The organism is Candidatus Dormiibacter sp. (genome assembly GCF_050999135.1).
In the GTDB taxonomy this organism is placed as follows: domain Bacteria; phylum Chloroflexota; class Dormibacteria; order Dormibacterales; family Dormibacteraceae; genus Dormiibacter; species Dormiibacter spiritus.
Window position 1 is genome coordinate 1 of sequence record NZ_JBPCPN010000002.1, and the last position, 115,343, is coordinate 115,343.

Consider the following 115,343-nt stretch of genomic DNA (forward strand, 5'->3'; position numbering starts at 1 on the left):
GGAGGACACCTACAACCGGGTCCGCCCTCACCAGGCTCTCGGCTACCTGACCCCCGAGCAGTTCCTCCAAGACTGGCTCGCCCGCAACTCAACGGAGACGGTGTAACGGAGGTGACGGACGAGTACATCCGATTGACTTGTTCAGCATGATGGGCTACACTGCGGCTTGGGGCACAACATCTCGTACCAGACGTCGCCGATATGTGCCCCCGGCACCTCGGGTCAGCAGGCGGTTCTTCCCCAGACTCACCGGTCGTCCCACCACCGTCCCTCCATCGCCTGCCGACCTCACCTCCAAGTCGGCTTGGGGGCAGGAGGCCCGGTAAACTCCCCGGCCGTGGCTCCTCGCAAGACCCGCCGCAAGCAGCAGGGTCGCCGCCCAGCAGGGACAGCGCCTGCCGCTCCCCCTGCCCCGGGCGTCGCCCCTCGCGCCGCGCCGGGCGTCGCCGCTCCAGCCGCCGCGGGTCAGGCTCGCCCTGTCCAGCTGAATCTCAGCGCCCAGCGCAATCCTCGCCGCCGGCCCGGGATGGTGGTCATCGAGGATGCCGATCCCGGCATCCCGCTCAGTCGGGTGCCCTACTTCCTGTCCGACCTCCGCAAGCTCGGCCTGGCGGTCGCCCTGATGCTGCTACTGCTGGTGGCCGGCTCGCGCCTCATCCCCCTGGTCATTAGGTAAGGCAGGGACCCAACACTAGACTGGGGCCGCGTGCGGGTTCTCCTTTTCACAGGCAAGGGCGGCGTTGGCAAGACCTCGGTAGCAGCGGCCACGGCTGTGAGAGCTGCCGAGCTTGGCCACCGGACAATGATCATCAGCACCGACCCCGCCCATTCACTCGGAGACTCCCTCGACCTTGAGTTGGGCCAGAGTGCGACACAGGTGCGACAGAACCTCTGGGCGCACGAGGTGTCAGCTCTCCACGAGACGGAGCGGCACTGGCAGAAGCTCCACGATTACGCGACGAAGGTCTTTGCCACCCAGGGTCTCGATGACGTCGTGGCGGAGGAGGTGGCCAACCCGCCAGGCATGGACGAGGTCGCGTCACTGATGTGGATCAAGCACTACGCGGAACGGGACGAGCACGACCTGCTGGTGGTGGACTGTGCGCCCACCGGCGAGACCCTGCAGCTGCTCATGTTCCCCGACGCCGCCCGCTGGTGGCTGGAGAAGATATTTCCCTGGCAGCGGCGGGCGATGAAGGTGGCGCGGCCCATGCTCCGGCGGATGGTCGATGTGCCGCTGCCGAGCGACGAGGTGATGGCCTCCCTGCAGGACCTCGTGCTTGATATCGAGGGCATGAAGAAGGTGCTGATCGACACCTCTGTCACCTCGGTCCGACTGGTTCTGAATCTCGAGAAGATGGTCATCAAGGAGGCCAAGCGAGCTTTCACCTACCTGAGCCTGTTCGGGTATGTGACCGACGCCGTCATCGTTAACCGCCGGCTTCCGGCCAAGATCTCCGACCCCCTTCTGCGCAGCTGGAGCGACATCCAGAAGCGCTACCAGCAGGAGGTGGAGCAGTCCTTCCAGCCGCTCCCCATCTTCCAGGTGCCTCTGTTCGACGAGGAAGTGGTGGGCGAGCGCATGCTGAGGAAGATGGGCCAGACGATCTACGGCAGCGCCGACCCCAGCCAGAGGTTCTATGAAGGCAGCTCGCAGCGGATGGAGAAGGTGGGCTCGGAGTACATCCTGGCGTTGAAGGTCCCCTTTGCCGACAAGGAGGCCATCGAGCTCTCCCGCCAGGACGGCGAGCTGTTCGTCACCCTTGGCAACTACCGGCGTGACATCAGCCTGCCGCGGGTGCTGGCCAGCCGCCAGACGCTGGGCGCCAAGATCGAAGATGGCGAGCTGAAGATAAGGTTCGGCAAGTGACCTCACGGGACAGAGACCAGCTGCTGAAGCTCGCACTCGATTTGGGCGGAAGGGTCCAGCACGCGCTCGGCGACGTGGTGCCACCCGAGGCCCAGGCCCACCTCGTCGCCGCCCAGCGGGAACTGCTCCTGGCGCTCTTCCTCGTCTATGAGCACCAGGTGGGGGGCCGGCGCACGGCGGTCCGCGGTCAGACCACGCGCCGCGTGAGCCGGCCGGCTCGGGGCAGTGCCAGCGGGGCTGGAGAGCCCAGCCCCCGCAGCCGGCGCATTCCTGTCGATTGAGCTGCCCCAGGCTCCCCTGAAGAGCTGATGTTCGGGGATCCCGTCGTGTTCCTGATCGGAACGATCTTTCTCATTCCGGCGATCTTTGTGGCCATCCCAGCGCACGAGCTGGGTCACGGCATTGCTGCCCAGCTCTGCGGGGATCCTTCTCCCCGCAACCGCGGCTTTTTGCGGCCCCGGCCGATGCTCTTCGTCAACGTCTATGGCGTCCTGGCGGCCATCCTGATCAACGTGGGCTTTGGCAGCCCCATCCCTGTCAACGAGTATCGGCTGCAGGGGGTCGCTCGCAAAGTGGCCTACGCGCTGGGCGGCCCGCTGGCAAACCTGCTGCTGGCCGTCGTCTTCGGCGTCCTGCTCAGAGCGCTGGTCCAGAACGGCGCCCTCGTGCCTGCCTTCACGACTCGAATCGCGGCGCCCCTCGATTACGTGGGCACACTCGTCTACGCCCTCTATTTCCTCAACCTGTCCACCTTTGCCTTCCAGCTGCTGCCGATTCCGGGCCTTGACGGCTGGCGCGTGCTGGAAGGGATCTTCCGCGGCAGCAACCCACGCTTCTTCTTCAATGCCGCGGCGCATCAGCAGACCATCTGGGTCGCCTGCTTCGCCCTGGTTTTCTTCGGGCCCCTGCTGCTGGGCTTCAGTGTGCTGGGCGCAGCGGTGGGGCTGTTCTTCCAGCCCTCCTCCGATCTGATCGTCGGCCAGTGCTCCGGGTACACCTCGCTATTTCCCTGCCTGCCGTCGGGACGCTAGTCAACCAGGCCGGCTACCGCCGGCTGCTGGAGCGCTACCCGAGAGCGCTGGTCGCCCAAGCCATCCGCGAGCAGATCGCCGCCGAGCGAGCCACAGAACCGGCTCCTGACGAGCAGCGACTGCTGGCGGTCGGCGACCGCCTAGAGGACTGGCTCCGACCCCGGCTGCGGCGGGTGATCAACGCCAGCGGCGTCATGCTCCACACCAATTTGGGTCGAGCTCCCATCTCGCCGGCAGCGGCCGCTGCGGCCGCCGACATCGCAACCGGCTACTCCAACCTGGAGCTCGACCTTGCCACCGGCCGTCGTGGCCGGCGGGCTCAAGTGGTCGAGGGGCTGCTGCAGCGGCTGACCGGGGCGGAGGCTGCGCTGGTGGTCAACAACAACGCGGCAGCCATCCTGCTGGCTCTGGCTGCACTCTGCCGCGGCCGCGAGGTGATAGTCTCCCGCGGCCAGCAGGTGGAGATCGGCGGCGGCTTCCGGATGCCTGAGGTGATGCGGCTCAGCGGCTGCCGGATGGTCGAGGTGGGGACCACCAACCGCACGCGCAGTGCCGATTACGAGGCGGCCGTCGGCGATCGCACAGCCGCGCTCCTGGTGGTGCATCCTTCCAACTTCAGACAGACAGGCTTCACCGAGTCCGCGCCACTGACCGAGCTGCGCGCCCTGGCGAACAGCAGAGGACTGCTGCTGCTCAACGACCTTGGCAGCGGAGCGCTGACGCCCATCTTTGACGAGCCGACGGTCGCCGAGGCGACCCGGCACAGTGACGTGCTGACCTTCTCCGCCGACAAGCTGCTGGGTGGGCCCCAGGCCGGCATCGCGGTGGGCCGGAGCGAGCCCATCAGCGTTCTCAGCCGGCACGCGCTGGCCCGAGCTGTGCGGGTTGACAAGATGACGCTGGCTGCGTTGGAGGTCACTCTTCAAGAGCGGCTGCTGGGCAAGCCCTCACCGCTGCAGCTCATGCTGGCCCAGCCGCCGGCGGAGGTGAGGCGACGCGCCGGCAGGTTTCAGGCGCAGCTTGCGAAACATGGGCTAAAGACCGAACTGCGGGAAGCTGAGACCTTCATCGGCGGCGGATCGACGCCCGGCAGGGGTTTGCCGACCTGGCTGGTGGTGCTGCCGGGGCCGGCCGCCCGCCTGCAGCGGGCGCTCCGCACAGCCGACGCACCGGTCATCGCGCGGATCGAGATGGACAGGTGCTGCCTGGATCTCCGCACCGTCCTGCCGGGCGAGGAGCCTGCGCTGCTGGACTCCTCCCTGGCGGCGCTGGGAAAGGCCGGTCGGCCGGCGTGAGCCACATCGTCGGCACCGCCGGCCACATCGACCACGGCAAGTCGACGCTGGTCAAAGCCCTGACGGGCATCGACCCCGACCGCCTGGCGGAGGAGAAGCGGCGGGGGCTGACCATAGATCTGGGCTTTGCTCATCTGCCGCTGCCGAGCGGCCGCCTGGCGGCCATCATCGACGTGCCCGGCCACGCCCGCCTGGTCCCCAACATGCTGGCCGGAGCGCATGGAGTGGACGCCGCGCTGCTCGTCGTCGCCGCCGACGAAGGCGTTATGCCACAGACCCGCGAGCACCTGGAGATCCTGGATCTGCTGCAGGTCGGCCGCGGGGTGGTGGCGCTGACCAAGCTGGACCTGGTGCAGGAGGACTGGCGAGAGATGGCCGAGGCCCAAGTCGCCGAGGCTTTGCTGGCAACCTCACTCGCCGGAGCCCCCATCGTGCCGGTGGCAGCCCGGTTGGGGATCGGTCTGGCCGAGCTCACCCGGCAGCTGGACCGGGTGCTCTCAGAAACGCCTGCCAAAGCTGATCAGGGCCGGCCCCGCCTGCCCATCGACCGCGCGTTCACTATCGGCGGCTTCGGCTCGGTGGTGACAGGAACGCTCAGCGGCGGCCTGCTCCACGTGGGGCAGGAGGTGGAGCTGCAGCCGACCCAGCTGAGGGGCCGGATTCGGGGGCTCCAGCAGCACAACGCAGCGGTGGACGTCGCCCAGCCGGGCAGCCGTGTGGCTGTCAACGTGGGAGGGCTGCCGCGTGAGGCGCTGGGCCGAGGTCAGGTGCTGGCCAGCCCTGGCATCCTGCGACCTGCGCGCCGGCTGGATGCGTCAGTGCGCGTGCTGAAGGGGGCGCCGCGACCGCTCCGCCACGGCGATCGCTTGCAGCTCTATCTGGGCACGGCTGAGGTCAGTGCGCGCGCGATAGTCCTCGGGCAGGACCAGGTGTTGCCCGGTGGGGAGGGCTGGCTGCAGCTCTACCTTGACCGGCCGGTGGCGGCTCTGGCGGGCGACCGCTATGTGCTGCGCATCCCCAGCCCGGCTCGGACTCTGGCGGGCGGCGAGGTGCTCGACGTCACGCCCCGCCGTCATGCTCGCCTGGCGCCCGAGGTGAGTGCGTCGCTGGAGCGACGAGCCGGCGGCCAGGCCCTGGCTGAGGAGCTGGCGAAGTACCCGCGCGGCATTCGGATCCACGATCTCGTCGCCAGTGGTTTGGGCGGTGCCGCCGAGGTCGCGGCTCTCCCCGCGAGGCGCGCCGGCGACTGGCTCTTCAGCGCAGGCGCTTGGGCGGCGCTGGCGGAGCGCGCCGACGAGGCGCTCGCGAGCTACCACCGAGAGCACCCGCTGCGCGCCGGGATGCCGAGGGAGGAATTCAGAAGCCGGCTGGCCCTGCCGCCGGCTGCCCTGGGCCCAGTGCTGAGCGAACTCGCGCGGCTGAACCTGCTGCTGGAATCGAATGGCGAGGTGGCCGCGCCGGGCCACTCGCCTCAGGCGGCAGCCGAGACGGAGAGCGCCGCCACGCGGCTGCTGGAGCTGCTGAACCGGCGGCCCTTCACGCCTCCCAGCCTGCCGGAAGCACTGCAGCAGTCAGGCGCTTCGGCTGAGGTGGCGCGAGCGCTGATCGCGCGGGGTGAGGTCGTGCGTCTCTCAACCGATGTGGTGTTCAGCCGCCAGGCGGTCGAGGCCGCAACCACGCTGGTGAGGGAGATGCTGCGAGAGCAGGACCAGGTCAGCGTGGCAGCCGTGCGAGACCGGCTGGGGGCCAGCCGCAGACCAGTGCTGGCCCTGCTGGAACACCTGGACAGCCGCCGAATCACCCGGAGAGTCGGCGACGCGCGGGTCCTGCGCTGAGCCTCCACTGCGGCCGAGCGGAAGGCGGCCGCCGGTAGGCTTGGCTCGATGAGAATTGGAGTTCTGACAGGTGGCGGCGACGCGCCCGGGCTCAACGCCGCAATCCGCGGGGTCGCCCGTCGCGCCTTTCAGCTTGGCCATCAGGTGAGCGGCATCAAGAACGGCTGGGCAGGCGCGCTGCGGGGCGACATGGCTGACCTGACGCCCACCGACGTGCGTGGCATTCTGCCGCTCGGCGGCACGATCCTGGGCAGCTCCCGGACAAATCCTCTGAAGGAACCCGAGGGCATCGAGCGGGTGACCGCCTCGCTGCAGCGCTTCGGCATCGACGGCCTGGTCGCCATCGGTGGTGACGACACGCTCTCCGTCGCGCGCGGTCTTTTTGACGCCGGCTGCAAGGTGGTGGGAGTGCCGAAGACGATCGACAACGATCTCTCAGGCACCGAGTTCTGCATAGGCTTTGACACGGCTGTGGGCATCGTCACCGAAGCTCTCGATCGCCTGCACACGACCGCCTCCTCGCACCATCGCGTGATGGTGGTGGAGGTGATGGGCCGCGACACCGGCTGGGTGGGTGTCACCGGCGGTATCGCCGGGGGCGCTGACCTGGTGGTCATCCCCGAGTTTCCGGTCGGCCTGGACGAGATCGTCGCTCACCTGCGCCAGAGGCGGGGCGAGGGCAAGGACTTCAGCATCATCGTGGTCTGCGAGGCTGTCGACATCCCCGGTCTGGAGGTGGCTCAAGACGGGCGAGCCGACGCTTTCGGCCACGTTCAGCTGGCCAAGCGCGGCATCGGCGATTCGCTCTCGCAGGGCATTGAGGCCGCAACCGGGTTCGAGACGCGAGTAACTGTCCTGGGCCACCTGCAGCGGGGTGGCACTCCCTCGGCCCTGGACAGGCTCTGGGCCACTCGGCTGGGAGTGGCGGCTGTCGATCTCCTCAACGAAGGGCAGAGCGGGGTGGCACCTGTTCGCCGGGACGGCGAGGTGGCAGTGAGCCCCTTGAGCGATCTGGTCAAGGAACAGCGACGAGTAACGCGCGAGCTCTACGAGCTGAGCCGCGTCTTCGGTTAGGGCAGCTCCAATGGCCCTGGGCGACTTCCCGCGTTATCCGCTGCTGTTCGGTCCGAGCCCGATCCATCCGTTGGAGCGGCTTTCCGCGCACCTGGCAGGCCCCCAAATCTGGGCCAAACGAGAAGACTGCAACTCCGGCCTGGCCTACGGTGGCAATAAGACTCGCAAGCTCGAATACTTGGTGCCCGAAGCGCTCGGCCAAGGCGCTGACACGCTCGTCTCGATCGGCGGAGTGCAGTCGAATCACACCCGGCAGGTAGCCGCTGTCGCGGCCAAGCTGGGCCTCAGGGCCCTGCTCGTGCAGGAGAGCTGGGTCAACTGGCCAGACCCGGTCAATGAACGAGTCGGAAACATCCTTCTCTCCCGAATCATGGGTGCTGAGGTTCGCCTCGTCGATGAGGGCTTTGGAATCGGCTTCAAGACCAGCTGGGAGCAGGCGTTGGAGGACGTTCGGACCGCGGGCGGCACTCCCTACGCGATCCCTGCGGGAGCGTCCGACCACCGGCTTGGAGGTCTGGGCTTCGCGAATTGGGCCTACGAAGTGCAAGAGCAGGAGCAAGCGTTGGGGGTCTTCTTCGACACGGTCATCGTCTGCAGCGTCACCGGCTCCACCCAGGCCGGCATGATCGCGGGCTTTGCCGGCCAGGACCGGCCGCGGCGGGTGATCGGAATCGACGCTTCCGCCAAGATCGAAGAGACCCGGGCCCAGGTCACAAAGATCGCCAGGAGCACTACTGACCTCATCGGCTTGGGGCGAGAGCTGCGCGACGATGAGGTAATGGTTCTGGAAGGCTGGGCCGGAGACTACTACGGCATTCCCGTTCAGTCGACGCTCGACGCCATCCGGCTCACCGGAACGCTCGAGGGCATGATCATCGACCCTGTCTACGAAGGCAAGTCGATGGCAGGCCTGGTCGAGCTCGTCTCTTCCGGTCGGATCGACAAGCAATCCACCGTGCTCTATGCCCATTTGGGCGGCCAGCCGGCGCTCAACGCCTACAGCGGCCTGTTCAGGTAACGACACCCCGCCGCCACCGCTCAGACAGCGGCAGTGGCGGCGGAGCGAACGCTGGTCTTAGGCCAGCGCCACCTTGGGCGCCTCTGAGGCCGGCTCCAGCGCCCAGTCGAGGACTTCCCGCACGTCGCTGGCGAGGTGGATCGCTATCTCCTCCCTCAGCTCGGCAGGCAGGTCGTCCAGGTCAGGCTCGTTCCGCTTGGGCAGGATCACCTCTTTCAGTCCCGCCCGCTTGGCGGCGAGAACCTTCTGCTTGACACCGCCGATCGGCAGCACGCGGCCCTGCAGCGTGACCTCCCCGGTCATGCCCACTGTGGACCTGACAGGGCGATCGCTGAGCAACGAGACCAGCGCAGTGGTCATGGTGACGCCGGCCGAAGGGCCGTCCTTCGGCACCGCGCCGGCCGGCACGTGGATGTGCACCTGGCGGTCGCTGAAGCGCTCCGGTAGGCCCAGCTCGCGGCTGTGTGACCGGACATAGGAGAGCGCGATCTGGGCCGACTCCTTCATCACGTCACCCAGCTGACCCGTCAGCGTGAGGCCCGGCTTGGATTCGCCGGTCATCGAAGTCGCTTCGATGAAGAGCACGTCGCCACCGGCGCCGGTGACTGCGAGGCCCGTCGCCACTCCAGGCACGGCAGTTCGCTCCAGGATCTCCTCGAACTGGAAGTGCGGCTTGCCCAGAGCTTCGCGGACTACCGCCTCGTCGACGGTTGCAGGCGGGGTCAGGGAGCCCGCGTCGAGCTTGGTGGCGACTTTCCGGAAGAGCTTGCCAAGCTCCCGCTCCAGGCTCCGCACGCCTGCCTCTCGGGTGTAGTCGGAGATGATCCGCTGCAGCGCCTTGTCGGTGACGCTGACCTCGCTGGCGTCCAGACCGTTGCGCTCGATCTGCCGGGGGAGAAGGTGCTGACGCGCGATGTCGAGCTTCTCCTCCTCGGTGTAGCCGTCCAGCCGGATCAGCTCCATGCGGTCGAGCAGGGGGCTGGGGATGGTGTCGGCGACGTTGGCGGTGGGGATGAACAGCACGTCCGAGAGGTCCAGGTCGACCTCCAGGTAGTGGTCGCGGAACGTGTGGTTCTGGGCCGGGTCGAGCACCTCGAGCAGCGCTGAGGAGGGATCGCCGCGCCAGTCGGCGCCGACCTTGTCGATCTCGTCCAGCATGATGACGGGGTTCTTGGTCCCCGCCTCCTTCAGGGCGCGGACGATCCTGCCGGGCAGGGCGCCGACGTAGGTGCGCCGGTGACCGCGGATCTCCGCCTCGTCGTGGATGCCGCCGAGCGAGATGCGGGTGAACTTGCGGCCCAGCGCATGCGCGACCGATTCGCCCAGCGACGTCTTGCCCACGCCCGGAGGGCCGACCAGCGTGATGATGGCGCCGGAGCCCCGGCCCCCCTCGGGGGCCAGACCCTTCTCCTGGCGCCGCTTGCGGACGGCGAGGAACTCGATGATCCGGTCCTTCACGTCGTCCAGCCCAGAGTGCTCCTTGTCGAGAATCTCTCGCGCCTTCTTCAGGTCGAAGTTGTCCTCGGTCCGCGTGCTCCAGGGGATGTCCAGCATCCAGTCCAGGAAGTTGCGGATCCAGCCATACTCGGGGCTCTGCTCGCTCATCCGCTCGAGGCGGTCCAGCTCGCGGTCGAACTCCTTGCGGGCCGCCTCCGGCATGTGCTTTTCCTCGGCCCGCGTGCGGTAGTCGCCAACAACGTCCGTGGCGCCTTCGCCGAGCTGCTTCTTGATCGCCTCGAGCTGGGCCCTCAAGATGTACTCGCGCTGGCCCTTCTCCATACGCTCGGAGACGTCGTCGCGGAGCTGCTGCTTCAGAGTCAGCTCGCCCAGGATCTCCTTGTTCCAGCCGATCAGCTTCGCCAGGCGCTCCTCGACGTCGAGCGTTTCCAGAACCTCGACCTTCCGCTCCAGTGAGTGGTCGGGCGAGTAGCCCGACATGTCGGCCAGATGCCCGGGGTTCTCAATGCCGCGCAGCACCTGAGCGATCTGCGATGCGCCGCGCAGCTCGAGGATGTTCTCCACTATCGCGCGGTACTCGTGGGCCAGATCGCGGGCGCGGTCCGACCAGGTGACCGGGTCCGGACTCGGGGAGACGTCGGCGACCAGCGTGCCGCCGATCTCGTGGCTCACATTGCCGAGGACTGCCCGGTGGCGGCCCTGCACAGCCACCACCTCGGTGCCGTCAGGCAGGTTGCCTTTCTCCTCCACTTTGGCGATGAGCCCGACCGTGGCATAGCGGCCGTCGATCTTGGGCAGGAGCAGGATCAGGCCCTGGTCGGCCAGTGCCGCGCGCACGGCCGCCTGGGCGTCCTCTGACTCCAGGGGGATGGTGGCGCTCATGCGGGGCAGGACCACAGCCTGCGTCAGCGGCATGACGGGAAGTCGGTTGTCTTGAGCCATGTCTATCAGGTATCTCCTTTGCTGGGCGCTCCATTCCGAGCGCACTGTTTGTTTACCCGGCGGGGGTGACCCGGAAACGATGGCCCCGCGGCGCCAGCCGCTAAGTTGGTCGAAAGGTGGTTGCCGGAATCGATCTGGGCGGATGCGCCAATCTCCTGGGAGCTGTGGAATGGGCTCGCCCGCAGAGCTAGCGCTTCGCCATCCTGCCTTCGCGCCGCTGCGCCAGGCGGCGGGCGAATTAGGTGTGCGCGCTTGGGCGGTCGGGGGCTACGTGCGGGACCTGCTGCTGGGGCGCCCGCAGCCCGACCTGGACGTGGTCGTGGAGGACGGGCGGGCGATGGATCTCGCCGTCCGCTTTGCCCAGCTCACCGGCGCCCGGCCGCCAGTTCTTTTTCCCCGCTTCGGGACTGCGCAGGTCACCTGGCACGACCGGCTGATCGAATTCGCCTCGGCCCGGGCCGAGAGCTACGCCGCTGACTCGCGCAAGCCGGAGGTGAGGCCGGTCAGCATCGAGCAGGACCTGCGGCGGCGCGACTTCACTGTGAACGCCATGCTGCTCGACTTCGAGGGGCGCCTCCTGGATCCGCTGGGCGGCCGGGTGGACCTGGAACGCCGGCTGCTGCGAACGCCGGCCGAGCCCGAGCGGGCTTTCAGTGACGATCCTCTCCGCATGCTGCGGGCGGCCCGCCTTGCTGCCCAACTCGGCTTCGACCTCGACCCCGCTCTGCTGCCGGCGATGCGCCGGCTGCGCGAAAGAGCCCGGCCGCCGGTGCTCTCGGTGGAGCGAATTCACGAGGAGCTGGTCAAGCTGCTGCTTTCGGAGCGACCGAGACGAGGGCTGGAGATACTTGACGAGGGCGGCCTGCTGGAGCTGCTGCTGCCCGAGCTCAGCGCCTGCCACGGTGTCGAGCAGGGTAACTGGCACACTCATGACGTATTCGGCCACACCCTGCTGGCAGTAGACAAGGCGCCGCCGGATCTCACCGTCCGTCTGGCGGCTCTGCTCCACGACATTGGCAAGCCACCCACCGCCACGCCCGACGGCGCTTTCCACGGCCACGATGTGGTTGGAGCCGCGATGGCCGAGGAGGTGATGGCGCGGCTCAGGTTCTCTCGCTCCGAAACCGACAGCGTGAGCCGGCTGGTCAGGCTGCACCTGCGGCCGGTCTTCTACGAGCCCGAAAACTGGGGCGCCGCCGCGGTCCGACGCTTGGCGCGCGACGCCGGCGAACTGCTCGAGCCGCTGCTGCAGCTGGCCCGCGCGGACATCGCGGCCTCCGCCTATCCCGACGCTTGGAAGCTGGACGACCTCGAGAGACGTCTGCAGGCGGTGCTGCAGAACGAGGCGAAGGTGCTGCGGCCGCCGGTCGAGGGCGGCGACATCATGCGCATTCGAGGCATAGGGCCCGGGCCGGAGGTGGGCCGGCTCAAAGCTGCCCTGACCGAGCTCGTGCTGGACGGAGCCTTGCCACCTGAGCGGGAGGCGATCAGCGCCTACCTGGCGGCGCATCCAGAACTCTGAGCCCCAACTGGCAGCGGCGGCCGAAAGGCTGGAGGTCTCCTCACGCGCAGGCGCCCGCGGGCGCAGATCGGCTCGTATGCTCCGCCTTGAGGAGCCTAGGCCTCAATGCTCATCCCGCTCAGCGCTCTCGACCTCGCCGAGAACGAAATCGTCTTGGAGGGCTTCCAGGCCATCTTCGAGGAGGCGCCGGTCACTGTTACAGCTGTGCTCGAGCGAACCTGCGTCTGCCTGACCGCGGATGGCGAGCGCCGCCTCATCAACAAGCGGCGCCTCCTCGTCGAGCCGGGCGAGCTGCCGATCCGCCGCCGCCGCTTCGGTCCGCCCGCCTCCAACTCGGAGCCGGGCTAGGCCACCAGGCGCTGCGCGGGCAGCCGCCTGTTAGTCTGTGCCGCAGATGGGCGCTTAGCAGATGGGAACGCAGCAGATGGACCGCAACCTGGCCTTGGAGCTGCTTCGGGTGACCGAGAACGCCGCCCTGGCGGCCGCACCCCTGCAGGGCAGGGGCCTCAAGGAGGAGGCCGACCAGCGGGCGGTCGACGCCATGCGCTCGGCGCTGGCCTCGGTCGACATGCGAGGCACAGTGGTCATCGGCGAGGGCGAGAAGGACGAGGCGCCCATGCTCTACTTCGGCGAAGAGGTGGGCAACGGGCTGGAGCCCGAGGTGGATGTGGCAGTGGACCCCATCGACGGCACCCGCCTGGCGGCTAACGGCCAGCCGGGCGCGATGGCGGTGGTTGCTCTTGCGGAGCGCGACAGCATGTTCACCACTCACGTCCACTACATGGAGAAGCTGATAGTGGGCCGGCGGGCGCGCGGCGTGATCGACATCGAGATGCCTGTCGAGTGGAACATGCGCCGGATCGCCAAGGCCGAGGGTCTCCATCCCCGCGACCTGGTGGTTGTCATCTTGGACAGGGAGCGGAATGAGCCAATCATCCGGCAGGTGCGGGAGGTGGGCGCACGGATCAGGCTCATCTCAGACGGCGACGTGGCGGGCGCCATCATGGCAGCTCTCGAGACGAAGACGGGAATGCACGCTCTCATGGGCTCGGGCGGGGCAACCGAAGGTGTGATCGCCGCCTGCGCGGTCAAAGCACTGGGCGGTGACATGCAGGGAAAGCTGCTCCTGCGCGACGACGACGAGCGCCGGACCGCTGAAGGGGAGGGCCACGCGCCCGGTCGCATCCTTGGCATCGACGATCTCTGCAGCGGTCACAACATATTCTTCGCCGCCACTGGGATCACCACTGGTGAGCTCTTGCGCGGCGTGACCTATGAGGAGTACTACGCGTACTCGCACTCGATGGTGATCCGCTCCGCCTCCGGCACCCTACGCCACGTCGAGGCGTTTCACGACATGGGCAAGCTGCGCGAGAAAGGGCTCCTGCCCGAACAGATGGTGGTCGCCTCTCCCGCCCTCGTTCGCTAAACCGCTTCTGGGGAATCAAGCCTCCAGTTCAGCAACCGCAGAGAAGCGCTGACGGCGGGGTGATGCCGCCCACCTGCCTACATTCGCAATCCGCGCTTGGCGGCCGGATTGCAAGCCGTCAGGCCTTGGCTCGCATCCGGTTGTTCCGTGGGTTGTGTTCGACCTCGGCCAGCCCCAGGGCTTCAAGGAGCGGCGGCATGTACATCCCGAAGCGGCCGCGCAGGCCCTTCTTGAGGCCGTACCAGCCGCCCACCGGGTTGTCGGCTGATCGCGCCCAGGCCTCGACAGTGCCCTCCTTGGCAGGCTTCTGCTCATCGGCGCTGCCCAGCTCGACCCAGTCGCCGCGCGCCTTCAGCATCGTATGGAGGTCTTGGATCGCCCGCAGCTGGTAGCGGAGCTCGGTCTTGCCCACCTGGCAGACGATGGTCGGGGGGTCGGACGCTTCGTCCTTGTACATCACGTAATCGCCGCTCAGGGGCGGCGTCTTCAGCTGCCAGGGATCGGCCTGGGTGCCCGAACCTTGAGTCGACATGCTTTCCTTCTCCTTTGGCGGGGGCCGCAGGGCGGCCGCCGGCTGCTCGAATCGCGGCCTTCTTCGTCAGGCAGTGGTGGCGGCGGCTGCTTCGGCCAGCCCCAGCTCGTCAATCGCCGTCTCGCGCATTTTGAACTTCTGGATCTTGCCAGTCACTGTCATGGGGAAGCCCTCCACCAACTTCCAGTAGCGCGGGATCTTGAAAGTGGCTATCTTGCCCCGGCAGTAGTCAGTCAGCCCCTCCTCACTCAACTGGACGCCCTCTCGCGGCTTGATCCAGGCCATCACCTCCTCGCCGTAGCGCTCGGACGGCACGCCGATCACCTGCACATCGCTGATGTCGGGATGGGCGTAGAGGAACTCCTCCACCTCGCGCGGATAGATGTTCTCGCCCCCGCGGATGATCACATCCTTGATCCTGCCCACTATGTTGACGTAGCCATCTTGGTCCATGGTGGCGAGGTCGCCAGTGTGCATCCAGCGCGCGGCGTCGATGGCCTCGCGCGTGGCGACTTCGTTGTTCCAGTAGCCGAGCATGACCGAGTAGCCGCGGGTGCAGAGCTCGCCGGGAGCCCCGCGGGGAACTATCCGGCCGTCGGCGGCGTCGATGATCTTCACCTCCACGTGCGGATGCACCCGACCCACCGTGGAGACGCGCTTGTCCAGCGGGTCGTCGGTCAGGCTCTGGGTGGAGACCGGCGAGGTTTCAGTCATCCCATAGCAGATCGTCACCTCGGGCATGTTCAGCCGGGAGGTCACCTTCTTCATCACTTCCACCGGGCAGGGTGAGCCCGCCATGATGCCGGTCCGCAGGCTCGAGAAGTCGTAGCTCCCGAAGTCCGGATGCTCCAGCTCGGCGATGAACATGGTGGGCACGCCGTAGAGCGCTGTGCAGCGTTCCGCCTGCACCGCCGCCATGGCCGCCACCGGCTCGAACGTCTCGCTGGGAATGATCATGGCGGCACCATGTGTGGTGCAGGCCAGGTTGCCCAACACCATGCCGAAGCAGTGATAGAAGGGAACCGGGATGCAGACGCGGTCCTGCTCTGAGTAGCGGCAGGCTTCGCCGATGAAGAAGCCGTTGTTAAGGATGTTGTGGTGGGAGAGAGTAGCGCCCTTGGGGAAGCCGGTGGTGCCTGACGTGTACTGGATGTTGATCGGATCGTCGAACTGCAGCTGCCCTTCCCGCTCGGCCAGCTCGGCTTCAGGCACCGCGTCACCATCACTCAGCAGGCGGTCCCAACCGTCCTCCAGGATGAGCGCCTCCTTCAGCTCGGGGCAGCGGCCGCGCACCTGGGCCAGCATCCCTGCATAGTCGGAGGCCCGGAAGGCGCGGGCGAGGATGAGCAGCCGTACTGCCGACTGATTCAGCACGTACTCCAGCTCGGACGTCTTGTAGGCGGGGTTGATGTTGACCAGCACGGCGCCGATTCGAGCTGTGGCGTACTGGATCACCGTCCACTCATAGCGGTTGGGCGACCAGATTCCCACCCGATCCCCCTTCGCGATGCCGCCGGCCAGCAGGCCCCGCGCCGCCCGACTGGTCTCCGCCCAGATCTGCGAGTAGGTGAGGCGCACTCCCTGATGCCGCGAGATGAGGGCGTCCCGCTCACCGCAGCGCTCCGAGGTGCGGCGGAGGTTCTCACCGATCGTCTCGCCGAGCAGCGGCAGCGAGCTCGTGCCATGAACGTAGGAGGGCAGGCTGGTCATCTAGTCCACCTGCATTCTCCCACCTGCGCAGCCGCCTGTCATTGCTTGCGTGAAGCCCCTGCTAAGTTCGACTCTCATGCCGGAGGGAGTGTGGCGTCCGAATCGCGCTGAGCTGGCGGCAGCGCGCGGCAGGCACCTAGCGGATGTCCTGGCCCCGGGCCTGCGGGTGGTTTTCTGCGGCATCAACCCGGGCCTCTACTCCGGCGCGGTTGGTCACCACTTCGCGCGCCCTGGCAACCGCTTCTGGCCGACGCTGCACCTGTCGGGCTTCACCGACCGGCAGCTCTCTCCCTTCGAGGACGGGGAGCTGCTCGCGTTCGGCCTTGGCTGCACCAACCTGGTGGCTCGAACCACCGCGCGGGCAGATGAGCTCGCGCCACAGGAGTTCACCGCGGGCGCCGAGCGGCTGCGGGAAAAGCTCGAGCGCGTCCGGCCGGTCTGGCTGGCGCTGCTGGGCATCGGCGCCTACCGGCTGGGCTTCGGGCGGCCGCGGGCGGCAATCGGTGAGCAGCCGGATCGGATCGGGCCCGCGCGGGTCTGGCTCCTGCCGAACCCGAGCGGTCTCAACGCCCATTACCAGCGGGAGGCGCTGGTGGGCGCCTTCCGAGAACTGCGGGCCAGCTGCTGAGCGCCTGGGCGCCAGGCGATCGGCGCTGGTGCGGCTGCCGCCACCCTAACGCGGTCCCAGCTTCGCGTCACGCCGGCGCGAGCCGGGCATGTCATGGCGCTCCTGCGCTCTTCCGTGCCGCTTCGAACGGTAGCCGGTCGAAGATGATCCGCATGTGCGTGATCTTGCCTTCCACTACGGTGACGCACTCGGCGCCCGGGGCATCGCTCACCGGGACGGTGTCCGCGTCGTACATCACCACCGCCGTGTCGTCGTCCCCAAACGCCGCGATCAGCTTGGCCGCGGTCAGGATCTGCGTGAATGGACCCATGAACTGGCGGAAGGCCTCCATGCCCCTCAGAGTTCCGGCAGGGGCCTGGCAGACGATGTCGTCCGCGATGTAGGTCATTGCGCGCTCGAAGTCCTGGCCGGTCCAGGCCCGGTGGTAGGCGAGGGCGATCTCGAGCGCCCTTCCGTTGGTCGTCGTCATCGGTCGATCCTCCTCAGAGCTTGCTGATTGAATACTCTCGGTTCCTCCGCTGTTCTCGGTCGTCATACCGCCGCTGCCTCCAACTGCGTCGCCGTCGCCGCTGCGGTGCTCTTGCCGATTCCGAGCGCGGTGAAGACGCCGAGCAGTGAGAATCCGGCAATCACAGCCAGGGCGGGCCGGAAGCCGATTGCGTAACTGGCCGCACTGCCCAAATGGCCGTTGGCCCTGAACACGGCCGCAGCCACGGCGATCGCAAAACTGCTGCCCAGGCGTTGGACGGTGCTGTTCACACCCGATGCCTTGCCCATGTCCGACGGAGCGGCGGCTCCCATCACCGCGGCCGCGACCACCGGCAGCGCCATCGAGATGCCCACACCGGCCACGATCAGAGGAAGCACGAGCTCGGAATACCCGACTGTGGCCGTCGCCAGAATGGCGATCCAACCCAGACCAACGCCCTGCAACAGCATGCCGGTGGCCAGGACCGGGCGCGCGCCGACCCGGTCAGCAAGGATCCCGGCGAGCGGCGCCACCAGCAGGGGAGTGGCAGTCCAGGGAAGGAGACGGATGCCGGTGTCCAGCGGGGAGTACCCCAACGAGAGTTGAAAGTATTGCGCCATCAGGAAGGCGGCCGAGAAGATCGCGCCCGACATCAGGAAACCGGTGCAGTTGGCGACAGTGAATGAGCGGCTCCGGAAGAGGCGCAACGGGAGCATGGGATCCGCGGCCCGACGCTCCCAGAGGACGAAGGCCGCCCCCAGCGCGGCGCCCACGCCGAGGGCGAGGATCACCTCGCCGGTTGCCGAGCCGACCTCGCCGGCCCTGGTGAGGCCCCAGACGAGGGCAGCGGCGCCGCCTCCAGCGAGGCCTACGGCGGGGAGGTCGAATCGCGTCCTGGGGCCGCGGCTCTCGGTCAGGCGAAGCCGCGAGAGGACGATCGCAGCCACCCCGATGGGCACATTGACCCAGAAGATCCAGTGCCAGTCGAGGCCCTGGGTGATCGCCCCACCCACCAACGGTCCGCTGGCCACCGCGAGTCCACCGAGCCCGCCCCAGATCCCGATCGCCGCGCCTCGACGCTCTGGTGCGAAGGCGGCGGTGAGGATGGTGAGACTGACCGGCATCACCAGGGCGGCTCCCAAGCCCTGCAGCATTCGAGCCGCGATCAGGATCCCTGCATTCGGCGCGAGGGCACATGCAGCCGAGGCCGCCGTGAACACAGCCAGGCCAATCGAAAAGACGCGCACCCGTCCATACCGATCGCCCAGTGCGGCGGCTGTGATGATGCCGGCGGCGAAGACCAGCGTGAAGGCATTGACCGTCCATTCGAGGACGGACATGCTGCCGCCAAGATCTCGGTGGATGGCCGGTAGGGCGGTCACCACCACCAGGGAGTCGAGGGCGACCATGAAGAACGCGAGCGAGGTCAGCGCCATCGTCCATGCTGGTCGGGCCTGTGGTGCTCGATGATCAGCAGCCATGTCTCCAAACTCCTCTTGAGCTCGGTCTAGCGGCAACTATGTGATTCTATAGTACCTACTCACTAAAATCAAGCGTGAGCTACAATATGGGGGTGTCAGAATTCACAGCCTCGAAGCCTCGCCGGAGTTACGGCCAGTACTGCGCCCTCGCCTATGGGATGGACGTGATCGGGGAGCGGTGGACCATGCTCCTGGTTCGGGAATTGCTGCTCGGGCCCAAGCGATACAAGGATCTCCTCGCATCACTGCATGGGATCGGGACGAACCTCCTCGCCGCAAGACTGCGCGAGCTCGAGGCGCTGGGGGTTGTCGAGCGAGGAATCCTGCCGCCGCCCGCAGGCTCGCCCGTGTACCAGCTGACCGAGGCAGGTCAGGGCCTCGAACCCGTCTGCATGGCGATTGGGCGCTGGGGAGCGCGCTTTCTCGGCTCGCCGCGGTTGGCAGACGAGCTCGTGCCTAGCGCGTACTTTGTCGCGATGCGGGCCTCCTTCCGAGCGGAGGTGGCCGGCGAGCTCTCCGAGACCTACGAGTTCCGGATTGGGAATCGGGTCTTCGAGGTCCGCGTCCAGGATGGCCGGTGTTTCACCAGCGAGGGCCGTGCGACTCGGCCCGACGTCGTCATGACGATGGACGCAGAGACACTCACCGCGGTCCTCTTCCAGGTGCTGTCGCCGGATGAGGCTCGCGCGAGCGGCCGCGTCTCCCTCCAGGGTGACCCTGCGGCTCTGGCCAGGTTTGCCAGCATCTTCGCCTTGCGTGGCCATCCATTCGTCGAGTTCGAGGAGGGCAAAAGCGGCCTGCTCCAGAACTGAACAGTCATTCAGGGGATGGGGCGGCTGCTTGCGTTGTGGCCCTGGTCGAGCCCCTCGAGCTACCGCCGCTCCTGCAGCTGCTCCCGAAATCCTCACCGTGGGGCAAGAGTTGGCAGGACGTCGCGCAGCCCAACTTGGACTGTAAACAGGCTTTCCGGCCGGGCCAGAACAAGGTACCTTTGGAAGCCATGCGCCTCCCTCTCGCCCGCGTCCGCACGTTCCTCCTCGAGGTGCCCAGGCAGGGCAAGCTGGCATACTGCCTGCTGCGCGATCCCCGGATTCCGCCGGCCCCCAAGCTGGCGCTGGGCGCTGCCCTGGCAGTCGTCGCCAGTCCGGTCAAGCTCCCGGGTTGGATCCCGGTGGCGGGCGAGCTGGATTCGCTGGCGCTGGGCATCCTGGCTGTCAAGGTCTTCGTTGATGCCTGCCCGGATCACCTGGTCCAGGAGCACCAGGCGGCGCTGAAACGAGGCGAAAGCCTCTTCGATCAAGATCTGAGCGGCGTCACGGAGCAGGTCCAGAGGACAGCCTCCGACGTATACGGAAGGTGGAGTGAGCGGGCGGCCGAGTTGCCAAACCGTCTCTTGGAGGACAGATCGGCGTGAAAGTGATGTTGACGAAGGACGTGCCCAGCGTCGGCGTTGCCGGCGACTTGAAGAACGTCGCCGACGGCTACGGCAGAAACTATCTCATTCCCCAGAAGCTGGCCGTGCTGGCAGGTAAGGGCGTCGAGGTGGAGGCGAAACGGCTGCGCGAGGCGGCTGCCAAGCGGGAGGCGAAGGCGCGCCAGGCAGCGCAGGAGCTGGCCGAGCAGATCGGCGATCGGACTGTCGTAGTCCGGCTGCGAGTGGGCGAGGGAGACAAGGTCTTCGGAGCCATCACCAGCGAGGACATCGCCAAGGCGCTGAACCAGCAGCACCAGGTGGACCTCGATCGCCGCCGCATCGAGCTCAGGGAGCCGCTGAAGCAGCTGGGCGAGCACCGCGTGCCGCTGCGGCTGTACCGGGATGTCGAAGCCCACATCAACCTGATCATCACTCAGGACCGCTAGTGCGGCGCACCAGGTTGAGTGCGGGGTCGACCGGCCGGGAGCGATGCCAGCAGGGCGCCACCGCCTGATCGCTGCTTAGGCCAGGAAAGGCGATGGCAGTCGTCCGCCCCGGCTGGACCGAAGGGCGAGTTCCGCCCCAGGACCTGGAGGCCGAGAGCTCGGTACTGGGGGCGGTTTTGCTCGACCCCGCTGCGATCACGCGGATCCTGGACTTCCTCCAAGCCGAGGACTTCTACCGCGAGAACCACGGCCAGATCTACCGGGCCGCGCTGACACTCTTTCGCGAGGGGGAGCCGATCGACAACATCACGGTCGCCGCCGAGCTGGACAAGATGGGAGTGCTGGAGCGCGTCGGCGGCCGGGCCCAGCTGGCTCTGCTGCAGGAGTCGGTGCCCACCGCCGGGAACGCCGAGTACTACGCCCGCATAGTCAAGGACAAGGCCTACAAGCGGCGTCTCATAGCCGTCGGCGGCCAGGTGACCCAGCTCGGCTACGAGGACGGGCTGGACGCCGAGGAGGCTGTCAACACAGCCCAATCGCATGTCTATGCGATCTCCGACGACAGAGTGGGCGGCGGCCTGGAGCACATCTACACCTTGCTCAAGCCGGCCATGGATCGGATCGACGCCCAGATGGCGTCAGGCGGTGGCGTGATAGGCGTGCCCAGCGGCTTTCACGATCTGGACCGGCTGACCAATGGGTTCAAGGAGTCGGACCTGATAGTGATCGCCGGTCGCCCGGCGATGGGCAAGACGTCTTTCGTTCTCAATGTCGCTCTGCATGCCGCGGTTCAGCAAAAGCAGCCGATAGCCATATTCAGCCTAGAGATGTCCAAGGAGCAGCTGGTCGAGCGGATGCTCTCGGAGCAGGCGCAGATCGACGCCCAGCGCATGCACCGCGGGCTGCTGAGTGACAACGAGTACGAGCGGCTGGCCGGGGCGATGGGCCCGCTGGGCGACGCGCCCATCTTCATCGATGACGTGCCCAGCCTTGACGACCTGACCCTGCGTCTCAAGTCGCGGCAGGCGAAGAGCCGCGAGGGGGTGCAGATGATCATCGTCGACTACCTGCAGCTGATGACGGGGCGCACGCGGGGCGACGACTCCAACCGCGTGCAGGAGGTCTCCGCCATCTCCCGCTCGCTCAAGTCGATCGCGCGCGAGCTGAAGGTTCCTGTGCTGGCCATCTCCCAGCTCTCCCGCGCCCCCGAGGCGCGCCCCGACAAGCGACCGATCCTGAGCGATCTTCGCGAATCGGGTTCGATCGAACAGGACAGTGACATAGTGATGTTCCTCTATCGGGACGAGTACTACAACCGCGAGAAGTCGGAGAAGCCCGGCATCGCCGAGGTGATAGTCGCCAAGCATCGCAACGGCCCGACCGGCATGGTGGAGCTCTTCTTCCGGCGGGAGCTGACGCGGTTCGAGAACATCAGCCATCGCCAGCTGGATCCCGCCTCCGGCCGGCCCTGAGCACCCTGCCCTGCGGCCCGGCTTTAATTGGCCACCGTGAGAGCTGAAATCGACCAGGTGCGCCCCGAAGCGGCCCGCTGATGGTCATCATCATCGCCGGCGCCCAGTGGGGCGACGAGGGCAAGGGGAAGGTGATCGATCTTTTGGCCGAGAGGGCGGACATGATAGTCCGACCACAGGGTGGCGCCAACGCCGGCCACACGGTGGTCACGGAGGACGGCGAGTTCAAGTTCCAGCTGCTGCCAAGCGGGATCCTCTATCCGCACGTGACCTGCGTCATCGGCCACGGCGTGGTGGCCGATCCCCGGGTGCTGATCCGCGAGATCGATCAGCTCCGTGAGCGCGGGATCGAACCCGACAATCTGGTGATCAGCGAGCGGGCCCATATGGTGATGGGCTACCACCCGGTCTTCGACCAGCTGGAGGAGGGAGTGCGCGGTGACGATCGCCTGGGCACGACCCGGCGGGGGATCGGTCCCGCCTACTCGGACAAGATCCGGCGGATCGGCTTTCGGATCGGCGACCTGCAGAAGGAAGCTTTCATGCGCAAGAAGCTGGACTTCGTGGTGGGTCAGGTCAAGAACCCCATCCTGACCGACCTCTACCGCGACAGGACCTTCGACTGGGAGGAGATGCTGGCCGAGTACAAGCACTACGCCGAGCGTCTCAATCCCTACATCAGAGACGTCTATCCGCTGGTTCAGGACGCCCTCGAGCGCAAGGCCAACATCCTGCTCGAAGGCGCCCAGGCCACCATGCTGGATCTGGATCTCGGCACCTATCCCTACGTCACCTCCTCCAACACCACCGCTGGCGGGGCGCTGACCGGTTCCGGTATCCCGCCGACCAGAGTCGACCTGAGCCTGGTCGTCTGCAAGGCCTACACCACGCGCGTCGGCTACGGGCCCTTGCCCACCGAGCTGACCGACAGCACAGGGGATCAGATCCGGGAGAAGGGCGCCGAGTTTGGCACTGTCACCGGCCGGGCCCGGCGGGTCGGCTGGTTCGATGGGCCGGTGGCGCGCTACGCCGTCAGGGTGAACGGCGCCGAGTCCATGGCGCTGACCAAGCTGGACGTGCTCGACGAGCTGCCGGAGGTTGGCGTCTGCACCAACTACGAGTTCCGGGGCAAGGTGCACGATCACCCCATGGCCAACATCTCGCATCTGAAGCACTGTGAACCACGCTACGTCAGCATGCCTGGCTGGCAGGCTCCCATCGGCCAGTGCAGGACCTGGGACGACCTGCCCGCGAACTGCCGCGTCTACGTTGAGCGGCTCGAGGAGGTGGCCGGCGCGTCGATCGATCTGATCGGCGTCGGACCGCGGCGCGACCAGTTCATCATGAGGAAGCGCAGCTTCTTCGGATAGCGGGCGGTTCGTCGCCCGCTGGGCGGCCGCGCGGGATAATTCAGCTGACCTTGAAACGCCGCGCACTGCAGGGATAAGGAGAAGCGATGGAAGGCGCCCGGACGGTCCGCTCCCCGCGCGGCACAGCACTGACAGCTCGCTCCTGGCAGACGGAGGCGCCGCTGCGCATGCTCATGAACAACCTGGACCCCGACGTGGCCGAGCGGCCGGAGGACCTGGTTGTCTACGGCGGCACCGGCCGGGCAGCGCGGAGCTGGGCGGCCTATGACGCCATTGTCCGCACGCTGACCACCCTCCAGGAAGACGAGACGCTGCTGGTCCAGTCGGGCAAACCGATCGGCGTGATGCGGACGCACGAGTGGGCGCCTCGCGTGCTGATCGCCAACTCCAACCTGGTCGGCGACTGGGCGAACTGGCCTGAGTTTCGCCGCCTGGAGCAGCTCGGTCTGACCATGTACGGCCAGATGACAGCCGGCTCCTGGATCTACATCGGCACCCAGGGCATCCTGCAGGGCACCTACGAGACCTTCGCCGCGGTGGCCGCCAAGCGCTTTGGCGGCTCGCTGGCCGGCACGCTGACTGTGACCGGCGGCTGCGGCGGCATGGGGGGCGCCCAGCCGCTGGCCGTGACCCTGAACGGTGGCGTCTGCCTGGTGGTGGATGTCGACGCCAGCCGGCTGCAGCGGCGGGTGAAGCACTGGTACCTGGATGAGCTGACCCACGACCTGGACGACGCGATCTCGCGCTGCCTGGCCGCCAAGCGGGAGCGGTCAGCCCGTTCCATCGGCCTGGTCGGCAACTGCGCCACCGTCCTCCCGGAGCTGTTGCGGCGGGGCATCGCTGTGGACATCGTGACCGACCAGACCTCTGCCCACGATCCACTCGCCTATCTCCCCGAAGGGGTGGCGTTCGAGGAGTGGGAAGAATACCGCAAGCGCGATCCGCAGGCCTTCACCACCCGAGCCCGCGAGTCGATGGCGAAGCACGTGGAGGCGATGGTCGGCTTCCTCGCGTCCGGAGCTGAGGTCTTCGACTACGGCAACTCGATCCGAGCCGAGGCACGCGAGGCCGGCTACGAGCGGGCGTTCGACTTCCCCGGCTTCGTGCCCGCCTACATCCGGCCCCTCTTCTGCGAGGGCAAGGGGCCGTTCCGCTGGGCAGCGCTCTCCGGCGATCCTGACGACATCTTCGCAACCGATGAGGCGGTGCTGAAGCTCTTCCCCGAGAACGACCACCTGCAGCGCTGGCTGCGGGCGGCGCAGGACCGCGTCAGCTTCCAGGGACTGCCGGCGCGGATCTGCTGGCTGGGCTACGGCGAGCGGCATCTGGCCGGCCTGCGCTTCAACGAGATGGTCGCTTCAGGTGAGCTGGTGGCGCCGATAGTGATCGGCCGCGACCATCTCGACTGCGGCTCTGTGGCTTCTCCCTACCGGGAAACCGAGGCCATGGCCGACGGCTCCGACGCCATAGCTGACTGGCCGCTGCTCAACGCCCTGGTCAACACCGCCAGCGGCGCCAGCTGGGTTTCCATCCACCACGGCGGCGGTGTGGGCATCGGCAGGTCGATTCACGCAGGTCAGGTGACAGTGGCCGACGGCACCGAGCTGGCTCGCCAGAAGATCGAGCGGGTGCTGACCAACGACCCGGGCATGGGCGTGATCAGGCATGTCGACGCCGGCTATGAGCTGGCCGACCAGGTGGCGGTTGAGCGGGGCGTGCGGGTGCCCATGCGTGAGGGTTAGGCGGGCGACCGCTGGACCCAGCTCGAGTGGCTGAAGCGGATCGCGCCACGGCGCAGAGCTGGTTCGCCGAGCACGCCCTGCTGCCCCAGGGGCACGCCCGCGACGTGTTGTTCGATGTTGCCGGCGGCCGCTTCACAGCTGTCACTCCCAACGCCTCGCAGGCCGGCGCCGAGCGGCTGCCCGGGATCGCCCTGCCTGGGTTCGCCAACGTCCACAGCCACGCCTTCCAGCGCGCGCTGCGCGGCCGCACTCACGATTCCGGCGGCACCTTCTGGAGCTGGCGGGAGCGGATGTACGCGGTAGCCGAGCGCCTTACGCCCGACAGCTATCTGGAGCTGGCGCGAGCGACGTATGCGGAGATGGCTCTGACCGGCGTCACTGCGGTGGGCGAGTTCCACTACCTGCACCACGCCCCGGGCGGCGTGCCGTACGCCGATCCCAACGCCATGGGCGAGGCGCTGCTGCAGGCGGCGCGCGAGGCCGGCATCCGGATTGCCCTGCTGGACGCGTGCTATCTCGCTGGCGGTCTGACCGGTTCGGGCCACACGCCGCTCGAAGGCGTCCAGCTGCGCTTCGGCGACGGTGACGTTGAGGGCTGGGCCGGCCGTTTCGCGCGCCTTGCCGGCTCCGACACGGCGGTCATCGGAGCGGCCCTGCACTCGGTGCGGGCGGTGCCTGCTGCCTCGATCCGCGCCGCCACTGCAGCCGCGGCCGGCGTGCCGCTGCACGTCCACCTTTCGGAGCAGCCGGCGGAGAACGACGTCTGCCGCGCCTTCTACGGCTGCAGCCCGGCCGCTCTCCTGCAGAACGAAGGAGCTCTGAGCCCGCTAACCACCGCAGTGCACGCGACGCACGTCAGCCAGGATGATGTGGCGCTGCTCGGTGACACCTCAGCGCAGGCTTGCCTTTGCCCCACCACTGAGCGAGACCTGGCCGACGGCATCGGACCCGCGCTGCAGCTTCATGAGGCGGGCGTCAGGCTCTCGCTGGGCAGTGACCAGCACGCGATCATCGACCTGCTGGAGGAGGCGCGGTCGCTGGAGATGGACGAGCGGCTGGGCAGCGGCCGGCGGGGCCGGTTCGCTCCCCGGGAGCTGCTGGCGGCGCTGACGCGGCATGAAGCGCTCGGCTTTCCAGAGGCCGGCCGCCTGGCGGTGGGGGAGCGAGCTGACCTGGTAGCTGTGCGGCTGGACAGTGCGCGCACTGCCGGCAGCGATCCGGCTCAGGTGCTGTTCAGCGCCACCGCGGCGGACGTCGACACTGTGCTGGTCGACGGCCGGCTGATAGTCAAAGAGGGCCGCCACCGGCTGGGCGACATCGGCCGTGCGCTGCAGGCTGCCGTCGAACCGCTCTGGCGGTGAGGCCAAAAACGCACCGTCAAGACGCTTCAGTCAGGACTGTTGAGGTGCTGGGCGAGAAAGGCGGCGCATTCCGCCAGCGCCGACTCGCTCCTGTCCAAGATCGCATGCATGCGGAGGAAGCCGTGGATCATGCCCCGCTGATCGCTGACCTGGATCGGCACGCCCGCCTCCCGCAGCCGCCTCGCGTAAGCGAGCCCCTCGTCGTACAGCACGTCGTACTCGCAGGCCATCACCAGCGCGGGCGCGACGCCGGTCAGTGAGCCCGCTCGGAGCGGGGAAGCGTCGGGCTGGGTGCCCTCAGCACCGTTCAGGTAGTGATCCCAGTACCAGCGCATCGAGTCCCGCGTCAGGCCATAGCCCTCCGCGTTCCTTTCGTACGAGGCCGTCGCGAGGTCCTGGTCCATCACCGGGTAGATGAGCAGCTGCGCCGCGAGAGGCGTGCCGGCGTCTCGGGCCTTCAACGCCAGGACGGCTGCCAGGTTGCCGCCTGCGCTGTCGCCGGCGACTGCCACTTCCGGCGCCTCCTGGGCAGCCCAGCGCAACACTGCCCAACAGTCCTCGACGGCGGCAGGAAAGGGATGCTCCGGCGCCAGCCGGTAGCCGATCGAGACGACGCGCAGGCCGGTCCGGTTGGCGAGGTTGCGGCAGACCCCCTCATGGGTTTGGAGCGAACCGCACACCCAGCCGCCGCCGTGCATCCAGAGCAGGATGGGCGCAGCTCTGTCCGGCTCGGCCTCGTAGATCCGGATCGGGACGCCGCTGACCACTTCATCCCGCACCCGTGCGATCGGCTCCAACTCGCCCCAGTTGACGGCAGTCCCGTCCTCCATCAGCCGCCGCGCCTCGGCCGGCGGGAGCTTGGAGGTGGCCGGGATCCCCAGCTCCGCCTGGCGGCGAAGATACGTGGCGGCCTGGGGATCGAGCGGCATTGCGGCCTCAGTATGAGGGCGGAGAAGGCTGGCTATTCGCTTCCACAATCACACGGCGCCAGCCTGCTTTCTTGGTCCGCCTGTGCGTTGGGTGGACTACTTGTAATCGTGTGAGTGGGAGGTTTCCTTGCTGGCGCCGGGCAGGGCGGCGATCTTGGTCACCAGGAGTGACCAGACGCCGTCCTGAGTCTGAACCTTGCCATCCACCACCAGCACCGGGGCCGACGCTTCCCGGCGGTATTGCTGGTACACCTCAGGCTTGATCGTCAGGTTTACGTGGCCCCGCTCGTCCTCCAGGGTGAAGAAGCGGATCTGATTGGCAGTCGACGGCGCCTGGCGGGTGATTACCAGCCCGCCCACCCTGATCAGGCGTCCCGCCGGCTGCCTCAGCGCTTCGCTTGAGATCAGGACGCCCAGCGCCTGCAGCTGTTCGCGGTGGAACTCGATGAGATGGCGGCCGGTGGAGACATTGGCGATGCGGTACTCCAGTCGAGTGGCCTCCTCTTCGCTCAGGCTGGGCAGTGGGGGAGCGGCGGCGGGCAGGCGCAGCTCGGGCTGCTGTTCGAGCTTGCGGCGCAGGCCCCGGCCGTCCCAGCGCTCCTGCCAGCCCCAGAGCAGAGCGCGGCGGGGAGAGGCTTCGGGCCGCATCACGCCGTGCAGCGCGTCGAAGGCGCCGATCATGACCAGATTGACCACAGCCTTCGGATTGAGAGGAGCGCCGCGCAGCCGCTCCAGGAAGTCGTCGAGGGAGCGGTAGGCGCCGCCGCGCTCCCGCTCCTGGACGATCGCCAGCCGGCCCGGCTCGCCCAGATCCCGCAGGTAGTTGAAGCCGATCCGCAAGCTCGGCGCCTCGCCCGGCTGGACCGGCACCGGCAGGCAGCGCTCGACCGACCGGTTGACGTCCACCGGCAGCACTTTCACGCCATGCCGCTTGGCATCCTCCACCAGCACGCTCGGGTGGTAGAAGCCCATCGGCTGGTTGTTCAGGAGGCCGCAGCAGAACTCGGCCGGGTGGTGCAGCTTGAGCCAGGCCGTCTCATAGGTGGTGCGGGCAAAGGCTGCCGCGTGGGAGCGGCAGAAGCCGTAGACGGCAAAGCCCTGGACGGCGCTGAAGAGCTCATCGGCCACCTCTTTAGGCACGCCGTTGCTAAGGCAGCCGTTGACGAAGTCGCCCTCCAGAGACGACATCTCGACCCGGTTCAAGTGCCGCGTCATGGCGCGGCGGAAGCGGTCGGCGCCGGCCGGTGACATGCCTGCCACCTGCATTGCGATCTCCAGGATCTGCTCCTGGTAGAGGATGACGCCCAGCGTGTCGCGCAGGACCGGCTCCAGCAGCGGGTGCGCGTAGGTGACAGCTTCCCGGCCCTGCTTGCGCCGGATGTAGGGGTGGACGGCGTTGCCCTGGATCGGTCCCGGCCGGATGATCGCCACCTCGACCACCAGATCGTTGAACGCGTTCGGCTTGATGCGGGGCAGCGTCATCATCTGCGCCCGTGACTCGATCTGGAAGACGCCGATGGTGTCGGCCTGGCTGCACATCTCATAGACCTCGGCATCGTTGAGTGGCAGCTCGTCCAGATCCGGCCGGCGCCCAGTCGAACGCTCGATCAGCTGCAGTGTCTCGGCGACCACCGAGAGCGTGCGCAGGCCCAGCATGTCGATCTTGATCAGACCCAGATCCTCGATGTCGTTCTTGTCGAACTGGACCACCACCCGGCCCGGCATGGTGGCCGGCTCGACCGGCACGATGTCCACCAGCGGCTCGCCGGTGACCAGCATGCCGCCCACATGGATGGAGAGGTGGCGGGGGAAGCCCTGTACCTCCTGGACCAGGCGCCGGAAGTGCTGCCAGAGAGAAGAATCGAACCGCTCGGGCGGGGCGCCGGCCGTCTCGATCACGGTGTCCACGTTCTCCTCGAACCAGCGGTCGACGCCCTTGGCCAGGCGGTCGATGAGGTCGATCGGAAACCCGAGCGCCTTGCCCACCTGGCGGATCGCCATGCGAGGCCGGAAGGTGACTACGTTGCAGACCATCCCGGTCCGATCCCAGCCGTACTTGTCGTAGACGTATTGGATCACCTGCTCGCGGTGCTCGGTGGAAAAGTCGATGTCGATGTCGGGGGCGCTTGTCATCTCCTCGTGCAGGAAGCGCTCGAAGAGCAGGTTGTGCTCGATCGGATCGACCCGGGTGATGCCGAGCACGTAGGCGATGATCGAGTCAGCGGCCGAGCCTCGGCCCTGGCCGGGCACGCCGTGCTCTTTGCCAAACCGCATCAGGTCCCAGTTGATGAGGAAGAACTCGGCCAGACCCGTCTTCTCGATGACCTCCAGCTCGCGCTGCAGCCGGCGCGCCACGGCCGGCGTGATGGGGTGATAGCGCCGGCGGGCGCCCTGTTGGGCGAGTTGGTAGAGGTAACTGAAGGGCGTCTCTCCGGGTGGCACGGGATAGCCGGGGAAGCGAACCCGGCGGAAGTCCAGGTCGACCCTGCACTCCTGGGCCACGTCCCAGGTCGCGGCCAGCGCTTCCTCCTGGCCCTTGAATAGCTGCCTCAGATCGGCACCGCTTTTCAGGACTCGCTCTGAGTTGGGCGGCAGGAGGTGGCGGGCGGTCTCCAGCGTGGCGCGATGGCGAATGGCGGTGAGCACGTCGTGGAGTGGCCGGCGGGAGCGATCGTGGTAGCGGACGTCGTTGGTGGCGAGGACCGGCGCCCGGCAGCGGCGGGCAAGCTCCGCCCGGCCGGCCAGGAGCCAGTCGTCCTCCGGGCGCAGGTGATGCTGCAGCTCGACGAAGACCTGGTCTCTACCCAGCGCCTCCTGGAGCTCTCGGAGCCGCGCCTCCTCGTCGGTGGCGGTGAGGATGAAGAGGTCTCGGCAAAGCCCGCTCAGGGCGGCCAGTGTGGTGCGGGCCTCACCCTTGGGCTGATCTTTGTGGGCCAGGCTCAGAAGGCGGCAGAGGTTGGAGTAGCCGGCGAAAGTGCGCGCCAGCAGGGTGAGGTCCTGGCCGTCCACTTCCAGGCAGGCGCCGATGATCGGCCGCACGCCGACCTGCCGGCAGGCGTTGAGGAAGCGGACGGCGCCGTAGACGCCGCCGGTGTCGGTCAGCGCCAGGGCCGGCATCTCCAGCTCGGCGGCGCACCGGGCCAGCTCAGGGGGGTGGGAGCCGCCGTCCAGGAAGGAGAAGTTGGAGTGGCAGTGCAGCTCGACGTAGGGGTTCATGGGGGCGGTCGGTGGCTTCGGCGAAGCTTAAGTTGCTGGCGTACGGCAGAATCTTCACAACCACTGTTGCCAACGTCTACGTCGCCTGAATATGATCGTTGAACCCCCCGGGTGGGGGGTTGGGGCGGTGGGTAGCTAACCGGTGATTTGGAGTGGGATTGGTGCAAGCTGAGGGTCAGCCGCTTCCAGCGCTCAGTCATAGACACGTTCCACGAACCAGCGGCCGGCTTCCAGGTCGCGGTAGATCTCACAGAGCAGCTGGCCGCCCAGGAGCACTTTCCAGTACTCCCGGGAGACGGGGCGGCTCCACCAGTCCAGCTCCGCCAGCCAGCGCTGGACCGGCTCCACCTCGCCGATCAGCGGTTCGGCCTGCAGCCAGCGTGGGCAGCCGGCGGCGTCGGTGCGCACCTCCAGCTCACGCGGGGGATCGACCAGGAACGTCACCTGGGCACCAGGGAGAAGCGCTGGGCGACCAGCGGCGAGGCGAGAAGCGCCGGCTGCACCCTGAGCGTCATCTCGTCGCCGTAGCGCTCCTGCAGGCGCTCCAGTGCCGCCTCCACCTCCTCCGCCGAGCGATCTCCGCCCAACCAGAGATGCAGCTGGCGGCGGCCGGCGCCCTCCAGCTCCGGCACCTCCAGCGCCAGCTCGACAGCGCCCTGCGGCCCCGTCAGCTGCAGCTCTCTGATCCAGGCCCCGGCCAACCCGAACAGCTCCGCCGCGCTGGACAGCGGATGTCTCACCAAAGACTCCCGGAGGAGCGGCTCGGCGATCCCCTCCAGATTCACCCGCAGGCGCAGCCGCTTGGCCCCTGCTCCCCGCCAGCCCAGCTCCTGGGCGAGATCTGCGGCCAGCGTCCGAGCGATGAAGAGCAGCGCCTCGCGATCCTCGACAGGCGGCTCCAGCTGGCGGTGCGCGCTCATGACGCCGGCCGGCCGCCAGGGCTTGAGCGGCAGCGGCTCCTCGCCTCGGGCCAGCAGCACAGCCGTCCGTCCGGCCTTGCCCAGCTGGCTCTCCAGCCGGCGCGGGCCGATCGCCGCCAGTTGGCCCAAAGTGCGCAGCCCCAGCAGCTCCAGGCGTTCAAACTGCTCAGGCTCCAGATCCAGCTCTCGGCTGGGGAGCGGAGCCAGGAAGGCGGCAGCGTTCTCAACCCTCAGCACCCGTCCGGGCGCCGCCCGAGCTGCAGCCAGGGCAGCGCTGAAGGGACCGGGCGCCAGCCCCAGCCGCGGATTCCAGCCGGTGACCGCCTCCAGCCGCCGGCGCGCCTCGGCGATGGCCTGACCGAGCTTGGGCACGCCGTCCAGATCCAACCAGACCCGGCCGTCACGGCGCACCTGGACCACGGGAGCCAGGTCGTAGAGGGCGCTGGCCAGCCGGTTGGCCAGCCTCGCGGTCGCCTCAGGTTGCGGCTTGACGAAGGTGGCGGCGGGACAGAGCGCCTCGGCCTGAGCCGGCGTCAGGCCGGGCTGCACACCAGCGCTCCGCGCCTCCGGCGAACAGGCTTGAACCGGCTCCCCGGCCTGGCTGACGATCACCGGCCGGCCGCGCAGAGCAGGATGCAGCGCCAGCTCTAGATCAGGGACTAGACAGCAGCAAACCGCCATGCCGGCAGCTCCCTCACGTTCGTCTCCTCAGCCTGAGTCTCCCGTACTGCGTGGGCCTGGAAGAGCCGCGCCCCCAGTGCGTAACGCAGTTCCAGCTCAGCCTCTCCGCCCGGCGCTGCCAGCTTGTTCTTCCGGCAGCCGAGCAGGGTGCGCAGGCCCACCGGCAGGCCCCGCTCCCAGATCCAGTCAGTCCGCTGCAAGCTCAGGCTCAAGCTGGAGGCGAAGGCCAGCCCCTGCGGCGCGGGCTCTCCAGTCACCGCCAACACTGCAGAGCCGGAGCGAGCGGCGGCGGATTCGAGCGGTGCCAGGGCCGGCTCAGGCAGGGAATCGAGCACCAACAGGCAGCCGGCCCCGGCCCGGGCCAGGGAGACCGCCGCCTCGCCGGCGGCTGTTGCGTTCGGTGGCCTGACCAAGGTCAGGTTGCGCAGGTCCGCGCCGAGCGAAGCAAAAGTCCAGGGATCGAAGCTCCGCTGGGGGTCCAGCACCACCACCTGGGCGAACTCCCGCGTGGCTCGGGCCAGCAGGGCCAGTCCCAAGGTCAGCTTGCCGGAGCCCGACCGGCCGGAGAGGAGCCCGATCCGGCCTCGTGGCCAGCCTCCGATGCCGCTCAGCCGGTCGACCGCCGGAATGCCTGTCGGCCAGGGCTCGGCCGCCGGCAGCCGCGTGGCCCTGACCAGGGACTGGTCGCCGAAGCGGACATGGATCGCATCGATGGCTCGCTGGAGTTCGCTCTGCATCTTCTTTTGGGAGGAGATGCCCCCGGCGAGGACGTGGGAAGAAGAGGAGGCCAGCCCAGCTTAGCGAACAAACGTTCGAGGGTCAAGCCGGAGGTTTGAGGCAGCCGCCTGGTTAGGCTGAGCGCAGCTGTGAAGGACAGGCACACCTTGAGCGGTGACTGAATGGCGGCAGCCGCGCCGACCATCCTGGCCACGTCCGGTGGCTTCAATCCCGGCCGCCGGCGCCCGATCGAGCCTGGGCCGCTGATCGACTTCGCCTTCGAGCTGGCCGGCCGACCCCAGCGGCCGCGCTTCTGCTATCTCGGCACCGCCTCGGGCGACAACCCGGTCCAGCAGGCCTGGGTGTACGGGGCCTTCGTGGGATCGGAGGTGCAGGTCTCGCACCTGGCGCTGTTCACCATGCCGAACGTGGTCGACATCCGCGCTCACCTGCTCGCCCAGGACGTCATCTGGGTAGGCGGCGGCAGCGTGGCAGGACTGCTGGCCATGTGGCGGCTGCACGGCCTGGAGCCGATCTTGCGGGAATGCTGGGAGGCGGGCGTGGTGCTGGGCGGGGTCTCGGCCGGCTCCATCTGCTGGCACGTGGGCGGCACCACCGACTCCTTCGAACCGGACCTGCGCCCGATCGACAACGGGCTGGCCTTCCTGCCCTTCGCCAATGGCGTGCACCACGACGCCGAGCCGCAGCGTCGGCCTCTCTTCCAGCGGCTCATCGCCGAAGGTGTTCTTCCCGATGGCTACGCGACCGATGACGGCGCCGGGCTGCACTACCGGGCCCAGGAGCTGGTCGAAGCGGTCAGCGACCGCTACGGGGCCTTCGCCTACAGCGTCGAACGCACTGGCACCACCGGCGCAGAAGAGCGCCGGCTAAAGACCCGGGTCCTGGCCGACTGAGGATTGGCGACTGCCCCGAATCCGGTGACCGCGGATCTATGCTGTCTACGAGTACTCCTCGCTGACCGTCCTCGATCATCGTTCGGCCGATGACATCCTCGGCTATGACGAGCATGGCTTGCCGGCATGAGCGCTGTGGTGGTGGACGCCTCAGCCCTGGTCGCCATACTCCGCCGGGAGTCCAACTACCTTTGGCTCTTGGACCAGCTCAAGCGAGCGTCTCCTCGTTTGATGGCGGCTCCGAACGCTCTCGAGCTGGGCATCGTGCTGGAAGCCCGTTCCGGTCCGCCGGGGACGGGGATCTCGCAGCGCGCGTTGCGTGACGCGCAGATCCAGGTTGAGCCGTTCGATGCAGATCTGGCTGAGCGAGCGCTGATCGCCTGGCGACGCTTCGGCAAGGGACGCCATCCCGCTGCCCTGACCTTTGGCGACTGCTGTACCTATGCGCTGGCGGAGCTGACAGGCCATCCGATCCTGCACCTGGGTGATGATTTCACGCGCACCGACCTGCAAACGCTGCAACCGCCACCCCCTTAGCCGGCCGGCGGAGCGGGCCCGGCTTTACGATTGCTGAGCAGATGATCAGGGTGGAGGCCTCGCCGACGGCTGCGGGCTGGGACTGCGCGGTCGCGATCTCGGAGGGCGAGAACGTGAGCCGCCACAACGTTCGGGTGAGCAAGGAGGACCTCCAGCGCTGGGGCCGGCCGGGCGACGCTCCCGAGCACCTGGTCAGGCAGGCTTTCGACTTCCTGCTGAAGCACGAGCGCGCGGATCAAATCAAGCTCAGCTTCGAACTGGCTGAGATCAATCAGTACTTTCCCGAGTTCGAGCGGGAGTTCGCCAACCGGTGAAGTGCCCTGTGCAGTGCTTCGAATGCGGCACCTTCAGCATGGAGCTGGACCTGAGCCAGGATCACCAGCACATCGCCTGCGAGCGCTGCGAGCGGATCTGGTGCGCCATCTGCCTGGGCCGCGTCGAGTTCACAGTTTCGAAGGAGTGGCTGAAGCAGCAGCGAGTGGCGCATCTCAACTGACGTGCAAGGGGAGGCAGGCCTCCTTTGACGCCGCCGCTGGTCTTCTGGTGACTTCGCTCGGGGCGCGACCGGCCATCCCTACCATGGGCAGGATGACTGCCTCTGGCCTGAGAGAGCTTCCCATGGTGCCGGCAGCGGGTCATCGCACTTTCCGGACCATGTGTCCCATGAACTGCCATCCCACGTACTGCGGGATGGTGGTGGAGATCGAGAACGACAGAGTCCTCTCGATCAAGGGTGACCTGGAGAACCCTGACAGCCGCGGCTTCCTCTGCCTGCGCGGGCGGGCGGCGGTCGAGATCGTCGACAACCCAAAGCGGCTACTCAGGCCGCTCATGCGCGACCGCCGCGAGCCGGGTGCCTGGTACGAAGCCAGCTGGGAGGCAGCGCTCGATCGGATAGCTGACGGCGTGCGCCAGGCGACCCCCGCCAAGACCTCAGTCTGGTCGGGCCACGGCGTCTACGCCAACGGGTATGGCGGTCCCCTCTGCACGCGCTTCGCCCACATGCTGGGCGCGCAGGCCTGGGTTCCCGCCATCGTCTGCTGGGGGCTGGGCGGCTTCGGCTTCTCGCTGACAGGGGTGACCGAGGTCAACTCCATGGAGGACCTGGCCCGCAACTCCGACCTCGTCCTGCTCTGGGGCGCCAACTTCGCCAGTCAGGCAAACACTGCGCCGCGCGTGCTGGCCGCTCGAAAGCGTGGCGCCACAGTGATCGCCATCGACGTTCGGCGAACAGATACCTTCAAGCACGCTGATCACGGCTTCGTCCTGAGACCCGGCTCCGATGCGGCCCTGGCGCTGGCCCTGATGCAGGTGATCATCGGCGAGGGCCGGCACGACGCTGCTTTTGTGGCTGAGCACACAGTCGGGTTCGAGGAGCTGGCGGCTCACGTGCGCCAGTACACGCCCGAATGGGCGGCGGCGGAGACCGGGCTGGCGGCGACTGACATAGTCGAGCTGGCGCGTCTCTATGCGGCGAGCAAGCGCTCGGTCATAGTGGCCGGCGGCAGCTCCATGCACAAGAGCGGCAACAGCTGGCACGCGGCCCGCGCCATCGCCTGCCTGCCGGCGCTGACCGGCAGCCTCGGCCGGCCAGGCGCCGGGATGGGACCAAGACACTCCGCCCTCTCCCACGGCATGGGACGGAGCTCGATCGTGCCGCCGGATCGCAAGTCGCCCGAGGACTCGATGGTCAGCGAGATGAGCACCATCCTGGAGCAGCTGGAGGCGGCCCGGATCGAGGCGCTGCTGATGTTCGGCTCGAACCTGGCCAGCGACTTCACCGACGGCAACCGGATAGCGGCCTCGCTACGGCGGATGCCGCTGGTCGTCGGCTTCGACCTCTTCCTCAACGACACCCTCCGCGAGTTCGCCGATGTGGTGCTGCCGGGCACCTCCTGGCTGGAGGACACCGGCTTCAAGCTCACCAACACCCATGGCTACCTCATGGACCAGGGCCTGAACCGGCGGGGTGAAGCGCGTCCGCTCAGTTGGGTGCTGAGCGCACTGGCCGGCCGCTTGGGAATGGAGGGCTTCTTTCCCTGGCGATCGCCAGCCGAGCTGGTCGACGCCTTGTTCGACCACGACGCCACCCGGCACGCCAAGGTCGACGAGCTGCGCACGGCTGAGCCCCACATCGAGCTGGCGGTCGGGCACGTCGGCCATGCTGACCTCCGCTTCCCAACGCCGAGCGGGAAGGTGGAGTTCGTCACCGGCCGGGCCGAGGAGCTGGGCGTGCCGCGGGTGCCGGTGTACGAGCCGGCGCCCGAGAACCATCTTCGAGCTCCCCAGGCCAGCCGCTATCCGCTCGTCTTGACGCACGGCCGGACCTTCACACACTTTCATGGCTTCTACGACCACGGCCGAGCGCTGCCCTCGTTGGCGCAAGCGGATCCCTGCCCCCGGCTCTGGCTCAACCCGGCAGATGCCGAGCAGCGCAGCGTGGCTGACGGCGGGCCCATCCGCCTCTACAACGATCGGGGCGAGATGAAGGCCTGGGCGGAGGTCACCGATCGGGTGCCGCCCGGGGTGACCTGGATCCACGACGGTTGGGCGGAGCTAAACCGCCTGACCAGCGGCGCCCGCCTGGTCAGTGATGAGGCGGCGCGCGCCTTTCCCGCCGGCGCCGCATCCTACGAAGCACGGATCCAGGTGGAAGCGCGCTAGAGCAGGCTCAACCCGCGCTCAGCGCGGATCGGCGACGGACAGCCCCAAGGCGGCGGCCGCGCTGCGCATCCTCTCGTCGTAGGTGACGATTACGCCGAGATCGCCTCCGAGAGAGATTGCAGCAGCCAGGTGAATCGCATCCAGGGAACGTAGGCCCGGGGCTGCCAGGGCGCCGGCTTCGCGAAACAGGGCTCGGCTGATTTCCAGCACGGGCAGCGCCAGCAAACGCCGCTCGACATGGGCCCTGCGCACAGGCCCGTGGCGTTGAGCAGCCAGCAGAGCCTCAGTCCAGATGAGCGCGGCCGACACGAGCTGCGGCCATCCGCTCAGATAGTTTTCCAATGCAACCGTTTCTGGTTCGGGCCAGCACAGCTTGAGAAACGCTGACGTGTCGAGGTAGGCGTACTTATCGCTCGTCGGCACGCAGCTGGGCCAAGGTTACTGAGCCCAGCTGTTCGCCGGGCTGCAAAGGCGGCGGCGGACCCAGGTTGAGCAGATCCTCGGCACCCTCCGGCACCAGCAGCCGGCCTTCGGCGACCAATTGCTGACTCCGTGATGGCCAAGCCTTGACGATTCTGGCGATCGGTCGACCGTGGTCGGTGACTTCAACAGTCTCGCCGCGCTGCACTTGGCGCAGGGTCTGGCTCAAACCGTTCTTGAGGTCACGGATACCGATGCGAAGCATGGCTACATGGTAGCCACATCCTCGGGGATTCCGCCGTCCGGCCGCTCACCTGATGCCGCGCTCGGCATACGGCTCGCGATGCAGGATCCGTGCGTACCCGAGCCGCTCCAGGTCGATCGTCCGGTACGACCCGTGGAGGATGAGCTCCGCCAGCGCGCGGCCCACCCCCGGCGCGTGCATCAGGCCGTGACCCGAGAAGCCGCACGCCAGGTAGTAGTTGTCGAGTCGGCCCGGCCGATTGCCGATGACGGCGTTGCCGTCGAGGCGGTTCTGGTCGTACAGTCCGCTGCTGGTGGCGTGGAGCCGCAGCCGGTCGAGGCCTGGGCAGCGGTGCACAAGCGCCGGCCACACCGCCCGCTCGAAGTAGCCAGGGTCGGCTGCGGTGTCGAACCCGCCTGGCGCGTCAAAGTCGACCAGGCTGACCGACAGCCCCGACCCCTCGGGGTGGATCGCCAACCCACGCCCATCCTTCACGAACGGCAGCGCCGCGAATCCTGGCAGTACGTCGGGCGGAAGGTCGACTGTGTGCTCAAGCCGGAGCATCGGCTCGACCGGCACCGGCATGCCGGCGGCGGCAGCCAGCGCCGGAGCCCAGCAACCGGCCGCGTTGACCACGGCGTCCGCCCGCAAACTGTGCCCGGAGGCCAGGTCGACCCCCCGGACCGCATTCGCCGCCACCTCGACTCCGACTGCCCGCTCCTCGAGGAAACGCGAGCCCAGGTGTCGCGCCTTGGCCCGCAGGCCCTGGAGGAATGCGTGCGGATCCAGCCACCCGTCATCCGGTGAGAGCACGCCGCCGCCCAGGTCGGCGGAATCGATCGCCCGGTACCGTTCCTCGAGCGCCGGTGGGTCCAGCCACTCCGCGAGAACCCCGTGTTGCCGCTGCACGAGGAGGTTGGCCGCGAGGGTCTCGGCGTGGTCGGGCGTGGCGATGAAGAGGTAGCCGCGGCGCTGCCAGTGAAGGTCAGGCGGCGGCTGCCCATCGATCGCTGCCATCTCGGGCCAGGCCTGGATCACCTCCAGCGTGTACTGCGACAGGGCGATGTTCTCCGGCCGGGAGAAGAGCTGGCGCACACCGCCCGAGGCCCGCGCGGTAGCGGCCTCGGCGTACGTCGGATCGGGTTCCAGCACGACCACCTCGAGGGCCGAATCCGCCAGCTTCAGGTGAAGCGCCGTAGCACAGCCGACGATGCCGCCGCCGATGATCACGACATCGCTCATCTGCCCGCTTCCGCTCCCCGGCAAGTGTGGGCGAGGTGATCGCGCCTGGCCGCGGAAGCGCGGTCGTGATCAGGGGCCTCGATCCGCTCCCGGATCACTTGATAGTCATAGGCGGACGTATCTCGGGGCTCCTTGAGCGCTGCAGTCACAATTCCGGTGCCGCAGTCCAGCCGAATCACTCAACGGAGCCGGCCCAGCGCCTCGTCCACTCCGATCTCGCCCCGGGCCAGCCGCTCCAGCAGGTCCAAGCCCGGCGCGGGCTGCGGAGGCCCGGCCAAGCCCAACCGCTGGAGCAGGCCGTCGAAGCGAGCCCGGGCCGTGGGATAGCTGACGCCCAGGTGGCGCTCCAGATCCTTCATGTTTCCGCGGGAAGCGAGGAAGACTCTGAGCACTTCGCGATCTTCCGTACCGAGCGAGCAGAACTCGCAGGCGGCGAAGTCACCGGAGATCTCGGTCTCGCACGTCGGACAGCTGAGCCGCGTCAAAGCCAGGCGCTCAGCGCAGACGGGACAATCCCGCGGCGCTGAGCGCGGCGGCTGGCGCTGGTTCTTCACGAACCTGCGCTGATCTTCACATTGCCCATAGTGGCTTCGACGTCGAGGGTCGCCGCGCCGGCGCCTATCTTCCAGCCCTCGGCCGCCGAGTAGGTGCCGCCTTCGACCTGCAGGCGGGCCAGGTTGCTCTTGCCGGCGATGCGAACGCTGGATTCTGGTTCGAGGTGCATCCGCACGCTGCCCGCCTCACAGCGGATCTTCGAGCGGCCGGAAGTGAGCCGGCCGGAGAGACTCAACGAGCCCGCCTGCACGTCGACCTCCAGAGGTCCACGAAAGCCGCTGATCCGGGCAGCCCCGGCCTGGACCGTGGCCTTGATCGGGCCCTCCATGCCTGACACCTTCACGGTTCCGGCCTGCGCCTCCAATTCCAAGGCCAGCTGCGGGTTGACCCGGACCTCGAGAGCGCGAGCCTCAGGCCGACCGATCCGCACCTGCTTACGTCCAGCCCAGATGAAGGCAAACTCGCCCGACTCGTCGTCGCCCTCGATGACGAGGGTGCCGTGGTCGCGGCTGAAGGAGTGAGGGCCTGTCGCCAGCACCTCTCTAACCGCGGGATCACCAACCACCTTGATCGAACCCAGGGCGCGAGAGATGCGCACCCGCTGAATTGGTTCGCCCGGAGGTGGTGCGGTCGCCAGCCCGATGCTGCTGGCCGGTTCCTCGGACAGCAACCCAGCCGCCTCATCGGGGCTCAGCTCGCCGCTGGCAACGCGTTCAAGGATGGACCGCTTGTCATCATTCATATCGATAAGTGTAAAAGCCGATTGCCAAATTGGCAAGTCCGAATAACAATGTGAGAGAACCCTGACAATGGCGGGGTGTTCCGAGTCGGACTCATCGCTGACAGCCACTGCCCTGAATACCTGGCGGCCCTGCCCCTGCCCGCGCTCCAGCGAAGGCTGCAGGGCGTGGAGCTCCTTCTCCACTGTGGGGACGTGGCCGGCCCGGGCGGGGACGCAACCCTGGCGACGCTGGCCCGGATCGCGCCGGTGCTGGCTGTTCGAGGCGACCATGACGCCGCCCTGCCAGAACTGCCGCTACGCCGGGTGATCGAGGTGGCTGGTTGGCGGATCGGAATGCTGCACGGTAACCGCAGCCGTCTGCTGGAGGAGCCCCTCACCTTTCTCATGACTGTTGGACTGGGCGTGGTCGGACCGCCACGCTGGGGGCTCGCGGACTGGCTGCGCGGGCAGCTGCCGGATGTTGACGTGATTGTCTACGGCCACACACATCAGGCCCGCGTCGAGGAGTGGGGTGGCGCGCTGCTCGTGAATCCGGGCGCTCTCTACCAGGTCACGCCCCGCGAGGCGCGCCGCCGCCTCGGGCGCCGACCCGACTGGTTCGAGTGGTCCTGGCTGCAGGTCATGCGACACCGCCGCGACCAAGCGGTGCCCACCGTGGCCATCCTCGAGTTGGGCCAAAACCTCCGGGTGAGCGTCCTGCCCCTCGTGTAGCCGTCGCCCGCGCGGGGAAAAACTGTACACAGCAATGACCAACGTGAAGGACTACTACGAGATCCTGGGCGTCTCCCGCCAGGCCAGCGAGAAGGAGATCAAGTCGGCCTTCCGCAAGCTGGCCCGCAAGTACCACCCGGACGTGAACAAGGGCGATGCCGCCGCCGAGCGCAGCTTCAAGGAGGTGAGCGAAGCCCAGGACGTGCTCTCCGATCCCGAGAAGCGGAAGCTCTACGACCGCTACGGGGCTGACTGGCAGGCAGCCCGGGCGGCGGGGGCGAACGGGTCTGAACCTGCTTACAGCGCCTCGGCAGGTCCCCGGACGGCCTATCAGGAGATCGACCCTGAGGAGTTCGAGCGAATCTTCGGTGCGGGCACCGCCGGCCGCGGTGGTGCTGCGGGCTTCGGAGACATCTTTGGCAACCTCTTCCGCGGCGGAGCCAGAGGGCGTCCCCAGGCCGGAGAGAGCGTCGAGCTGGACGCCGAGGGCGAGCTGGAGGTCAGCCTTCGCGAGGTGGCTGCCGGGACCAGCCGCCAGGTGGAGCTGCCTGGAGGGCGCCGCGTCGAGCTGAAGATCCCGGCCGGAGTCGAGGACGGCACAGTGCTGCGGGCGCCCGGTCTACGCGCGCGGGTCAAGGTCATGCCGGACCCGAAGTTCAGCCGCTCCGGCAAGGATGTCAGCGTTGAGGTCGAGGTGCCACTGCGGACGGCACTGCTCGGCGGCGAGGTCATTGTGCCGACGCTGAAGGGAAGGGTGGGTCTCAAGGTGCCTGCCGAGACGCAGAACAGCAAGCGGCTGCGGATTCGTGGTCAGGGGTTGCCCGACGCCCGCGGTGGCCAGCCGGGAGACCTCTATGCCACGGTCTCCGTCCGCCTCCCGCTGCCGCTGGACGAGAGAACTAAAGCCTGGGCGACTGAGCTGCCGGGCTGAGCCTCAGGACACCAACCGGCGGTCCAGCGGCTTGTCCGGTTGACTGCTGACGGCAACATGTCTGCCGGTTCGCTGCCAGCCCACAAGGGGGGAGCCGGCCGGCTCGGGATCACCGGACCTTTGGCACTTACCTGGAGGGCTTTGGCGGGGGAGGCCTGCCTCCCCTGCGGTTAAGCTGCACAGGCTTGGAAAACCGCCGTCTGCTCCTCCCGCTGGTCTCCGTGTCCGGCATGTCGTCCCTGGCCATCGAGTTCGGTGCCTCGCGCCTGCTGGCTCCCTACTTCGGGACGAGCCTCTACGTCTGGGGGGTGCTGATCGGTCTGGTGCTCGTCTATCTCAGCGCTGGTTATGTGCTGGGCGGCCGGCTGGCCGACCGCTGGCCCCGCCACGACCTGCTCTTCCAGATCACCGCCTGGGCTGGGCTCTGGATAGGCCTCATCCCGCTCCTCGCCTACCCCATCCTGCTCGAGTCCCAGCAGGGCTTTGCCCAGCTCTCGGCAGGCCTGGTGCTCGGCACGCTCCTGGCGGTGGTCCTGCTCTTCGCGGTGCCGGTGATCCTGCTCGGCTGCGTCTCTCCCTTCGCCATCCGGCTCCTGCTGCGCGACGTAGCCACCGGCGGCAACACCGCCGGCGCCGTCTATGCGCTCAGCACGGGGGGGAGCATCCTGGGCACCTTCCTACCGGTGTTCTGGCTCATCCCCACCTACGGCACCCGGCCCACTCTCATCATCTTCAGCGTCGCCCTGCTCGCCCTCTCAGTCCTCGGTCTCTGGCCGGTGCCCCGGCGGCGGCTCTACGCCGTGATGCTGCTCATCGTGATCGCGGGGGGAGTCCTCCTGCCCCGCGGCATCAAGCCGCCGGAGTACGGGCGTCTCCTCTACGAGACAGACTCCGCCTACAACTACATCCAGGTGGTGCAGGACGGACCCAAGACCGAGCTGATCCTGAACGAGGGCCTGGCGGTGCACTCCATCTACAACCCGCAGTCGCTCACCACCGGCGGTCCCTGGGACTACTTCCTGCTCGGGTCCTACTTTCGCCCAGCGCAGACGAAGGAGCCCAGGCCGAAGCGGATAGCCCTTCTCGGCCTCGCCGGCGGCACAGCGGCCCGCCAGTACGACGCCGCCTTCGGCCCCTCCCTCCAGATGACGGGCGTGGAGATCGACCCGGCCATCTTGCAGGTTGCCCGCAAATACTTCGACCTGCACGAGCCGAATCTGGATGTGCAGGTTCAGGATGCGCGCTACTGGCTGGCGACGCAGCCGCCCGAATCGAAGTTCGACATCATAGTCATGGATGCTTACCGTCAGCCGTACATCCCCTTCCACCTGACGACCAAGGAGTTCTTCAGCCTGGCGAGGCAGCATCTGGCGCCGGGTGGCGTCGCCATAGTGAACGCCGGCCGCACGCAGTCGGACTACGGCCTGGTGGACGCCCTCGCCAGCACCATGGCAGCGGTCTACCCGAGCACCTATCTGGTCGACGTGCCGGCCTTCACCAACACCATCATCTACGGCTCCACCGACAGCATCAGCGAGGCTGACGTGCGCCACAACCTCCAGCTGGCTCAGGAACCGCTGGTGCAGGAGGTGGCAGCCAGTGCCCTCAAGGAAGGGAATCTGCGAGCCTCGCCCTACCACGGCCAGGTCTTCACCGACGACCTGGCTCCGGTCGAGCGGCTGATCGACCAGATCATCCTCGGCTACGCCAGCGGCAAGAGGTGAGGCTCCGCTCCTCGCTGCTGCTGCTGGGTCTCTTCTTGCTGGTCGCCTGCACCGGCGGCGGTACCTCCTCGCAGCCCAGCGGCAGCCCCCACGCCAGCCCCAGCCCCACTCAGACGTCAGCACCCACTGTCCGGCCGAGCGCAACGCCCTCGCCGGCGCTCAAGGACCCGGGCCCGCTGAACCTGCGCTGGGAGCAGGTGGCGGGCGGCCTGGTGGCGCCCTGGGAGTTGGTCTTCTTGCCCGATGGACGGGCGCTCATAAGTGATCGGCCGGGCCGCATCCGGCTGCTGGACAGCTCGGGTCTGAAGAGCGACCCGCTGCTCAGCTTGAGGGTTTCAGCGGTGGGCGAGAGCGGTCTGCTCGGGATGGCCCTGCATCCGCACTATCCGAGCTCGCCCTACCTCTACGTTTACTACACGTACCGGAGCGATCAGGGTCCTACCAACAAGGTGGTTCGCTTCACCGTGCAGGACTCCGGCGGCGGGGGCCTGACGCTGAGCGGAGAACAGGTCATCCTGGATGGGATCGCCGGCGACGGCGGCTGCTGCCACTTCGGCGGCCGGGTCAAGTTCGGTCCGGACGGGTACCTCTACGTGACGACTGGTGAGGCCTACCACCCGCAGCGTTCACCGGACCTGAAGTCGCTGAACGGCAAGATCCTGCGCATCACAGACGCAGGCCAATCGCCGGCCGATAACCCCATCCCTGGCAGCCCCGTCTACGCCTCCGGTTTCCGCAATCCCCAGGGCCTCGCCTGGGATTCCGGGCAGCGTCTCTACGTCTCCGACAACGGCCCCACTGGCGAGTTCGGCTTCTGCTGCCACGATGAGGTGAACCTCATCCAGCCCGGCGGCTACTACGGTTGGCCTGCCTACGCCGGCAACACCAGCACCGGCCAGGCCGGCGGCAGCAACCCCATTCCGCCGATTTTGGAGAGCGGCCCCGATGTGGCCTGGGCGCCCTCAGGCGCCACCTTCTACACGCCCAGCGCCGATGAGCGACCCACCCTGCTCGTCGCCACGCTCAAGGGCACCGCGCTGCGCCGTGTCTTCCTGGATCCGGCTCAGCCTGACAAAGTGCTCAAGACCGAAACGCTGCTGAGCGACCACGGCCGTCTCAGGGACGCCGTCGCCAATCCCGCCGACCACTGCCTCTATGTTTTGACCAGCAACCGGGACAACCGCGGCAGCCCCCAAGCCGGTGACGACCAGGTGCTGAAGGGCTGCCCCGTCTGACCTGTCTAACCCAGTGTGCGCTCGGCCGGGAGGCAGAGCAGGCGAACCTGCCCGCGCGCCACCAGGCGGCCTTCCTCATCCTTGAGCTCGACAGCCCAGACCTGGGTGGTGCGACCGCGGGTGACCGGGATCGCACGCGCGCTGAGAGTGCCCTCTGAGACGGCTCGGATGAAGCTCGTGTGATTATCCAACCCCACCACCCGCTGGCCCCGGGGGTGAGCGACGGCCGCCGCGCCGACCGAGGCCAACGTCTCCACCACGCCACAGTGCACGCCGCCATGGACGATGCCGTAGCCCTGATGGTGCTTGGCGCTCAGATCCAGCCGGGCAGTGACCTCGTCCGGGCCCGCTGACAGGATCTGAAGGCCCATCTCACTAACCCAACCGCTCGCTTCGATGTGGGCGCGTAGTTCAGGGTCGAGCATCGCTGCAACATAGAGGAAGGCCGGGTCTCTTATGAGACCCGGCCTTCTCAACTAGCACACGCTCGCGGAGCTTCCCACCTCCGACTCTGGGAGCCGGGGAAGGATTTCGGCAGCGTCTAGAGGTTCCCCTCCGACACTCCCAGCGGGCAAACGAGGCGGTTGGCTCCACGACTAGGTTGATCCAACTTTTGCCTCACCTCCTTGGCCTTGCGGCGGTGAATTACGAGCCGCTCTACTCGGCGAGCGCCCCGCGAGGTAAGTATAAACTCCAAGCTCGATGCCGCCCCCGCGCCAGTCTGCCCCGCGGGCGGTTCGAGCCGGCTCTTCGGTCCTGCCGGAGGCCGCTCACGCAAGCCGAACAGAACCACTGCCCGACCGGCGACAACCCGGCCAACCTGGGCCGGCCAAGAGGACAGCAGCCTCTGCCGGCAGCCTCCGGAAGCGCTTGGTGGCCAAGTCCGACGGCCGCTATCTCATCCTCTACGAGCGGACTTGAGCGAGCTTCGCTGGCATCCGCTCCAGGGCGAGTGGGTGACCGGAGCGCCTTGGCGGCAGGACCGCACCTATCACCCGCCCGCGGAGTTCTGCCCGCTCTGCCCGACGCGCCCGGGCGGCCTGGAAACGGAGGTTCCCTTTCCCGATTACCACATAGCCGTCTTCGAAAATCGCTTCCCCTCCTACACCCGGCAGGAAGGGCGCTGCGAGGTGGTTTGCTACACGGCCGAACACGAATCGTCGCTCGGCCGGCAGCCGGTCGAGCACATTCGGGACCTGATCGAGGTCTGGGCCGACCGCACGTTGGAGCTGGCTCGATTGCCCAACGTCCGCTACGTCTACGTCTTTGAGAACCGCGGGGAGGAGATCGGCGTCACTCTGCCTCATCCCCATGGCCAGATCTACGCCTATCCCTTCCTGCCGCCGATCCTGGCCAGGGAGTGCACCGCCTTCGCCGAGCATCACCGCCGCACACGCCACTGCCTCTACTGCGATCTGCTGGCCCAGGAGGGTGACGAGCGGTTGGTCGCGCGTCAGAACGCCTGGCGAGCCTTTGTGCCGGCTTTCAACCGCTGGCCCTATGAGGTGCATATCGCGCCTCATGACCACCTGGCGTCACTGAGCGATCTCGATTTGAGACAGCAAACCGATCTGGGCCGGGTGCTGAAGGAGGTGGTGCAGCGCTACGACCGTCTCTTCCACAAGCCAATGCCCTACGTCATGGCTGTGCACCAGCGGCCCCCCGGGCGCGGCAACCGGCACTTCCACCTGCATTTCGAGTTCTACCCGGCCCTCCGCTCGGCGGACAAGCTCAAGTACTCGGCCGGTTCTGAGCTGGGCGCGGGCGCCTGGATCCTGGACCAGCGGGCCGAGGACTCGGCGGCGGAGCTGCGCAGTGCCTGACGGCCAGTGGGTCGGACGTGCGCCGGGTCGGGTGAACCTGATCGGCGAGCACGTCGACTACCTGGGGGGAACGGTGCTGCCCTGCGCTATCGATCGCTTCCTTACAGTCCGCGGCCGGCCTGCTGAGCGCTGGACTGTCAGGAGCCAGGTGCAGGGCGCCCTGCCCTACGCCGAAGCGCTGGGCGAGGAGCTGGGCTGTCCGCCCCAGCAGCTGGAGGTGGAGTCGACCGTGCCGCCGCAGGCGGGGGTCAGCTCGTCGGCGGCGCTGCTTGTCGCCATCACCGCAGGGCTCCGGCCTGAGTGGTCGGGCGAAAAGGCGGCGGTAACCTGCCAGCGCGCGGAGCAGAGGGCGACCGGCGTCCAGGTGGGCGTCATGGACCAGTTCGCCAGCGCGCTCGGCCGACAGCGGCATGCGCTGCTGCTCGACTGCGCCACCCTCGACTACTGTCTGGTGCCGTTTCCGGAAGAGCTGCTGATCGCAGTCCTCGGCTCGGGCGTAGAGAGAGCGCTGGCCGACACCCCCTACAACCTCCGCCGCCAGGAGGCCGAGTCGGGCCATCTCAAGCGCCTCCGCCACGTGGAGTCCGAGCTCAGCCGGGTAGCCCAGTTCGCCTCAGCGCTGCGGGCCGGCGACCTCCGGCAGCTGGGCTCGCTTCTGAAAGCTTCCCACAGGAGTTTGCGGGACGATTTCGAGTGCTCGACGCCCCAAGTCGACGCCATAGTGGAGCGCGCCTGGAGCGCGCCCGGCTGCTTGGGCGCCCGCATCATGGGCGGCGGCTTCGGCGGCAGCATCGTCGCGCTCCTGGCGAGGGCGAGTGAGGCGGCCTTCAGCCAGGCGCTGGTAGGGGTTCCCCTGCTGCTCTGCGAGACTGCCGACGGCGCCTACGCCGGCCGCGCAGGGCGCCCGTGAACGACTGCCTTCTGCTGCCGCTGCGGCAAACCTCGGCCGGCGCCCGGGCGGTGGTGGGCTGGGAGGCGTGCTGGCTGCCGCTGGGCGAGGGCGAGGCTGAAGGTCTGGCCGGGGGCGGCGGCCTCGGCTGGAAGCCCGTGGCAGTGCCCGAGCAGCAGGCGGCGACCAGCGGCCGTTCGGCGATCTGGTATCGCACCCGCTTTCCCCGCCCCGACCACAACGGACGCGTGGTGCTGCGGCTGGGCGGAGCCTTTCTCGCCACCCATGTTTGGCTGAACGGTCGCCTGCTCGGCTCTCACTACGGTTACTTCGCAGCTTTCGGCTTCGACATCACCTCCCATCTGCGCCCCGACAACCTCTTGGTCATCTGCTGCGAATCGCCCATCGAGACGGATCTCACGCGCAAGCGCCACGTCATGGGCATCTTCAACGACGGCGACAGCCGGCCCTATCCCGACAGCGCCTGGTTCAGCCTGCCTGAGCCGTATCGCTGGGAGGTGCCAGTCGGCCTCTGGCGCCCGGTCGAGCTTGAGTACGTCGGTCCGATCATGATCGACTGGCTGCATCTGCGGCCCCGGCTCGTCGCCGGCGACAGCGGCCGGCTGGAGGTGGAAGTCCGCCTGCGCAACCTGGATGGGCGCCAGATGGACGGGGAGCTGCTCTTGGAACTGGTTCGACCGGAGGGCCCGCCTCTGCGCCTGCGCCGGCAGGTGCGCCTGGCGGGTGGCGCCGAGATCACAACCAGCCTCGGGCTGAACGTCGCCGGCGCCCACCGCTGGTCGCCCTGGCGTTTTGGCGAGCCCAGCCTCTACCAGGCGCAGGTCAGCGTCACCGTGCAGGGCCGCCCGTCGGCAGAAGTGCGCGAGACCTTCGGCTTCCGCGACATCCGCGTCCACGCCGCCCAGGACGGCTGGGATGTCCGCATCAACGGCCAGCCGGCTTTCATTCGCGGCGCCAACTACACGCCCAGTCTGCGGCTGGATCAGCTGGACGCTGATCTATTTCGGGCCGATCTGGAGCTGGCGAGGGAGGCGAACCTGGATGCGCTGCGGGTGCACGCGCACGTCTTGCCAGACGAGTTCTACCGGCTGGCGGACGAGGCGGGCATCCTGGTGATCGCTGACTTTCCACTCACGCTCGCCTACGCCTACCATGCCACGGCTGAGGAGGCTCGCTTCTTCGAGACAGTGGTTCGCGACCAGGTCCCGGAGATGGTGCGGCAGCTTCGCAACCGATGTTCGATCTTCTTTTGGGTGGCTCATGACGATCCGCCCTGGATACCGGCCAGCGCTTCGCTGGCCGATGTGCATGCGGTTCGCCAGAACTACACGATCGACCAGGAGATCAAGGCAAGCATCGACCAGCTGGACCCCGAGCGGACTGCTTTGGCGGCGTCCGGAGAATTGGATCAGCACAGTTGGTTGGGGTGGAAGGAGGGCTCTTGGTCGGGGTTCGGAGACGCCTTGCCGGCCTTTCTCACTGAGTTCGGTGCGCAGGCCGCCCCGACTCTGGATTCCCCCGTCTGGCGCCAGCTCAGCACACGCTGGCCGTTGCGCGGGGACGATCCCCAGTGGCTCTATGCCGGCTTCCACCTGCCGTGTTGGGCCGAGCGGGGAGCGGGGCTGCCGACCGACTTCCCCGACCTGGCGAACTTTGTGGCGGCCGGCCAGGAGTACCAGGCGGGGCTGCTCGCATACGCCATCGACCAAGCCCGCAAGCGGAAGTTCGAGCCCTGCTGGGCTGCTTTCCCCTACCAGCTGTGTGACTCTTTCCCAGGTATAGGCTTCGGCCTTGTGGACGCGGCCCGTGTGCCCAAGGCAGCCCTGGCGGCGGTGCGGGAGGCGTTTGCCCCAGTCCGGGTCATCATCGATCCAGTCGGTTTCACGCCGCTGCAGCCGTGGGGCTTCGGCTACCGATCGGAGAGGCCGGTAGGCCTTCGCCTGATCATCGTGAACGACGACCCGAGCCTCCGAGGGAGTGCTGAACTGCGCTGGTTCGTGGTCCGCGAGCACAGCTTGGAGACCCGGGGCAATTCCTGGTTCCGGGATGCCGTACGGCGTAAATCCTTCTCCGGCTCGGTCAGCGTCGGGTTGCCCAGCGCCGTCGAGCCAGCGCTGCAGGCTACCAACCTCACTCTGCCGCTCGCTGCGGGAAACTATCGCCTGGAAACCGACCTGCGGCCGGCAGGCCGAGCGCCTGTGAGATCCTCGCTGGCAGTCCAGGTTCGGGCGGAGCTGCCGGAGCCACGCCGGCGCCCGCAGCTGCCCAGCTATCTACTTGAGCGCATAGTCGTGCACGACAGCCTTCGACCTGACCTGGAGGGGGTTCGGTTCACACTGCGGAACCTGACTCGACCTGCAGTTCTGGCTGGGTTGGACGATCTCCGCCTTGATGGTCGGCCGCTGGTTGAGCCCAGGCTGTCGCTCGAGACCGACTCCGGCCGTGTGCCCCTGCCGCGGACCCTCGACCTGCCCTTCGGACGCGATCTGACAGTGCTGGTCGAGCTCGACTTTCCCCTCGAACCCGGCGATCATGACCTGGAGTTGGACCTGAACCTGCCGGGCGTGGCCAGCGGCCGAGCGCGAGTGAGCGGGCGCATCAGGCCCGACGAGGCACTCAGCAGAGGATGGAAGTGAGCAAGACTCTGCTGGTGCTCATCGGCCTGGTGCTGCTGGCCCTGCTGTTTGCGGTTCTGGCCGTGGTTGACTACGTGCGCTCGCGCCATGCCGGCCGCCGACGTGCGCCAGCAGCCCGGTCGGCTCGTCCGCCCGGCCGGCCGGAGCCTCCAGGCCCTCCCTCCGGCGGCTGAAGGAGGCGGGGACGCCAGACTGGTTTCCCGCTGCCGCTAGAAAGGCGGAGTGGCGATCGCATCTGCGAGCCACTCGAGCCTCCCTGCCGGCGGCGCAGCGCTCAGCCGCGGCTCTGGCGGCAGCTGTACGGCTCGTTGCCCTGCCAGGCTTGACCGAGTTCAAGGTTGCAGCCCTCTACCTCCCGCTGGCTGGGGAACTGGACACCCTGCCTCTGGCTGAGCGGCTCGAGCTCAAGGGCGTCAGGATCGTGCTGCCCCGGGTGAGAGGAGCGACCCTTGACTTCGCGCCGGGGCCGCCGGCCGGTGCTCTTCGCAGTGGCTTCCGGGGCTCGCTGGAGCCATCGGCCGCAGCTGTGGCGCTGGAGTCCATCGACCTGGTAGTCGTGCCGGGCGTCGGCTTCGATCTGGCAGGCAATCGTCTGGGCCAGGGTGGCGGTCACTACGACCGCGCTCTGGCGGAGTTGACAAGAGCAGTCCGCGTTGGCTATGGCTTTGATTGCCAGGTGGTGGAGTGGCTACCCAGTGATGGCTGGGACCAGGGTTTGGACGCCGTCGTGACCGAGGCGCGAAGCCTGCGCTTTCCACATAGAAAGCGAGGTTCCTAACCAGGGATGCCCAAGTCCGTTCGGGACTTCAGTCCTATTGACCGGTGGAGAGGCGTCATGTAGAAACCGAGGAGCATGGGGGAAGAAGCCATTGGGGCCGACGCGCTGCGGACCGAACGGCTCGCGCCGGGATGATCCTGGCTCTGGGCTTGAGCGGCGCTTTTCTGCTGCTCGGGCCGGCAGTCGGCGTGTGGGCAGCAGGCCCCGCCGCAGCCCCTCTGCAGCCTGTATCTGCTACCGATCTCGCCCAGGAGATCAGCATCACCGACCTCGGCGCCGGCCCGCAGACAGTTCACGGGCAAGCGGGCTCTATAAACATCGCCTTTCCCGCGCCGGCGGCGCCCCTGGCGAGCTCCGGCAGCTTCGTTCGCGTCTTCTTCGGGCACAGCGCCACCATCCCGCCCGGCTCCCGAATCGAGGTCGCTGTCAACGGTCGGCCGCTCAGCGACTCAGCGCTCAGCACCGGGACCGCCGGCGGCGCTGTATTCGAATCCAGAGTGCCGCAGGAGATCCTGAGCCGCGATGGCCCCAACCTCCTGCAGGCTCATTTCTTGCTTCCAAACGGCGGCCAGGCAGCAAAGGGGCTTTTTGGGCGGCTGGACGGCCAGACCCTGATTCACTATGCGCTGCAGCGGCCGGCCGGAGCTGACTCGTTGGCCTTGAACGATTTTCCTTACTCGCTCATCGAGCCAGCCTCGGCGACATCCAGTCCACCCCTGGCGCTGGTCCTGCCAGACAAACCCCAGGCTGCGGAGCTAGGAGACGCCCTCCGGCTGACGGCGGCCGTTGGTAAATCGGCCCGATCGAGGCGGGTTCAACCCAAGGTGATCACCACCGGGCAGGCCGACTGGCCGAGTGGCGTGGTGGGCCCGGCAGTGGTCGTCGGCCGGGCCGAGCGATCGCCCCTGATCAGCCGCCTGCTGCAGGCGGCAGGGTTCTCGAAGACCGACCGCGGCTGGCGGTCGCCGGGTGGTCAAGTCGCCGGGACCGACGATGGCCTGCTGGCAAGCCTCATCTCACCCTTTGACGGCCGGACCCCTCTGGTCATAGTCGCCGGCGGTAGCGAGGCCGCCCTGGGCCGGGCGACAGACGCGCTGGTCGGTGCAAATTCCACTGCGCTCGCGACCAGCACGGCCGTGCTGACCGGAACTGCTCCCACGGCAGCGCCAGGACCCGCCAAGCGCCTGCTCAGCCTGGCCGGACTGCTGCCCCCTGACACCTTCGTGGAAGGCGCTGGCGAGCACAGGGTGGTCTTCGGCGTGCCGGTGCCGGCGATTGACAATGGCCAGGCCGGGTCGGTGCGACTCAGCACGGCCGGTCCGGCGGCTTACGTCTCCGGGCCGGCCACGCTGACACTGGATGTGAACGATCACCCGCTCACGGCACCACAGGTGGCGCTGACCTCGCGGCCAGAACAGGTGGTGCTGCCCCTGGACGGCGACCTCCTGAGACCGGGTATCGACGGCTTCGAGGTCACCATCCATCTGAGCGGCGGCCGGACTCAGCTGTTCATCCCCGGCTCGGCGATCGCCCTGCCTCCCGCGCCCAATGGCGCGTTCGGGCTGGAGGCGCTTCCGTACCCGTTCTTCGATCCGACCTCGAGAGGATCTCTCTCGGTGATTCTTGCCAACGGGCAATCGGCCACCCTGAATACGGCTGCCACCGCCCTGGCGGCGCTCGGGTCGCGCTCGCTTGAGGCCCCGCCCCGCGTCCGGGTTCGGCCGCTGGCGCCGAACCGCGGGTTTTTCGCGGACAGCCCTTCAGTGCTGGTGATCGGCACGCCTTCAGGCGCTGGTCAGACCGCCGGCGGCCCTACCCTCTCGCTTCACCTCGGCCTGAAGGGCCGCGCGGATCTGGCCCCTGTCGAGTCGCGCGGCACCACTGGCGGCGGTAGCGCACCCGTCGGCTGGCTGGACGAGGTGACCCAGCCGGATTCCGGACTCCAGGCGGCGCTCTGGGTGGGGGGCACCGACACCGCGGCGGCGCAAGCCGCGGCCGCCGCGCTCTATGAGAACGGCCTCAGTCACCGGGTGGAGTTGGTTGCGGCGGATCGAAGCGTCCGAGCTCCGATCGGCGCCGCTCAAGAGCCGGTGGTCAGCACGCCCCTGGAGCTCCGGATCGCCGAGCTGTTGCCTGTGGTGGCTCTGGCTGCCCTTCTCTTCTTCCTGGGGCTGGAGATGACGCGCCTGCGGCGGAGCTTTCGATGAGCTTGCGATGGCTCGATCTGCGAGCGGCGTTGCTGGCGCTGGTGGCCTGGGCGCTGCTCGCGGTGGCCGCAACGTGGGCCGTCAGCACTGCCCTGGCGACTCTGTTCTTCGTGCCGGCCCTCGCGCTGGTGGTCGTCGCTACCTTCAGGACTATCCGACTCGGGGCTGTGGTCGCTCTCCTCTGTGCAGCCGGCTTCGGGTTTTCTCAGCTGGTGACCTCCGCCCAGCCTGCCGGCCCCGAATTCGGGGTGCCGCAGGCGGAAACAAACTTGCCTCGGCTGCTCCAGCTGACCAGCCCGGGCGGCGAGGCGGCGGCGATCCTAGGCGCCGCGCTGCTGCTGGCGACTGTCGCTCTGGGCAACTTGGTGGCCGGCCGCCTGCGCGACGCGAGAGGGCAGCAGGTGGAAGCCGCGGAGCGACTGGACCTGGAGCAGGCGGTGCCCGCGATGCTGATTCGCATCTCGCCTGAGAAAAGCCTGGCCTCGTCCCCCGCAGGGGCAGCCGTGATCGCACGGCTGGCCGACATCGTCAGTGAGGGGTTAACCTCCTTCAACACAGTTGTGGTCCGCCGAGGCCAAGACGTGCTCGTGCTGCTGAACGACGCCGACCCGACAGCCGCTGAGAAGGCAGTCGAAGCCAGCGCCGTCCGCGCGAAACGGGTGCTGAAACGCCGTTTTCGCACAGCTGTCACGCTGCTCCCCGGCCGGCCTGAAGACATCGAAGCCAAGCCGGCGGCTGCCGGCTCCCGCCCCCAGGCCAACGGGGTGTCCGGCCGCCGCCCGGCGGCCGACCTGGCGGCAAGGAACCAGTAATCGGAACCAGGAGACGATACATGAGGTCGATCACTACAACAGGTGCCTTTGCCTTCACGCTGGCCGCAGCTTTCCTGGCCGCCGCCGGCACTGTCGCCCAGGCCGCCGACCAGGCCAACGTCCGCATGGTCTATGTCTCACCTGATGGACCGAATGTGGACCTCTACTGGGACTCATCGCAGGCGCTCACCAACGTCACCTACAAGACTGTGTCGACGTACATGACTGTCCCGCCCGGCGCCCACGATTTCCGCGTCAATCAGGCTGGTTCGAGCTCCGCCGTCGTGGCGGAGGTGCAGAGCTCCCTGGCCGCGGGCTCGTTCAGCACCATAGTGGTGGGCGGTAAGTCGGGACAGCTGCGAGCCGCTGTGTTCAATGACGCGATCTCGACACCTGGCCAGGGTCAAGCCTCGGCGCGCTTCATTCACACGGCTCCAGAGGTCCCGGGAGTGGACGTGGCAGTCAAGGGTGGGCCTGTGCTCTTCACCAACATCTCCTTCCTGCAGGCGTCCAGCTATGGCTCGCTGGCGGCCGGTTCATACGATCTTGAGCTGAGGTCGACAGGCACCGACCAGGTGCTCTTCACGGCCACGGGTGTCGTCGCGTCGCGGGGAACCATCCACTCGCTGGCGGCCATCGGCGGCGTCGGCCGTCCGATCGAGCTGCTGCAGATTGCAGACGCCACGTCCAGCTCTTCCAGCCCGTCCGGAGGCGCCGACACAGGGGGAGGCGGCATGGCCATTCGCCAACCGGCCGCCCTGACCTTGGTGGCGCTCAGCCTCCTGCTCACCTGCCTGTTAGGCGCGGCAGCCGTTCGGCGGCAGAGACGCCTGCTCTGAAGGACCGGCCGGGCAAGGTAGTGCTGGCGGTCGCGGCTGCGGCCCTGGTCGCGTACGCCTGCTTTCCTGGAGGCCGGGCAGTGCTCCGTACCCACGGAGCAGGAGCGGCACCGGCTCCGGGTTCCGCCCGGCTGCCGGCTCTGGCTGCAGCCCCGGGGGGCATGCAGCTGGCAACGCCGACAGTGCGGGCTCCGCTCGAAGGCGGCGGCGCCGTGCCTGCGCAGGACTCGCCCGAGCGGCCTGTCGCCGCGCAGCCTCTGCGGATCGAGATCGCCAGCATCGGCGTCTCCTCCAGCCTCGGCCGGGTTGGGCTAGAGCCCGACGGCACCATTCAGGTGCCGAGCGACTACGGCCAGGCTGCGTGGTATGCGGGGGGCCCGGCCCCAGGCGAGCAAGGTCCGGCGGTGATCCTGGGTCACCTCGACTCCTTCACCGGACCGGGCGTGTTCTGGAACCTGGCCAAGCTTCACCCTGGCGATCCGATGACAGTTGTGCGCCAGGACGGCGTGGCAGTTGGCTTCCACGTGTCAAGAGTGGAGAGCTTCCCGAGGGACCGTTTTCCGGTCAGCGATGTGTACGGGGCGCTCCCTGGTCCCGAGCTGCGCCTGATTACCTGTGGCGGCACCTGGGACTGGGGGGCGAGGCGCTACGGCTCCAACTTGGTTGTCTTCGCCGCTGCCGACGCGCGGCCGACCCCCGCGGAGATCCCAGCGGCGAGACGAATGGGGAGCCACGGCGCGGCTGCAGATTGATTTAAGAAGTAGGGCGTGCTAGGCCACGCTGACCGAGGTGCCGAGGATCAGTTGTGTGGGCGCAGCTTTTGTGCCGCCGAACCAGTCCAGCCCCCTCAAGCGGACCCAAGCTGCGAGACCACCCAAAGGCGGAGGCGGCGCTGCCGCGAATCCCAGCCGGCCCGAGCCCAGCGCGCTGAGGCGCGCTGGCTCACCTACCCCACGCTGACTGTGTCAATGACAACCTGAGAGATGGCCCCGCCGTTGTGGGCAGTCACTGCCATGCCCGCCAACGATGGAGCAGTCATACCGAGAGCCACGGTTGAGCCCGGGATCGCAGTCCAGGTGACCCCATCAGCCGAGGTGTAAGCGGTGAAGCTGCCGGCCGCGACTGTCACCCGTACATAGGCGGGCGGGGCTCCGGCCACCGGGCCGGCCGCCGCCGAGGCTCCGCCCTGAGTGGCGCGGTATTGCACTACTACGCCGTGACCCGGCGTTACGAAGACCGCGTAGTAAGGCGAGGCGGGGTCGGTGCTCTGCCGGATCATCAAGCCGCCCTTGGCCCAGGGATCGCTGTTGCCCTGCGACACCACGCGGCCGCTGACGCTCCCATCTCCCGGCAGCTGCTGCCAGACGTAGTGGAATTGGTCAGCGTTGCCCCAGATGTCGCTGCCACCTCCGTCGACGGTCCAGGCGCCGTTGTTCAGCGCTTGATCACCCGGCAGCCCAGGGTTTCCGATGTCGGCGCAGTTCCAGTTCGCCGGGCAGAAGACTGGAGGGGGTGGGGCGGTCGCAGTGATGGCGACGCTGTCCATGGTCACTGTGCTGAGAGCAAGACCGTTGTGCGAGGTCACGGCCATGCCGCCGTAGACCGGGCCGCTGATTCCCGCCAGGACTATGCAGGATCCCCGTATGTAACTCCAGGTGGCCCCGTCAGCTGAGGAATAGGCGCAGAGGACAGAGCCTGAGCGAGCGACACGAAGATAGGCGGGGACAGTTGCCGGAAAGCCCGTAAGTTCGGCGGCTGCCGCCCCCTGGCTCAGCCTGTACTGGATCTGGATACCGTTGCTTGGCGTGACGAGCGCGAAATAGTAGGCTGCGGCAGGATCAGCGCTCTGTCTGAGCATTACGCCGGCCTTTGCCCACGGATCGGAGTTGGTCTGGGCGGTGATGTGCGCGCTCACCGTGCCGTCGCCCGGCACCGTCTGCCAGACGAAGTGGAACTGGTCTGAAGTCTGGAAGATGTCCGAACCACCTCCCTGGATCTGCCAGGTTCCGTTGTTGAGCGTCTGGCCCCCGGCCGGTGATGGTTGTCCGATGTCCTGACAGCTCCAGACGGCGAAACAGCTCCACGCCGGCGGAGGAGCGGTCAGGCTGAGGACTACGTGGTCGAAAGTGACCGAACTGACGTTCGCGGTGTTGTGCGACGTGGCCGCCATGCCGGCCAAAGCCGGTCCACCGAAGAGCGCCACGCTGGATCCTGCAACAGGGGTCCAAGTGGCTCCGTCCGGCGAGGTGTAGGCCGAGAAGATGTTTCCGGACCTGGCCACTTCAAGGTAGGCCGGAACCGCACCGGGCATCATGTTAGCCTGGACTGCGTTGCTGCCCTGGGTCGTGCGGTACTGGATCACTATGCCGTTTCCTGGCGTGGCCAGCGCAGCAAAGAAAGGGGCTCCGGGATCGGCGGACTGGCGCAGCATGACACCCGCCTTGGCGGAGGGATCAGTGTTCGTCTGCGTTGCCACCCGAGCGCTGAAACTGCCGTCACCCGCCAGCGTCTGCCAGACGTAGTGGAAGGAGTCGTAAGGTCCCCAGATGTCAGTGCCGCCCGCCCCAACCGTCCAGACGCCGTTGCTGAAGAACTGCTCGCCGGCAGGGGTCGGATAGCCGATGTCTGCGCACGACCATCCGGCGAGACAGGCGGTCGGCGGCGGCGGGGCGTTGGGGGTCACGCGGACTTGGGTGAAGGTTGCGGTGCCCAGCTTGCCCCCGTTCTGCGAGGTGACCGCGAGCCCGGCCAAGCCGGCTCCGCCATACACGGTCCGTGCGCTGTCCAGCAGGTAGGTCCAGTTCACTCCGTCAGCGGAAGTGAAGGTGCTGAACACATTGCCTGATCGCTGAACCTGGAAGTAGGCTGGGACCGTGCCCGGCACGGTGGCCGCCGGCGGCAGGATCCGCAGGCCCTGCGTTGCGCGATACAGGACTTGAATGCCGGCGCCGGGAGTCACGAACACCCCATAGAAGGGCGAGCCCGGATCGGTGCTCTGGCGCAGCATGATGCCTGCCTTGGCCCCCGGGCTGGTATTGGTCTGGGTAGCGACACGGGCCGTCACAGTAGTGTCACCCGCCACCGGCTGCCAGACGTAATGGAACTGGTCGGAGTAGTAGGAGATGTCGTTGCCGGCGCCCTTCACTGTCCAGACGCCCCCGGCCAGGGTTTGATCCCCGACGAGGCGTGGATTGCCTACATCTCGGCAGCTCCAGCCGGCAGGGCAGGCGCTCGCCGGCGGTGGCGCGACCGGCGCCGCGCCCGGAGTACCGACTGCCACACCCGTGAAGCGGACCGCTCCTGAGGTGCCGTTGACAGCTGAGGTGGCGGCGAGCCCCACCAGGGCCGCGGCCGGCAGGACCACTGTCGCGTCAGTGCCAGGGATCAGTGTGTAGTTGATGCCATCCGCTGCGGTCGCCGCCTGGAAGTGGTCCCCACGTCGCTGCACCTCCAGGTAAACGGGCAGGCCCTTAGCCGGGCTCTGGACAGTGGTAGTGACGCCGCCGAACTGGGTGCGGTATTGGACAGTAACACCGGTTCCTGGAGTCCTGAACACGGCGTAGTAGGGGGAGCCAGCGTCGTTACTCTGGCGAATCATCAATCCCGCCTGGGCTGTCGGGTTGGTCGCCTGCTGAGCCGTCAGCCGGGCGGTTATCTGGGCATCTCCGACAACTGCCCGGTTCATCATGCGGAACTGGTCGGCAGTGCCCCGCACGCCAGCACCGCCCGCCTGGATGGCCCAGTTGCCTCCTTGGACGGCCTCTGAGCCCGCCGGCAGCGGCGCCCCGATGTCCTGGCAGGTCCATCCCGGCGAGCAGTTGGGATCGGGGGGCGGGGGATTCACCGCAGTCAGGCCGAAGGCATATTCGTTGCCGTCGGTTGAGCCTAGGAAGATCCTGCCGGTGGACACGCTGGGCGAACCGTAGATAACCGCGCCCGTCGTGTAGCTGTAGAGCCGGGTGCCCGAGGCCGCGTCCAGCACCTCGAGGGTGGCGCCGGCGCCCGCGATCACCATTCCGTTCGCGTAAGCAAGCGCAGGGACTACCGGCGCAGCCGTGGGGTGCTCCCAGACGAATCGACCAGTCGCCGGGTCGAGTGCGCGCACGAACCCGGGTGTACCCACTCCGTTGATGGTGGTGTTGCCACCGGCGAAATAGAGCAGCCCGTTACCGAACGCTCCAGAGGAGACACTCGCATCGCCACATGGAGAGCAGGTGCCACCCTTGGCGATCTGTTGCTGCCACACCGGTCCAGCCGAAATGTTGTTGCGGTTGAAGCCATAGGCCCAGCCCCCCTTGTTGATCCCCGCAACCAGCGGGTGGCCGGCAGCGTCCGCGAACAGGATCGGGCTGGTGCCCCAGTCCGAGTCCACCCCGGTCTGCGCCGGTGGGACCGTCCAGTAACCCTTGACGGCGAGGCTCGTCGCGTCCAGGGAAACCATTGCCTGCGCCAGCGGTTCGTTGAAACCGCTGGTGGTACCTGTGGTGACGAAGATGGTGTTGGTCGCAGGATCGACTACTGGTGTGGTCCAGATGCCGCCGCCGGTCTGACCAGGGGGCGCGGCGTTGAAGGTGTTGACCACTTGGTGAGTGGTGAGGTTGACTTGCAGCAGCTGGCCCTGTACGAGCGGGCAATCGCCCAGGCTGGAGATGCCTACATACGCGTAGCCGTTGTACAGCAATGGGCTCGCCCAGTTGTAGTGGCCCCCCGCCGCACTGTTGTCGCCGGTGGGCACTGTCCACAGCACCGCGCCGGTATTCGCGTCCAGGGCGTACCAGTTGGAGTCCCCGCCACCGAGATAAACGACGCCGTTCAGAACCGTCGGTGCGGATGAGACGCCCGCCGTCCTGGGGAAGCAGCCGGCCCCACCAGTGGTCGTGCCCAGAAAGGCCTTCCACTTGATGGCGCCGGTGGCCGCGTCAACCGCGTACTCGAACCCATCCCAGGAACCGACATAGGCCGTGCCGGCCACGATGGTGGCCGAGGCGGCGATCGGGCCGCCGGTCTTCAGCGCCCACGACCTGCCGAGCTGGGCAACGTTGCCGGGACCGAGGGTCGTCTCGGCGCTTGCTCCCGTGCGCTGGGGGTCGTGCAGGTAGGTGGGCCAGTCGTCGACTTGGCCGGGGGCCGCCGCCGCAGGCGCGGGTTTGGTGGGCTGCGCCGGCCGAGTGGGTTGCGTCGGTTTAGGGCTTTGGATCGGCTGCGACGCGGGGGGCGTCGGCGCGGCCTGGGGGCTGGGCGACGCTTGTGGTCTCGGCGAAGCAGATGGGGTTGCCGACGCCTGAGGACCTGCACTGGGCGCCGGAGTAGGCGAAGTGGCTGGCGACCCCTGGGCGCTGACTGAACCCGCGGTTAACAGAAGGAGCACAAGCGCCGACAGCACAGCGGAGGGCAGCGTCAAGGTTCGTCGATGAGTCGGTGTCATGGCTGCGCCTCCGGGTCCAGGTGGTAGAGCCGCCAGGTGCTGAAGCCGCCGAGATCCGGGTATTCGCGTACCAGATGCGCGTTGGCCATGCCACCGGCGTAGAGGGTCGGATATTGGCGGTTGACAGCGTCGAGCCGGCCCAGGTCGGTCGGACTGGGCACCAACACGTACTGGATTCCAGACGCTGCGGGATCAGAGAGCACGGCTTTGAAGTCACGATCAGACGTGATCACGAACTGCTTTGGGTTGCTCGAGTTGATCGGGATCGGAAAGCCGAGGAAGTCGTCCAGCAGCACGGAGCCCGGCCGCAGGCCTTTGGCGTCAAGGTCGGCCGCGATCTTTCGCTCGGTTACGTAACGCTGCACTGCTTGCCTTTCGGCAGCGCCCTGGGGCGCATAGATGGCGCGTATCTGCGGGGCGTCAAAATAGTTGAGGCGCGAGCTGGTGATCCCGGAGATCGACACAGGCAGAGCCACAGCGATCGCGAGCACCGCTGCCAACGGGGCGAGCTGACCCGCCCGCCGGCGCCCACCCCGCACACTCGCCCGCAGGAGTGCGAGCGAGGGGAGCTCGGCGGCTCGTGCAAGCATGGCTCTGGCTGCGCCATTGACCGGGCGATGCAGGATCCGTGCGCCGGCGCGCACCCGGCCCGGCCAGGGCAGCCGAGGGCCGGTCCAGCCATCAACCGGCCGACCGGTGACGCGAGCTGGCGCGAGCAGCGTGCCCGTCGTCAGCACCGCCAGCGGCACCGTCACAATCATGTAGCGCAGCTCGTGATCGATGGTGCTCGCGGCGTTGGACAGGAACATGAAGCCGAGCACGGGGCCCAGGATGAGGAGCACTGCAGCGATGTCGGGCGTCAGGCCCTTCCGCCACGCCCGCAGCGCCGCGCCCGCGATCAGGATCGCGATGAACGGCTCGAGCACAAAGATCTGGTTCATCGCGTAGGCGGCCCAGCCTCCAGGCACGTTTGGGGCGGCGGTCTTGGCCGCCAGCTGGGAACTGGTTCCGTATGCGGAAGAGAACTGCTCCAGGGCGTTACCAGTGATCACCCAGCTGACCACCAGCCAGACCAGGAACGCAGCGACCACAGGCGCACCAACCACGGCGGCGGTGCTGAGCGCCTTGTCCAGCCGCTCACGGGTGGTGCCGGGGGCGGTCCTGTAGGCCGCTCCTGCGACCACTGCGACAGCGGCCGCGCCGGCCAGCAGACCCTCGTATCGGGTCAGGTAGGCCGCGGCCAGCGCCAGCCCTGCGCTCATCCCCCAATGCAGCTCCCCGCTTCGCAAAAAGCCAGCTATCCGCCTCGTACCCATGAGCAGAAACAGAAGGAACATCGCCTCGCTCATCCCGTTGGCGGCATAGACGAGGACCAAGGGGTGGATGGCGAAAGCGATTGCAATGGCACTCCGCCTCAACCGGTCCAGCCCCATGTCGGCCAGAAACAGCGCCATCTCCCGAACGGCTCCGGCCATGCAGATGGCCGAAACCAGGCTGCCGGCGAAGTTGTAGGTGGTCATCGCGGGCCAGATCCACTTGAATGGCACTAGGGGCAGAAGCGCCAGCACCGGCAGCGGGCTCCAGACGAAGCCAATCGCTGCCAGATGCGGGTCGTGGCCGAAGAGCATCCGCTGGGCGCTGGCAATGCGCGAGTAGGCGTCGTTGGCCAGCAGATGCTGATTCAGAGCTAGATACGCAGCCGCGGCCAGGTATCCGGCAAAGGCCACCGCGAACACGAGGTCGGCTTCCCCGAACCGCCCACTGGCGCGCCCAGACGCCAGTTTTCGCTGAACACTTGGTGCCGACTTGAGTGGCATTGCTACAGCTTGTCCGCCGCGCCTTGACCGCTGCCTCGCGCGCAGCTCAGCCATATTGGAGCTCCGGCTTGCGCAGCCGATCGAGCCCGTGCACAGTCTTTTCCCAATGCGACGGTTTCACGACGAGCTGGGCTATCGCTCGGATCGCTCCGATCGACATCATCAGCCAGTAGATGGGCGAGAGCAGTACCACCCACAGAAGATCAGGCCTACCGGCGATCCAGATGCCCACCACAGTCCTGTAAAACGCCAGGAAGTTGCCGGCTACCAGGCAGGCCAACGCCGGATAGTAGAGCCACGCTGGGAAGAGGGTTTGCACGAACTCCGGCTTGCCGAGGAACCAGAGCGCTGTCAGCAGCCAGAAGACTGGGTTCAGGGCCGCTAGCAGGGGCGTCGTTCCGACAGTAACGTTGAAGCTCAGGAAGGCCCGGGGACCCAGCTCTCGCCAGAGCCGGACGGGCTGGCGCATGTGGACCAACCAGGTCTGCAGGTAGCCCTTGTACCAGCGCGACCTCTGCTTGATCCAGTTGATGAAGTCGCTGTTGGCCTCCTCGGAAGTGACTGAGTCAAGCACTTCCGTCTTGTGGCCCAGGCGGTACAGGCGCACTCCCAGGTCGGCGTCCTCGGTCACGTTGTGGGGATCCCAGGCCCCGACCGCCTCGAGTGCGGTTCGCCTGATGTGCATCGAGGTGCCGCCCAGCGGGACCGGACCACCCATAGCAGCCAAGGCTGGCAGCATGGCGTCGAACCAGGTGAGGTACTCGGCCGCGAACAGACGGGTCAGGAGGTTGTCGCCGGTGTTGTGGTAGTGGAGCCTGGCTTGGAGACAACTCACCTGCGAGCCGAGTCGGCGAAAGGCGACAGCCGCGCGGCGTAACTGAAGAGGCTCAGGCCGATCCTCGGCGTCGTAGATGGTGACCAGCTTGCCCTTCGTGAGCTGGAGGCCGTAATTGCAGGCTTTGGGCTTCGTTCGCGGCCCACCACTGGGGATCTCAACTATCTCAAGGTTCGAGCCGTGCGGCGTCGCCCGAGCGGCGGCGATTGTCTCGTGATCGTCAGCTTCCAGCAGGAGCCGCAGCTCGAGGCGATCCGCCGGGTACTCCAGGGCCTCCAGGGCGTGGATGGTCTCGCCGATCACGTTCGCCTCCCGGTACGCGGCGACCATCACCGTGTACGTTGGCAGTCTCCTGTCAGGTACGGCGCGTGCTTCCTCGTCTGTGACAGTGACGAGTGCCGGCCGGCTGACCATTCTTCGAAACCAAACGATGCCGTAGATGAAGACGAGCACGTACATAGCGGTGCCCAAGGCGTTGAGCCCCACCACTACAGCCGTCGGAAACCCGGCCAATCCCAGGATGAGCGCGACAGTGGCGCCGACGAGCAGCACACGCTGATCGCTGGTCAGCGTCCGTCTCGCGGACATCTCAGGAAGGGCCCGACTGAGTCCGTTCACACTTGTGTCGAGCCGGGCGGCCTGGGTGCGGAGTTCAGCCGGACGCCGGCTGCGCTTCCCGCTCACGCCAAGGCTTTGATGCGGCGCTCTGACTCTCCGCGGCGCGATCGGCCTGGCGGACTGCGCTGCTTGCTGGCCCGGGCGGTCGATCAAGTGAAGCGAGAGCGGCTTGACGCGGCGCTGGGCTTGACTCACCGTGAGCTCCCCAGACTCGCCTGCGCCACCTGCGTGGCGAACTCGGCAAGGGCATCACCCGCCTGGCTGTTCGCGTCGCTCGCGGCTGCTGTCCTGGCGCCGCCAAAGAGCTGCAGGGCGGTGAACCGCAGCGGCTGGAGCCGAGCAGTTGAGGGCGGCGCCAGCCGCCATTCCGCGTCAGTTCTGTTTCTTACGTTGAGGACCACCCGCTGATAGGCCAGGCCGGCAGCAGTTCGCACAGGCCACTCCCAATCAACTCCAGCCCAGGTCGCGCCCGTGGATTGCTGTTGATACACAACGGATTTGGCGACCACGCCGCCGCCCAAGTCGATCACATGCGCCGTCTTCAGTCGGTAGCTGTGCAGGCGGTAGCTGTCTTCCAGGCTGTACTTGGCGAGCGCGCTGCCATCTGCAGTGGTGAATAAATCGAGTGTGACTGGACCATAGAGGCCCAGCCCCGATGGGGCTGAATTTTGGGAGGGTTGGGAGGAGTATCGGTAGCGGTCCCAGGTTCCGCCCGTACCGAGATAAACAGGTGCCCAGGCATAGGAGTCGGTCTTCCTGATGCTCCAACCGGGGAGCGGATTACTCGGGACCACGGCGCTCTGCAGGACGGGCGTCCCAAGCGGGCTGGCGACGAGCTGAAATTGGCGCTGCGCGTCATTCGCCAAGGTGGCGACAGTGGCTGCGAGGCTCAAGATCGCCAGTCCCGTCCCCGCTCGCTGCACAGCCAAGCGGCGTGGCCGGACGACCCCGAGCAATCCCGCGGCCCAGCCGCTCAGGCGCTCCCGGAGGTCTGGAGTGATGGCGCCCAACCCCAAGTCCAATGGCCTCACTGCCATCTGCCGCGTCCCTAGCCCGAAGACCACGAAGGCAACAGCAGGTGTGAGCATGAGAGCAGCCAGGCCGGTGGGAAACCCCACTATGTAAGCTGGCGGCAGCGTGGCGGAAGCGAAACTCAGCGACTTGTTGATCGGGTTACTCACGAAGGCGCCAACGCCGGTCAAGGCCAGGACATGTTGGGCGGGCCAGATCACTCCGAGCAATGCGATGGGGAGGCGGAGCCGCCAGAGGGCGCGCGTTCCGAATGTGAGAGCGATGGCCGCCGCGACGAAGATGGGCAATGAAACCAGATCGAGTCGCCAGAGCCAGAAGTAGGCGGAGAGCCGAATCGGCAAGATTGTCATGATGGCCAGAGCGGCGACGAGAAGGGGAAGGCCGACTATCCAGTCGAGATACCTGTCGTGAATATCTGGACCGGATTCCGCAGCGACCGCCCTCTGCAAACCGAGCAATAGGGCCATTGCTGGTAGTAGCGCCAAGTACGCGGACGACGTGGCCAGGGTCAGGAGCGTGTAGTGATAGGCGATCGCGCAGATGCCTACCAGCCCGATGACGCGCAGCACAGGTGAGCAGGTGCCAAGGTTGAACGCCGGCCGCGCGGCGCCGAGTGATGCTCGCAAAGTGACGCTCAAAGCGGACGCTTATCCAGTGCCAGACACTGACGCGCGGATAAGATCCCGGCTCGAAATCTCGGCTGCGGAGATGGTCATCAACCCGCAGCGCGGCGTGGTGGCCGCGCGCGGGCAGCGACCATTGAATGTCGGCTGAATGTCGGCGTCCGAGGCTTTACCGTGGCGTCAGCGCGCACGCGAACGCCGCCTGATTGGAGCATCGATGTCAGTATGGAATCTCGGGCACCAATAGCCAATGGGACATCCGCACCACCTGTGCTTAGGCCTTGTCCCGACAGCGCGCTACGACTTGTCTAGGTCAGTGGAGAAATGTCTCGCCCAGAGTGCAAGGAGTCCCATTGCACTGATCCTCCGGGCCAGCGATATTGGCGGAGCAGAGGGTGCGGGATCAGCTGGGAGGGCCTGATCTAGCTCACCTGGCAGGTGATTCGGGCATCGGGAGGTGGTCAGGCGGCAGTGAGCCAGGAGCAATGAGTAAGAAGAGACGGGGGCTGAGACCAACCGATGCCAGGCGGAGGTCCGCCCCGGGGGCTCCCACAGCCGCACGCTTGACAGCCGGCCGTCTCCTGGCCCCGAGCTGGGCTCGGGACCTGGCCAGTGGCCGACCGGCCAAGACAGCCGTGGTCGACGTCGTCATCCCCGTCTTCAACGAGGAACGCGCGCTTTCGTCCAGCGTGCACCGGCTTTGGGCATATCTCGAGGCCCAGCTCCCCGTCGCCTGGCGGATCGTCATCGCTGACAATGCGAGCACCGACCAGACCTGGCTGGCCGCCCAGCACTTGACGGATACCCTCCCGCACGTGGAGGCTATTCATCTCGACCGCAAGGGTCGGGGTCTGGCACTGAAGACCGCCTGGCTGAACAGCGATGCCGACGTTCTCAGCTACATGGACGTGGACCTGTCCACTAATTTGGAAAGCTTCCTGCCTCTTCTCGCCCCCTTGTTGACGGGGCACAGCGACGTGGCCATCGGGACGAGGCTCGCCCCGCGCGCCCGGGTGACGCGCCAGCTAAAACGAGAGGTGCTCTCCCGCGGCTACAACGGGCTGATTCGAACCGGCTTCGGGGCCGGTTTCAGCGATGCGCAATGCGGCTTCAAGGCGATCCGGGCGTCGGCCGCTCGCAAGCTCCTGCCGTTGGTCGAAGATTGCTCCTGGTTCTTTGACACCGAGCTCCTGCTCCTGGCTGAGAGGAACGGTATGCGAATCTTCGAGGTGCCTGTCGATTGGGTGGAGGATCTCGACTCGCGAGTTGTCATCCGTCGCACCGTGGCAGAGGACCTGCTGGGGTTGTGGCGTATGCGGCGGGCGTTCTGGCGGGGGGACGGTGTCACGCGAGACGGCGTCGGTGACTTGCTGGCATCCGGCTTGACCTAAGTCAATCCGCCTGGGCTGAGCGGCGGTTGAAGCCCGGGTATGGGTCTCAATCTGGCGGTTGAGACCACTCCAGGCGGTTATCGCCGCCCGGCTGAGCAGCGCCCGGGACTCCTGCCCAGACCGATCCGGGACGGCGGCTTGACCCGGTGGCGTGTCGCCCATTCTTTCCCGGCCAACGCCAGCCTATGCTCTGCCCCCGTGAGAAGTCGCGCGCTCCATCGTCACTGCCAGAGTCGGCCCCGCATCGCTCTCCGCGGTCCGCGCCGGCGCCTGCCTGGCTGCTCTTTGGGTCGTGCCCTGCACAGCGCTGGGTCACTGGTCAGTGGGAGCGGGTTAGACAGTTGAGCGGCGTTCGCTGGTCTGAGTTGCGGGCGCCCAGGGCGCATCGCACCTCGCACGAACTGCCCTGGACGGCCACCCTGAACACCGCTGGCGAGCGGGTCGGATTCGAGTCGGAGCTGCCCTGGGCATGTCGGCTGTTGGAGGAGATGGCCGGATCCGATCTCATTCGAGGGCCTGGTCACGAGCCGACCGTCCGAGTCAGGATTGAGCGCAGTCACCGGCCCTTCGAGGTCGATGGCCGGGAGCCACTGACCCGAGGCGCGTGGCTGCGCGACGGCCAGGTGATCATGGAGGACGTTTGCAGCTCGGGCTTCGACCTGCGGGTTACGACCGGGTCGGCCGCGCCGATCTTCGACTTCCGCTGGCGACCGCGGCCGCAAGTCCGGCTCGCCACCAATTTGCTGCGGGTGCGCGCCAAATTGCTCACCCGCGCCGTGCTGGGCCAATACCCGGCTCTCTGGTCCGCCGGCGCGCGCGGCCGGGTCCCGCTCCACGCGCCCGCCTGCACCGTGGGTGCTCGAGTGGCGCTGGTTGCTGGGCCCGCCGGTGTCGGCAAGTCGACACTCCTCCTCCGCGAGATAGCAGCCGGCGGCGCGGCCACCTCCGATAACATCGGCGTCGGCGACGGCAGCTCGGTCTGGGGCCTTGTGGAGCCGCTGCGCGTCGAGGTTCGAGGCCGGCGCACCACCAGTGGGCGCGGCGAGGTCGACTTCGGCGGCCGCGTGCCCGTTCTCGAGCCGGACATGCTAGTTGTGCTGCGTCGCAGCTTGGCTGAGTCCGCGTCGGTGAGAGCCTGCGAGGCCGAGCTGGCCGCGCGTGCCCTCGTTACCGGCACCTACGCCGCCGGCGAGCTGCGCCGCTACTGGGCCTTCGCGGCCACGTTGAGCGCAGGTACCGGAGTCGGACCGGACCATCCCCCCATCGCGGAGGTTGGGCGGCGCTTCGCGGCCCGCCTGCGCTGCCTCGAGATTACGCTCGGCCGCCGCCCCGGAGCGCGGTTGGGACAGCTGCTTAAGTCGGCCGAAGCCCGGCCTTCTCGGTTGGAGGTACTAGCTTGAATATCGACTCCACAACTTCGGGAGACGAAAGCTTCACTCGCATCCACCACCCACAGCGCAGCGCCGTGCCAGCGCCTGGGGCGCTGCTCGATTGCGATCACGACGGCGGCAACGGCCGGAGTGACCACTGGGACCACGGCCATGGGCACGACCCCAAGCGCGACCTGCAACGGCCGCGGATCTACGACAGCCTCGACCATCCGGCTGAGCCGGAGGCCCTCGCCGTCCTTGCCGAGGGGCTGCGCGACGCCGACCTCGCGGCCCCTCCCGTCGTGCTGCCCGACTTCTTTCACAAGCAGAACATGGAGATGCCGTCGAGCATCGCTGTAGCCACCCGAGACACCATCCGGCCCACCCTGACCAGCGCCTCCGTAAATTGCGGCATGGCCCTGATCGCGCTGGACGGCGAGCGGCCCAAGCGAACGGCGGTCGACGCGTTCTACGGCGCCGCCCGGCGCCGGTACCCGGTGCCGCCAAGCCGCCGCCTGGAGCTCACCCACGAGGAAGTGCTGCGCTCCGCGGTGGAGGGCGCACCTTTCGCGATGGACCGCTGGGCAGCCGACCCTGACGACATCGCCCGCATCGAGGAGGGGGGGCAGCTCGACCTTGCCCCTTACGGCGGCGCCCAGAGCGTCCGCGACGACTTGCCCTGGCTTCTGACGCAGCTGTCGCGCATGCGCTTTGGGACCATCGGCCCCAGCAACCACTTCCTGGAGCTGCAGGAGGTCGAGGAGGTGCTCGACGGAGACACCGCTTCCCGACTGGGCCTGCACCAGGGCCAGATTACGCTCCAGTACCACAACGGCGGCGGCCCTTTGGCCGGCGCCATGGGGGCCCTGTTCGGTAAGCGGAAGAAAGTCAACAGCACGCTCCGGAAAGTGATGCTCCTGCAGAAGCCGGCCTACCACCTGGCCACTGCCCGCTCGCTTGAGCAACTGCGCCTGCGCCTGCAGCTCTACTTCGGCGACGGCTGTCCGCCGGTGGAGCGCTTCAGCGAGGAGGGCCGTCGCTTGATGCTGTCCCGCGCGGTGGCCATGAACTACGGCTTCGCGTTCCGCCAGGCCACTTATGCGAGCCTGCGCCGGCTGGCGCGCGAGCACCTCTGCTCAGGAAGCCGCCTGATCGTCGACTCTCCGCATAACTCGATCTACGAGGAGGAGGTCGACGGGCGCACGGCCATCGTCCACCGCCACAACGCCTCCCGCGCCTACGGTCCCAAACTGATGGCCGCCCACCCGATCTTCTCGGTGACAGGCCAGCCGGTGCTGGTCCCGGGGACCAGTCGGACCTGCTCCTACCTCTGCGTGGGGACCAACGAGTCACGGCCGAGCCTGCACACGGCTTGCCACGGCACCGGTAGCATCGTCAAGGACTTCGCCAACCGTGGGCTCTCCGGGCCGGATCCCCAGGGCCGGGCGACACTGCGCTACAGCTACGACAGTGACGATGCCAAGGTGGTCCAACACCTGGACAACCGGGGCGTCGACGAGGGCCTCCAAATCATGGTCGCTGAGCGTCTGGTCCGCCCGGTGGCGCGGCTCCGCCCGATCGCCGTCCTCAACTGATGCGGTGCCCCCAGCTGCGTAGCTGTCATGGGCGGCTCGCCGGCCTGCTGGCGGCGCTCCTGGCCGGTGTCTTCACTCTCGCCTGCGGTGCCACGCCCGGTGCTCCAGCGGGGCCCGCCGCTGCGGTCTCGCCGGCCGCCGCTGGCTATCTGGTCCGTGGCGTGTACGGCAAGGATGGCTCACCTGACGGGCACAGCAAGCAGATGCAGGCCGGGTTCAACACCTTTGACGTCAACCCCGACCGAAGCCAGCTCGACGCATTGCCGGCCGGCGCCAAGGCATTCGTCTGGCTTGGCGGCTGGAAGAAAGACTCGTGCACCTTCGAACGCGATGACAACACGGTGGTCAGGCTGCTGCAGGGCATCCGGGGCCACTCCGCCATCGGCGCCTTCTTCCTGGGTGACGAGCCGCTAGTCTCGGCCTGTCCAGGCGGACCTGCAAAGTTTCGCGCCCGCACTGCGCTTGTCCACCGCTTCGACGCAAGGCCCACCTTCACTGTGATCCAGGAGTACGACCCCAGGACCGGGGAGCGGTTCCCCTATGCACCCTGGCGGGGCACCGTGGACATCATTGCGATCGATGTCTACCCCTGCTCCTTCGCCAACGGCTGCAACTGGAACCTGATCCCCGATGCCATCGCCGCCATCGACCGGCTCCACGTGCCGTACTGGGCAGTGCTGCAGGATTTCCAGGACGACTACTACCGGCTTCCGTCCGCCGCGGAGCTGGCCCATCAATGGCAGCTCTGGCGGGCCAGTCGAGCCACCGGCTACCTGGTCTTCAGCTGGCACTGGAAGAGCACCGAGCTCAGCAGCTACCCGGACAATGTGGCCCAGCTGGCGACTGAGAACCGGGTCCCCTTCACGACGACCGGCTGACGCCCAATCCCGGCCTCAGCGGCAACGGGCTGGTCCGCTGCTCGCTGCTGCGGGGGGCGATCGCTGCCAACCACGGCCCCGCAACGGCGCGAGGCCATGTCCCAGCATCGCTCCGGCTGGTGATCGAGTCGAGCCCGAGCGACCATGGGTCATGGCTTGACATCTGTGCTGTGATTGCCGCAGGCTAGGCGACCACCAGAGACGAACGGTCCGACAGGCGTGCGCCCGGCTCGGTGCCGCCGTCCAGGGGGTAGCAAGGACCGGCTCGAATCTCCTGCCGCTATGGCTGCGGGGGGCGTTCGAGGCCGGTCGGGAGGTTGCATGAGTGCGAGCTGGATGAGAATCAGGGTGAAGGGAGACCGGTTCTTCGCCGACGCAGTCACCGATGCGGGGCGGGCCGGCTCGTTCGTCGTGAGGCGACGCGTTCCGCAGAGCGTGAGAGCGAGGTGAGCGGCTTGCCGGGCTCGCTGCGAAAGCCGGCTATGTGGGCGATAGGTCTGGCGCTGGCCGCCGCCGGCTGCTCGTCGACCGCTGGGGTCGAGCCGCCCAGCGCCCCGCAGCGCGCCGGCCTGTCTGTGGCCGACCGGCCGGAGGTCGAGACCAACCCGGCGACGTCTCCATCGCCGACCCCGGTGGCCGTCCAACTCGCTCCTCGGGCAGCCGGCGCCCGCCCCGGCGCGGCGAAGCCGTCAGCGGGTGCCAGGTCGACCTCTGCGCCTGCCCGGTCGACCTCTGCGCCCGCCCGGCGGGGGGTGTACCGGTTCAACTCGGAAGCCTGGCGGGCTATGGCGGCAGCCGGGTTCAACGCAGCGACCGACGGCGGCGTTGCCAGCCTGGGACAGGCCGAGGCAGCGGCGGGACTGAACGGCATGGTCTGGGTACCCGCCTATGACAATCGCTCCTGCCAGCAGACCATGAGCGACGCTGCCATCGTTGCGGTCGTGACTGACAACGTCCGCTCCGGCTATGGTGGGTTGACCTACCAGATCGGCGACGAGCCGACCGCCAACGGCTGCGCTGCAGCCCCTGTTTACTCGCACCTGACTGGGCTGGTGCACTCGGCCGACCCCCGCGCGCAGACCTGGGTGGCGGACGACCAGTTCAACGACCCCGATACCGGTCACTGGCCGGCCGGCCTGCCTATGAACGGCACCGTGGATGTGCTGGCCTTCGACGTCTACCCCTGCCAGTCGGGCCCCTGCGACTACGGAATGATCGACCAGGCGGTCAACCGCATACATCAGGCAGGTGTTGCCAAGTGGGAGTTCATACTGCAGGACTTCAACGCCTCCTCCTGGCGGTGGCCGAGCCCGGCGGAGCTGAGAACTCAGTTCGAGCACTGGCAGCACCAGGGCGCGAGCGGCTACTGGATCTTTGCCTGGGACTACCAGGACGGCAACCTCGCCGACCAGGCCGGGCACGTTGCCGCCCTGCAATGGATCAACCGCCAGCCAGTCTGATTGCGCGTCAAACGCGGAAGGTGCTGACCGGCGCTAGCCGACCTGGCTTGGGACGGCGTCCCAGCCCACTCTGGGCTTATGTCCCCGATGGGTCTGGGCGGGGTGGGAGGCGACCGGCCTAGCCCTCAGCCAATTCGCGTCACACTTGCCGCCCGGCTGCCAGTCGAAGCCTGAGGCGCGCTGGACCTGGACATGGGCGAATGACCTAGACCCTCAGGGACCGCCCCGCCCGGGCGGCTGGCAATCCCCATTTTCTTCTCCAAGGGGCGGCGGCAAGGTTAAGGTTGTGGAACTTAACGAAGCGGCTAATCGCATTCTGCGCGGCCATCTGAAACTGATTGCGGCGCTCGTGTTGCTCGGCCTAGCGCTGGCCTCTGGCGTCTATTTTGCCGGCGGTGTCAAGTACACGGCCGCGAGTCGCGTCCAACTCGGGACACCCGACCCGCAGGACCCCGCCCAGGCGGTAGCCATCGCGGATACGGCGCGTGCAGTTGTCACCAGCCCCAGTCACGTCCAGTCCGCCATCAACGTGGCCGACGTCAATCGAACAGTGCCCGAAGTCACCAAGGCCATTACTGTCCAGCCCCTCGGCTCGTCCGGCGTGGTGGAGCTCAGCGTCACCGATACCGACCCGAGCGTGGCCGCCACGCTCGCTAATCGGCTGGCGGACGACCTGCTTCTTACCCGCGTGAGCAACAGCCGGGGTGCCGACCAACTGCCCGGCCTGCAAAGGCAGATCGATGCCGATTCCCAAGCGATCGTGGACATCGACACGCGGACGGCGGATCTGAACAACAAACTCGCCTCCCTGAGCGACGTCCCTGCCAGCCCGGCGAACGAGGGTGCCATCGCACTTCAGATCCAGATCGTGACCAACCAGTTGAACGGACTGCAGCAGCAGCGCAGCAGCCTGGTTCAGGAGCTTGGAAACCTGCACACCCAGCGCGACGCGCTGCTCCAGAACAGCGGCGCCCAGTCGCCGGCGGTGATCCAGCAGGCCACCCCGCCGAGTTCGCCGGACCGCACGCAACTGCCTGTCGACTTGGCGCTCGGCGGCCTGCTGGGCCTAGTGGCCGGCGTCGCCCTGGCAACCATCATGGAGGTCCTCCGCCCGACCTTGATCGGCCGTCGGGCTCTGGCCGACCTGCTCGGGGTGCCGGTCATCGGCCATCTCGACGGGGGGTCGCCGGCGGTCTTTACCAGCCTCCCAGCGCCGCTTACACAGCGCCTTCATCTGGCCGCGCAGGCCGCCGGCGTCAGCGTAGTTCGCTTGATCGGGGCGCCGACTACCGACGGGATCCCGACGCTGGCCAAGCGGCTCCAGCGCTCGGTCGCGGCGGCGGACAGTTCGAGTCTGGCCGTCCAGTCCTACGGTGCCTCGGACCCAGCCCCCAACGGAGACTGGTCAGTCGGGCTGGTGGTGCTTGCCCCCGAGGTCCTGAAGAAGGTCGAGCTGCAGCCGCTCATGGACCTGATCCGGCTGTCGCGCTGGCCGGTGCTCGGTGTCATTACATACGGCGCCGCCGGCCTGCCGAGCTCGCCGCGCAACGGGCACCGCCAGGAGACCGAGCTGAGCCCCACCGTCGCCTTGGCCGAGAGCTCACGGACGGTAGAGCGGTGAGCGCGCCGGTCGAGGTTGGGCGCCCGGTCCCCTTGCGGATCCCCTTCTGCCGGACCGAGATCAGTCTCGAGGCACGGGTGGCGGCCCAGCGGATCCTGGCCTCAGGCTGGATCACCTCCGGACCTGAGGTCATCGAGTTCGAGCGTGAGTTCGCGGAACACGTCGGCGCGCGCCACGCCGTGGCTGTGTCCTCCTGCACCGCGGCGATCGAGATCGGCCTGCGATCCTTGCAGTTGCCGCCTGGCAGCCGGGTACTCACTTCGACGGTCACCTTCTGCGGCGCAGTCCACGCGATCACCCGGGCCGGTCTGGTGCCGGTGCTCTGCGACGTCGATCCGGAGACGTTGATGCCTAACGCGGCCACGACGCGGGCGGCGGTTCGCCGCGCCGGGGGGGCCGACGCCATGGTGGCGCTCCACTTCGCGGGCCAGCCGGCCCCCGTCGAGGAGCTGGCAGAGGCGGCCGGGCTACCGCTCAGCCGGGTGGTCGAAGACGCCGCGCATGCGATCGGCACTTGGGCGGGTGCGCGGCCGGTGGGCACGATCTCCGCCGCGACGTGCTTCAGCTTCTACGCGACGAAGAACCTGCCGATCGGTGAGGGCGGCATGCTCACAACCGACCTTCCGGCCGTCGCGGCGGCGGCGCGTGAGCTGCGGCTCCACGGGATGAGCGCAGACGCCTGGCGCCGCTATCTGCCGGGCCGGGCCAGCTGGCGCTACGAGGTCAAAAGCGATGGACTGAAGGCGAACATGACTGACCTTCAGGCGGCGATGGGCCGAGCCCAGCTGCGCCACCTTGGCTCCTGGCAAGCCCGCCGGGCCGAGCTTGCAGCGATCTTCGACGCCGGCCTGGCCGGCGTGCCCGGGATCCGCCTGCCGGCCCGGCCGGCGACGGGCCGCCATGCCTGGCACCTCTACGTTGTGCAGGTCGAACCTGAGTTCGGGCTCGACCGGGACACCCTGATCGAACGCCTCTCAGCACGCGGAATCGACTGCTCGGTGCACTTCATCCCGCTCCATCACCAGCCACACTTTCAGCGGCTGCTCGGTCCGGACCTGGAGAGGGCCTTCCCCGCTGCCGACATTGTCTTCGAACGGATCGTGTCCCTGCCCTTCTTCGCCAGCCTGGGCGATCACGAGGTCGAGCGCGTCTGTTCCGAGATCGCCGGCTTGAGCGAGCAGTCGCGTGCCACGACCGGCGACCTGCATTTGGAGCTGACCCGATGATCGAACCCGTCACCGACCCGGATATCCCACTGCTGACCCGACCCCGCCACCGAGTCCGCCTGCGCACGCTCATCGTGGGCGCCGGTGAGGCGGGCCAGGTTCTCGCCCGGGACCTGCTGAGGAGCCCCGAGCTGGGCCTTGAGCCGCTGGGCTTTCTCGACGACAACGCGTTCGCCGAGGAGGTGGACGGACTGCCGATCGTCGGTACGACCGCCGAGCTGGCGGAAGTCGCCCACCGGCACTCCATCGCGGCCGTCATCATAGCCATCCCGTCGCTCAGCAATGCCGAGATTCGCCGGCTGGCCGAGGCAGCTGCGTCGGCGGCTGTTTCCGTTCGATACCTTCCCTCGTTCGGCGCCGCCATCGAGCGCGACGCTCGCATCTCAGATCTCCGCAGGATGCGGGTGGACAAGCTGCTGGGTCGGGACGAGCTGCATGTGGTCCGCTCCGACTCACGGGAGTTGATTCAGGGCAAGCGAGTCCTTGTCACCGGCGCCGGCGGCTCAATCGGTAGCGAACTCTGCCGCCAAATCAAAGGCTTCGACCCCAGCCGGCTGCTGATGCTCGACCATGACGAGTCGAACCTGCACAGGATGCTCATGGAGCTGACCGGCAAGGCGCTGCTTGACAACCCCGAGCTCATCATCGCCGACATCCGTGACCGCGATCGCATCCGACAGCTGTTCAGGCACTGGCGACCGGAGGTCGTCTTTCACGCGGCGGCCCACAAGCACCTGCCGCTGCTTGAGCTGCACCCGTGTGAGGGCGTCAAGTCTAATGTGCTGGGCACCCGCTGGCTGGTGGACGCTGCGCGCGAGTTCGGCACTGAGCGCTTCATCCTGATCTCCACCGACAAGGCGGCCGACCCCACATCAGTGTTAGGGGCGACCAAGCGCCTGGCCGAGATGATCGTCGAGATGAATGCACGCCCCCCGACCAAGTTCGCCTCCGTGCGCTTCGGCAATGTTCTGGGCAGCCGCGGCTCCTTTCTCAACGTTCTCACCGACCAGCTCCAGAACGGCGAGCCGATCACCGTGACGCACTCCGACATGACACGGTTTTTCATGACCGTCGAGGAAGCTGTGGGACTGGTGATCGAGGCGGCCGGGCTCGCCAACGCGGGCGAGACATTCGTGCTCGACATGGGCAAGCCGGTCAAGATCCTCGACCTGGTCCACAACACGGCTGCCCTGATGCACGTCGTCGAGGATGACTTGGACATAGTCTTCACCGGGCTGCGGCCTGGTGAGAAGCTCGACGAGACGCTCTTCAGCGAGACCGAGCAGCACGTGACAACACTTCATCCGCGGATCTGGGCCACGGTTCGCAGGGCACCGGACGCCGAGCTGGGCACCTACTTAGACCGGCTTTGCGAAGTTGCCCAGCGCAACCGCATGCACGAGGTGAGGAAGATTCTGGCCGAGCGGTTCCCCGAAGTGGGCCGCCCGATGTCGACGACCACTGATTCGATGGCCGCCTACTACCCAGATGACTTCTGATGATCCACGTCGCGCAGATCGTCACCCGGTTCATCGCGGGTGCCGGAGGCGTCGCCCTGCGGGGCGCCCAGGCACTGGACCCCCACTGCTACCGGGTCAGCATCCTGGCAGCTGACGGCGGCCCGCTGCTGGCCGAGGCTGAGCGCTCCGGCTTCGAAGTGGTGCGCCTACGGCACCTGCGGCCGGAGGTCAATCCCCGCGAGGACCTCCGCTGCCTGCACGAGCTAACCCACGAGCTGGCCACGCTGCGGCCGGACGTCGTCCACACCCACAGCGCCAAGGCCGGTGCACTGGGCCGGATGGCGGCGCGGCGGGCGGGCGTGCGCGCCACCGTCCACACCTTTCACGGCTTCCCCTTCCACGACTTCCAGATGCCGATCATGCGCCGAACCTACATTGAGATCGAGCGCCGTCTCGGCCGCCACACCGACCGCTTCCTGGCCGTGGGAGCCAATGTGGCGGCCGACGCCGTTCGACTGGGGATCGCTTCCCCCGAGCGGCTGCGGGTGATCGCGCCCGCCATCGACACCAGCAGTATCGTCGCCGCCAACCCTTCGTCACGCGCGGAGGCGCGCCGGCGCCTGGGCGTCCGGCCAGACGCGCCGGTGGTGGGTACGGTGGGCAGGCTTGCCGGCCAGAAGGCGCCCGAGCACATGCTCGACGCCTTCCAGAGGCTCGGCCGGACCGACGCCAGATTCGTCTGGATCGGCGGCGGCCCTCTGGAGCGACGCATGCGCGAGCTGGCCGGCCGCCGCGGGCTGCAGAATCGCTTCCTCTTTCTGGGTGAGCGCCGCGACGTCGGCTACCTGCTCCCGGGACTCGACGTCTTCGCGATGTCCAGCCTCTACGAGGGCCTGCCGTGCTCGATCGCCGAGGCGATGACCGCTGGCGTGCCGGTGGTGGCGACAGCCGTCAACGCGGTTCCCGAGCTGGTAGTTCCCGGCAGAACCGGCATCCTGGTTCCCGCCGGCGCCCCGGCCCTGCTCGCGCGAGCTATCGGGCACCTCCTGGACCACCCGGAGGAACGCACCCGGTTGGCGGCGGGGGCTCGGACCCAGGTCCACGATCGCTTCGACCCGGCTCAGCTCGGCAGCGACCTGGCCGAAACCTATTCCCAGCTGCTCGAGGAGCACCGTGACGCTCCAGCGGTTCGGCTCAGTGAGGTTACTACCGCATGAACGACTCGATGCAGATCACGTACCTCGGCCACGCCGGCTTGCGCGTGGACGGGCCCGACGTGAGCATTTTGATGGACGGCTGGCTCTCTCCTCGAGGCGCCTTCCTCGCCGCCTGGTATCAGTTCCCGAGCAACGCTCACCTGGACCACCGTGGGCTGCTCGACGTCGAGTACGTGACAGTCTCCCACGAACATCTGGACCACCTCGACGAGTCAGTGCTCGGGCGCCTGCCCGACCGGACTGTCGTTCTGACCCCCAAGTATCCCTCGGACAACGTGGCCGAACGGCTGCGTCGGGCGGGCGTGAAGCGCTTGATCGAGGTCCCCGCCTGGGAGCGCTTCCAGCTGACAGAGCGGGGCGACTGGCTGACCTTCATCACGGAGCAGTCGCCGATGTGCCACGACGCTGCCGTGCTGGTCTCTCTGGGCGGCGCCTCGCTGCTGCACTGCAACGACGCCCGGCTGACCGTCGGCCAGGCCCGGCGGGCGGCCCATGAGTGCGGCGGCCGGATCGACGTCATGCCGCTCCAGATGTCCGGGGCGTCCTGGCACCCGATCTGCTACGAGTACCCGGCCGAGGAGATGGCGCAGATCTCGGCCATGAAGCGGAATGGCAAGTTCAAGGCGGTCGGCCAGCTCGTCCGCATGGTCAAGCCGGAGCTAGTTGTGCCCTTCGCCGGCCCAATGTGCTTCCTGGACCCGGAGCTGCAGCACCATAACCGCTGGATTCGCTCCCCAGGCATCTTCCCCGACATGCAGCAAGCGGCCGACTTCCTGAGCACCCGTCTGCCCAACCAGACTGTTCAGCAATGGATGCCCGGCGACAGGTACGACCCGCTGGCCAAGGAGCTTCTGCGCGACCCGCAGTGGGCGGACTTTCGGTTCGACGACGCCGATTCCTACATCGATTCCTATGCCGAGGCCCGCCTGCCGGAGATCGAGGCCTTTCGGGCCGCCCACCCGACCCCCGGGCCCGAGCTGGCGGACAAGTTCGTTGAGCACTTTCGCCGGCTCGGCGAACTCAGTCCCTACTTTCTGGAGCGGATCGACATGACAGTCCGCTTCGAGCTGGTGGGCGAGATGGAGGGTCGTTGGGATGTCCACCTGCGGCCCCCCGGCGTCAAGGTGGACCTCGGTGGCGGTACGGCCGACGTCGGCTATCGTTTCCGGCTTGATCCCCGCTGGTTGGCCCCGGTCATGGACGGCAAGATTGCTTGGGAAGACTTCTTCCTCTCCCTCCGCTTTCAGGCCTGGCGCGACCCCGACATCTACAACGACTACCTGATCGGCCTGCTCAAGCACGCCGACGAGCAGGCCCTGTCGGCTGTCGAGAAGTATGAGCTGGGCCGGGCCAACGACGAGAAGATAGTCGTCAGTTCCGAGCACGGCAACTACGAAATCGCACGTTACTGCCCCCACGCGGGCGAGGATCTCGCCATCGGCAGCACGGTGGTGGACGGCGTCATTCGCTGCCTCGGCCACAACCTGGAGTTCGACCTGAAGACGGGAAGTTGCCTCAACGCCCGCTGCGACCCACTCTTCACACGGCCTCTGGCCGAACTGCAGACAGCCGGCCGGACGGCGCGGATCGAGTAGTGCGCTCTGAGGCCGCCGGCGACAGCTTCGAGGCGCGCCTGCGCGCGGTCCGCCGCCGGCGGCGTGCCGCGCTGGTGCGGACCTGGCTGGGCACCGCACTGTGGGCCGGTTTGGCCGGCGGCATGGTGCTGTTGGTTTCGGCGATGGTCGGGCTGCGGCTGTGATCAGCGCGCTCCGGGTCGGGTCTGGCAGCGAGCCGGCGGCCGAGCTGCTTGCTGCCCGGCACCAGCGCACCGCCTCAGTGCCCCGCGTGGTGCTGCTGTCGGCCCAGGCGGCGGTGATCCTGCTGCCGATGATCCGGCCGACAGGACCCGGCAACTCCTCGCCGGTGGATCTGGCGATCGCCGCCGCTATCGCGACCTTCCTGCTCTGGGCAGGCTGGTCGGGGATCAAGCTGCGCGCGCCCTACTGGGGGGCCTGGTCCCTACTGATCGCCGGAGGCGTGGTCGGGGCGCTGGCGGGTGGCCGCCCGGGTCCTGCGCTGCTCGACGTCGCCCAGGACCTGGTGCTGATGCTCTGGGTGCTGGCGCTGGTCAACATCTGCCGCTATCCCGATGCGTTCCGGGTAGTGATCAGGACCTGGGCAGTGGCGGCGCCGGTCTGGGCCGGGGTGTTGGTAGTCGCCTACTTCGGCCACATCGACGCCGTCTCCGGTGTCACCGCTCGCCTCGGGGTCCGCGCCGGCATGCTCTTCGCCGACCCGAACATGGCTGCCAACTACTGGTCCATGTCGGCCATGGTGGTGGCCGCCACCAAGTACCCGGCGCGCCGGTCGCTGCGGGTGCTCGCCTACATCGCCTTGGCACTCAGCATCGTGTTCAGCGGCTCGAACGGGGGCGCCTTCTACCTGGCGCTGGCCACTTTCATTGTCATCATCGGCTGGGGTTACCGGCGCTTTGGCATGCAGGGTGCCATCGGGCTGGCGTGCGCGGGCATTCTCATGGGCGGTGCCGCGCTCAACCTGGTCCAGCCACAGAAGATCCAGGCGTGGGCCGTAGCCTCCAATGTGCCTCTTCTACGCGATTCCTTCGGCCGGGCCGACCAGAGCCTGGGCCAGCGCACCCAGCTCGTGAACGAGACCCTGGCCCTCCTCGATCAGGGCGGGCTTTGGGGGCTGGGACCGAACACCACCATCGACAACCTGCGGGGGCGGCAGCAGGCCAACTTCGTCCACGAGGCTCACGACGACTACATCGAGGCGCTGGTCGAGCGCGGCGTGATCGGCTTCGCCGGCATCTTCCTGCTGGTCGGCTCGGTGGTGGTTCGGGCGCGCGCAGTCTCTGCTCGGGAACTGGCGCCAGGCTATTCGGAGGCGCTGCCCAACCGGGTGCCCCTGATCGCCGCCCTGCTTGGCTTTGCCGCCTCGGCCACGTTCTATCAGGTCCTCCACTTCAGGCATGGCTGGGCGCTGCTCGGGCTGCTGGCCGCGCTCCACCTGTGGGGCTATCGGCCTGCCGGCGAGGTGGCGCGCAGGTGAGCCTGGTCTCGCGGGTCATCGGGCGCTGCTGGCACCTTCGCCGGAGCCCATTCGTCGGCAACCTGGTCGCGCTCGGCGGGTCGCTGGCCAGCGTTGCGGTGGCGAGCCTGCTGGTCGCCCGAGTGGGAGGTCCCTACGCCGTCGGCCAATACGCCCTGCTGCGGATACTGCCGTGGCTGGTGGCGATCATCGTATCGAGCGGCCTGCCCTACGCCATCTCCTACTTTCTTGCCGGACCGACCCGGGGCGATCGCCGGGTCCCGTCGACCATCCTGGCCATGACCCTGCTCGCCTCAGTGACCGCGATGGCGGTCTGGGCGGGGGCTTCGCCGCTGCTCCGTCCTCTGTTTTTCAGAGACCTCAGCACAGTGCTGGTCGCCTGGGCAGGGCTGAAGGTGGGCAGCCGGCTGGTCGTCATCACCGCCAAGGCGGCGTCTCAGGGCAGTGACGATCTCGCCGGCAGCAACGTCGGCATCCTCCTTGAGGAGCTGTCGTTTCTGCCGATCTACCTGGTGCTCACCATGCTGCATGGAGGCTACGGAGCGATCATCGGCTCGCTCGTGCTGGCCGATGTCTTCACCGGCGCAGTGGTCTGGCTGCGCCTCGCCCGGCGTGGCTTCTTCCGCGGCTTGGGCCGGCCGTCCCTCGAGCTGGGGCGCCGGATCGCAGCATTCGGGTTCCGCAGCCAGATTGGGAACATGATGACGCTGCTCAACCTCCGGCTGGACTTCGTGCTGGTGGACATCCTGGTCGGGACAGCGGCGCTCGGTACCTACTCAATCGCCTCCAAGTACGCCGAGCTGGTCCGGCTGCCGCCGATCGCCGCCAACTGGGTGCTCTACCCGCGTTTTGCCAAGGACGACCCAGCCAAGGCAGTCCATCGCGCCAAGCGGATGATCCTCCGCCTCGGGCTGCTGACCGCGTTCAGCTGCCTGCCGCTGCTTCCGGCCTCAGGCCTGATCATCCCAAGGCTCTACGGGCACTCCTTCGAGGGCGCCATTCTGCCTGCGCAGATCCTCTTCCTCGGCCTGATGGGCGAGGGCGTTGGGGCGGTGATCAACGCCTTTCTCTACGGCCGTGGCAGACCTGGCCTGGCCTCGATCGCCTCCGGCAGCGCCCTGGTTGTGACGCTCGTGCTAGATCTCCTGCTGATCCCGCGGCTGGGCTCGGTGGGGGCGGCGATCACATCCAGCATTGCCTACCTGACCACTGACGCCCTGCTGGTCGCCTTCTTCCTGCTGATGAGCCGGCCGGGCCGACTGCTGCCGAAGCTCGCGCCGATCTTTCCCGACCTGCCAGCCCTGCCGCCCAGCCGGGTGCGACGGGCTGTCGACATAGCCGTCGCGGCGGCCGTACTGCTGGTCAGCTGGCCGCTGCTACTGCTCCTGGCCCTGGCAGTCCGGATCAGCGCGGGCGGCAGCGCCATCTTCAAACAGGAACGGGTGGGCGAAGGCGGTGTGCCGTTCATCTGTTACAAGTTTCGCAGCATGCGGCCGGTGGTGGGCGGCCCGGGCGTCACCGCTGCCGGGGATCCCCGGATCACCCGGCTGGGCCGGATCCTGCGCGCGACCAGCCTGGACGAGCTCCCTCAGCTGCTGAACGTGCTCCAGGGCGACATGACCCTGGTCGGTCCCCGGCCGGAGAGCATCGAGTTGGCCAGGCGCTACCCGCGCGGGCTGCGGGAGATCTTCGCCTACCGTCCCGGGCTGACCGGTCTGACTCAGGTCCACATGCGCGAGAACCTGCCGCCCGGCCTGCAGGACGTGGAGCGGCACTACCTGGAGGAGATGGTTCCATGGCGTGTGGCAATGGACCTTGAGTACCTGGATGACCCCTCGCTCGGCCGCACGATCGGCGTGATGGCGGAGACTGTCGACCACGTTATCGAGCATGGACGAGTCCGGCTGCGCCACGAGCGTGACCAGTTTCGGGACGGAGCGGAGCCAGTGAACGGGCAGCGAAGCGCTGCCGTCTCGGGCGGCAGCCAAGGGAGGGCAACACGGTGATGATGGAATGGATTGCTCGGCGGCAGAACAAGCTGCGATCTGCGACGCTGGCCGCCGCGCTGGCGCTGGCGGGCGGGCTGCTGACTGGCGTAGGCGCCCAGGGGGCGGGTTCGACCCTTTACGTCAACATCGGCAGTGCCAGCTGCAGCGACTCGGGCTCTGGCACCCAGGCCCAACCTTTCTGCCACATCCAAGCGGCGGCAACCCAGGCGACCGCGGGGCAGACCGTCAGCGTGACCGCCGGGACTTACAACGAGGACGTGTCGCCAGCGGCGTCGGGCACTTCCAGTGCCCCGATCACGTACACAGCGGCGGCCGGCGTCAAGGTGACCGGGGGCATCGAGGGCTTCGCGCTCTCCAGCCGCAGCTGGATCACCATCCACGGATTTACGGTGACCACCACCACCGGCCCCGGAATCTACACCAATGGCGGCTCCAATCTGACCATTGATGGCAACCATGTGACCAAGGCCGGCTCCCCCAACCCAGGCCAGACTGCGGCCGGCATCCAGCTCGTCGGCACCACCAACTCGCTGATCTCCAACAACCTCACCGACTACAACACCGATCCCGGCATCTACCTCAGCACCGGCTCGACAGGTAACGACGTCAACCACAACGTTTCTGCCTTCAACGCCGAGCAGTGGCAGCGCAACGCGCAGGGCATCAACGACATCGCGAGCGGCAACACCATCCGCTTCAACCTCACTCACGACAATGAGGACTCCGGGATCCAGATGTACCCGGGCGGTGACAACACGCTGGTCACCGCCAACGTCTCCTACAACAACGGCGACCACGGGATCGATGACCTCGACGTGACCGGCGGCCGGGTAATCGGTAACACCGTCTACCACAACTGCACCTCAGGCATCAACGTCGAGGGGACTTCGGGCAGCTACCTGGTCGAGAACAACATATCTGTCGACAACGCCGTCTATCCCGCCTACAAGGGAATCGCCTGCTCCCGGCGGGCGGGGAACATCGGCATCTACGACTCCGCACCTGCCTCGACCATCGCCGACTACAACCTGGTCTGGCTGACTGCGGGCAGCCCGATGTACGTCTGGAACGACACGAGCTACGACTCCACTGCTTCGTTGAATTCCGCCACCGGGCAGGAGGCCCACGGACTGACGGCGCCACCCGGCTTCGTCAGCTCGGCGGGGTACAACCTGCACTTGGTCGAGGGCTCGCCGGCCATCGACTCGGCCAACTCCGGCGCCAGTGGCGAGCAGACGCGCGACTTGGACGGCAAGCCGCGGATCGACGACCCCACCGTGCCCAACAGCGGGGCCGGTCCGCGCACCTATGACGACCGCGGGGCCTACGAGTTCCAGCCGGCGACCGACACCCAGGCGCCGACCGTGCCGCAGAACGTGCGCGCGGTGGCGAACAGCGGTACCTCGGTCACGGTCAGCTGGTCGGCCTCCACCGACAACGTCGGCGTGGCCGGCTACGACGTCTACCGTGGCGGCAGCAAGGTGGGCCAGGTAGGCGCTTCTTTTCTCAGCTACACCGACACCACCGTCCAGCCGAACACCGCTTACAGCTACACCGTCGACGCCTTCGACGCGGCCGGCAATCACTCCGCACAATCGGCGGCCGCGTCGGTCACGACCCCTGGTGGCAGCGATACGCAGCCGCCGACGGTGCCTCAGAACGTGACAGCCAATGCCACCTCGCCGACCACGGTGACTGTGGCCTGGTCGGCCTCCACCGACAACGTCGGGGTGACCGGTTACGATGTCTACCGCGGCGGGACCAAGGTCGGCCAGGTCAACGGCTCAACGCTGACCTACACAGACCCCACAGTCCAGCCGAGCACCACCTACAGCTACACAGTCGACGCCTTCGACGCGGCTGGCAACCACTCCGCCCAGTCGAGCGCGGCCAGCGTCACGACCCCGGCGCCGGCCAATCTGAGGTTCGATCAGGCCGGGTCGGTGGCGACTCCCAACACCGCGACGTCGACCACCATCGCATTCACCTCCCCGGTCGCATCTGGTGACCTGCTGGTGGGCTGGTTCGCGCAGTACAGCGCCGCGGGCCAAGTGCGGGTTTCCGACTCTGTCAACGGCGTCTGGACCCGTGCCCCAGGCAACCTCGACTTCGGCGGCAGCGGGGACATCGCTCTCTACTACCTCGCCGGCTCCAAGGCCGCGCCCGGCGGCCTGACCATCACCGTGAGCGCCGCCACCGGCACGTTCCTGCAAGCGGCGGCCGCTGACTACTCCGGGGCGGGTGCGCTGGACCGGATCTCGATGGCCAGCGGCAACAGCACCCAGGCCAGCTCCGGCAGCACGGCCGCCGTGCCAGCTGGCGAACTCGTCTTCGCTGGCCTCCAGACCGGGGCCTCGCCGGGCAGCGCCACCGCCGGCAACGGCTTTACGCTGCGCACGATCACCGGTTCCGCCGAGGCAGCTGCCGAGGATCTGTTCCCAAGCGCTGCGGGCGCTCAAACCGGCATCTTCAACCTGCCCAGCCCGGCCGACTGGTACGCCGTCGTAGCGACCTTCAAGGGCTCCGGCTCGGCCGACACCCAGCCGCCTACGGCTCCGACCAACGTGCGGGCGACTGCCGCCAGCCCAACCTCGGCCACGGTGACCTGGTCGGCCTCAACAGATAACGTTGGTGTGACCGGCTACGACGTCTACCGGGGCGGGGCCAAGGTCGCGCAGGTGGCCGGCTCCACGCTGACCTACGGGGACACCGGACTGCAGCCCAATACCACTTACAGCTACACGGTGGACGCCTTCGACGCCGCCGGCAACCACTCGGCGCAGTCGGCGGCCGCCACGGTGACCACCCCGGCCGGCTCCGACACGCAGCCGCCGACGGTGCCCCAGAACGTCACCGCGACGGCGAGCTCACCGACCTCGGTGACGGTCGGCTGGTCGGCCTCGACAGATAACGTTGGTGTGACTGGCTACGACGTCTACCGGGGCGGGGCCAAGGTCGCGCAGGTGGCCGGCTCCACGCTGACCTACACCGACACCGGACTGCAGCCCAACACCACTTACAGCTACACGGTGGACGCCTTCGACGCCGCCGGCAACCACTCGGCGCAGTCGGCGGCCGCCACGGTGACCACCCCGGCCGGCGGGACCCATCGCTTCGTACAAGCAGGCTCGGTGGCTACACCCAACACATCGACGACTGCCACGATCGGCTTCGGCCGCCCAGTTGCCGCTGGCGACCTGCTGGTGGGCTGGTTCGCTCAGTACGATGCGGCCGGCCAGGTCAGGGTGAGTGACAACATCAACGGCGCCTGGACCCGCGCCCCCGGGAACCTGACCTTCGGCGGCAGCGGCGACATCGCGCTCTATTACCTGCCCAATTCCAAGGCGGCAGCCACGCTGACCATCACCGTCTCCGCCGGCAGCGGCACCTTCCTGCAGGCGGCCGCGGCCGAGTACTCGGGGGTTAGGACCCTGGACCAGATCCACATGCAGAGCGGCGTCAGCGCCACCGCCAGTTCGGGCGCCACCGGCTCGGTGCCAGCGGGCGAGGTCGTCTTCGCCGGTTTGCAGACCGGCGCTTCGCCCGGCAGCGTCGGCGCGGGCCCCGGCTACACACTGCGGACCGTGACCGGCGGGGCGGAGGCTGCGGCCGAGGATCAGCTCGCCGGCCCGGCCGGCCCCCAAACGGGGACCTTCAACCTGCCAAGCTCATGCGACTGGTACGCGGTGGTGGCGACTTTCAAGTGAAGTCAGCAGAGATGGCACTGCCGGCCGTACGGGTCGTCCGAGTGGTGCCCGGGTCAGTGGAAGCGGCCCACCTCGAGGACGCGACAGCCCTCCGCAAGCACGCCGGCGAGGCCTCCTACTACGTCACCCGATGGCTGCAGATGATGCGCTCCGGATTCAGCAACTGGATCTGGCCTTCGCTGCTGCTGACGGTCGCCTGGCTACTGCGGCCGGCGCCCTGGCCGTTGTCGCGGTTCTGGGATCTCCGCGTCACCCTGCGCAGCCGGGAGGGCTTCCGGCTGCTCGCCCGGCTGAAGGACGTGCCGGGGCCGGCCGACGTCTTCGGACTCGGGGAGTACGACTTCAGCGTGATCGACTTCGACCACGTCCAGACGGTGGTCGACGTCGGCGCCCACGTCGGCGGCTTCAGCCTCTGGGTCGCCGGTAGAGCCAACTGCCGTGTCTACTCGGTCGAGCCCAACCCGGAGACTTTTGCCCTGCTCGGCGAGAATGTGGCCAACGCCAACCTGGGCGGGCGGGTCACGCTTCAGCGGGCAGCACTGGCGGGCGAGCCCGGTGAAAGAACCCTGCACACGGACCGCTACTCCACCGATGCCGGCATCGTCGGCGGCCGGCGCACCGGGGCCGACTTCTCAGTCGAGGCTGTAACGCTCGAGCAGGTCGTCGAAGCCTCTGGGTTCGACTGGATCGACCTACTTAAGGTCGACGTAGAGGGGGCTGAGCACGAGCTGCACGACTCGGTCTGGACGCGCTCGCTCGAGCGGGTCGGCGTCCTGATCGTCGAATGGCATGGGTTGGTCGCGGGGGACCACGAGCGCCTCGTGCGCACTCTGCGCGGAGGCGGCTTCCGGGTCGCCGTCGAGCTCCGGAGCACAGACGTGCTGCTGGTCGCCTGGCGGCCTGTCTCGCCCGCCGGAGCCGCAGACGACATCGTGCCCGGCCACCCAGAGCAATGGCGGCTGCTGTCGCCACCCGGGACCGTGCGCGTGCGGGTCCCCGTCTCGCGGGCCGCCCGCCGTCGGCTGTCGGTGCAGGTCAAGGCGCTGCCGCGGGGAACGCCGGTGGCGCTCTACGACCGGGTCATCGGCTCCCGCGGCCGCTGCGACGGCTTCGCCCTGGCCGCGGGGATTCGGCTGGACAAGCACCTGCTGGCGGCGCCTTCCCTGTTTGCTCCGGCCTACTACATCGAGGACCATCCGATCCCCATCGCCTATTTCTGCCGGGAGCTGTTCGTCATGCATCGCGGCCATCCCAGCGTCACCGCGACAGTGGGTGGCCTGCTCTGGCTGGCGCAGCGCTTGTCACCCTGGCGGCTGCTGGGGGCCGTCGCTCCAGTGCGCCTGGCGATCGGGAGGCGCGCTTGAGTACGCCTGTGATCCAACTGGCCAAGCCGGTCGTGAGCGACCTTTCGCTGCTCATGGCCGGCGCCGAGGACCTGGACGACCTGATCGACGTGCCCGGCATGCACTCGATAGTGGTGGGGATCTCCAAGGATCCCAACGCGAAGATAGTGGTGCTGCTGATCCCCAACGGTGACCGCGTACCGGCCTACGTGGTCAAGGTGCCGACGACAGACATCGCGGCGGCGAGCGTCGAGTCGGAGATCCACACTCTGAGCGCGCTCGAGCGTTTGCTTCCCGGCTGGGTGGGGCGCCAGGTGCCGCGGGTAGAGGCCGTGCTCCACTTCAAGGGTCGCCCGGCGCTGGTGATGACGGCTCTGGCCGGCACGCCGATGACCACCGGCTACCACCGCTGGCGACACACCGCCCGGCCCGGTCGGGTGGCGGCCGACTTCGAGATGGCTGGCAACTGGCTGGCGGCCCTGCAGGCGGCGACCGCCGGCCCACGCCGCCCGGTCGAGCTGTGTTCGGGGCTAGCCGACACGCTGCGGTCGCGCTTCGCCGGCGACACCTGGCTGCCGCCCGCACTGGAGATCATGGGCGAGGCACGCCGCAGGCTGGCCACCACCGCGGCGCCTCGAACGGCAGTTCATGGCGATTTCTGGGCGGGCAACATCCTGGTCGACGGAAACGAGCTGAGCGGCGTCGTCGACTGGGAAGCGGGCTCTATCTCCGGCGAGCCGATGCGCGACCTGGTCCGCTTCGCGCTAAGCTACGCTCTCTATCTCGACCGCCACGTGCTGAGCGGGGTGCGCGTCCCGGGCCACAACGGCCTCAGGGTGGGAAGCTGGGGAGCGGGGATTGAATACGCGGTCTCCGCCCAGGGCTGGTTCCCGGACCTCTTTCGACGGTTCCTCCAGGGCGGCATGGCCCGGCTGGGGGCCGACCCCCGGTTCTGGCGCGAAGCCGTCCTGGTCGGAATCTCGGAAGTGGCCGCCGTGGCCGACCATATCGAGTTCGCTCGCCGGCACCTCCACCTGCTGGCCAAGTTCAGTGAAGCCGGTTAGCCGAAGCTGCGTGCCGGCCGGGCGACCGGCACTGCTGGCCCTGATCACGCTGTTGAGCGCCGCTGCGCTGACGGCTGCCTGCAGCGGGAGCGGCGGCGGCACGGCGAAGGCTTCAGCCAGACCTGCGGCAACCGCGGCAAGCCCGCAGCCAACCGCGGCAAGCGCGCAGCCAACCGCCCCGGACCGGAGCTCGGGCCAGAAGGGCCCGGTGGTCAGGGGCATCTACCGCTTCAATTCAGAGGACTGGGGCGCCATGGCCAGCGCTGGTTTTAACGCTGTGACCGACGGCAACAGCTTCGGCCCGGCCCAGACCGCCGCCCGCCTGGCCGGGATGGTCTGGCTGGGCAGCTGGAGCGCGGACCGGTGCGCCTTCGAGTTGAGCCCCGAACAGATGGCTGCACGGGTGGACCAAAACCGAGGCGTGAATTCGTACTTTCAACTCGGCGACGAACCTAACGTGCAAAAGTGCCCAGGGGCACCGGCGGCCTACCGCCAGGCGACTGCCCTCATCCACCTGCGCGATCCGACCGCCCAGACTTGGGTTGCCGACGATCAGTTCAACGACCCCAACCTCGCCGCGTGGCCGTCGGGCCTGCCCATGCAGGGCACCGTCGACATCGTCGCGTTTGACGTCTACCCCTGCCAGCCGGCCCAGCCGTGCCGCTACAACCTGATCGACGAGGCGGTCCTGCGCATCCACCAGGCGGGAGTGAAGTCCTGGCAGTTCATCCTGCCGGACTTCAACGAGCCGTCTTGGCGGCAGCCGACCCCGGGCGAGCTGACGCAGATGTACGAACACTGGCAGGGTCAGGGAGCCTCCGGCTACTGGCTGTACGCCTGGGATGCCGACGGAGTGGACATCCGGACGCTGCCCGGCAACCTGGAGGCCGTAAAGGCGATCAACCAGCAGCCAGTCTAAGTTGTCCTATCCCCGAGTAGGCGAGACAACTGTCTGGCGCCTCCGGGTGTCTCAGGAAAGTCGAGGATACGTACAGCGTGTTACTTGTCAGGGAGAAGGGCAGACGCCCATAGCAATGGGCGATTGTCCCGACTGACGGCCAAACTGCCCAGCAGCCGTGCGGCAGCGCCCAACCGGCGGGGCGAACGCGCCCGGGTCGCCCCCGCGGACCAGTCCGATGTCATGAATTGGGGATTAGGCCCCATCGCGCAGCAAGCAGCACCGCCTCCGTGCGGTTGCGCAGGCTGAGCTTCCTGTAGATCGCCGCGATGTGGTTGCGGACGGTCTTCTCGCTGACAGTCCGCGCGCGGGCGATCGCCGCCACCGACCGTGCCTGCCCCAGCTGGGCAAGCACTTCGAGTTCGGTGGGGGATAGATTCTCGGCCGGTGAGCCAGGCACCGCGCCCCGCCGGTGCGGACCGGCGATGGCCGCCTCCAGCAGTTCAGCGCTGACCGCCCGGTGGCCGTCGAGTACCGCGACCACTCCAGTGACAAGCTCGGCCTGCGCGCACTCTTTGATGAAGAGGCCGGCCGCGCCCTCCAGCATCAGCCCCACGGCCAGCACCATCTCAACCAGCTCGCCGAGGATGATCACTGGGACTGGCGGCCGGAGCCCCAGCATGGCTCGGAGGACGGCGCGGCCGTCCAGCGGCTCCGCGTTCAGGTCGCAAACGACGAGATCGGGCCGGGCCGCCTCGACCATCTGAGCGGTGAGGTCAGAGCCGGTCGTCGCCCGGGTCAGAGCGCTGAGCGGCGGCTGCCGAAGCAGCGAGCCAAGCGCCTCCAGGAAGAGGGGTTGGCGATCCACCAGCAGAAGGCTGGGGGCGCACGTGGCGACGGTTCCGGGAGCCGGTGCAGTCGGTCGCCCGCGGGCTCCGCCCGCCGGGCTCAGTACGACGGTCATAGACACGCCGCCAGCCACAGCACGCGAGCGGGGCGCTGGTGGCAGTGGCGGTCCCTGATCCAGCCCAGCCCACTCGGCGGCGCCATGGGCAACAGATCAGCCAGCACCAGGGTCCGGTCAGCCTGCACCACGCGCGGCATGATCCGGAAGAAGCGACGACCGTGATGTCTCTTGCCTCCCATTCGTTTGTGTTCCCTCCTCCACATATCGGAACCGGCGGAAGTCAGCCGGCCTGTGTCCGAGAATCGCACGCGCCGGCAGTCGCAGCCAATAGGACGTTTGTGCCGCCATGAGCCTGAGGCCCAGGTGACCGGGACGGTCGGCCCCGGTGCGCACGGCGGCGGGCGTTGTGGTACGCGTCTGCCAATCTGAGAGCTGGCCATCCCATCCGATCGCTCCACCTGGCTCAGAAAGGCGGCAACCCCAGCCCAGCCCATTGGCGATCGGGATGTCCCGGAACCCGAGCCCGCTATGTGCGAGAATTTGATAATCCTGCTATAACTAAAGGTGGGATTCGACGTATCGCGGCATAGTCCGTTTTTCCAAGCACTGGGCGGAGCTGGTGCAGGTAGCCTAACGAATTGAGGCTCTTGACTCGTTTTTTCAAAGGAGTTATGATCAGTTTACCCGGAACATCCAGTCCGGGCTGACCTATGGCCTGGGCTAACAGGCCCTGCCGAGGTCGTCAGTTGTTACAGCAGCTTTTTTGGAGGCCGGAAACGGAACTGGTGACCCTCGACACCCTCGCGGACGACGGCAAAGCCCGGATGGCAGATGCTCATGCCACCGAGCTGCGCATCAAGCAAGACGTTGCCCGCGAGCTCCAGGACCGGGTCGCGCAGCCCCTTGCGGCGATGCTCGTCGAGATGGAGAACTTCAATTTGCTCGAGTTCGAACGCGAGCGCATGGTGGCCGAAGTGACTCTCTACCAGGACGCAATCCGGGACGTGCTGGGCAACATTCGCGAGATTCTCTACGAGCTGCGGGGCCAGAAGGATCTCGGCCGGGACTTTCCGGCCTGGGTCGGCCGGATGCTGGACCGGTTCCAGGCCCAAACCGGCATCCTCACCCGGTTCACTGTCTCAGCGACCTGGCCGTCGCGGTTGGCCATCATGGCGTCGATCAACCTCTACCGGATGCTGGAAGAGGCGCTTAACAACGTCCGCCGCCACAGCGGCGCAAAGCTGGTCGAGGTTTTCTTGGGGATAGCGGAGGGGGACCTGGCAGTGGTCAGCGTCGTCGACGATGGGCAGGCCTTGCAGTCTGGCCTGGCGGACGGCATCGGGCTGGGCAGGCTCGGAATGAGGGAGCGTGCCCTGCTGCTGGGCGGCGAAATGACTATCAAACCCGTAAGCCCGCACCGCACCGAGCTTGCGGCCCTGATTCCCAAGGAGAAGCTGATATGAGCGTTACCACCGAGACCGTGAAGGTAGTCGTCGTCGACGATCAGACCCTGTTTCGCAGTGGGCTCGCCCTGCTGCTGGGCGAGGATCCTCGCATCGAGGTCGTCGGTCAGGCCGGCAGCGGACTGGCTGCCATAGATCTGATTGCCTCGCTGAAGCCAGATGTGATCTTGATGGACGTCAAGATGCCGGGCCTGGATGGCATCGAGGCCACCCGGCGCATACTGACCGCCAACCCGGAAATGAAGGTGCTGATCCTGACCACCTTCGACACCGACTCCAGCATCATTCAGGCCTTGCAGGCGGGGGCTTCGGGCTATGTGCTCAAGGACTCGCGGGCGGACGCCATCGTCTCCAGCATCTTGGCCGTGATGGCCGGCGAGCGGGTGATGGCTAGCACCGTGGCGACGCGGGTGCTCGACATGCTGACCGGCACCAGTACTCGAAACGAGTTCTACGATGGGCTGACCCCCCGAGAGATAGAGATCCTGAAGCTGCTCGCGACCGGCATGGCCAACAAACAGATCGCCTACAAGCTGGGCATCAGCGAAAAGACTGTGCGCAATCACGTCAGCAACATGTACGAGAAGCTGCAGATCTTCGACCGCGCCCAGGCGGTCCTCTATGCCGTTCGCAAAGGCCTGGTCGAGGTATAGCTAGGGCGGCCCAGACGGCTAACGCCGCTGGCTGGTAGTTGCAGAACCGTCGCTGCTTCGGAGGTGGCCACCTCTCACCCTGAAGCCGAGATTGCGGGACCTCTCAGGGTGTGGGCGCAGCCCCTGGCTGCCCCACCGCTACGTTGAACCAATGCCAGAAATTGAAGCCGCCATAGATGAGGAAAAGCAGGATAACGCCCAGGATGAGGAGGCCGAGGATCATTCCAATCGGGCTGTCACCCGGTTGCTCCTCAACTATCTCATCACCAGTCATCGGGTGGCGGTAGTAGCGGCGGTAGGTGTAGCCACCACCGCCGAAGATTAGGGCCAGGAAGAGGGCGACCAGGACGATCAGCAGGAGGGTTCCCATCTAAATTACTCCAGAAGTGGATTAGGCTGGCAGTTCTTGCCGTAGAAATATGCTAACACCTCTATCATGTTTCGTCCAGCGCTGGACGTTCAAGCAGGCCTCCGCCAGCGCTGGCGAACGTAGCCAGTGATCCGCTCGGCGGTAGGCGCCGGGCGGCACTGACAGATGACGTTTGAAGGCATTACTGAACGCGGCCGCCGACTCATAGCCCGCCGCCGCGGCTACCTGCTCGACCATCGCTCCATCGCGGAGCATCGCGGCAGCCCTTTCCAGGCGCCACTTGGTCAGATACTGGATCGGCGTATCACCGGCAGTAGACCGAAATCGGACTGCAAAAGCGGAGCGAGCGAGGCCCCCCTTCAATGCCAGCTCGACCAGCGTCCACTCCCTGGCCGGCTGTTCGGGCATGAGCCCCAGGGCCGTTCCAACTCTCGCTTCGGCCAGAGACCGCGCAACCAGCTGGCGTCCTCGGCTGGAAGGTCGGCAAGATGGCTTCGCAGGATATAGACGAAGAGCGCATCGCAAAAGGCGGTTTACAACAGTGCTCTTGCCCGGACGATCGGACTGTGACTCGTAGCTCAATAAACGGAGCGTCTGAGCCAGCCATGCTCCAACCTCACCGCCCGAATTACGCCGCCGTGAAGGCCGGGACCGTTGATGTGGTCACGACTGATGTTGGACAGCTGCTCGGCCGGCCGGCAACCGGTTACCGGACCTGGCTCGAGCAGCACGCGGCGTTGTTCCTGTAGATCATTGGGCGGGGTGCCTAGCCCGAGCTGCGGCCACACGGACAGGGACTAGTAGATAAAGCCGATCAGGTGGACCTTGCTGTAGTCGGCGGGGCTCAGCAGTCGGGTGTCGATCTCATTCCAGCCCTTGTAGTTCATCTCCGAGATCTGGAAGGAACCGTCCTCGTTGACCTGTTCCACAAAGGCAACGTGGCCGTAATAGACGCTTTCCCAGGTGATCATGAAAGCGCCCGGCTGAGGAGTCTGTCCCACCGGATAGCCCAACGCCCGCGCGTTGTCGTACCAGGCGTGCGCGTCACCCGTCCACGGCACGTAGCGGCGGCTGGCGGCGTACCAGGTGCACTGGCCGTAGACGAACTTCGAATTGCTGAACGTGCCCATGTGGGGCGCCTCATCCGAGAAGCGTCGAGGCCAGAGTTGGGGGCCGATCCCACCGGGGATGATCAGCTGGTTGCCAGCCGGCAGCTGGTCGGCGGTCCGAAGGTAGTTGAAGTCGGCGATGGCCTGGGCGGAGGCGTGATAACGGGCAGCGAGGTCGCTCAGGGTGTCGCCGGCTTTGACGGTGACCACCACCCCGTGCAGCGGGGGCACGATCAGCTGCTCGCCCCCGGCAATCCTGTCGCTCTTGGCCAGCAGCGTCGGGTTGGACCAGCGGATCTCGTTGCTGGAAACCTGAAACCGCTTGGCGACCGAGTAGATGTCGTCGCCGTCTTTCGCCGTGTAGCGGATCGGCTGGTGCTGCAGCTCCGGACCGTTGGGAAGGCCCGCCGGCTTCACGATGGTGCCCGAGCGGCCGAGCTCGACGCTGCCGCTCTGGCCGCCCTCGCCCAGCGCCAGGCCCTGGGCGTTGACCACGCCGAGCCGCAGGTTCGCGCTGGACCGGAAATCCTGGTTCACAGTCGCGTAACCTGCCAATGAGATCGCGATCACCAGAACGATGGCGTGCGCGAAGAATCGACTGATTACCGCCAACTACCGAGCTACCCCCGAAATTTGCCCCTTACCGCGGGACATTGCTTGTCGGGAGTCACCCTACCCAATCCCCGACTGGGAAGTCAAGCCCGCCAGGACTTCTCACCCTGCCAGGTCTCCGACTCTTCGGTTCGAGTCCAAGCGGTGCTTCGGCTCCGGTTCTATAATCCCGAGACCGGAGAGATGCCGAGCTTTAGCCAGTGCGCTCGCTGCCGACCCGCCACGGTCAGAGTGCGTTGAGAGACGCCGCCGCGTTCGACGACGTCCAGCAAGTCGCCGAAGCGGTCCTGGCAAATGTGGGCCGTGCCATCGTCGGCAAGGACGACGAGGTCCGCCAGTGTCTCGTCACCTTGCTCTGTCAGGGCCACCTCCTGATTGAGGACGTGCCGGGTGTGGGAAAGACGATGCTGGCGAAGGCGCTGGCTCGCTCGCTGGACTGCAGCTTCCGCCGCATCCAGTTCACCCCTGACCTGCTGCCCTCCGATGTGACTGGCGTCCGGGCCTTCAATCAGAAGCAGGATGACTTTGAGTTCCGGCCCGGCCCGGTCTTTGCTCAGGTGCTGCTGGCAGACGAAATCAACCGTGCCACACCGAAGACCCAGGCTGCCCTGCTCGAGGCGATGGAGGAGCACACGGTGACAGTCGACGGCGACACTCACCTGCTGCCACGACCGTTCATGGTCATGGCCACCCAGAATCCCATCGAGTACTCAGGCACCTTCCCCCTGCCTGAGGCCCAGCTCGACCGCTTCTTCATGAAGGTCCGGCTCGGCTATCTGAGCATCGACCAGGAGACGCAGCTGCTGGACCAGGACAAGGTGGAGTCTCCCTTCGATGAGCTGCAGCCTGTCATCGCGCCCCACGAGCTGCGCGATGCCCAGCGTCACTGCCGGCAGGTCTACGTCAAGCCGGCACTGAAGCAGTACATCGCCCGGCTGGTGCAGAAAACCCGCAGCCATCGCGAAATCGCGCTGGGAGCCAGCACCCGAGGCACGCTGAACCTCTTTCACGGAGTTCAGGCCAGGGCGGCGGTTCTCGGCCGGTCCTTCGTCCTGCCAGATGATGTGAAGGCGCTGGCTGAGCCCATCCTGGGACACCGCATCATCCTCCGGCCCAACGCGGAGATGCAGGGCAGCTCGGCGAGCCGAATCCTGAGCCAGCTGCTGGAGCACGAACCGGTGCCCCAGCTGGCCTACGAATCATGACCGGCCGGCGCTGATGTCAACGGTTTACCGGCCGCACGACTAGGGACGCCAGGAGATGTCATCGGGTCGGCTGGCGGGGAGGGGCGGCCGATGACCCGGGTGCTTCTGGCGGCCGGGATCGGCGTGCTTCTGTTCCTCTCCTACCTCACTGCCATCAGGCCCGCTTTCGCTGTGGCGTACGCCCTGGGCGGCCTGCTCCTCCTGGCTTGGGCGTGGCCCCGGCTGGTGGCCCGCGGAGTCCACCTTCAGCGCTCGCTCGATGCCGGCCGCTCGAGCGTGGGAGAGCCCTTCGAGGAGACGTTCAGCGTGCGGAAGCAGAGCCGCCTGCCTGCGCCCTGGGTCGAGGTGCAGGACCTGAGCGGCCTGCGCGACTACCAGCCAGGTCGGGTGGTTTCGCTGGGCAAGAGGCCGGTTCTCTGGACCAGCCAAGGAGTCTATAAGCAGCGCGGCCGGGTGCGTTTCGGCCCCACCCAGGTCGTGGTGAGCGAGCCCTTTGGCTTGTTCCGCCGCCAGGTTCGGGTGGAGGCCCTCAACGAAGCCCTCGTCTACCCGCGCATCTGGCCCCTGCCCGAGTTGGTGGTGCCGGCCAGCCAGCATGCCGGCATCGCGCCCCGGACAGGCAACTGGTCCGACTATCCGCCGGAGAGCTCAGGTGTTCGCGACTACGTGGCCGGCGACTCTTTCGGCCGCATCCACTGGCCGCTCAGCCACAAGCACGGCCAGCTCATGAGCAAGACTTTCGAGCAGCCGCTTACAGCCGACGTCTGGGTGGTGCTGGACCTGGAAGGCAGCGTCCACCATGGCGAAGGTCTGGAGTCGACGCTTGAATACGCCGTCAGCCTGGCGGCTTCCCTCTGCGTCCAGGTGCAGGAGAACGGGCGCCAGGTGGGCCTGATCGCCACCGACGATCGGGGGACGCTGATCGAGCCCAGCCGCACCGGCCGGAAGGACCGGGCGCTGCTTGACTATTTCGCACTCTGCGGAGCGGACGGGAGTCTGCCGCTGGCCCGCGCCAGCGTCTGGGAGAAGCTGCGCCGGCTCCCCCGACGGGCGGTGGCGGTCATCACACCCAGCGCCGATCCGGCCTGGCTCGGCAGCCTGCAGAGCGTCAGAGCGCCGGGCGCTGCGTTGATAGTCTTCTACCTGGACGCCTGCAGCTTCGGCGCCGCCGGCAGCAACCTGAGTTTTGATCTTGGCTCCGAGACCGAGCTCTACGTGGTGCGCCGGGGCGACGACTTCTCCCGCCTGGTGAGCACGCGTGATGCAGTCCGTCTGGTCTGAACGCGTCAGGGGCACGGTCCAGCTGCCGCGCGGCACCTGGATCACTGCCTGCCTGGTCGTCCTGCTGACGCTGGCTCTGGCCAACTCGACGGTGACAGCCAACTGGGTGCCGGACTCGAGCTCTCTCACGCTGGTCGCGCTGGTCGCCGCACTGCTCTTCGGGCTCACGGCGCTGATCCGGCCGCTGCCGGCCGGCGTGGTACTCCTTTTCGGCCTGCTCGCTGCTCCAGTCGTCGCCGTGTGGGCCAGCCACGGCGCCCTGGTCCGCTCCCATCCGACCGACCCAGGTGATCTACTCGGGCTGGCCCGCGCCTGGTGGCCGCGGGTGCTCAGCGGAGATGCGGCGCTCGACAACGTCTCCTACCTCTACCTGCTGAACCTGGGCTTCTGGCTGATCGGCGGCTGGCTCGCCTGGTGCTCGCTGCGCTGGCAGCAGCCGCTGCTCGGCGTGGCGCCGGGGGCTGTCGTCTTCGCCGGGAACCTGCTCAACTTTCCCGACCAGCAGAACGGTTACGTCCTCAGCTTTCTGATCCTGACGCTGAGCCTGCTGCTCTGGACCACCTACCAGCGCTCGCTGGAATCGGCCGGACGGCGGCAGGTGCGCCTCAGCGGTGACGCCCGCTGGGACTTCTGGGAAAGCGGGGTGCTGGTGCTGGTGGGACTTGTGCTGCTGGGTCTGTTCCTGCCTCCGCTCTCCACCACAGATCGCACCATCGACTTCCAGAACTCAGCCTTTCGCGGTTGGGCGGACCTGCAGGAACGCTTGAACCATCCGGTCCCGCTCGGAGCGGGCGGCGCCACCGGGAACTCGATAGGATTCACGACCGACGTTAGGATGGGCGGACCCATCCAGCGCACCAGCGGGGTGGTCTTCACCTACAAGTTCGACAGCGCTTACGGCGGTCCTGCCTACTTCCGTGGTCTTAACCTGACCCGGACCGGCCGCGGCCCCACCGGTCCTGAGTGGAAATACAACGACATAGTCGAGCCGCCGGTGCCAATCCCGAGAAACACTGCGATTTCCTACGCCGAGAGCTACCAACAGCAGGCGCAGGCTGGCGAGACGATCCAGATGCTGAAGCCACCTGGCGCGGCTCAGGACGTCATCTTCTACACAGGTCAGCTGCAGAAGCTCGACCGGGCGGCGCTGGCCCGGTCCAGCCGGGCCTACGGCCAGCCCGTGCCGACCAGTGGCCTCTACACACTCGACCGTCTCTCCGGCGCACGTGGCCAAAGCAGCTCCGGCAGCTACCACGTGAACACCTCCTACTCGACGGCCGGCGAGGATCAGCTGCGCGCCGCCGGCACCGACTATCCTGCCTGGCTGGAAGCGTACCGGGCCTTCTCCAACGCCTACCGACCGGGTCAGTCAGCGAGCCCCGCCACGCAGGGTTACAGGCCCCCCGAGGTGGCGCAGCGCATCGCGCAGCTGGCCCAACAGGTGACGGCTGGCAAGACGAACCCGTATGACCAGGCGCAGGCTATCGAGACCTACCTGCGCAGCACCTACACCTACACGCTGAGCCCGCCATCGCCGGGCACCGATGACCCGCTGGACTACTTCCTGTTCACTGGCAAGCAGGGCTACTGCGAGTACTTCGCGAGCGCCATGGGCGACATGCTGCGCGCCCTCGGCCTGCCCACCCGATTGGTCAACGGCTACGGACCTGGCACCTATGACGAGAAGCTCGATCGCTTCGTGGTGAAGGAATCAGACGCGCACACCTGGGTCGAGGTGTACTTCCCCAGTTACGGCTGGATCCCCTTCGAGCCGACGTCGGACGGCCAGTACTTCCCGATCCAGCGGGCCGGCGCCGGCGCCGGCTGCGCGCCTGGTTCGATCGCTTGCGATCCCAACGCCGTGGGCGCGGGCAATGGCGTCGGTGCCACCCCGCGGGTTCCCCAGGGACTGCTTGGGGACCCCAATCTGAACGGCGTGGCAGGCACGGAGGCCGGCGCCGCCGCACGGCTGCCAGCAGCCTCACCGCTCTTGCTGCTGCTGCTGGCCCTGGTCCTGGGCTTGGGCTTACTCTTCCTGTCGCGCTATCTGCGGCCGGGGACTGCCGACGGCGCCTGGTCCCGCACGCGGCGGCTGGCGGCGCTGGCAGGCATCCGCGGTTCCCCTGGTGAAACGCCTCTCGAGTTCGGCCGGCGGCTGGCTCGGGAGATGCCCGAAGCGGCCGGCCCAGCCGGCCGGCTCGCCGATCGGTTCACGCTGGCCGCCTACGCCCCGCGGCAGCTGGCGGAAGCCGCCGAGGACGCTGCGTTGGAGGCATGGCTCGAGCTGCGGCCACTTCTCTTGCGGCGGCTCAAGGACAGATTGACGCGGCGGCGAGTAGCCTACTCGGCATGACGCTTCTCAAGGTGTCCGCCTCGGGCCAGGTCTACGACGCGGAACTGGCGCAGGTGAAGGTGACCCGCGACCAGGGAGGCGGCTATTACGTCCATGGACGCGGACACTTCCTCTTCTTCCCAGACCGCGAGCAGGCGGAGCGGAAGCAGCGCGATCTGGAGGCGATGGCGCGGTCGCGGGAGTTCCACCACTGATCGGCCGGGAGTACCCGCCGGTCGAACTTACCATCGAGCGCGAGCGTGTCGAGGCATTTGCCCGGGCGGTTGGCGCGGACCCGGCGCAGGGAGTTCCGCCCACATTCGCCGCCGTGTACGGGTTGTTCGCCACTGCGCCCCAGCTGTTCCAAGACGCGGAGGCAGCTGTGGACGTGGCCAATCTCCTCCATGCCGAGCAGGAGTTCGAGTGGAGCCGCCATCCGGAGGTGGGCGAAACAGTGATCGCCCAGGGCCGAATAGTCTCCGATCAGCATCGACGCGGTATGCGCTTCCTTGGCTTCGAGACGACCGCCAGCGGCCGGGGCGAGTTGTTCTGCCGGTCGAAGGCCCTCTTCATCATCCGGGGCAGGCAGCCATGAGCCAGCGCAAGGTGACTGTCACGCGGCACCAGATCAACGCCTACGCTGAAGCCTCCGGCGATCACAATCCGATCCACCTGGACGAGACGTTCGCCCATTCGGTGGGGCTGCCCGGCGTGATCGCGCACGGCATGCTGCAGATGGGTCAGCTGGCCAGTGTGGCGGTGGCCGAGGCGGGCGATCCGCGGCGCATCCGGCGGCTGTCCTGCCGCTTCGCCGGCATGGTCCGACCTGGGGATGAGATCACCTACAGCGCCGATCCGGTGGCGGGCGGCCTCAAACTGTCGGCGGTCAATCAGAACGGTGAAGCGGTCCTCTCGAAGGCGATCGCCGAGTACCACGAGGAGTAAGAGACTGCCGCGAAAGACGTGACGCGCGTCATCGCCTGCACTCTCTCCCGAAGCGCGACCGAAGGAGAATCAAATGCCCCTCGACTTTTCCCTTAGCCCCGAGCAGGAGGAGATCCGGCAGCTCGCTCACACCTTCGCCGAGAAGGAGATCCGGCCCGTGGCGGCACGCTACGACGAGAGCGAGGAATTCCCCTACGAGGTGGTCCGCAAGGCCCACCGATTGGGACTCAGTCCAGCCGCCTTTCTGCCTGAGGAGTACGGCGGCCAGGGCCTCGACTTCCTGACTGAGCTGATCCTCAACGAGGAGCTGCACTGGGGCTGCGCAGGCATAGGTGTCTGCATCCAAAGCATGGGGCTCGCGATCGCAGGGATCCGCTCCATGGGCAATGAGGAGCAGAAGCGTCGCTGGCTGCCGCAGTTCACCGATCCCGGGCGGCTGGTGCTGGGCGGCCTGGGTCTGACGGAGCCTGATTCGGGCTCCGATGCGCTGGCCTTGAAAGCAACCGCCCGGCGCACCGTAGAGCGCGGCGAGCCCGGCTATGTGCTGAGAGGCACCAAACAGTTCTGCACCAACGGCGGCATCGCCGACTACCACGTGATCTTCGCCAACACCAATCCGGCCGCCGGGCCCGGCGGCATAGCTGCCTTCCTAGTCGAAAAGGACACCTCAGGCCTCGTCATGGGGCGCAAAGAGCAGAAGCTCGGCGTTCGGGCCAGCCACACGGCCCAGCTCATCTTGGAGGAGTGCTTCGTGCCGGAGGACCACCGCCTGGGCGGTGAGCCGGAGAGCGATGCTGCCGGCCCCGGCGCGCTGGGGGCGCTGACCACCCTGGAGGCGACCCGACCGGGTGTGGCGGCGGGGGCGCTTGGCATCGCTCGGGCGGCCTACGAGTTTGCGCTTGACTACGCCTGCGAGCGACACCAGTTCGGCCGGCCCCTGGTTCAGCACGAGGCCATCGGCTTCAAGCTCGCCGACATGGCGACCAGCATCGACGCCGCCCGGCTGCTCATCTGGCGCGCCGGCTGGATGGCAGTCAACCGGAGGCCCTTCGAGCGGGCGGAGGGCTCGATGGCCAAGCTCTTCGCGGCCGACGTGGCGATGCAGGTGACAGTCGACGCGATCCAGGTGCTCGGCGGCTACGGCTACATCAAGGAGTATCCGGTCGAGAAGTGGATGAGGGATGCGAAGATCTACCAGATCTGGGAGGGCACTGCCGAGATCCAGCGCCTGGTGATCGCTCGCGCCATCAGCGGCCAGCGGGCCACCATCCGGCTCAACGATTGAGGCGGGTCGAAGACGGCGGTGGCGATGTTTGATCTCAGCGGTCGGGTCGCTGTAGTTACTGGCGCTTCTCGCGGTTTGGGCCGGGAGGACGCCCTCACCCTTGCCCGGCAGGGAGCCGACGTGGTCATCACCGACATCCTGCTGGAGGACGATCCGCAGCTGGCAATCACCGCCGAAGGCGCCAACAGCGTGCTGGCCCAGGTTGCTGCCAGCCAGGGCTGGGTGCATTCCCACGCCACCGCCGAGGAGATCCGCTCTCTCGGCCGGCGCTCGACGGCTGTCAAGATGGACGTGACCAACCGCGAACAGGTGCGGGAGGTGTTCGCTCAGGTGAGAGTGCAGTTCGGCGGCATCGACATTCTGATCAACAACGCCGCCACGCTTGACCACACAGCGCAGATTCCGCAGCAGGACTACGCGCTCTGGGACCGCGACATCGCCGTCAACTTGACAGGGGCTTTCAACTGCACCAAGGAGGTTTGGCCACACCTGGTCGAACGCGGTTGGGGCCGGATCATCTACATGTCCAGCGTGGCCGGCACCATGGGCGGCTTCGGACAGGCCAGTTACGCCGCCACCAAAGCTGGGCTGATCGGGCTGGCCCGCACGGCGGCGCTGGAGGGCGGCAGGCATGGCATCACCGCCAACGCAGTGGTGCCAGGCATCATCCTCAGCGAGGCGGGCAGCGCGGCGGCTGCCGTGAACCCGCTCTACGAGCGCTTCCGGAACCGCACAGTGATGAAGCGCTTCGGCGAGCCGTCGGAGGTCGCCGCCGCAATCGCGTTTCTCTGCAGCGAAGAGGCGGGTTACATAACCGGGGCGGCGCTGGAGATCGCCGGCGGCATCCCGCTCTTCACCGCCTGAGGTGGCTGACTTGGTCGACGTCCGAAGGTCAGGCTCTGTTGCCCGGGTGGTCATGCACCGCGGCGGCAACAACGCGATAGCCCCCGACCTGATGCAGGAGCTGGCCGCCGCCTTCACAGAGCTGGGCGCCGATGTCGAGGTCCGCGCGGTGGTGCTGGAGAGCGCCTACGAGCGCTACTTCAGCGTCGGCGCGGACCTGAGCGAAATGGGCAGCTTGGACCGGGAGGCGCCGGACGCGGAAGAGCAGGTGGTGCGCCTGCTCGCTCGCTCCGCTGCCGGCTTTGCCGCCATCGCGGCCTGCCCGAAGCCTGTCATCGCTCGCGTCAACGGCCATGCGCTGGGCGGCGGCTGCGAGCTGGCGCTGTGCTGCGACTACCGGATCATGGTCCAGGACGGCCGCACCCGGATCGGTCAGACGGAGGCGGCCCTGGGCATCATGCCCGGGGCCGGGGGCACCCAGAGGCTGCCGCGCCTGATCGGCAGAGCACGGGCTCTGCCCCTGCTCTTCGAAGCGAGGAGGCTCTCAGCCGTCGAGGCGGAGGCGGTCGGTCTGGTCAACCAGGCGGTGTCGCCGCAGCGGCTGGACCAGACGGTGCTGGAGCTGGCTGAGCGGCTGGCGCGGGCGCCGACGCTCGCCCTGGGGCTCATCAAACAGTCACTGAACGGGGGCCAAGACCTGCCCCTGGCAGCCGCACTGGAGCTGGAAGCTCGGCATTTCGCCCGCGCTGCGCTGAGTCAGGACGCCCTCGTCGGCATTGTCTCGTTCTTCCAGAAGCAGGAGCCAGAGTTTACAGGCCGCTGACTTTCAGCGTTGAGCGGAGAGTTCGCCATCACCTCGCCTCAGCGAAGTGCGTCCAGCGCAGGGTCCGCGCGATGCTAGCCTTCGGCAGGTGGTCCGCAGGTCGGGTGCGCTGGCAAACGCGATCCTGGCCACCGTCGTCTGCGGCGGGCTCCTCTACGCCGGCACCAACGGTGCGGGACCGCTGACAGGTGTCGGCCCTCTCCTGGACCCCGCCACCGGTTTCTGGACAGCGGGGCCGGATGCCGCTCTGCCGCACGATCAGAGCCTGCAGCTGACCGGCCTGCACGCCCAGGCCTCGGTCACCTTCGACGCGTTGGGCGTGCCGCACATCCGGGCTCGGGACGATCACGACCTCTTCCTCGCCCTGGGTTACGTGCACGCCCGTTACCGCCTCTTCGAGATGGACTTGATCCGGCGCCAGGGCGAGGGCCGCCTGGCCCAGGTGCTGGGCAGCAAACTGCTTCCGGTGGACGAGTTCGAGCTGGACCTGGGTCTGAGCCGCACTGCGCAGCAGGATCTGAAGCGGCTGGCGCCCGACGAGCGCGCGGTGTTGCAGGCATACGCAGACGGCGTCAACGCCCGCATCCACGAGGCCGAGACTGAGCGCAACCTGCCCGCCTTCTTCAAGCTCCTCGGCTACGAGCCTGCCAACTGGCAGCTCCTGGACACGGCTGTGATCAAGGGCATCCAGGCCCAGGACCTGGCCTACCAGACCAATCCGCTGACGAACACGCGCCTGGTGAAAGCGCTTGGCGCCGATCGGGCGAGCCGGTGGTTCCCGGTTCTCCCGGCGTCCAACCGCGACACCCCCTACGACCCCGGGCCCTACCAGACGGCCGCTGCCGCACCTCTGCCAGCGGCAGTCGTTGGCGATGGGGCGGATGCCGCAGCGGCCTCGCTGCTCAGCCGAACCGCCGGCCTGCCGAAGTTTGCTGCGGAGACTGGCGCCAGCAACAACTGGGCTGTCGACGGGACCCTCACCGCCTCCGGCAAGCCGCTCATGGCCAACGATCCTCACCTGGCGCTGAACCTGCCCTCAGTCTGGTTCCAGGTTGACCTGGAGTCGCCCTCCTATCACGTCCGCGGGGTCACCTTCCCCGGCGCCCCCGTCGTGCCCATCGGTCGCAACGAACAGATCAGCTGGGGGGCCACGGACACCCAGAACCAGGCAACACTCTACTACGCCGAAAAGACCGACCCAGCGCATCCCGACCAGTACTTCTGGCAGGGCGCCTGGCACCGGATGGAGAGGATCTCCTACGACATCCCGGTCAAGGGTGGCTCGGCTGAGCACCATGAGCTGAAGCTGACGGTGCACGGGCCGATCCTGACCCAGCAGGGCCAGACGCTCGCGGTGGAGTGGATGGGCAACGTCCCCTCCAGCGGCCTGGGCTCGATTCTCAGGATGATGCGGGCGGGAGACTGGCCGGGCTTCAAGGCGGCGCTGAAAGACTGGACCTCGCCGACGCAGAACTGGGTCTACGCCGACGCCGCCGGCCACATAGGCATCTACGCTCCCGGGCTCTACCCGATCGTGAAGGCCGCCAGGCCGGATCTTCCCCTACCCGGCACGGGCGAGGCCGACGTGGTCGGCACAGTGCCGCTGGAGCAGGTACCGCAGGTCTACGACCCACCCGGCCACATGGTGGTCTCCGCCAACCAGCGGCCGGTCGGCGGGGACTACCCCTATTACATAGGCACCTCCCAGGACGATTTTGACCCCGGGTACCGAGCGGCGGAGATCCGCACCGCGCTGCAGTCGTTGAAGGGTCCCCTGACGGTCTTGGACGTGCAGCGCATTCAGCTCGACGATCGCGATCAACTGGCCGTCCGGGTGCTGCCTCGGCTGCTGGGGGCGGTGGGCGAAGCTGACCTGGATCCGCTCCACAGGCAGGCGCTGGCGGAGATCCGGGGCTGGGACGGTGTCATGCGCGCCAGCTCCCCAGCCGCCAGCATCTGGGATGCGTTCTGGCGGGAGTACCTGAGCCAGACCTTCCAGCCCTGGTGGGATCACTACCGGGTGGGCGTACCGATCACTGAGGTGGCCGGGCCGCTCGGAGGCGCGCTTGAAGGCTGGACCCTGAGCGGGGCGCCCACAGACGCTTTCTCACCGCCGGGCTCGGTTTCGGCTACGCCCGATCTGGTGATGGCCACTGCTTTCGGCAAGGCTGTCAGCTCGCTGGCTCGGCGGTTTGGTTCCCGGCCCGAAACCTGGGCCTGGAGCCGGGTTCACCAGCGGTTGATCGCCTCTCTCGTCGACACGAGCCTGAGCTACGGTCCCCGCGGGGCAGGCGGCGACGAACGCACGCCTGACGCAGCCGCGGGCACCGTGTCGACGCATGGACCGAGCTGGCGCATGGTGGTGGACTGGGGCAGCGGCCGCTCCTACGGCGTCTACCCGGCGGGGCAGGCCGAGAACCCTGTCTCGGCCTGGTACGAGAACCTGGTCGACGATTGGTGGGCGGGCAGATATCACGAGATGACCACTGCGGCCGAGGCGGAGAGCCGCTCGGGGTCCGCCACCTGGACGCTGCAGCCGTGATCCGCCGGCAGCCGGCACGGCTGGTGGCGGCTGCTGGGGTGCTGATGGTCGTCGTGATCTGGGCGGGCCTCCAGATAGGTATCTGGTGGCTGGCCCTACCCGCAAGCTTCCTGCTCACCTTCCTACTGGCGGGGGGCCGCTCAGTGCACACGGCCTGGCTTGCCGCCGCTGCCGGCTGGGCGCTGCCCTTGGTTCTATTGACCGTCCGCGGTCAGGCGGCCCGCAGCTCAGCTGTGCTCTCGGGCATCCTCGGCTTCCCCAGCCTGCCTGTCCTGGCAGCTCTGCTGACTGTTGTATTCGGTGCTTTGCTCGGTCTGGGCGGTGGCTGGCTGGGGTCCGCCATCAGCCGAGTTCTGTGGCCGGCCAGGTGAGGCGGCGGCAAGAAGACCTGCACGGCTATGACGTGCTCACTGCAATCGACTTTGCGCTGGAGCGGGTCCGCGAAGCGTACGAGAACGGCTACGACGAGATCGAGCTCGTCCACGGCTCCGCCTCGGTCCAGGCGCGGGTCGAGGATGGCCGGGGCCGAATCAAGTGGGAGCTGCGGGCTCTCTTCGAGCAGGGCGGCTTCGACGCCTGGTCGCGCCGGGATCGGTCCTGGCCGCGGGCGGGCTCGCTGCTTTTGGCACTGAAGCGCAATCCTCGTCCGCGCGGCGAATCGTGGTCGCCGGCGCCGAGACGAGCGCACGGGCGCTGAGGCGGTAGCCCGGCCCTACGCGCCGGCGGGAGGCGGGCCAGCGAGAGTGCCTGGACAGCCCGGCCGCCAAACTTTGCCAAAATGCTGTGCCTTGATTTCCGTCCAGGGGCTTACCAAGTACTACGACGAGCGCCCGGCGATCGTCGACGTCACCTTTTCCGTTCCCCGCGGCCAGATCCTCGGCTTCCTGGGCCCCAACGGGGCAGGCAAGTCGACGACCATGCGCATCCTGACCGGCTATCTGGGGGCGACCGCGGGCGCTGCCACTGTCGCCGGCTTCGACGTGTTCTCCCAGTCCCGCGAGGCGCGCCGCCGGATCGGCTATCTGCCCGAGCTCAATCCGCTCTACCCGGAGATGCGGGTCGACCAGCACCTATCGCTGGCCTGCCGGCTGCGTGGAGTGGCGCCGAGCCGGCGCCGGGCCCGAGTCGACACGGTCATTGACGCCTGCGGCCTGGGCGGCCGGCGCCGAGATGTGATAGGGCGCCTCTCGAAGGGGCTTCGACAGCGGGTGGGCCTGGCCCAGGCGCTTGTCCATGAACCTGACGTGCTGATCCTTGACGAGCCGACGGCGGGCCTTGATCCCCGCCAGACGCGGGAGACTCGTGACTTGATCCGGTCGCTCGGCCGGCGCCACACGATAGTCCTCTCCAGCCACGTCCTGAGCGAGGTGCAGGCGAGCTGCGAGCGGGTGGTGATCTTGGACCAGGGCCGCATAGTTGCCGACGACACGCCGGCTGGGCTCTCGCGCCGGTTGGGGGAGGGTCGCCGCCAGCAGGTGGAGGCCAGGGTGCAGGGTGAGCGGGAGGCGATCGAGGCCTGCCTGGCCGATCTCCCGACGGTGAACGAGGTGAAGCTGCAGGCAACGCAAGAGGAATGGTTGGTGCTGGTCCACGGCAGTGGCGCCGACCTGGAGGATCAGGTGGCCCGGGCCCTGGTGGGGGCCGGCCTCAAGCTGCGCTCGCTGAAGAGCGCCTCGATGAGCCTGGAGGAAGTGTTCCTGAAGGTGACCAGGGGCGGCCGCCGCCGCTAACTGATGCCGCGCCGCAAGACCGTCCGCCGACACGTTCGCCGGCAGCCCGGCAGCCCTCCCAGCAGCGATGCCTTGCCGCTCAAGCCGAGCGCTGCCGCGACGTCGGCCGTGCTGATCGAGGAGCCGGCGACGGAGCCGCAGGCTTTTGACCCTGAGGTCGCTCGAGCGGAAACGGGAGCCACTAGCGAACCGTTCGCGGAGGGGCTCGACCGCGACCACCTCGCGCCGCGTGACCGCCTCTACGCCGCCCTCTGGGCCAGCGGCCTGCCCAACGTCCTGACGCTGGCCCGGCGCGAGATGACAGGGCTCTTCGTGTCTCCCATCTTCTACGTGGTGGCCGCCCTGCTGGCTCTACTCGTCACAGTCTTCGGCTACCTGCCCAACCTCGCCAACGAGCAGCCCTTCACGATGGGCCAGATCTTTGCCCTGGTCGAGACGCTGATGGTCTTCATCAGCCCCCTCTTGACCATGCGTCTGTTGGCCGAGGAACGGCGGGCGGGCACGCTGGAGATGCTCCTAACCTCGCCCCTGCGGGATTGGGAGGTGGTGGTTGGCAAATGGCTGGGTGGTTTCGGCGCCTTCTGCGCGGCTTCCGCCTTCACCCTCGTCTACGTAGCGCTCATGTCCATCTACCAGCAGCTCAAGACGGAGCTGCCGCTGTTCGGTCACACGTTCCAGATCCCGGCCCTCGACTACGGTTCCATCTGGGCCGGCTATGCCGGCCTGCTCTTCATCGGCGCCACCTGGACGGCGATCGGGGTGCTTGCCTCGAGTGTGACCTCGAACCAGATCATCGCGGCGATGGTGGCCATGTTTGCGCTGCTCACCCTGCACATAGGCCTCTCCTTCTCAGTCCAACTCCCCGTTCCGGCCGGGCTGCGGGACGTGCTGGACTACGCCAGCGCCGCCAGCCACTACGCCAGCTTCAACGCCGGCCTCATCACGCTGCGTGACAGCGTCTACTTCCTGAGCGTGATAGCCGCTGCGCTCTTCCTGGCGACGCGGGTGCTGGAGTCGCGGAAATGGCGCTGAGCCAGGGCTTGGGCGCAGCCCTGACCCAGTGTCGAGCGGCCCACTGATGCCGCGCGGTTGGAGCGGCCGATTGGCACTGGCTGCAGCCGGCGCTGGGGTGCTGCTGCTCTGCGCCGGAGCCGGTCTGGCGCTGAACGCCGGCGCGGTGGACCGAACTGCCGGGCTGACGCTGGTCTTCGGGGCGGCCGCGCTGGCGGTGGGTGGGGTGCTCGATCCAGGCGCCTTTCGGGCTCTTGCCCAAACGCGGCGAGGGAGGTTCGCCACCCTTGCTGTCCTCGTCAGCGCGCTCACGATCGGGATCCTCGGCCTGCTCAACCTTGTTGCGGCGCGGAGCGTGCAGGCGATCGACCTGACGCGCGCCGGCTACTACACGCTGGCGCCGCAGTCGGTGCTCGCGGCCAAGCGGCTGGATTCCGACCTCACCATCACAGGCTTTTTCCGGCCCGACCAGCAGGCGAGCAAGCGAACGGCGACGGGCCTGATCCAGCTCTATCAGCAGCAGACGCCACACATCCAGCTTCGTTTCGCCGATCCTGACCAGGATCCCGCGCTGGCCCAACAGCTGGGCGTGGACATCGCCGGGGATCTGGTGCTGCGCTACAAGGCCAAGCCACCCGTGATCCTGACGCTTGCCTCGCAGTCGGAGGCCGATGTGACAGGGGCGCTGCTGCGTCTTCAGTCGAACCGCTCTCCGCTCGTCTGCTGGGCTCAGGGGGACGGAGAACGCGACCTGCTCGACAGGCAGAGCCAGACCGGTTACGCCCAAGCGCAGGATGTGCTGAAGCAGCGTGGCTACCGGCTCCAGACACTGCTCCTCTCGCAGCAAACTGCTGTGCCGGCCGACTGCGAGGTGGTGGCAATAGTCGGCCCCACCAGCGGGTTGACGGCGCCGGCCCAGGCAGCGCTGAACCAGTATCTGGGCCAGGGCGGCAAGCTGCTCCTCGCCTATGCGCCCTGGCAGGGCGAAGCGGTCACGGCCTCCCTCAACTCACCACTCAAGGACTTGGGTGTCGGCTTCTCGGGGGGTCTGGTGGTGGAGGGCGACTCCAGCCGCCAGGCCGCTAACGACCGGACGGTGGCGGCCGTCTTTAATTACGGCGACTCACCCATCAGCAAGGGTCTGGCCGGACATACGGTGCTCTTCCCCCACTCGAGCAGCGTCAGCGGCCAGGCGGCGGCGGGCGTCGACTCGGTGGACGTCGTGCAGAGCTCGAGCAGCTCGTATCTGGTCGCTCAGCCGCGAGCTTCGGCGGACCTGGATCGCAAGGACTCGGACCAGGCGGGCCCGCTCACGCTCATGAAGACGCTGGAGGTGAAGAGGACTGCCGACCGCAAGACTCGGGTGGTCCTGGTGGGAACGCCCGACATCGCGGAGAACCTGGCGCTCACCACCCAGGGCACCTTCAATCGCGACCTCTTCCTGGCCGGCTTCGACTGGTTGAGCGAGCAGGAGGAGGTGATAGCCGTCGCGTCCAAACCTTCGCAAGCCCAGGCGCTGCCGATCACCCAGCAGGACCTCTATGTGAACGCGTTTGTGACACTGCTTCTGGTGCCTGCTCTGCTGGCGGGTCTCGGCGTGGCGGTCTACGTGCGTCGCCGCCGCTAGTGGACTGTAACGGTCGGATGTGGAGCAGGCCTCAGGCTCGAAGACCGCCGTTCCAGGCGGGCGGTGCCAACCGGGGTCCCCGCGAAGTCGGAAGACTTCGTGGGGTGGGAGGATCGGGTGGCGCAACGAGGATCCCATCGCTGATGGGTGACGAGGCGCGCCGGGCCCCCTTGCTTAGGGGGCCCCGCTTGCGGGGAATGGAGCACCGGCATCAGCGCCCGGAGGGCGCCCGCCCGTCTGTCGGGGTCCCCACGAAGCCTGCTTCGTGGGGTGGCTCTGGGGCGGCGGATGCTCCATATTCGGCTGTTACGGTCCACTAGCCCGAGGATGGTCAGCTGGAAGGGCGGCGTGGCGCTGCTCGTGCTGCTTTTCGGCATCGCCGCCTATCTCTTCCTGAACCGGCCCCAACCGTCGCCGGCCCAGGCGGCCTTCGTGCCCTGCGACCTGCTCAACACCGTCTACGTCAAGGTCGAGGGCCGCAGCGGGGCGGTGACCATGGAGCGGACTGACGTTCGCGCCGAGTGGCAGTTGCTGAGCCCCGGGCCCGAACCAGGGGACCACGGTCGGATCACGACGCTGATCAGCGCGCTCAACTCCATCCGGGTTCTGAACACACTGCAGAACGGGGGGAGCACCACCGCGGAGGGCCTGGCGCAGCCGCGCGAGGTCGTCTCCTGTCGCACCGCGGCAGGCGCGTCCTATACGCTATCCGTCGGTAACCGGAGCTTCGATGGCTCCGGTTACTACGCCCAGCGGGGCGGGGACCAGAGGATTTATGTGATTTCGAGCGTTGAGGTCGACGAGTTCGACCGGGTGCTGGCACAACCTCCGGTCAAGTCAACTCCCAGTCCGTAATCAAGGCCGCCTGGCCAAGGCGGCAGAGTCAAGAAGAGAGAGGGAAGTCAATGGATTCGAGCGTGGTCCTGGCGATCGGCGGCGGGTTCGTAGCCGTGTTGTTCGCCGCTCTCCTAACGCTGAACGTGCTGCGCCAAGCACCGGGCAACGCCCGCATGGTCGAGATCGCCTCGGCAATCCAGGAAGGCGCAGCCGCGTATCTGAACCGCCAATATGCAGTGATCTTCATCATCGGAATCGTCGTGGCGGTGGTGATCGGCTTCGGCTTGAACTGGGTCACCGCCATCCTCTACATCGTCGGCGCTGCCCTCTCCGCGGGAGCCGGCTACGTGGGTATGAACGTCTCCGTCCGCGCGAACCTGCGCACCGCGGAAGCGGCTCGGGGCGGTCTGAACAAGGCCCTGGCAGTCGCGTTTCGCGGCGGCGCCGTGACAGGCTTCATGGTGGTCGGCCTGGGGCTGCTCGGGGTGGCCATCTCCTACTACTTCACGAAGAGCCCGGAATCGATGGTCGGCCTGAGCTTCGGCGCCTCGCTCGTCTCCGTCTTTGCCCGCCTCGGCGGTGGCATCTACACCAAGGCGGCCGATGTCGGCGCCGACCTGGTCGGCAAAGTGGAGGCGGGCATTCCCGAGGACGACCCGCGCAACCCGGCGGTGATCGCCGACAACGTGGGCGACAACGTCGGCGACTGCGCCGGCATGGCAGCTGACCTGTTCGAGACGTACGCCGTTACCATGGTCGCGGCCATGCTGCTGGGCACGCTGCTCTTCGGCGGTCAGGTGGCCTGGGTGGTTTACCCGCTCCTCCTGGGCGCCGTGTCGATCATCGGCTCCGTGGCCGGCACGCTGGCGGTGCGGGTCTACTTCCCGGGCTGGATCATGGGCGGGCTCTACGTCGGCCTGATAGTGGCGGCGGTCATCGCGCTCATCGGCTTCTACATAGTCACCCAGTACTTTGTGGGCAACGGCCTGCTAAAGGCCGGCCATGGGGTGAACGACCCCAACAATCTCTTCTTCTGCGGCGTGGTCGGCATCGTGATCACGATCCTGATAGTGGCCATCACCGAGTTCTTCACCGAGACCCGTTACTGGCCTGTGCACCTCATCGCCAACCAGTCCGAGACAGGGCATGCGACCAACATCATTGCCGGGAGCGCCATCGGCATGCTGGCCACCGCGCTGCCGGTCATCTGCATAGCCGCCGGCATTCTCTTCAGCTACAACCTCGGCGGCCTCTACGGCATAGCGATCGCCGCTGTGTCACTGCTGTCGATGACGGGCATAGTGGTGGCGATCGACGCCTACGGGCCGATCACCGATAACGCCGGCGGCATCGCCGAGATGGCGGACCTGCCGCAGGCAGTCCGCGACATCACCGACCCGCTGGACGCGGTGGGCAACACCACCAAGGCGGTCACCAAGGGCTATGCCATCGGCTCGGCCGGCCTGGCGGCTCTGGTTCTCTTCGCCTCCTACACGCAGGAGCTGGACAAGGTGAACAAGCACCAGACGTTCGACCTCTCCGACCCGGCTGTCATCGTCGGTCTCTTCCTGGGCGGCATCCTGCCCTTCCTGTTCGCCTCGCTGGCGATCCTGGCGGTCGGCCGGGCCGGCGGCCTGGTGGTGCAGGAGGTACGGCGCCAGTTCCGAGAGATCCCAGGCATCATGGAGGGCACCGCGAAGCCGGAGTACGGCCCCGCGGTCCGGATCGTGACGGCGGCCGCGCAGAAGGAGATGATCCTGCCCGGTCTGATCCCTGTGCTGGCCCCCATTGTGGTCGGGCTCGTGCTGGGCCCCAAGGCGCTTGGCGGCCTGTTGCTGGGCGCCATCGTGACAGGTCTCTTCTTGGCGCTCTTCATGACCAGCGGGGGCGCCGCCTGGGACAACGCGAAGAAGTACATCGAAGAGGGCAACCTGGGTGGCAAGGGCTCGGAGGCGCACAAGGCCTCGGTCACCGGCGACACCGTCGGCGACCCCTACAAAGACACCGCTGGACCCGCCATCAACCCGATGATCAAGGTGATCAACATCATCGCCATCCTGATCGCGGGCCTGGTCGCCAACCACTCGATCTTCCACTAACCCTTCGGTCGCTGGAGGGTCTGGTCCAAGATAAGCTTGCCAAGGTGACTAGAACGCCGCGTGGGTCCGGGGAGGCTGGTAGATGACCGCGTTGATTGTCCTGATAGTGATAGTGGCGGTGGCGGTTCTGCTGGTGGCGTCATCCAGCATCCGGATCGCCAGGGAGTACGAGCGAGGCGTCGTCTTCCGGCTTGGCCGCTTGATCGACCTCAGGGGCCCCGGGCTCTTCCTCATCTTCCCCTTCGGTTTCGACCGGCTGACCAAGGTGGATTTGCGCGTGATCACGCTCGAGGTGCCGCCCCAGGAGGTGATCACCTCCGACAACGTCACAGTCAAGGTCAACGCTGTGATCTTCTTCCAGGTCCTCGACGCGCGGGCCGCCATCACTCGCGTCTTCGACTTCCGCCAGGCCACCTCGCAGATCGCGCAGACCACTCTGCGGGCTGTGCTTGGGCAGTCCAGCCTGGATGAGCTGCTCAGCAGCAGGGACGTCATCAACCAGAAGCTGCAGACCATCATCGACGGTCAGACCGAGCCCTGGGGCGTCAAGGTCGGCGCCGTCGAGGTCAAGGACGCCGAGCTGGCGCCGACCATGGTTCGCGCGTTGGGCAGGCAGGCCGAGGCGGAACGGGAGAAGCGAGCCAAGATCATAGCCACCGAGGGGGAGTTCCAGGCAGCGCAGACGTTGGCCAACGCCGCGCAGGTCATCTCGACCCAGCCAGCGGCCCTGGCGCTGCGGTACATGCAGACGCTGCTCGACATGGGTTCCAACCAGAACTCCACCATCGTCTTTCCGATCCCGATCGAGCTGATCCGCCCGCTCCTGGCGGCCCCGGTGCCCATGGAAGCGAAAACCTCGGCTGAAAGCGAGACAGTGCCTGCCGCTCCGATCAACGCCTGAGCGCATTGCCACGGTTACGTCGATAGCCAACCTATTTAGCCGCTGACTGCCTGGTGCCGGAGGTCGGCTCAGCCAATGCCGAGCGCGCCGGCCAAGGCCTGGTAGGTCGGCAGCGGGTCACCGCCGCCAGCGGCGAGGGCCTGAATCGCAACGTGGTCGGCACCGGCATCGAAGTGCGCTGCGATCCCTCCCGCGATGGTCTCTGCGTCACCGTGCACCACGAGCGCGTCGATCAACCTGTCGCTGCCGCCAGCTGCGAAGTCCGCATCGGTGTAGCCCAGCCGGCGCAGGTTGTTGACGTAATTGCTCAGACCGAGATAGGGGTTCTGCACCGCCGGGCGCCCGATGCCTCGGGCGAGCGCCGGATCCGTCTCCAGGACCACCTTGTGCTCGGGCGCGAGAAGTGGGCCCTCGCCCAGGATCGCGCGTGCTCGCTTCGTGTGCTCAGGCGTGGTGAGATAGGGATGGGCCCCGGCGGAACGCTCGCCTGAGAGCTTCAGCACCCTCGGGCCGAGCGCTGCGAGGACACGCTCCTGCACAGGCACGCCGGCCTGGTCGAGCTGATCGAGATAGGCGAGCATCTTGTCATATGGCCGCTGGTAAGCCTCGGTGGACTCGGGGTGCCCGATGCCCACACCCAGTAGGAACCTGCCTGGGTGCTTGGAGGTGACCCTGTGGTAGGAGGCAGCGACAGTGCCGGCGTCCACAGTCCACATGTTCACGATGCCTGTGGCAACCGCGATGGTGCTGGTCGCGGCGAGCAGGTCCTCGACAATCGCGAGATCACCTGGCGGCGAGCTGCCCAACCAGATGGCGCCGTAGCCGAGCTGCTCAACTGCCGCGGCCAGCTCGACTTTGACCTGCCGCCAACTCCGCCAAATGCCCACTCTGCCCAGATTCACAGTCATGCCATCCAAACCATTGGGCCTCGGACGATCATTCCGCGTAGCGCCGGCCACCTCCTGGGCAGGTCTGGCACGGATGCCGGGGCCTTGCTCCACCAGCGCCGCAGCAAGCTGCCGAAATGACCGCGGGCTGCCTCGGGTTAGCGAGCGTCAGGGCGCCCCTAGACTCGCTGGCATGGACGAGTATCAGCGGGAGATTCGGGAGATCGAAGAGCAGATCGACGCCATGACGGCGGCCGAGGAGGATCCGAAGGAGATCGCTGAACTTCAGATGCAGCTCAACGTGCTGCGCGCCATCTACTCCCAGGCCAGCTCCCTGCTCGAAGCGGGCGAGGCCGACCCAGCGCTCGTGGAGGGCCTCGCCCTGCGCGGCTACGGCCCCTGGAACATCGACAACGTCTACGCCTTCGTCTACGAGGCCGCCATCGACCTCCCCGCCGAAGGCCACCGCTCCTTCGTGGGCGAGATCCGCGACGCGGATTTCGGCGGCCTGCTCGTCGAACCGGCCTGAGGCTCAAATCAGTGCGCTGGCGGCTTGTCAGCGTTCCCGAATCGGTAGACCGTCAGACTAAGTGCCATGAGTGTGAAGGGACTGGATCACGTAGGTGTTGTTGTCGCTGATATGACTGAGGCCCGGCGCTTTCTCAGCGAGGCGCTCGGTCTGCAGCTGGATCGCGAGGTGGACGCCTCAGCGATCGGGCGCAGGGGCGTGTTCT

Annotated in this window: 103 protein-coding genes (1 of these 103 running past the window's edge); 77 read left to right on the forward strand and 26 right to left on the reverse strand. The window is 67.5% G+C overall.

Annotation, left to right across the window (positions count from 1 at the left end):
* The 9 genes from ACR2MZ_RS00175 to ACR2MZ_RS00215 form a co-directional block, all read left to right on the forward strand.
* The coding region (locus ACR2MZ_RS00175) for an integrase core domain-containing protein (RefSeq protein WP_434003199.1) at positions 1-106 on the forward strand (106 nt) is incomplete at its 5' end.
* A gap of 231 nt (positions 107-337) precedes the next feature.
* Positions 338-676 (forward strand): hypothetical protein, encoded by a 339-nt coding sequence (locus tag ACR2MZ_RS00180; protein WP_434003054.1) that lies wholly within the window; start codon positions 338-340, stop codon positions 674-676.
* A 30-nt stretch (positions 677-706) separates the two neighbouring features.
* Positions 707-1,870, forward strand: a complete 1,164-nt coding sequence (locus ACR2MZ_RS00185) for an ArsA family ATPase (protein ID WP_434003055.1) — start codon at positions 707-709, stop codon at positions 1,868-1,870.
* Positions 1,867-2,151: a hypothetical protein gene (locus ACR2MZ_RS00190; RefSeq protein WP_434003056.1), complete on the forward strand. Its 285-nt coding sequence runs from the start codon at positions 1,867-1,869 to the stop codon at positions 2,149-2,151. Before ACR2MZ_RS00185 ends, ACR2MZ_RS00190 begins: the two co-directional genes overlap by 4 nt.
* Before the next feature lie 27 nt (positions 2,152-2,178).
* Entirely contained in the window at positions 2,179-2,901 is a 723-nt protein-coding gene (locus ACR2MZ_RS00195; protein WP_434003057.1) for a site-2 protease family protein, read from the forward strand.
* Positions 2,853-4,196, forward strand: coding sequence for an L-seryl-tRNA(Sec) selenium transferase (selA, locus tag ACR2MZ_RS00200; RefSeq protein WP_434003058.1), 1,344 nt, complete (start codon positions 2,853-2,855; stop codon positions 4,194-4,196). Before ACR2MZ_RS00195 ends, selA begins: the two co-directional genes overlap by 49 nt.
* Positions 4,193-6,031: a selenocysteine-specific translation elongation factor gene (selB, locus tag ACR2MZ_RS00205; protein ID WP_434003059.1), complete on the forward strand. Its 1,839-nt coding sequence runs from the start codon at positions 4,193-4,195 to the stop codon at positions 6,029-6,031. Before selA ends, selB begins: the two co-directional genes overlap by 4 nt.
* A gap of 48 nt (positions 6,032-6,079) precedes the next feature.
* On the forward strand, positions 6,080-7,105 hold the full coding sequence (locus tag ACR2MZ_RS00210) for a 6-phosphofructokinase (protein WP_434003060.1): 1,026 nt from the start codon (positions 6,080-6,082) through the stop codon (positions 7,103-7,105).
* Between the two features lie 10 nt (positions 7,106-7,115).
* Positions 7,116-8,123, forward strand: coding sequence for a 1-aminocyclopropane-1-carboxylate deaminase (locus ACR2MZ_RS00215; RefSeq protein ID WP_434003061.1), 1,008 nt, complete (start codon positions 7,116-7,118; stop codon positions 8,121-8,123).
* A 57-nt stretch (positions 8,124-8,180) separates the two neighbouring features.
* On the opposite strand, the gene lon is transcribed toward ACR2MZ_RS00215, so the two are convergent.
* Positions 8,181-10,523 carry an endopeptidase La gene (gene lon / locus ACR2MZ_RS00220; protein WP_434003062.1) on the reverse strand — a complete coding sequence of 781 codons (2,343 nt, stop codon included), beginning with the start codon at positions 10,521-10,523 and terminating at the stop codon, positions 8,181-8,183.
* Between the two features lie 169 nt (positions 10,524-10,692).
* On the opposite strand from lon, the gene ACR2MZ_RS00225 reads away from it, so the two are divergent.
* From ACR2MZ_RS00225 to glpX, 3 genes are all read left to right on the forward strand, one after another.
* The gene (locus tag ACR2MZ_RS00225; RefSeq protein ID WP_434003063.1) at positions 10,693-12,045 is read left to right on the forward strand and encodes a CCA tRNA nucleotidyltransferase; all 1,353 of its coding nucleotides are present in this window, start codon (positions 10,693-10,695) and stop codon (positions 12,043-12,045) included.
* A 105-nt stretch (positions 12,046-12,150) separates the two neighbouring features.
* Positions 12,151-12,393, forward strand: coding sequence for a hypothetical protein (locus ACR2MZ_RS00230; protein ID WP_434003064.1), 243 nt, complete (start codon positions 12,151-12,153; stop codon positions 12,391-12,393).
* A gap of 61 nt (positions 12,394-12,454) precedes the next feature.
* Positions 12,455-13,474, forward strand: a complete 1,020-nt coding sequence (gene glpX, locus ACR2MZ_RS00235; RefSeq protein WP_434003065.1) for a class II fructose-bisphosphatase — start codon at positions 12,455-12,457, stop codon at positions 13,472-13,474.
* A gap of 118 nt (positions 13,475-13,592) precedes the next feature.
* Here the strand turns inward: glpX and ACR2MZ_RS00240 are convergent, their stop codons facing one another.
* Entirely contained in the window at positions 13,593-14,006 is a 414-nt protein-coding gene (locus ACR2MZ_RS00240) for a DUF6855 family protein (protein WP_434003066.1), read from the reverse strand.
* 66 nt (positions 14,007-14,072) lie between these two features.
* Positions 14,073-15,716 carry an AMP-binding protein gene (locus ACR2MZ_RS00245; protein WP_434003067.1) on the reverse strand — a complete coding sequence of 548 codons (1,644 nt, stop codon included), beginning with the start codon at positions 15,714-15,716 and terminating at the stop codon, positions 14,073-14,075.
* A gap of 76 nt (positions 15,717-15,792) precedes the next feature.
* On the opposite strand from ACR2MZ_RS00245, the gene mug reads away from it, so the two are divergent.
* Complete coding sequence (gene mug / locus ACR2MZ_RS00250; RefSeq protein WP_434003068.1) at positions 15,793-16,344, forward strand: G/U mismatch-specific DNA glycosylase; 552 nt, start codon at positions 15,793-15,795, stop codon at positions 16,342-16,344.
* 91 nt (positions 16,345-16,435) lie between these two features.
* Here the strand turns inward: mug and ACR2MZ_RS00255 are convergent, their stop codons facing one another.
* The gene (locus tag ACR2MZ_RS00255; RefSeq protein WP_434003069.1) at positions 16,436-16,813 is read right to left on the reverse strand and encodes a nuclear transport factor 2 family protein; all 378 of its coding nucleotides are present in this window, start codon (positions 16,811-16,813) and stop codon (positions 16,436-16,438) included.
* A 62-nt stretch (positions 16,814-16,875) separates the two neighbouring features.
* Positions 16,876-18,294 carry an MFS transporter gene (locus tag ACR2MZ_RS00260; RefSeq protein WP_434003070.1) on the reverse strand — a complete coding sequence of 473 codons (1,419 nt, stop codon included), beginning with the start codon at positions 18,292-18,294 and terminating at the stop codon, positions 16,876-16,878.
* A gap of 92 nt (positions 18,295-18,386) precedes the next feature.
* On the opposite strand from ACR2MZ_RS00260, the gene ACR2MZ_RS00265 reads away from it, so the two are divergent.
* From ACR2MZ_RS00265 to ACR2MZ_RS00295, 7 genes are all read left to right on the forward strand, one after another.
* On the forward strand, positions 18,387-19,106 hold the full coding sequence (locus ACR2MZ_RS00265; protein WP_434003071.1) for a winged helix-turn-helix transcriptional regulator: 720 nt from the start codon (positions 18,387-18,389) through the stop codon (positions 19,104-19,106).
* 35 nt (positions 19,107-19,141) lie between these two features.
* Positions 19,142-19,708, forward strand: a complete 567-nt coding sequence (locus tag ACR2MZ_RS00270) for a YkvA family protein (RefSeq protein ID WP_434003072.1) — start codon at positions 19,142-19,144, stop codon at positions 19,706-19,708.
* Between the two features lie 5 nt (positions 19,709-19,713).
* Positions 19,714-20,154 (forward strand): 50S ribosomal protein L9, encoded by a 441-nt coding sequence (gene rplI, locus ACR2MZ_RS00275; protein ID WP_434003073.1) that lies wholly within the window; start codon positions 19,714-19,716, stop codon positions 20,152-20,154.
* A gap of 92 nt (positions 20,155-20,246) precedes the next feature.
* On the forward strand, positions 20,247-21,626 hold the full coding sequence (gene dnaB / locus ACR2MZ_RS00280; protein WP_434003074.1) for a replicative DNA helicase: 1,380 nt from the start codon (positions 20,247-20,249) through the stop codon (positions 21,624-21,626).
* 77 nt (positions 21,627-21,703) lie between these two features.
* On the forward strand, positions 21,704-22,996 hold the full coding sequence (locus tag ACR2MZ_RS00285) for an adenylosuccinate synthase (protein ID WP_434003200.1): 1,293 nt from the start codon (positions 21,704-21,706) through the stop codon (positions 22,994-22,996).
* A gap of 86 nt (positions 22,997-23,082) precedes the next feature.
* Positions 23,083-24,738 carry a urocanate hydratase gene (gene hutU / locus ACR2MZ_RS00290; RefSeq protein ID WP_434003075.1) on the forward strand — a complete coding sequence of 552 codons (1,656 nt, stop codon included), beginning with the start codon at positions 23,083-23,085 and terminating at the stop codon, positions 24,736-24,738.
* A 26-nt stretch (positions 24,739-24,764) separates the two neighbouring features.
* On the forward strand, positions 24,765-26,099 hold the full coding sequence (locus ACR2MZ_RS00295; protein ID WP_434003076.1) for a formimidoylglutamate deiminase: 1,335 nt from the start codon (positions 24,765-24,767) through the stop codon (positions 26,097-26,099).
* A 26-nt stretch (positions 26,100-26,125) separates the two neighbouring features.
* On the opposite strand, the gene ACR2MZ_RS00300 is transcribed toward ACR2MZ_RS00295, so the two are convergent.
* The 5 genes from ACR2MZ_RS00300 to ACR2MZ_RS00320 form a co-directional block, all read right to left on the reverse strand.
* A complete protein-coding gene (locus ACR2MZ_RS00300; protein ID WP_434003077.1) occupies positions 26,126-27,028 on the reverse strand; it encodes an alpha/beta hydrolase in 903 nt (300 codons plus the stop codon).
* A gap of 96 nt (positions 27,029-27,124) precedes the next feature.
* Positions 27,125-30,244, reverse strand: a complete 3,120-nt coding sequence (locus ACR2MZ_RS00305; RefSeq protein ID WP_434003078.1) for a DNA polymerase III subunit alpha — start codon at positions 30,242-30,244, stop codon at positions 27,125-27,127.
* Between the two features lie 192 nt (positions 30,245-30,436).
* Positions 30,437-30,688 carry a hypothetical protein gene (locus ACR2MZ_RS00310; RefSeq protein WP_434003079.1) on the reverse strand — a complete coding sequence of 84 codons (252 nt, stop codon included), beginning with the start codon at positions 30,686-30,688 and terminating at the stop codon, positions 30,437-30,439.
* On the reverse strand, positions 30,685-31,845 hold the full coding sequence (locus ACR2MZ_RS00315; RefSeq protein WP_434003080.1) for a DNA polymerase Y family protein: 1,161 nt from the start codon (positions 31,843-31,845) through the stop codon (positions 30,685-30,687). Before ACR2MZ_RS00315 ends, ACR2MZ_RS00310 begins: the two co-directional genes overlap by 4 nt.
* Positions 31,824-32,582, reverse strand: coding sequence for a P-loop NTPase family protein (locus tag ACR2MZ_RS00320; RefSeq protein WP_434003081.1), 759 nt, complete (start codon positions 32,580-32,582; stop codon positions 31,824-31,826). Before ACR2MZ_RS00320 ends, ACR2MZ_RS00315 begins: the two co-directional genes overlap by 22 nt.
* Before the next feature lie 162 nt (positions 32,583-32,744).
* On the opposite strand from ACR2MZ_RS00320, the gene ACR2MZ_RS00325 reads away from it, so the two are divergent.
* The 5 genes from ACR2MZ_RS00325 to ACR2MZ_RS00345 all read left to right on the forward strand — a co-directional run bounded on the left by ACR2MZ_RS00325 (position 32,745) and on the right by ACR2MZ_RS00345 (position 36,677).
* Positions 32,745-33,476: a Type 1 glutamine amidotransferase-like domain-containing protein gene (locus ACR2MZ_RS00325; protein WP_434003082.1), complete on the forward strand. Its 732-nt coding sequence runs from the start codon at positions 32,745-32,747 to the stop codon at positions 33,474-33,476.
* Positions 33,477-33,602: 126 nt separating this feature from the next.
* A complete protein-coding gene (locus tag ACR2MZ_RS00330; RefSeq protein WP_434003083.1) occupies positions 33,603-34,013 on the forward strand; it encodes a type II toxin-antitoxin system VapC family toxin in 411 nt (136 codons plus the stop codon).
* 41 nt (positions 34,014-34,054) lie between these two features.
* Positions 34,055-34,327: a hypothetical protein gene (locus ACR2MZ_RS00335; RefSeq protein ID WP_434003084.1), complete on the forward strand. Its 273-nt coding sequence runs from the start codon at positions 34,055-34,057 to the stop codon at positions 34,325-34,327.
* Positions 34,324-34,509 (forward strand): hypothetical protein, encoded by a 186-nt coding sequence (locus ACR2MZ_RS00340; RefSeq protein ID WP_434003085.1) that lies wholly within the window; start codon positions 34,324-34,326, stop codon positions 34,507-34,509. The genes ACR2MZ_RS00335 and ACR2MZ_RS00340 overlap by 4 nt, the downstream gene beginning before the upstream one ends.
* 158 nt (positions 34,510-34,667) lie before the next feature.
* Positions 34,668-36,677: a molybdopterin-containing oxidoreductase family protein gene (locus ACR2MZ_RS00345; protein WP_434003201.1), complete on the forward strand. Its 2,010-nt coding sequence runs from the start codon at positions 34,668-34,670 to the stop codon at positions 36,675-36,677.
* An 18-nt stretch (positions 36,678-36,695) separates the two neighbouring features.
* On the opposite strand, the gene ACR2MZ_RS00350 is transcribed toward ACR2MZ_RS00345, so the two are convergent.
* From ACR2MZ_RS00350 to ACR2MZ_RS00370, 5 genes are all read right to left on the reverse strand, one after another.
* On the reverse strand, positions 36,696-37,100 hold the full coding sequence (locus tag ACR2MZ_RS00350; protein ID WP_434003086.1) for a type II toxin-antitoxin system VapC family toxin: 405 nt from the start codon (positions 37,098-37,100) through the stop codon (positions 36,696-36,698).
* On the reverse strand, positions 37,084-37,362 hold the full coding sequence (locus ACR2MZ_RS00355) for a type II toxin-antitoxin system Phd/YefM family antitoxin (RefSeq protein ID WP_434003087.1): 279 nt from the start codon (positions 37,360-37,362) through the stop codon (positions 37,084-37,086). The genes ACR2MZ_RS00350 and ACR2MZ_RS00355 overlap by 17 nt, the downstream gene beginning before the upstream one ends.
* Positions 37,363-37,407: 45 nt before the next feature.
* A complete protein-coding gene (locus tag ACR2MZ_RS00360; protein ID WP_434003088.1) occupies positions 37,408-38,583 on the reverse strand; it encodes an NAD(P)/FAD-dependent oxidoreductase in 1,176 nt (391 codons plus the stop codon).
* A 179-nt stretch (positions 38,584-38,762) separates the two neighbouring features.
* Positions 38,763-39,137 carry a DUF2089 domain-containing protein gene (locus ACR2MZ_RS00365; RefSeq protein ID WP_434003089.1) on the reverse strand — a complete coding sequence of 125 codons (375 nt, stop codon included), beginning with the start codon at positions 39,135-39,137 and terminating at the stop codon, positions 38,763-38,765.
* On the reverse strand, positions 39,134-39,880 hold the full coding sequence (locus ACR2MZ_RS00370) for a DUF4097 family beta strand repeat-containing protein (RefSeq protein WP_434003090.1): 747 nt from the start codon (positions 39,878-39,880) through the stop codon (positions 39,134-39,136). Before ACR2MZ_RS00370 ends, ACR2MZ_RS00365 begins: the two co-directional genes overlap by 4 nt.
* A 75-nt stretch (positions 39,881-39,955) precedes the next feature.
* On the opposite strand from ACR2MZ_RS00370, the gene ACR2MZ_RS00375 reads away from it, so the two are divergent.
* The 4 genes from ACR2MZ_RS00375 to ACR2MZ_RS00390 all read left to right on the forward strand — a co-directional run bounded on the left by ACR2MZ_RS00375 (position 39,956) and on the right by ACR2MZ_RS00390 (position 44,481).
* Positions 39,956-40,591, forward strand: coding sequence for a metallophosphoesterase family protein (locus ACR2MZ_RS00375; protein ID WP_434003091.1), 636 nt, complete (start codon positions 39,956-39,958; stop codon positions 40,589-40,591).
* Positions 40,592-40,625: 34 nt separating this feature from the next.
* Positions 40,626-41,522, forward strand: coding sequence for a DnaJ C-terminal domain-containing protein (locus ACR2MZ_RS00380; protein ID WP_434003092.1), 897 nt, complete (start codon positions 40,626-40,628; stop codon positions 41,520-41,522).
* 185 nt (positions 41,523-41,707) lie between these two features.
* Positions 41,708-43,246, forward strand: coding sequence for a spermidine synthase (locus ACR2MZ_RS00385; RefSeq protein WP_434003093.1), 1,539 nt, complete (start codon positions 41,708-41,710; stop codon positions 43,244-43,246).
* Complete coding sequence (locus ACR2MZ_RS00390) at positions 43,243-44,481, forward strand: PQQ-dependent sugar dehydrogenase (protein ID WP_434003094.1); 1,239 nt, start codon at positions 43,243-43,245, stop codon at positions 44,479-44,481. The genes ACR2MZ_RS00385 and ACR2MZ_RS00390 overlap by 4 nt, the downstream gene beginning before the upstream one ends.
* 5 nt (positions 44,482-44,486) lie before the next feature.
* On the opposite strand, the gene ACR2MZ_RS00395 is transcribed toward ACR2MZ_RS00390, so the two are convergent.
* A complete protein-coding gene (locus ACR2MZ_RS00395) occupies positions 44,487-44,957 on the reverse strand; it encodes a PaaI family thioesterase (protein WP_434003095.1) in 471 nt (156 codons plus the stop codon).
* 441 nt (positions 44,958-45,398) lie between these two features.
* Here ACR2MZ_RS00395 and galT point away from each other — a divergent pair, with 441 nt between their 5' ends.
* The 9 genes from galT to ACR2MZ_RS00440 all read left to right on the forward strand — a co-directional run bounded on the left by galT (position 45,399) and on the right by ACR2MZ_RS00440 (position 55,238).
* Entirely contained in the window at positions 45,399-46,304 is a 906-nt protein-coding gene (gene galT / locus ACR2MZ_RS00400; RefSeq protein WP_434003096.1) for a galactose-1-phosphate uridylyltransferase, read from the forward strand.
* Positions 46,297-47,214 (forward strand): galactokinase, encoded by a 918-nt coding sequence (locus tag ACR2MZ_RS00405; RefSeq protein ID WP_434003097.1) that lies wholly within the window; start codon positions 46,297-46,299, stop codon positions 47,212-47,214. The genes galT and ACR2MZ_RS00405 overlap by 8 nt, the downstream gene beginning before the upstream one ends.
* Entirely contained in the window at positions 47,211-49,850 is a 2,640-nt protein-coding gene (locus ACR2MZ_RS00410) for a glycoside hydrolase family 2 protein (protein WP_434003098.1), read from the forward strand. The genes ACR2MZ_RS00405 and ACR2MZ_RS00410 overlap by 4 nt, the downstream gene beginning before the upstream one ends.
* The gene (locus tag ACR2MZ_RS00415; RefSeq protein WP_434003099.1) at positions 49,847-50,023 is read left to right on the forward strand and encodes a hypothetical protein; all 177 of its coding nucleotides are present in this window, start codon (positions 49,847-49,849) and stop codon (positions 50,021-50,023) included. Before ACR2MZ_RS00410 ends, ACR2MZ_RS00415 begins: the two co-directional genes overlap by 4 nt.
* A complete protein-coding gene (locus ACR2MZ_RS00420) occupies positions 50,020-50,628 on the forward strand; it encodes a 5-formyltetrahydrofolate cyclo-ligase (protein ID WP_434003202.1) in 609 nt (202 codons plus the stop codon). The genes ACR2MZ_RS00415 and ACR2MZ_RS00420 overlap by 4 nt, the downstream gene beginning before the upstream one ends.
* A gap of 131 nt (positions 50,629-50,759) precedes the next feature.
* Positions 50,760-52,835, forward strand: coding sequence for a cellulose biosynthesis cyclic di-GMP-binding regulatory protein BcsB (locus tag ACR2MZ_RS00425; protein WP_434003100.1), 2,076 nt, complete (start codon positions 50,760-50,762; stop codon positions 52,833-52,835).
* A complete protein-coding gene (locus tag ACR2MZ_RS00430) occupies positions 52,832-53,647 on the forward strand; it encodes a hypothetical protein (protein ID WP_434003101.1) in 816 nt (271 codons plus the stop codon). The genes ACR2MZ_RS00425 and ACR2MZ_RS00430 overlap by 4 nt, the downstream gene beginning before the upstream one ends.
* A gap of 20 nt (positions 53,648-53,667) precedes the next feature.
* Positions 53,668-54,486: a DUF4397 domain-containing protein gene (locus ACR2MZ_RS00435; RefSeq protein ID WP_434003102.1), complete on the forward strand. Its 819-nt coding sequence runs from the start codon at positions 53,668-53,670 to the stop codon at positions 54,484-54,486.
* Between the two features lie 161 nt (positions 54,487-54,647).
* Complete coding sequence (locus ACR2MZ_RS00440; protein ID WP_434003103.1) at positions 54,648-55,238, forward strand: class F sortase; 591 nt, start codon at positions 54,648-54,650, stop codon at positions 55,236-55,238.
* Positions 55,239-55,432: 194 nt separating this feature from the next.
* Here the strand turns inward: ACR2MZ_RS00440 and ACR2MZ_RS00445 are convergent, their stop codons facing one another.
* The 4 genes from ACR2MZ_RS00445 to ACR2MZ_RS00460 all read right to left on the reverse strand — a co-directional run bounded on the left by ACR2MZ_RS00445 (position 55,433) and on the right by ACR2MZ_RS00460 (position 64,851).
* Positions 55,433-59,911: an outer membrane protein assembly factor BamB family protein gene (locus ACR2MZ_RS00445; RefSeq protein ID WP_434003104.1), complete on the reverse strand. Its 4,479-nt coding sequence runs from the start codon at positions 59,909-59,911 to the stop codon at positions 55,433-55,435.
* Entirely contained in the window at positions 59,908-61,728 is a 1,821-nt protein-coding gene (locus ACR2MZ_RS00450) for a hypothetical protein (protein ID WP_434003105.1), read from the reverse strand. Before ACR2MZ_RS00450 ends, ACR2MZ_RS00445 begins: the two co-directional genes overlap by 4 nt.
* A 46-nt stretch (positions 61,729-61,774) precedes the next feature.
* Positions 61,775-63,151 carry a glycosyltransferase gene (locus ACR2MZ_RS00455; protein WP_434003106.1) on the reverse strand — a complete coding sequence of 459 codons (1,377 nt, stop codon included), beginning with the start codon at positions 63,149-63,151 and terminating at the stop codon, positions 61,775-61,777.
* 221 nt (positions 63,152-63,372) lie between these two features.
* Positions 63,373-64,851 (reverse strand): hypothetical protein, encoded by a 1,479-nt coding sequence (locus ACR2MZ_RS00460; RefSeq protein ID WP_434003107.1) that lies wholly within the window; start codon positions 64,849-64,851, stop codon positions 63,373-63,375.
* Positions 64,852-65,399: 548 nt separating this feature from the next.
* On the opposite strand from ACR2MZ_RS00460, the gene ACR2MZ_RS00465 reads away from it, so the two are divergent.
* The 4 genes from ACR2MZ_RS00465 (at position 65,400) to ACR2MZ_RS00480 (ending at position 70,070) form a co-directional block, all read left to right on the forward strand.
* On the forward strand, positions 65,400-66,227 hold the full coding sequence (locus ACR2MZ_RS00465) for a dolichyl-phosphate beta-glucosyltransferase (RefSeq protein WP_434003108.1): 828 nt from the start codon (positions 65,400-65,402) through the stop codon (positions 66,225-66,227).
* Positions 66,228-66,568: 341 nt separating this feature from the next.
* Positions 66,569-67,627, forward strand: coding sequence for a hypothetical protein (locus ACR2MZ_RS00470; RefSeq protein WP_434003109.1), 1,059 nt, complete (start codon positions 66,569-66,571; stop codon positions 67,625-67,627).
* Positions 67,624-69,192, forward strand: coding sequence for an RtcB family protein (locus tag ACR2MZ_RS00475; RefSeq protein WP_434003110.1), 1,569 nt, complete (start codon positions 67,624-67,626; stop codon positions 69,190-69,192). The genes ACR2MZ_RS00470 and ACR2MZ_RS00475 overlap by 4 nt, the downstream gene beginning before the upstream one ends.
* On the forward strand, positions 69,192-70,070 hold the full coding sequence (locus tag ACR2MZ_RS00480) for a hypothetical protein (protein ID WP_434003111.1): 879 nt from the start codon (positions 69,192-69,194) through the stop codon (positions 70,068-70,070). The genes ACR2MZ_RS00475 and ACR2MZ_RS00480 overlap by 1 nt, the downstream gene beginning before the upstream one ends.
* A gap of 379 nt (positions 70,071-70,449) precedes the next feature.
* On the opposite strand, the gene ACR2MZ_RS00485 is transcribed toward ACR2MZ_RS00480, so the two are convergent.
* Positions 70,450-70,836 carry a hypothetical protein gene (locus ACR2MZ_RS00485; protein WP_434003112.1) on the reverse strand — a complete coding sequence of 129 codons (387 nt, stop codon included), beginning with the start codon at positions 70,834-70,836 and terminating at the stop codon, positions 70,450-70,452.
* 19 nt (positions 70,837-70,855) lie between these two features.
* Between ACR2MZ_RS00485 and ACR2MZ_RS00490 the strand changes: the two genes are divergently transcribed.
* The 13 genes from ACR2MZ_RS00490 (at position 70,856) to ACR2MZ_RS00550 (ending at position 89,168) form a co-directional block, all read left to right on the forward strand.
* Positions 70,856-71,530, forward strand: coding sequence for a hypothetical protein (locus ACR2MZ_RS00490; protein WP_434003113.1), 675 nt, complete (start codon positions 70,856-70,858; stop codon positions 71,528-71,530).
* Positions 71,531-71,816: 286 nt separating this feature from the next.
* Positions 71,817-73,151 carry a GumC domain-containing protein gene (locus ACR2MZ_RS00495; protein ID WP_434003114.1) on the forward strand — a complete coding sequence of 445 codons (1,335 nt, stop codon included), beginning with the start codon at positions 71,817-71,819 and terminating at the stop codon, positions 73,149-73,151.
* A complete protein-coding gene (locus ACR2MZ_RS00500) occupies positions 73,148-74,377 on the forward strand; it encodes a DegT/DnrJ/EryC1/StrS family aminotransferase (protein ID WP_434003115.1) in 1,230 nt (409 codons plus the stop codon). The genes ACR2MZ_RS00495 and ACR2MZ_RS00500 overlap by 4 nt, the downstream gene beginning before the upstream one ends.
* Entirely contained in the window at positions 74,374-75,876 is a 1,503-nt protein-coding gene (locus ACR2MZ_RS00505; protein WP_434003116.1) for a polysaccharide biosynthesis protein, read from the forward strand. The genes ACR2MZ_RS00500 and ACR2MZ_RS00505 overlap by 4 nt, the downstream gene beginning before the upstream one ends.
* Entirely contained in the window at positions 75,876-77,054 is a 1,179-nt protein-coding gene (locus ACR2MZ_RS00510) for a glycosyltransferase (protein ID WP_434003117.1), read from the forward strand. Before ACR2MZ_RS00505 ends, ACR2MZ_RS00510 begins: the two co-directional genes overlap by 1 nt.
* On the forward strand, positions 77,051-78,649 hold the full coding sequence (locus tag ACR2MZ_RS00515; protein ID WP_434003118.1) for an MBL fold metallo-hydrolase: 1,599 nt from the start codon (positions 77,051-77,053) through the stop codon (positions 78,647-78,649). Before ACR2MZ_RS00510 ends, ACR2MZ_RS00515 begins: the two co-directional genes overlap by 4 nt.
* Positions 78,649-78,813: a hypothetical protein gene (locus tag ACR2MZ_RS00520; protein WP_434003119.1), complete on the forward strand. Its 165-nt coding sequence runs from the start codon at positions 78,649-78,651 to the stop codon at positions 78,811-78,813. The genes ACR2MZ_RS00515 and ACR2MZ_RS00520 overlap by 1 nt, the downstream gene beginning before the upstream one ends.
* On the forward strand, positions 78,810-80,126 hold the full coding sequence (locus ACR2MZ_RS00525) for an O-antigen ligase family protein (RefSeq protein ID WP_434003120.1): 1,317 nt from the start codon (positions 78,810-78,812) through the stop codon (positions 80,124-80,126). The genes ACR2MZ_RS00520 and ACR2MZ_RS00525 overlap by 4 nt, the downstream gene beginning before the upstream one ends.
* On the forward strand, positions 80,123-82,132 hold the full coding sequence (locus ACR2MZ_RS00530) for a sugar transferase (protein WP_434003121.1): 2,010 nt from the start codon (positions 80,123-80,125) through the stop codon (positions 82,130-82,132). The genes ACR2MZ_RS00525 and ACR2MZ_RS00530 overlap by 4 nt, the downstream gene beginning before the upstream one ends.
* Positions 82,132-85,842 (forward strand): fibronectin type III domain-containing protein, encoded by a 3,711-nt coding sequence (locus ACR2MZ_RS00535; protein ID WP_434003122.1) that lies wholly within the window; start codon positions 82,132-82,134, stop codon positions 85,840-85,842. The genes ACR2MZ_RS00530 and ACR2MZ_RS00535 overlap by 1 nt, the downstream gene beginning before the upstream one ends.
* Positions 85,839-87,206 carry an FkbM family methyltransferase gene (locus ACR2MZ_RS00540; RefSeq protein ID WP_434003123.1) on the forward strand — a complete coding sequence of 456 codons (1,368 nt, stop codon included), beginning with the start codon at positions 85,839-85,841 and terminating at the stop codon, positions 87,204-87,206. The genes ACR2MZ_RS00535 and ACR2MZ_RS00540 overlap by 4 nt, the downstream gene beginning before the upstream one ends.
* Positions 87,203-88,249, forward strand: coding sequence for a phosphotransferase family protein (locus ACR2MZ_RS00545; protein WP_434003124.1), 1,047 nt, complete (start codon positions 87,203-87,205; stop codon positions 88,247-88,249). The genes ACR2MZ_RS00540 and ACR2MZ_RS00545 overlap by 4 nt, the downstream gene beginning before the upstream one ends.
* A 10-nt stretch (positions 88,250-88,259) precedes the next feature.
* Entirely contained in the window at positions 88,260-89,168 is a 909-nt protein-coding gene (locus tag ACR2MZ_RS00550) for a hypothetical protein (protein WP_434003125.1), read from the forward strand.
* 220 nt (positions 89,169-89,388) lie between these two features.
* Here the strand turns inward: ACR2MZ_RS00550 and ACR2MZ_RS00555 are convergent, their stop codons facing one another.
* Positions 89,389-90,015, reverse strand: a complete 627-nt coding sequence (locus tag ACR2MZ_RS00555) for a LuxR C-terminal-related transcriptional regulator (RefSeq protein WP_434003126.1) — start codon at positions 90,013-90,015, stop codon at positions 89,389-89,391.
* 824 nt (positions 90,016-90,839) lie between these two features.
* Here ACR2MZ_RS00555 and ACR2MZ_RS00560 point away from each other — a divergent pair.
* Entirely contained in the window at positions 90,840-91,517 is a 678-nt protein-coding gene (locus ACR2MZ_RS00560) for a sensor histidine kinase (protein WP_434003127.1), read from the forward strand.
* Positions 91,514-92,170 carry a response regulator gene (locus tag ACR2MZ_RS00565; RefSeq protein ID WP_338180108.1) on the forward strand — a complete coding sequence of 219 codons (657 nt, stop codon included), beginning with the start codon at positions 91,514-91,516 and terminating at the stop codon, positions 92,168-92,170. The genes ACR2MZ_RS00560 and ACR2MZ_RS00565 overlap by 4 nt, the downstream gene beginning before the upstream one ends.
* 103 nt (positions 92,171-92,273) lie before the next feature.
* Here ACR2MZ_RS00565 and ACR2MZ_RS00570 read toward each other — a convergent pair whose 3' ends face one another.
* The 3 genes from ACR2MZ_RS00570 to ACR2MZ_RS00580 form a co-directional block, all read right to left on the reverse strand.
* Positions 92,274-92,540, reverse strand: a complete 267-nt coding sequence (locus ACR2MZ_RS00570) for a hypothetical protein (RefSeq protein WP_434003128.1) — start codon at positions 92,538-92,540, stop codon at positions 92,274-92,276.
* A 21-nt stretch (positions 92,541-92,561) separates the two neighbouring features.
* Entirely contained in the window at positions 92,562-92,948 is a 387-nt protein-coding gene (locus ACR2MZ_RS00575; protein ID WP_434003129.1) for a helix-turn-helix domain-containing protein, read from the reverse strand.
* Positions 92,949-93,337: 389 nt separating this feature from the next.
* Positions 93,338-94,261, reverse strand: a complete 924-nt coding sequence (locus tag ACR2MZ_RS00580) for a COG3942 and LysM peptidoglycan-binding domain-containing protein (RefSeq protein WP_434003130.1) — start codon at positions 94,259-94,261, stop codon at positions 93,338-93,340.
* A gap of 200 nt (positions 94,262-94,461) precedes the next feature.
* Between ACR2MZ_RS00580 and ACR2MZ_RS00585 the strand changes: the two genes are divergently transcribed.
* The 18 genes from ACR2MZ_RS00585 to ACR2MZ_RS00670 all read left to right on the forward strand — a co-directional run bounded on the left by ACR2MZ_RS00585 (position 94,462) and on the right by ACR2MZ_RS00670 (position 113,722).
* Positions 94,462-95,466, forward strand: a complete 1,005-nt coding sequence (locus tag ACR2MZ_RS00585) for an AAA family ATPase (RefSeq protein WP_434003131.1) — start codon at positions 94,462-94,464, stop codon at positions 95,464-95,466.
* Positions 95,467-95,556: 90 nt separating this feature from the next.
* Complete coding sequence (locus ACR2MZ_RS00590) at positions 95,557-96,747, forward strand: DUF58 domain-containing protein (RefSeq protein ID WP_434003132.1); 1,191 nt, start codon at positions 95,557-95,559, stop codon at positions 96,745-96,747.
* Positions 96,728-99,100, forward strand: a complete 2,373-nt coding sequence (locus ACR2MZ_RS00595; protein ID WP_434003133.1) for a transglutaminase domain-containing protein — start codon at positions 96,728-96,730, stop codon at positions 99,098-99,100. The genes ACR2MZ_RS00590 and ACR2MZ_RS00595 overlap by 20 nt, the downstream gene beginning before the upstream one ends.
* A complete protein-coding gene (locus tag ACR2MZ_RS00600; RefSeq protein WP_434003134.1) occupies positions 99,097-99,294 on the forward strand; it encodes a hypothetical protein in 198 nt (65 codons plus the stop codon). The genes ACR2MZ_RS00595 and ACR2MZ_RS00600 overlap by 4 nt, the downstream gene beginning before the upstream one ends.
* Positions 99,295-99,326: 32 nt before the next feature.
* Positions 99,327-99,674, forward strand: a complete 348-nt coding sequence (locus ACR2MZ_RS00605; protein WP_434003203.1) for an FAS1-like dehydratase domain-containing protein — start codon at positions 99,327-99,329, stop codon at positions 99,672-99,674.
* Positions 99,671-100,024, forward strand: coding sequence for a MaoC/PaaZ C-terminal domain-containing protein (locus ACR2MZ_RS00610; RefSeq protein ID WP_434003135.1), 354 nt, complete (start codon positions 99,671-99,673; stop codon positions 100,022-100,024). Before ACR2MZ_RS00605 ends, ACR2MZ_RS00610 begins: the two co-directional genes overlap by 4 nt.
* A gap of 73 nt (positions 100,025-100,097) precedes the next feature.
* On the forward strand, positions 100,098-101,309 hold the full coding sequence (locus ACR2MZ_RS00615) for an acyl-CoA dehydrogenase family protein (protein WP_434003136.1): 1,212 nt from the start codon (positions 100,098-100,100) through the stop codon (positions 101,307-101,309).
* A 24-nt stretch (positions 101,310-101,333) separates the two neighbouring features.
* Positions 101,334-102,173, forward strand: coding sequence for an SDR family NAD(P)-dependent oxidoreductase (locus tag ACR2MZ_RS00620; RefSeq protein ID WP_434003204.1), 840 nt, complete (start codon positions 101,334-101,336; stop codon positions 102,171-102,173).
* 1 nt (position 102,174) lies between these two features.
* Positions 102,175-102,975 carry an enoyl-CoA hydratase/isomerase family protein gene (locus ACR2MZ_RS00625; protein ID WP_434003137.1) on the forward strand — a complete coding sequence of 267 codons (801 nt, stop codon included), beginning with the start codon at positions 102,175-102,177 and terminating at the stop codon, positions 102,973-102,975.
* Between the two features lie 88 nt (positions 102,976-103,063).
* A complete protein-coding gene (locus ACR2MZ_RS00630; protein ID WP_434003138.1) occupies positions 103,064-105,517 on the forward strand; it encodes a penicillin acylase family protein in 2,454 nt (817 codons plus the stop codon).
* Positions 105,514-105,888 carry a hypothetical protein gene (locus ACR2MZ_RS00635; RefSeq protein ID WP_434003139.1) on the forward strand — a complete coding sequence of 125 codons (375 nt, stop codon included), beginning with the start codon at positions 105,514-105,516 and terminating at the stop codon, positions 105,886-105,888. The genes ACR2MZ_RS00630 and ACR2MZ_RS00635 overlap by 4 nt, the downstream gene beginning before the upstream one ends.
* On the forward strand, positions 105,885-106,214 hold the full coding sequence (locus tag ACR2MZ_RS00640; protein WP_434003140.1) for a hypothetical protein: 330 nt from the start codon (positions 105,885-105,887) through the stop codon (positions 106,212-106,214). The genes ACR2MZ_RS00635 and ACR2MZ_RS00640 overlap by 4 nt, the downstream gene beginning before the upstream one ends.
* Before the next feature lie 91 nt (positions 106,215-106,305).
* Positions 106,306-107,247: an ABC transporter ATP-binding protein gene (locus tag ACR2MZ_RS00645; RefSeq protein ID WP_434003141.1), complete on the forward strand. Its 942-nt coding sequence runs from the start codon at positions 106,306-106,308 to the stop codon at positions 107,245-107,247.
* Between the two features lie 3 nt (positions 107,248-107,250).
* Positions 107,251-108,279, forward strand: a complete 1,029-nt coding sequence (locus tag ACR2MZ_RS00650; RefSeq protein ID WP_434003142.1) for an ABC transporter permease — start codon at positions 107,251-107,253, stop codon at positions 108,277-108,279.
* A 70-nt stretch (positions 108,280-108,349) separates the two neighbouring features.
* Positions 108,350-109,885 (forward strand): Gldg family protein, encoded by a 1,536-nt coding sequence (locus ACR2MZ_RS00655; protein ID WP_434003143.1) that lies wholly within the window; start codon positions 108,350-108,352, stop codon positions 109,883-109,885.
* Between the two features lie 327 nt (positions 109,886-110,212).
* The gene (locus ACR2MZ_RS00660; RefSeq protein ID WP_434003144.1) at positions 110,213-110,740 is read left to right on the forward strand and encodes a DUF4340 domain-containing protein; all 528 of its coding nucleotides are present in this window, start codon (positions 110,213-110,215) and stop codon (positions 110,738-110,740) included.
* Positions 110,741-110,790: 50 nt separating this feature from the next.
* Positions 110,791-112,821: a sodium-translocating pyrophosphatase gene (locus tag ACR2MZ_RS00665; protein ID WP_434003145.1), complete on the forward strand. Its 2,031-nt coding sequence runs from the start codon at positions 110,791-110,793 to the stop codon at positions 112,819-112,821.
* 82 nt (positions 112,822-112,903) lie between these two features.
* Positions 112,904-113,722: a slipin family protein gene (locus tag ACR2MZ_RS00670; RefSeq protein ID WP_434003146.1), complete on the forward strand. Its 819-nt coding sequence runs from the start codon at positions 112,904-112,906 to the stop codon at positions 113,720-113,722.
* A 68-nt stretch (positions 113,723-113,790) separates the two neighbouring features.
* On the opposite strand, the gene ACR2MZ_RS00675 is transcribed toward ACR2MZ_RS00670, so the two are convergent.
* Entirely contained in the window at positions 113,791-114,630 is an 840-nt protein-coding gene (locus ACR2MZ_RS00675) for an LLM class F420-dependent oxidoreductase (protein ID WP_434003147.1), read from the reverse strand.
* Positions 114,631-114,802: 172 nt separating this feature from the next.
* On the opposite strand from ACR2MZ_RS00675, the gene ACR2MZ_RS00680 reads away from it, so the two are divergent.
* Both ACR2MZ_RS00680 and ACR2MZ_RS00685 read left to right on the forward strand, forming a co-directional pair.
* Positions 114,803-115,138 carry a hypothetical protein gene (locus ACR2MZ_RS00680; protein WP_434003149.1) on the forward strand — a complete coding sequence of 112 codons (336 nt, stop codon included), beginning with the start codon at positions 114,803-114,805 and terminating at the stop codon, positions 115,136-115,138.
* Between the two features lie 66 nt (positions 115,139-115,204).
* A protein-coding gene (locus ACR2MZ_RS00685) for a VOC family protein (protein WP_434003150.1) crosses the window boundary here: on the forward strand, positions 115,205-115,343 show its 5' end (the start). 257 nt of this gene lie beyond the right edge of the window; only the first 139 of its 396 coding nucleotides appear in the window; the start codon lies at positions 115,205-115,207; its stop codon lies off the right edge, out of view.

What these genes read in the sequence shown, in the direction of transcription:
- ACR2MZ_RS00195 (WP_434003057.1), top strand. Translation starts at nt 2,179, where the DNA reads ATGTTCGGGGATCCCGTCGTGTTCCTGATCGGAACGATCTTTCTCATT.
- ACR2MZ_RS00210 (WP_434003060.1), top strand. Translation starts at nt 6,080, where the DNA reads ATGAGAATTGGAGTTCTGACAGGTGGCGGCGACGCGCCCGGGCTCAAC.
- ACR2MZ_RS00215 (WP_434003061.1), top strand. Translation starts at nt 7,116, where the DNA reads ATGGCCCTGGGCGACTTCCCGCGTTATCCGCTGCTGTTCGGTCCGAGC.
- lon (WP_434003062.1), bottom strand. Translation starts at nt 10,523, where the DNA reads ATGGCTCAAGACAACCGACTTCCCGTCATGCCGCTGACGCAGGCTGTG.
- ACR2MZ_RS00225 (WP_434003063.1), top strand. Translation starts at nt 10,693, where the DNA reads ATGGGCTCGCCCGCAGAGCTAGCGCTTCGCCATCCTGCCTTCGCGCCG.
- ACR2MZ_RS00230 (WP_434003064.1), top strand. Translation starts at nt 12,151, where the DNA reads ATGCTCATCCCGCTCAGCGCTCTCGACCTCGCCGAGAACGAAATCGTC.
- glpX (WP_434003065.1), top strand. Translation starts at nt 12,455, where the DNA reads ATGGGAACGCAGCAGATGGACCGCAACCTGGCCTTGGAGCTGCTTCGG.
- ACR2MZ_RS00240 (WP_434003066.1), bottom strand. Translation starts at nt 14,006, where the DNA reads ATGTCGACTCAAGGTTCGGGCACCCAGGCCGATCCCTGGCAGCTGAAG.
- ACR2MZ_RS00245 (WP_434003067.1), bottom strand. Translation starts at nt 15,716, where the DNA reads ATGACCAGCCTGCCCTCCTACGTTCATGGCACGAGCTCGCTGCCGCTG.
- mug (WP_434003068.1), top strand. Translation starts at nt 15,793, where the DNA reads ATGCCGGAGGGAGTGTGGCGTCCGAATCGCGCTGAGCTGGCGGCAGCG.
- ACR2MZ_RS00255 (WP_434003069.1), bottom strand. Translation starts at nt 16,813, where the DNA reads ATGACGACGACCAACGGAAGGGCGCTCGAGATCGCCCTCGCCTACCAC.
- ACR2MZ_RS00260 (WP_434003070.1), bottom strand. Translation starts at nt 18,294, where the DNA reads ATGGCTGCTGATCATCGAGCACCACAGGCCCGACCAGCATGGACGATG.
- rplI (WP_434003073.1), top strand. Translation starts at nt 19,714, where the DNA reads ATGTTGACGAAGGACGTGCCCAGCGTCGGCGTTGCCGGCGACTTGAAG.
- dnaB (WP_434003074.1), top strand. Translation starts at nt 20,247, where the DNA reads ATGGCAGTCGTCCGCCCCGGCTGGACCGAAGGGCGAGTTCCGCCCCAG.
- hutU (WP_434003075.1), top strand. Translation starts at nt 23,083, where the DNA reads ATGGAAGGCGCCCGGACGGTCCGCTCCCCGCGCGGCACAGCACTGACA.
- ACR2MZ_RS00300 (WP_434003077.1), bottom strand. Translation starts at nt 27,028, where the DNA reads ATGCCGCTCGATCCCCAGGCCGCCACGTATCTTCGCCGCCAGGCGGAG.
- ACR2MZ_RS00305 (WP_434003078.1), bottom strand. Translation starts at nt 30,244, where the DNA reads ATGAACCCCTACGTCGAGCTGCACTGCCACTCCAACTTCTCCTTCCTG.
- ACR2MZ_RS00315 (WP_434003080.1), bottom strand. Translation starts at nt 31,845, where the DNA reads ATGGCGGTTTGCTGCTGTCTAGTCCCTGATCTAGAGCTGGCGCTGCAT.
- ACR2MZ_RS00320 (WP_434003081.1), bottom strand. Translation starts at nt 32,582, where the DNA reads ATGCAGAGCGAACTCCAGCGAGCCATCGATGCGATCCATGTCCGCTTC.
- ACR2MZ_RS00325 (WP_434003082.1), top strand. Translation starts at nt 32,745, where the DNA reads ATGGCGGCAGCCGCGCCGACCATCCTGGCCACGTCCGGTGGCTTCAAT.
- ACR2MZ_RS00330 (WP_434003083.1), top strand. Translation starts at nt 33,603, where the DNA reads ATGAGCGCTGTGGTGGTGGACGCCTCAGCCCTGGTCGCCATACTCCGC.
- ACR2MZ_RS00335 (WP_434003084.1), top strand. Translation starts at nt 34,055, where the DNA reads ATGATCAGGGTGGAGGCCTCGCCGACGGCTGCGGGCTGGGACTGCGCG.
- ACR2MZ_RS00345 (WP_434003201.1), top strand. Translation starts at nt 34,668, where the DNA reads ATGTGTCCCATGAACTGCCATCCCACGTACTGCGGGATGGTGGTGGAG.
- ACR2MZ_RS00355 (WP_434003087.1), bottom strand. Translation starts at nt 37,362, where the DNA reads ATGCTTCGCATCGGTATCCGTGACCTCAAGAACGGTTTGAGCCAGACC.
- ACR2MZ_RS00360 (WP_434003088.1), bottom strand. Translation starts at nt 38,583, where the DNA reads ATGAGCGATGTCGTGATCATCGGCGGCGGCATCGTCGGCTGTGCTACG.
- ACR2MZ_RS00370 (WP_434003090.1), bottom strand. Translation starts at nt 39,880, where the DNA reads ATGAATGATGACAAGCGGTCCATCCTTGAACGCGTTGCCAGCGGCGAG.
- ACR2MZ_RS00380 (WP_434003092.1), top strand. Translation starts at nt 40,626, where the DNA reads ATGACCAACGTGAAGGACTACTACGAGATCCTGGGCGTCTCCCGCCAG.
- ACR2MZ_RS00425 (WP_434003100.1), top strand. Translation starts at nt 50,760, where the DNA reads ATGATCCTGGCTCTGGGCTTGAGCGGCGCTTTTCTGCTGCTCGGGCCG.
- ACR2MZ_RS00430 (WP_434003101.1), top strand. Translation starts at nt 52,832, where the DNA reads ATGAGCTTGCGATGGCTCGATCTGCGAGCGGCGTTGCTGGCGCTGGTG.
- ACR2MZ_RS00435 (WP_434003102.1), top strand. Translation starts at nt 53,668, where the DNA reads ATGAGGTCGATCACTACAACAGGTGCCTTTGCCTTCACGCTGGCCGCA.
- ACR2MZ_RS00440 (WP_434003103.1), top strand. Translation starts at nt 54,648, where the DNA reads ATGCAGCTGGCAACGCCGACAGTGCGGGCTCCGCTCGAAGGCGGCGGC.
- ACR2MZ_RS00445 (WP_434003104.1), bottom strand. Translation starts at nt 59,911, where the DNA reads ATGACACCGACTCATCGACGAACCTTGACGCTGCCCTCCGCTGTGCTG.
- ACR2MZ_RS00450 (WP_434003105.1), bottom strand. Translation starts at nt 61,728, where the DNA reads ATGCCACTCAAGTCGGCACCAAGTGTTCAGCGAAAACTGGCGTCTGGG.
- ACR2MZ_RS00455 (WP_434003106.1), bottom strand. Translation starts at nt 63,151, where the DNA reads ATGTCCGCGAGACGGACGCTGACCAGCGATCAGCGTGTGCTGCTCGTC.
- ACR2MZ_RS00480 (WP_434003111.1), top strand. Translation starts at nt 69,192, where the DNA reads ATGCGGTGCCCCCAGCTGCGTAGCTGTCATGGGCGGCTCGCCGGCCTG.
- ACR2MZ_RS00490 (WP_434003113.1), top strand. Translation starts at nt 70,856, where the DNA reads ATGGCGGCAGCCGGGTTCAACGCAGCGACCGACGGCGGCGTTGCCAGC.
- ACR2MZ_RS00505 (WP_434003116.1), top strand. Translation starts at nt 74,374, where the DNA reads ATGATCGAACCCGTCACCGACCCGGATATCCCACTGCTGACCCGACCC.
- ACR2MZ_RS00510 (WP_434003117.1), top strand. Translation starts at nt 75,876, where the DNA reads ATGATCCACGTCGCGCAGATCGTCACCCGGTTCATCGCGGGTGCCGGA.
- ACR2MZ_RS00515 (WP_434003118.1), top strand. Translation starts at nt 77,051, where the DNA reads ATGAACGACTCGATGCAGATCACGTACCTCGGCCACGCCGGCTTGCGC.
- ACR2MZ_RS00535 (WP_434003122.1), top strand. Translation starts at nt 82,132, where the DNA reads ATGATGGAATGGATTGCTCGGCGGCAGAACAAGCTGCGATCTGCGACG.
- ACR2MZ_RS00565 (WP_338180108.1), top strand. Translation starts at nt 91,514, where the DNA reads ATGAGCGTTACCACCGAGACCGTGAAGGTAGTCGTCGTCGACGATCAG.
- ACR2MZ_RS00570 (WP_434003128.1), bottom strand. Translation starts at nt 92,540, where the DNA reads ATGGGAACCCTCCTGCTGATCGTCCTGGTCGCCCTCTTCCTGGCCCTA.
- ACR2MZ_RS00575 (WP_434003129.1), bottom strand. Translation starts at nt 92,948, where the DNA reads ATGCCCGAACAGCCGGCCAGGGAGTGGACGCTGGTCGAGCTGGCATTG.
- ACR2MZ_RS00590 (WP_434003132.1), top strand. Translation starts at nt 95,557, where the DNA reads ATGACCCGGGTGCTTCTGGCGGCCGGGATCGGCGTGCTTCTGTTCCTC.
- ACR2MZ_RS00595 (WP_434003133.1), top strand. Translation starts at nt 96,728, where the DNA reads ATGCAGTCCGTCTGGTCTGAACGCGTCAGGGGCACGGTCCAGCTGCCG.
- ACR2MZ_RS00600 (WP_434003134.1), top strand. Translation starts at nt 99,097, where the DNA reads ATGACGCTTCTCAAGGTGTCCGCCTCGGGCCAGGTCTACGACGCGGAA.
- ACR2MZ_RS00610 (WP_434003135.1), top strand. Translation starts at nt 99,671, where the DNA reads ATGAGCCAGCGCAAGGTGACTGTCACGCGGCACCAGATCAACGCCTAC.
- ACR2MZ_RS00615 (WP_434003136.1), top strand. Translation starts at nt 100,098, where the DNA reads ATGCCCCTCGACTTTTCCCTTAGCCCCGAGCAGGAGGAGATCCGGCAG.
- ACR2MZ_RS00620 (WP_434003204.1), top strand. Translation starts at nt 101,334, where the DNA reads ATGTTTGATCTCAGCGGTCGGGTCGCTGTAGTTACTGGCGCTTCTCGC.
- ACR2MZ_RS00650 (WP_434003142.1), top strand. Translation starts at nt 107,251, where the DNA reads ATGCCGCGCCGCAAGACCGTCCGCCGACACGTTCGCCGGCAGCCCGGC.
- ACR2MZ_RS00660 (WP_434003144.1), top strand. Translation starts at nt 110,213, where the DNA reads ATGGTCAGCTGGAAGGGCGGCGTGGCGCTGCTCGTGCTGCTTTTCGGC.
- ACR2MZ_RS00665 (WP_434003145.1), top strand. Translation starts at nt 110,791, where the DNA reads ATGGATTCGAGCGTGGTCCTGGCGATCGGCGGCGGGTTCGTAGCCGTG.
- ACR2MZ_RS00670 (WP_434003146.1), top strand. Translation starts at nt 112,904, where the DNA reads ATGACCGCGTTGATTGTCCTGATAGTGATAGTGGCGGTGGCGGTTCTG.
- ACR2MZ_RS00675 (WP_434003147.1), bottom strand. Translation starts at nt 114,630, where the DNA reads ATGACTGTGAATCTGGGCAGAGTGGGCATTTGGCGGAGTTGGCGGCAG.
- ACR2MZ_RS00680 (WP_434003149.1), top strand. Translation starts at nt 114,803, where the DNA reads ATGGACGAGTATCAGCGGGAGATTCGGGAGATCGAAGAGCAGATCGAC.